The sequence below is a fragment of the Nucisporomicrobium flavum genome, assembly GCF_016464385.1.
In the GTDB taxonomy this organism is placed as follows: domain Bacteria; phylum Actinomycetota; class Actinomycetes; order Mycobacteriales; family Micromonosporaceae; genus Actinoplanes; species Actinoplanes flavus_A.
Window position 1 is genome coordinate 684,776 of record NZ_JADMLH010000003.1, and the last position, 95,936, is coordinate 780,711.

Below are 95,936 nucleotides of genomic sequence, written 5' to 3' on the forward strand. Positions count from 1 at the left end.
ACGGCATCCGCCGCGCGGCGGCGGGCGACAGCCCGTTCAGCCAGGACGTCCTGCGCCGCCTGGTCCAGCGGGCCGTGCACGCCCGGGCCGACCGGCCGCAGCCGGTGGCGGGGCTGACCGCGCGCGAGCGGGACGTGCTGAACCTGGTCGCGGAAGGGCTGTCGAACACGGAGATCGCCGAACGGCTCCACATCGGAGTGACGACGGTCAAGACGCACATCACGAGCCTGATGGCGAAGACGGGCAGCCCCAACCGGGTACGGCTCGCTCTGTGCGCCCGTACCTAGAGACCACGGCCCCGGTCAGGCGGGGCGGGCGCGGTCGGTGGCGAGGCGCAGGGCGAGGGCGCCGAGGACCGTACCCATCACGTAGCGCTGCATCCGGAGCCAGCCCGGCCGGCGCGCCAGGAAGACCGCGATCGTGCCGGCCGCAGAGATGATCGCCAGGTTCACCGCGAGGCTGACGGCGATCTGGACGCCGCCGAGCACGAAGCCCTGCACCATGACGTTGCCGGCGCCGGGGCGGACGAACTGGGGGATCAGCGACAGGTACATGATCGCGGCCTTGGGGTTGAGCAGGTTGGTCAGCAGCCCCATCGTGAACAGCCGGCGCCCGGAGTCGACGGGCAGCTCGCCGGGGGCGAAGACCGAGGTGCCGCCGGGGCGCAGCGTCTTGACCGCCAGCCAGCCGAGGTAGCCGGCGCCGGCCAGCTTGACCACCACGTACGCCTCCGGCACGTGCACGAAGATCACGGAGAGTCCGAGGTTGGCGGCGGTCAGGTAGACCAGGAAGCCGATCGCGACGCCGCCCAGCGAGACGACGCCGGCCCGGCGGCCCTGGGTGATGCTGCGCGAGACCAGGTACATCATGTTGGGGCCGGGCGTCAGGACCATGCCGAGCGCGACGGCGGCGACCCCGAGCAGGGCGGCGAAGCTGATCACGTACGCCAGCCTGCCCGGGGGTGACAGCCGCCGGGAGAGCCAATCGGCGATCCGTGGTGCCTCAGGCGCGCAGGCGGGCGGCGATCGCGTCCACCGCCTGCTTGGCGGTGAGCAGGTCCGCGCCCGTCTCCGCCCGGTACGCCCGCACCGCGTCGATCAGCCGGTCGTTGCGCAGCAGGTTCTCGACCTCGGGGTACGCCGGCTCCGGGACGACCGCGCCGAGATGGGCGATCACCGCGTCGAGCTTGTTCTCGATCGTGGCGAGGCGGGCCGTGATGCGCTGCCGTTCCCGCCGCTCGATGCCCGCCGTCCCGACGGCGAGCAGGATCAGCCCGACCAGCAGCGCCCCGAGCACGACGACCGAAAGGATCTCCATTCCCATGCGACGATAGTGCCAGGTCAGGGCCAGTCAGGCGGCCAGCGCGGCGGCGTATCTGCCCGCGAGCGCCGCCGATTCGCCGAGATCGGCTTCCACCACGGGCAGCGCCGGGAGCACGGTGGCGCCCAGTTCGCCCAGCAGCTGCGACAACAGCTTCGCGGCGGCCTCGGCCTGCGGTGCCACGCCGGCAGTGACCACGGGTACGGCGCGGACGCCGGCGAGCGCGTTCGCGGGCAGCTGGTCGAGCAGCACCTTGAGCACACCGGTGTAGCTGCCCTTGTACGTGGGCGTCGCCACGACCAGCACCTCGGCGTCGCGGACGGCGGCGACGGCCGCGGCGGTCGCCTCGTCGCCGGGCGTGAGCAACCCCGGGCCGAGCGCGCCGACCTCGACCGTTGCGGACGCCCCGCCCAGCGCGGCCCCCACGGCCGTGGCGAGGACCGAGGTGCGCGACCCCGCCCGCGGGTTGCCGGAGACGACGACGATTCCGCTCATGCCGGTGGCTCCTTGAGGTTGAGCAGCGGGAGGACGCCCTCGCCGAAGCGGAACGCCTCCTCGAGGTGGGGTTGCCCGGACAGGATGACATGGTCGATGCCGAGAGCCCGGTACTCGGCGATCCGCTCGGCGACCTCGGCGTGGCTGCCGACCAGCGCCGTGCCCGCGCCGGGGCGGACCAGGCCGAAGCCGGCCCACAGGTTCGGCGAGATCTCCAGGTCGTCGCCGGTGGTCAGGGCGGCCATCCGGCGCTGCCCCTCGGACTCGGTGCGGGCGAAGCGTTCCCGCGCGGCGGCCACGGCGGCGGCTGGGATGCCGTTCAGCAGGGCGTCGGCCTCCGCCCACGCCTCGGCCGCGGTGTCGCGGGTGATGACGTGCAACCTGATCCCGTACGTCAGGGTCCGGTCGTGCTCCTTGGCGAGGCTGCGTACGGCGTCCAGCTTCGCCGCGACGGCCGCCGGTGGTTCGCCCCACGTGAGGTACGTGTCGGCATGTGCCGCCGCGACCCGCAGCGCAGCCGGCGAGGAACCGCCGAAGAACACCGGGGGTACGGGCACAGGCGCGGCCCGCGTCGTGGCCCCCGCGACCCGGTAGTGCTCGCCGTCGAAGTCGTACGGATCGCCGGACCAGGCCCCACGCAGCACCGTGAGGAACTCGGCGGTGCGGGCGTACCGCTGGTCGTGGTCGAGCCAGTCGCCGAAGCGGCGCTGCTCGGTGGACTCGCCGCCGGTCACGACGTTGAGCAGCAGCCGCCCTCCGGAGATCCGCTGGTACGTCGACGCCATCTGCGCGGCGAGCGTGGGCGAGATCAGGCCGGGGCGGAAGGCGACCAGGAACCGCAGCGTCCGCGTCTCGGCGAGCAGGGCCGCCGTGGTCAGCCACGAGTCCTCGCAGAACGTGCCGGTCGGGGTGAGCACCCCGGTGAAGCCCAGCTTCTCGGCGGCCCGTGCGACCAGCGCCAGGTAGTCCAGGTCCGGTGGCCGCTCGGTGGCGACGGTGGCAGCGGCCTGCCCGCCGCTGGTGATGCCGCGGCTGTCCCCGGCGGTGGGCAGGAACCAGTGGACGTGCATCTACGCGGTCCGCTTCAGGTGCGCGTAGCTGCCGTCGTGGTAGACGAGCGGGGTGACGGAGGCGTCCTCGTGGTGCTCGCCCTGCGACGGGGTGGCCAGCACGATGGTGTGGTCGCCGGCCTCGACGCGTTGCGTCACCCGGCAGACCAGCGTGGCGAGGACACCGTCCAGCAGGGGTACGCCGTCCGGGCCGGATCGCCAGGCGCCGTGCGCGGCGAACCGGTCGATGCCCCGGGTGGCGAACGTCCGGGCCACGTGCTCCTGCTCCCGGGTCAGCACGTGCACGGCGATCGTCTCGGCGGCCCGCACCGCGGGCCAGGCGGAGGCCGTGCGGGCCAGGCAGAACGAGACCAGTGGCGGGTCCAACGAGACCGAGGTGAACGAGGTGGCGGTGAAGCCGGCCGGCGGTGTACCCGGCGCGGTGATCACGACGACGGCCGCGGCGTGGCGGCGCAGCAGCGAGCGGAAGAGGTCGGCGTCCACGAGCGTGGTGACGGTCACGTGCCCCCCTAAGCGGATACGAGCGAGCGGTGAGCCAGTTCCTGGCGGACCAGCGGGATGAGGTGGCGCCCGTAGTCGACGGCGTCGTCGACCGGGTCGTAGCCGCGGATGAGGATCGTGGTGACGCCGAGGTCGATGTAGTCGAGCAACGCCTTCGCGACGGTCTCCGGCGAGCCGACGAGGGCGGTCGAGTTGCCCTGCGCCCCGCTGGCCCGGGCGGTGGCCGTCCACAGTGCCCGGTCGTGCCGGTCGCCGTTCGCGGCCGCGGCGAGCAGGCGCTGGGAGCCGACGTTCTCCGGCTGCGGGCCGCCGAGCACCCGCGTCTTGTCCCCGGTGAAGGAGCCCTTCCCGCCGCCGCTCGCCTCGATGGCCGCGAGGATCCGCTCGGCGCGCTCCCAGGCCAGCTCGTCCGTGGCGGCGAGGATGGGCCGGAAGGAGACGCTGATGCCGAGCGGCCCCCGTTCCGCCGCCCGCGCGGCGGCCTGCACCGAGGCGATCTGCTCGGCGGTCTCCTTCAACGGCTCGCCCCACAGCGCGAACACGTCGGCGACGGCCCCGCCGACCCGGTACGCCGCCGCCGACGAGCCGCCGAAGTACAGCGGGATCCGGTGCGCCGGTTGGGCCAGCAGGGAGAAGTCCTCGAACCGGTAGAACCGGCCCTCGTGGGAGAACGGCTCCGGCGACGACCAGGCCCGGCGCAGGATCCGCAGGTACTCCTCGGTACGGGCGTACCGGTCGTCCTTGGTCAGGTAGTCGCCGTCGCGGCGCTGCTCGGCGTCGGAGCCGCCGGTGATGGTGTGCACCGCGACGCGCCCGCCGGACAGCTGGTCCAGGGTGGCGAACGTCCGCGCCGCCGTGGTGGGCGCGACGAACCCGGGCCGGTGCGCGATGAGCAGGCCCAGCTCGGTGGTGTGCGCGGCGGCGTACGCGGCGACCTGCGTCCCGTCCGGCGTGGACGATCCGTAGCCGATGAGGATCCGGTCGAAGCCGGCATCCTCGTGCGCGCGGGAGAACCGGCGCACGTACGCGGGGTCGATCGGCGGCCCCGATGGCGCCCGGGTCTCCGACACGTCCCGCGTGCCGATCATCCCGACGAACTCCACGGTCATCGTACGGTTCCTTCCAGAAGGTCGCGGCCGGCGGCGCCCAGCACCACGTCGTCCTGCGGGGTGTGGATGCGCCCGCACAGCACGTCGCGCAGGTGCCGTTCCAGGGGGTTGCGGCGGGTCAGGCCGGCGTTGCCGATGAGCGCCACGGCGCGCTGCACGGCGTCGATCGCTGCGTTGGTGACCACGGTCTTGGCGAGGTTGGCGTGGGTGACGTCGCCGGAATCAGCGGTGGCGGTCAGCAGGGTCTGCGCGGACACCAGCGACGCCTGGATCGCGCCGACCTCGCTCTGGAAGCGGGGGAGGGAGGCGAGCGGCTTGCCGAGGTTGGTCGGCACGCGCTCCTGCAGGTAGCCGGCGAGCCAGTCACGGGCCGCGTACGCCACTCCGAGGTAGATCGCCGCGATGCCGAGCGCATTCCACGCCCTAAGGTCGCCGCCCTCCTGCCCGCCCAGCCCTAGCACCGCGCCGGCCGCCACCGGCACCCGGTCGAACGTGACGTCGTCGCTGCGCGAGGCCCGCAGTCCGAGGTGGTTCCAGGTGCGCTCGATCTCGATGCCGGGGGAGTCCGTACGCACCAGGAACGCCCCCGTCCGCACCGGATCCTCGTCGGTACGTGCCCACACCTGCATCCAGCGCAGCCCGGCGGCCCCGGTCGAGAAGATCTTGTGACCGGTGAGCTCCCAGCCGTCCGCGGTACGCCGGGCCGTCGTGGCGGGCAGGCCGCCGCGTGCCGGGGTGCCCAGGTCGGGCTCCACCCGCAGCGCGTTGATGAGCGTGGGGCGTTGCGCCGACTCGGCGAGCACCTCGGCGTACAGCTCGGCGGGCCACCCGTGGGTCTGTGCCTGGGCGGCGTGGGCGAACAGCGTCATCGCGCTGATCAGGGCCACGGACGGATCACCCTGGCCGAGCGCGGTGAGGGTGCGCACGGTGTCGGTGAGGGTGCCGCCGGGGCCGCCGTACCCGGTGCCCACGGTGAGGGTGAGCAGGCCGGCCTCGTGGACGACGGCGAGGCCGTCGACCGGCAGCTCGGCGGTCCGGTCGTGGGTCTCGGCGTGGGCGGCCAGGGTCGCGGTGACGTCCAATAGATGGGAAAGTCTTGGTTTCGGCAGTGCCTGGGCATCCGCGGCGGGGGTGGGCATGGGCCTTACCGTGCGCCTCTCGCAGGCGAGGTGTCAACGGTGATCCCATATCCTAGTAAACCTAGGGGGTTTACTTGACATGGAGAACTTGGCACCGCAAGAGTTGCCGCCATGTCCACCCCTGCCATCACCGCTGTCGAACTCCGCGGTCCGGCGGTGCAGACCAGCGCACCGAGGGTCGCTCCGCGCCGTCGCGGGCTGCCGTACAAGGTCATCTCCTGGGCCGTGCCGCTGCTGCTGCTCGGCGTCTGGGAACTGCTCGCCCGGGCCGGGGTGATCGCACCGAACGTGCTGCCCGCGCCCAGCTCGGTCGGCACCACCGCCTGGCGGCTGACCGAGACCGGCGAGCTGCCGACCCACCTGTGGGAGAGCCTGAAGCGGGCCGCGATCGGGCTCGCCATCGGCGGCAGCCTCGGGCTCGTGCTCGGCACGCTGACCGGCTTCTCCCGGCTCGGCGAGGCCATCGTCGACCGCAACATCCAGATCGTGCGGGCCATCCCGTTCCTGGCGATCCTGCCGCTGGTGATGGTCTGGTTCGGCGTCGGCGAGAGCGGCCGGTACTTCCTGGTCGCGCTCGGCACGCTCTTCCCGATCTACCTCAACACCGTGCTCGGCATCCGCCAGGTCGACCCGAAGCTGCTGGAGATGGGCCGCGTCATCGGCCTGCCCCGGCTGCGCCTGGTCCGCACGGTGATCCTGCCCGGCGCGCTGCCGTCCGTGCTGCTGGGCGTACGGCTGGCGCTCACCAACGCGTGGCTCGCGCTCGTCATCGCCGAGACGGTGGGCGCGCCCGCCGGCATCGGCTACATGGCCACCAACGCCCGCGAATTCCTGCAGACCGACGTGATCGTCCTGGTCATCGTCCTGTACGCGCTCATCGGCCTGACCACCGACCTGATCGCCCGGGCCCTGGAGCGACGTCTCCTGGCCTGGCACCCCAATTACACCGGAGGAACCAAGTGACCCTGTCCCGTCGCAACTTGCTGGGAGCGGCCCTCTCTCTTCCCGTGCTCGCGGCGTGCGGCAGCACCGCGGCCGAGGCCGGCGGGCGCAAGAAGGTCCGGCTCACGTACGGCGTGATCTCGGTGCCCAAGACCCGCGGCGTCTTCGAGAAGACGCTCAAGGATCAGGGTATCGACGTGGAGTGGGTGGGCCCGTTCCCCAACCACGCGCCCACCCTGCAGGCCGTCGCCACCGGCACCGCAGACTTCAGCTTCGGCGGCAGCTCCACCCCGGCCGACCAGGCGCTGCTGTCCGGCAACAAGCTCAAGTACGTCGCCTGGGCCAAGACCGCCCCGCGGCTGTCGTCGATCCTCGTGCTGCCGAACTCGGGCATCACCTCCGTCAAGGACCTGGCCGGCAAGAACGTCGCCGTCAACAAGGCCGGGCTCGGCGAGTTCCTGCTCGTCGCGGCGCTCGAGAAGTACGGAGTGCCGCGCGAGTCGGTCACCTTCACGTACCTCAACCCGCCGGACGCCGCCCCGGCCTTCGCCAGCGGCAAGGTGGACGCGTGGGGCATCTGGTCCGGCCCGATGGAGCTCGCCGAGGTGCAGTACGGCGCCAAGCGGCTCTTCACCGACGGCAAGGAGCTCGACCGGCAGATCGACTTCGGGACATACCTGGTCCGCGAGGAGTATGCCAAGAAGGAGGCGGACACGATCCGCAAGGTGATCGCCGCGTACAAGGCCGAGGCGGACTGGGCCAACGCGAACCAGGCCGAGGCGCAGAAGATCGGCAACGAGGTGTCCAAGTACCCGCAGCCGGTCGTCGACAAGATCGTGGAGCAGAACGTGCAGACGACGTGGAGCCTGATCAACGACGAGGGCATCGCCGCGCTCCAGGCCGGCGCGGACTGGCTCAGCGAGCGCAAGGTGCTCAGCGGCAAGATCGACATCGCCGAGCACGCGGTGAAGCTGTGAGCACCGCCGTCGAGGCGCCCGCCGTCGTCGCGCGCTCGGTCACCCGCCGCTACGGCGACCGCACCGTGCTGCACGAGCTGGACCTGCAGATCCGGCGCGGCGAGTTCGTCGCGCTGATCGGCAAGAGTGGGTGCGGCAAGACCACGCTGCTGCGTACGCTCGCCGGCATCGACCCGGTGGACGGCGGTGACCTGACCGTCCCGCCGTCGTCCACGGTGGTCTTCCAGGAGCACCGGCTCCTGCCGTGGTGGCGGGTCTGGCGCAACGTCGCGATCAACTTGCCGCGCTCGACCGCCCGGGCGCGGGCACAGTCCGCGCTGGAGGAGGTCGGCCTCGGCGACCACGCGGAGGCGTGGCCGGTCACCCTCTCCGGCGGCGAGGCGCAGCGGGTGGCGCTGGCCCGCGCCCTGGTCCGCGAGCCGGAGCTGCTGCTGCTCGACGAGCCGTTCGCCGCGCTGGACGCGCTCACCCGCATCCGGATGCACGGCCTGGTCCGCGACCTCATCTCCCGGCACCGCCCCGCCGTGCTGCTGGTCACCCACGACGTCGACGAGGCGATCCTGCTCGCCGACCGGGTGCTGACCATGCGCGACGGCCGGATCGCCGCCGACCACCGGGTCACCGCGGCGGCCCGCTCCCGCGGCGACGCGGCGTTCGTCGCGCTGCGCGCCGAGCTGCTCGCGGAGCTGGGAGTCGTCGAGCGGTGACCACCACCAGCAGCTCGCACTGGGGAGCGTTCCGGGTCGACGGGACGGGACCGGCGCTGCGCGTCACGCCCCGCCCCGGCGACCCGGATCCCTCGCCGCTGCTGGGCAACATCGCCGCCGCGCACCGGCACCGCTCCCGGGTGGCGCGGCCGGCGCTGCGGCGCAACCGGGCGGGGCGCGGGTACGACTCCTTCGAGGAGGTCACCTGGGACACCGCGCTCGACGCCGTGGCCGAGGCGCTGGCCGGCGTCCGGGACCGCAGCGCGATCTTCGGCGGCTCGTACGGCTGGGCCAGCGCCGGCCGCTTCCACCACGCCCAGTCCCAGCTGCACCGCTTCCTGGCCCTCGGCGGCGGCTTCACCGGGTCGCGCAACAGCTACAGCCTCGGCGCGTCCCTCGTGACGTTCCCGCACCTGGTCGGCCCGCGCGGCGCCCACGACGTGATCCGCGCGGGCACCGACTGGCCGGTGATCGCCGCCCACACCGACCTGATCGTCGCGTTCGGCGGCATCCGGACCGCCAACACGTCCGTCACCCCGGGCGGCCGGGCGACGCACGACTTCCGCGGCCACCTGCGCGCGGCCACGGCCCGCGGCCTGCGCGTCGCCTCGCTGTCCCCGCTCCGCGACGACCTTTCGCCGGAACTGCGCGGAGACTGGTTCCCGATCCGCCCCGGCACCGACGTGGCCGTCATGCTCGCGCTCATCCACGTGCTGGCCGAGGAAGGGCTCGCAGACCTGGACTTTCTCGAGCGGCGCACGGTAGGTGCCGAACGCCTGCTCGCGGACGTCAAGGACAAGACCCCGGCCTGGGCGTCGGCCGAGAGCGGCCTGCCAGCGGAGTCCATCGTGGACCTGGCCCGGCGCATGGCGGCCGGCCGCACGCTGGTCACGGTGAGCTGGTCGCTGCAGCGCACCCCGTACGGCGAACAGCCGCTGTGGGCGGGCCTCGCGCTGGCCGCGGCACTCGGCCAGATCGGGCTGCCGGGCGGCGGCTTCGGGCACGGGTACGGCTCGATGGGCGACGTCGGCGGCGGCCGGCTCCCGTACGGCCTGCCGACCTTCCCGCAGGTCCCGAACCCGGTGCCGGACTTCATCCCGTGTGCGCTCGTCGCGGACCTGTTGCTGCGCCCGGGGGAGCAGTTCGACTACGACGGGCGGCGGCACACGTTCCCGCCCATCGAGCTCGTGTACTGGGCCGGCGGCAACCCGTTCCACCACCACCAGGATCTCGGTAGGCTGCGGCGCGCGTTCCAGCGGCCCCGGACCGTGGTGGTGCACGAGCCGTACTGGACGGCCACCGCGCGGCACGCCGACGTGGTGCTGCCGGTGACGACCCCGCTGGAACGCGACGACCTCGGCGTCGGGCGCGGAGACACCCACCTGATCGCGATGCAGGCCGCGGACGCCCCGTACGCCGAGGCCCGCGACGACTACGCCATCTTCACCGACCTCGCAGCCCGGCTCGGGTATGGCGATGCCTTCACCGAGGGGCGGACCGTGCCGGAGTGGCTGCGTCATCTCTATGAGAGCTGGCCGCACGGGCCCACCTTCGACGAGTTCTGGGCGCTCGGTGAGCTGGAGCTGCCCGGACGCCGGGAGGACACCGTGCTGTTCGCGGACTTCCGGGCCGGCCGTCCGCTCGACACCCCCAGCGGCCGCATCGAGCTCTGGTCGGACACCGTCGCGGGCTTCGGATACGACGACTGCCCGGGCGTGCCCACGTACTTCCGCCCTGAGCCGGCACCCATCGTGCTCATCTGCAACCAGCCGCCGACCCGCCTGCACTCCCAGCTGGACATGGGTGCCGTGTCCCGCGACTCGAAGGTGCACGGGCGCGAGCCGCTGCGGATGAACCCGTTCGACGCCGCGGCGCGCGGCATCCGGGCCGGAGACGTCGTGCGTGTGCACAACGAGATCGGCAGCCTGCTGGCCGGGGTGGTGCTCTCCGACGACTGCATGCCGGGCGTGGCGCAGCTGGCCACCGGCGCGTGGTTCGACCCGTCCGCGCCGGACGTGGCGACCTGCGTACACGGAAATCCGAACGCGCTGACCGCCGATGCGGGCACGTCCCGGCTCTCCCAGGGCTGTACGGGCCAGCAGGCCCGGGTCGAGATCTCCCCGTTCACCGGGCCGCTGCCGCCGGTCCGCGCCTACGAACCCCCGTTGGAGAACCCATGACGGACGACTTTCACCAGAGGCTGCACCACATCGCGCCGCTCGGGCTCTCCGGCGACACCGCGCAGACCACCGGCATGCGCCGCGTCGAAGCCATCAGCGGCAAGACCGTCGGCAGCAAGGACCTGTGGATGGGGGAGACCCACGTCGCCGCGTCGACCGCCAGCGACAACCACCACCACGGGGAGTCCGAGACGGCCATCTACGTCGTCCGCGGCAACCCGGTCTTCGTCTTCCTCGACCCGGACACCGGCACGGAACGGCGCCTCGAGACGAAACCCGGCGACTACGTGTTCGTGCCGCCGTGGGTGCCGCACCGCGAGGAGAACCCCGACCCCGAGAACGAGGCGGTCGTCGTCATCGCCCGTACCACGCAGGAGGCCATCGTCGTCAACCTGCCTTCCCTCCGGCCGTCCGGAAAGGACTGACATGCCCGTCGACTTCATCGGCCTCATCGCCACCCAGGACGGCTCCGAGAGCACGCCCGCGACCACGGCGCTGGTCGACCCGGCGTACACCGCGCGGATCGCCCGCGCGCACGAGGACTCCGGCTTCGACCAGGTGCTCATCGGATACAGCTCGGCGTACCCGGACGGGGCGCAGGTGGCGGCGTACGCGGCGGCGCACACCACCACGCTGACGTACCTGGTGGCCCACCGCCCCGGCTTCGTGGCCCCGACGCTGGCCGCCCGTACCTTCGCGACCCTCGACCACTTCACCGGCGGCCGCGTCACCCTCAACATCATCACCGGCGGCCACGACGGGGAGCAGCGCCGCGACGGCGACTACCTGAGCAAGGACGACCGGTACGCCCGCACCGACGAATACCTGACGGTCCTGCGTCAGGCGTGGACGTCTGACTCGCCGTTCTCCTTCGCGGGGCGCTTCTACCGCTTCGAGGACTTCGTCTCCCAGGTCAGGCCCGTGAACGGCACGATTCCGCTGTACTTCTCGGGTTCCTCGCCGGCCGCCTATGCCACCGGCGTGAAACACGCGGACGTCCACATGTTCTGGGGGGAACCGCTCGCGCAGATCGAGGAACAGATTGCGGCCGTACGCGCCGCAGCGGACGCGGCCGGGCGCCCGTACCCCCGGTTCTCGGTGTCCTTCCGCCCCATCCTCGGTCCCACCGAGGAGCTGGCGTGGGAACGCGCGCACGGCATCCTGGACCGCATCGGCGCGGTGTCGGCGCCCCGCTTCTTCCGCAACCGCGACCGCGACAACCCGGCCAACGTCGGCTCCCAGCGCCTGCTCGCCGCGGCGGCCACCGGCGACCGGCACGACCGAGCACTGTGGACGGCCACAGCCAAGGCAAGCGGCGCGGCGGGCAACTCGACCGCGCTGGTCGGCACCCCGGACACCGTCGCCCGGGCGTTGCTGGACTACTACGACCTGGGCGTCACGACGTTCCTGATCCGGGGGTACGACCCGCTGGACGACGCGGTCGACTACGGCCGCGAGCTGATCCCGTCGGTCCGGGCCGAGGTCGCCCGTCGCGAAGCGGAGCGGCTGGTAGGCGCTGCGGGCTGATCCCGTCCGTCCGGGCCGGGGCCGACCGCCGCGAGTAGATGACTTTCGCCGGTCCGGTCACGGCCGGACAGGAATGTCAAATGTGCGCGCCGTCACCTTTTCGGGTGGCGGCGCGCCGGCTTTGTATTTTCGGTGGAAAATACTCCCGCATTCTGGATTTCTTTTGACCCGGATCGGCGGAGCGAGAAGGATCGCACGTATGCAGTTGCGCGACGCACGACTGACGTCCCGCCTCGCCATCGATCTCCTCCGGTGCGCGAGTGCCCGGTGTTGCGCCTGCTGATCCCCCGGTGCGCCGGCTGACTCCCGCCGGTACCCCTTCTGCATGATCTTCTGCGCGCCGCGGTGCGCCTATAAACCTATCCCACACATGGGAAAAGTATTGTTTATCCGCCGCCGAGATCCGGCTGCGGTGACACCCTCCGGAGGGCCGAAACCATGTCCGTTCTCGCCGTCGCCGACCTGTCCCCGAGCCGCACCACCCAGGCCGACCTGTCCCTGGGCCGCACGGCCCCCGCCCGCCGGGGCCCCGCAGGCCGCCCCCGCGCCGCCGCCCGCCTGCGCGCCCTCCCGGCGGACCCGGCCTCGTCGGTCACCGTCACCATCACCCTCGGCGCCCCCGGCTCGGAGGAGAGCGAACGCGTCCTGGCCGCCCTCCGCGACCTGCTCGCCGCCGCCGGCCCCGGCGCCGACATCGCCCTCGATGCGCCCACCCTGCCGGGGCAGGCCCTGCCCTCGGCGACCGGAGGCCTCCGCCTCTCGACCCGCCCTCGTACGGTCACCCTCGACGGCCACCCCCTCGACCTGAGCCGCCTCGAATACGAACTTCTCCTCTTCCTGGCCCACCACCCCCGCCAGGTCTTCAGCCGGAACCAGCTCCTCGGCCACGTCTGGGGACACACCCACACCACTGTCCGCACGGTCGACGTCCACGTGAGCCGGCTCCGCACCAAGCTCGGCAACCCCGACATCGTGACGACGGTGTACGGCGTCGGCTACCGGCTCTCGGACGAAGCAACCATCACCGTCGACGAATCCTGAGCAGGCCGGCCTCACGCGGTGCCCGGGCGAGGTCCACGCCTTTTCACGTACGCCCCCAGTGAAGCGGGAGTGGCACACGCCCGGCCGCTTGCCGTCCCGGCCGGGATCACGCCGCCATCCGGCCCCGTGGGCCCCGCCGGGTCGCTCGCGCCGGGCCGCTCGCGCCGGGCCGCTCGCGCCGGGTCGCTCGCCTTTTTCTCGCCGGTGCGAGCATTGCTCGGCCGGTCCGCCCGGTCTTGTTCCGCTTCGGTCGTCCGATTTCGTTCCGGTTGTCGTCGAAGGTGGCGGCGTGGCTCTCTAGCTTCCAAAGCCTGTTTTCCCTATCGTGTTAATAGGAGATAGGGGGAAGCCATGCGGCGTACGGTGGCGGTGGTGGGCGGGGGCTGTTCCGGCGTTCTGGTGACGCGGGAGCTTCTCAGCAACGGTGAGGACGACGTCGTGCTCGTGGAGCCGGGGGAGCCCGGCGGCGGCGTCGCGTACGGTTCCGCGCGGCCCTGGCATCTGCTGAACTCGCGGGCCGGGGCGATGAGCGCCGACCCTGACGACCCCGGTCACTTCGCGCGCTGGTCCGGTGCCGCGCCGGCCGAGTTCCGGCCGCGCAGTGAGTACGGGCGCTACCTGCGTACCGTGCTCGACGCGGCCGTTGCCGCCCACCCCGGCCGGTTCCGGCTACGCCAGGCCCGGGCCACACGGGTCTTTCCCGAAGCCGGCCGCGGCACGGTCGTGCTGGACGACGGTACGGCGGTGCGGGCCGACCACATCGTCCTCGCCACCGGAGGTCCCGCTCCGGCCCGGCAGCGGCTGGGACACCCGAACTACATCGACGACCCGTGGCGCCCCGGTGCGCTGGACGCCCTGCCGCCCGACCGGCCGGTGCTGCTGGTCGGCACCGGCCTGACCGCCGTCGACGTCGCCCTGACCCTCACCGCGGACGGCCGCCGCACCGCCCCCGTCGTCGCGGTGAGCCGGCGGGGCCTGCTGCCGCTCACCCACACCGTCGCCGCCGCGCCGCCCGCCGCGCCGGCGCTCGACGACTGTGCCACGCTGCGCGACGTCGTCCGGGCCGTACGGGCCGCCGCCGGCGACGCGGGAGACTGGCGTCCGGTGGTGGACGGGATGCGGCCGTACCTGGACCGCCTGTGGACCGCGCTGACCGCCGACGAGCAGGATGCCTTCCTGCGGCACCTCGCCCGTACGTGGGAATGTCACCGGCACCGCATGGCCCCGGAGGTGGCGGCCCGGGTGGTCGGCCTGCGCGAGGCCGGCCTGCTGGAGATCCGCCGCGGCGGGGTGGCCGCCTGGCCGGGCCTCGCGGACTACGCGGCCGTGGTCAACTGCGCGGGCCCGGGCCGGCTGCCGGGCAGCGCGGGGCCGCTGGTCGCCGGGCTGCTGGAGGCCGGTCTGGCCACGCCGGGGCCGCACCAGCTGGGGCTGGCCATCGACGCCCAGGGCCGGGTGGTCGCGGCGGACGGCCGGGTGCACGACCGGCTCTGGCTGATCGGGCCGCTGCGGCGAGGCACGCAATGGGAGACGACCGCTGTGCCGGAGATCCGGGCGCAGGCGCGGAGCCTGGCGACCGACCTCCAGCCGGGCCGCGAACTCGCCAAGGTGGCATAGCAGCCGGCGATTGGGTAGTGAGCTGGATGGACCACCCGGAACGAGCTCAGAAGGATCGGGGCATCCGTTGCCCGCTCGAAGGAGCTGTTCCGCCTTGACCAGAGCCCGATCGACGTTCTCTCACCTCATTGCCATCGCCCTCGTGCTGGTCGGTGCCGTCGTCCTGATGCGACCCGCCGCCGCTGCCGCGGCGCCGGCCGCCCTGCAGGTCTATCCCGTCCCATCGATCTATCCCGCGTCGAGCGACTACCGGCTGGCCGTCAACGGCGTCGACGTTCCCGTCATGAAGCTGCCCGGGTACGACGTCGCCCAGCTCGCGATGGGCTCGGGGACGGCCACGGTCGCCGTCACGAAGCTGAACAACACGACCATCGGGGCGTACAGCATCAGCCCGCAGAAGCTCGGGCTCGCCGGCTCCGTGAGCGGATCCACCCTGACGTTCACCGTACCGAGCGACGAATACCTCATCGTCAAGCTCGACGGCCGCCCCAACCTGGTGCTTGCCATCGACCCGGCCGAGACGAACCGGCCCGCGTCGTCGGGTGCCGGCGTCTACAACGTCCGGTCGGCGCCGTACTCCGCGCAGCCCGGCACCGGCGGCTACTCCACCACCGCGTTCCAGAACGCGTTGAACGACGCCGCCGCGTGGGGCTCGGCCAACGGGCGGCAGGGCATCGTCTACGTACCCGCGGGGGTGTGGACGCTGGGCAACCTGTACCTGCGCAGCAACCTTGCGCTGTACCTCGAGCCGGGCGCCGTACTGCGCTACACCGGCGTGCGCGCCAACTACACCGCGCACTGGCACAAGGATTCGCAGAACCGCGACGTCACCTGGTTCCTCTCGACGCGGTACTCGTCGACGAACATCACCGTCTACGGCCGGGGCGTCATCGACGGCAACGGCGCGGCGAGCCTGCAGCCCTCGAACCTCGGGGTCAACCTGCTGGTGCCGGTCCTGACGAACGGGTTCACCGCCGACGGCATCACGTTCCGGGAGTCCAGCAGCTGGGCGGTGACCCCGACCCGTTCCACCAACCTGTCGTTCCGCAACGTCAAGACGTTCAACCGGTTCGACATGGGCGAGAACGACGGCATCGACGTCATGGAGTCGACGAACGTCCGGGTCACCCATGCCATCGGGATAGGGCTGGACGACCCGTTCAGCACCAAGACGTGGGCGGCCGACACCGACATCCTGCGCAACGTTCCCGGCGGCTCGCGCCCGCTCGACGACGTCGTCTTCGACGACATCATCTCGTGGACGTACTGCTACGGCGTCAAGGTCGGGCAGGGCGTCCTGCAACCGCAGACCGACGTGACCTTCCGCAACGTCGTCGTCCACGACGCGGCCGTCGGCATCGGCGTCCACCACAAGTACGGCGCGGCCGAGGCCGCCGGCATCACGTTCTCCGACGTCGACATCGAACACCTGAGCTTCAGCAACGACGGCAACCGGACGTGGCTGGCTCTCTGGACCGGCACCGCGCTCGGGGTCGGGCCGGTCGACGGGGTGACGATCTCCCGGGTACGCGTCCGCGACGCCGGCACCACGCCCGCTCGGATCAACGGCCAGCCGGGCGCGGCGATCACCGGCGTGAGGATCTCGTCCGTCGTCATGCCGGGCAGCTCCACCCCGGCCGGCACGCTGGCTCAGCTGAAGATCACCAACGTGTCCGACGCGGGACCGGTGACAATCGCCGGCGCTTAGGGTGCCTCCGCTACCTCGATTGTGCAGCAGGCGGGATAGATCGTTCGAATGCGGACGCGAAGACTCGGTTCGTCCGAAGTCGACGTACCGACTTCCTTCGATCAGAGGAGCTGTCCACCTTGTCTGTGCACCTTTCCGAACGGGATCGACTGTCTTCCGGGAGGCGTCGCCGTGCGATCGCCGCGGTGGCCGCCGCGGCGATCGCGGCCGGCGGACTCGCGTTCACGGGCCCGGCACCGGCCGCCCAGGCCGAGCTCCGCCACGACCCGGTGCAGCAAAGCCTGGACAAGCTCGTCGGCGCCGACCGGCACCCGGGCGCGCTCGCCGCAGTCCGCGACCGGCACGGTCGGACCCGGTACTACGCGGCCGGCGTCGGTGATCTGCGGACCGGCGCGAAGGTTCCGCTGAACGGCAGGGTCCGGATCGGCAGTGCCAGCAAGATGTTCGCCGCTGTCGTCGTGCTGCAGCTCGTCGAAGAGGGCAAGGTGAGGCTCGACGCCTCGGTCGAGAGCTACCTTCCCGGCCTGGTGTCCGGCAAGGGCGTGGACGCCACCAAGATCACGGTGCGTCAGTTGCTGCAGCACACCAGCGGTCTGCCCGACTACACCGATGCGATGTTCCCCACGAGGGACGCCATCCTGCCGTACCAGCACGTCTACCTCGCACCGCGGGACCTGGTCGACCTCGCGAACGCCATGCCGGACGGCGTACCCGCGGGCGAGCACTGGTCGTACAGCAACACCAACTACGTGCTGGCCGGTCTGATCGCGCAGCGGGTCACCGGCCGCCCGTTCAACGAGCTGGTCACCGACCGGGTCATCCGGCGGATCGGCCTGCGTGACACGTACGTGCCCGAGGCCGGGGACCAGGAGATCCGCGGCCGGCATCCGCACGGTTACCAGCGCGACGGGGCGACCGACGAGCTGCTCGACTTCACGCGGATGGACCCCGGCTGGGGGTGGGCCGCCGGCCAGCTGATCTCCACGCCGGGCGACCTCAACACGTTCGTCCGCGCGCTGCTGCAGGGCAGGCTCCTCGAGCCCGCTCAGCTGGCAGAGATGCGCACCACCGTCCCGGTAGGACCCGGGGCGGACCAGTCCTACGGGCTCGGCCTCTTCAGGTTTGCGCTGAGCTGCGGCGGCTTCGCCTGGGGACACGGCGGTGACATTCCCGGCTACTCGACCTCCAACGCGGTCACCGACGACGGGCGGGCGGTGACCGTCGTGGTCACCTCCCTCCGCGGATCGGTCAAGGACCAATCGGTGGAGACGGACCGGTCGGCACTCGTCGAAGCCGCGCTCTGCAAGAAGTGAGAATGTCGCTCCCGATATTGGTAGTGCTGGCTGTACCAAACGCTGTGCAGCACGGGGGATCGCCGTTTCCGGCCGTGCTGACCAAACTGTCGAAGACAATTCCGAACGAGTGATCAGGAGTTTCCGTGTCCACTGTTGTGTATCAATCGGCGCGAAAGGCCAGAGCGGCCTTCGGGCGGCGTCGTGGTGTGCTGGCCGTGACCATGGCGGCCGTGGCCGCCGCCGGTATCGCGGTCGCGGGGGTGGCGTCGGCGGGCGAGTCCGGGAGCAGAACGGGACCGGCGAAGAACAAGGCGTTACAGGCGAGCCTGGACGCGATCGTCCAGGACGGGTCGCTGCCCGGAGCTCTGATGTCGGTGCGGGACCGCAATGGGCGGGTGACGAACTACACGGCCGGAGTGGGCGACGTCCGGACAGGGGCGGACGTGCCGGTGGACGGCTACACGCGGATCGCCAGTATCACCAAGATGTACACCGCCGTGGTCGTTCTCCAACTGGTGGGTGAGGGCAAGATCGCCCTCACCGACACGGTGGAGAAGTACCTGCCCGGAGTGGTGCGCGGAACCGGAGAAGGCGCGCCCCTCGACGGCCGGAAGATGACTGTCCGGCAATTGCTGCAACACACCAGCGGGCTGGACTCCTACACGTTTGTGAGCAAGGGAATCCTCCCAATCCGGAACCGCTTCTTCGACGCCCGGGAACTGCTGGACTCGGCATTGACCCAGAAGCCGACCTTCGGCCCGGGGGAGAAGCCGGTGTGGAGCTACAGCAACGCCGGCTACATCCTGCTGGGCCTGGTGGCGCAGAAGGTGACGGGGCGGCCGTTCGCCGAGGTGGTCACGGACCGGATCCTCCACCGGGCCGGGCTGACGGAGACCTACTTCCCTGCTCCGGGTGAACGTGGCATCCGCGCTCCGCACCCGCGGGGTTACATGTTCACACCGGACGAGAACGGCAGGCCGATCCCCGGCAGCGACCTGGTCGACATCACCCGGTTCGACCCGTCGATCGCCGGTACGGCCGGGCAGATGATCGCCACCCCCAGCGACGTGAACAGGTTCCTCGTCGCGCTGCAGGGCGGCCGGCTGCTCAAGCCCCGCGAGCTGGCGGCCATGCGCACGACGGTGGATGCGCCGGGATTCCCCGAAGGCTGGCGCTACGGCCTGGGCACGATCGAGTTCAAGCTCTCCTGCGGGATCACCGCGTACGGGCACGGCGGCGACGCCGACGGTTTCCAGAGCCGCGCCGCGATCACCCCGGACGGCCGGGCCGTCACGCTGGTCGGAACCAGCGACGAGGCGCATCAGGCGGAAATCCTCGCCCTGTTCGACAAGGCCCTGTGCGCCAGCAACTGACAAGCCTCTCCGGGCCGGTGCGGTGGGCGATGCCACCGCACCGGCCCGAGTGCTGTCGCCCTACGTGATCCGGATCTGGAGCCGCCATGCGTACGCTGTCCCGCGTCGAGCGACGCACCCCCGCATCGGCCGCGCAGGCGCATTACTGGCGCCGGAACCAGCTGCACCACCCCACCGCGATGTCGAACATCGCGACGGTTCTCCGCGTGACAGGGCCCCTCGACGTGCCATGCCTGCATCGGGCCGTCCACGACGTGATCGCGCGGCATGAGCCGCTGCGGACGTTGTTCCGACCGGACGCGACCGGGCTGGAACAGGAAATCATGAGAGCCGGGTCCGTCCCGGAAGTCTTCCGCACGGTGACGATCGGGGCGTCGGACCTCGATCAGCAGCTGCACCACGAAGCCCGGCGGCGTTTCGACCTGGCGACCGAACCGCCCATCCGCGTCACGGCGTACCGCCTGGCGCCTGCCGAGCATGCCGTGCTGTTCGTCCTCCACCACGTCGCTTTCGACGGGCTGTCCGCGAAACCGTTCGCCGACGACATCACCGACGCCTACACCAGCCGGCTCGCGGGTGCGGCACCCGTCTGGGCGGCCCTGCCGAGCCGGTACGCCGACTTCATCCGCTGGCAGCGGGACCGCCTCGGTGACGTCGCCGACCGGACGAGCCGCTGGTCCAGCCAGACCGCGTACTGGCAGCGGGCACTGGCCGGCATGCCGGCTCAGCCCGCATTGCCGTACGACCGGCGGCCGTCCGGGATTCCCGCCTACCGCAGCGCGGCCGTCCCGTTGGACTTCGATGCCCACGCGTACGCGACGCTGCGCAGGATCGCGAAGGACGCGGGCGTGACGCTGTTCGTCGTCCTGCACGCCGCTCTGGCCGTCACCCTGAGTTCCCTCGGTGCCGGCGACGACATCGTCATCGGCTCACCCGTCGCCGGACGCTTCCATCGCGACTTCCGGCAGCTGGTCGGGTGCTTCATCAACTTCGTGACCCTGCGTAGCGTGCTGGCGCGGAACCTGTCGTTCGACGCGCTGCTTCGTACGGTTGCCGAGGCCGACCAGGCCGCGCTCGCCAACCGTGACCTCCCCATCGACGACGTCAGGTACCTCCACTCGCCGGCCGGACACACCCCGCAGCCTGCTCAGGTGTTGCTCGCGTTCGACGCCTTCGGCGCGGCGGCGCCGCGAGTCGATTTCCCGGGCGCCCGCACGACGATCCGGCCGGTCGAGACCGGCACGACCGTCTACGAACTGGACGTCACCCTGTCGGTGCGGTTCGACAGCCGGGGACGGCCCGTGGGAATGACCGGTGCCCTGTATTACGCGCAGGACCTCTTCGACCTGTCCACCGCCCATGCCGTGGCCGACCGGTTCCGGACGACGATCGGTGACCCCGCAGCAGCCTGGGACACGGCCCGGCGCGGCACCGTTTCCGGCACTCTCACGGCTGCGCCTGCGTGTCCTCCAGGTAGCGGAGCACTGCGGTGACCCGGCGATCGGCGTGGTCGAGCGGGGTGAGGTCGAGCTTGGCGAAGATGCTGCGGATGTTCTTGTGCACCGCCCCCTCGGTGACGAACAGCCGTGCCGCGATGGCGGTGTTGCCGAGTCCCTGGGCCATCAGCGACAGCACGTCCCGCTCCCGCGGGGTGAGCCGGTCCAGGGCGGAGTCCGGGCGGCTGCGGGCGAGGAGCTGCCCGACCACGTCCGGGTCGACCGCGGTGCCGCCGTCCGCGACCCGGCTCAGGGCCGAGAGGAATTCCTCGACCCGGCCGACCCGCTCCTTGAGCAGGTAGCCGAGCCGGTCGGCGCCGTCGGCGAGCAACGTGGTGGCGAAGCTGTGCTCGACATAGGCCGAGAGCACCAGCACGGCGAGCCCGGGCTGCCGGCGCCGCGCTTCACCGGCGGCGACGATGCCCTCGTCGGTGTGGGTGGGGGGCATGCGGACGTCCACGATGGCCACGTCCGGCTGGTGCCGCTCCACGGCGGTGAGGAAGCCGGCCGGGTTGTCGGCGGTCGCCACCACGTCGAGCCCCTCCGCCCGCAGCAGCAGCGCGAGACCCTCCCGCAGCAGGGCGTCGTCCTCGGCGATCACGATCCGCACGGCAGCTCCACGTTCATCGTCGTCGGCCCGCCGGGCGGGCTGGTCAGCTCGAACTTTCCGTCGTACGCCTCGACCCGGCGCCGCATGCCGGCAAGGCCGGACCCGCCGGTCTCGTCGGCGCCGCCGCGACCGTCGTCGCTCACGCTGAGCCGCAGCCGGCGCGTCCGCGTGTCCATCACGACGGTGACCGCCACGGTCGTGGCGCCGCTGTGCTTGACCGCGTTGGTCAACGCCTCCGCGACCAGGAAGTACGCGGTCGCCTCGACCGACGCCGCGCATCGGGCGGGCAGATGCACATCCAGAAGGCACGGCAGAGCGCATCCGGCGACCAGGCCGTCGAGCGCACCGGCGAGTCCCCGGTCGTCGAGGACGGGAGGCAGGATGCCGCGCACCACCGTGCGGAGCTCGTCGAGAGCCTCTTCGGCGGCACGTTGCGCGCGGTCGAACAATTCCTCGCCGGCCGCCGGATCTCGGGTCAGAGCCCGGCGAGCGGCGCCGAGCAGCACGGTGACCGCTACCAGGCGGTTCTGCGTACCGTCGTGCAAGCTGCGCTCGATCCGGCGCAACTCTGCGGCATGGGCGTCCAGGGCGGCGGCGCGGCTGGCGGTCAACTCGGCGACGCGCACGCTGAGGTCGGTGCCCGGAGCCGGCGTCAGGAGCCGGCGCCCCGGCCACGCCTGCAGCCGGGCCAGCCACTGGCCCGCGCCGAAGAGCGCGCCGATCATGACGGCGCCCAGCAGGGACACGGCGATCGCGTCGCCCAGATCCTCGATCCGCCACGAGACCAGCCCCGGGCCGCCCTCCTCGGGCGGCACCAGACGGTGCCAGAGGGGAAAGGTCAAGCTCTGCAACCCGGTCAGCGGAAACGTCAGCCCCAGAATGCCCAGGGCAAGGCCGAGGGAGGCGTGCATCGGCAACCAGACGAGTTCGCGACGCACGGCCGGGTCGCGTAGCGCGGGCCCGATCCGCCTCGGCACGGGTGGTGCGCCGAAGACTTCCGGGCCCCAGCGCGAAAGCCGGCCTCGTTCGCGGTCGGCGGCCGTCCGTACGGCCCGCAGCGCATGAGGGATCAACGGAATTCCGGCGCCGCCGAGACTCAAGGCGAACACGACGAGCAGACACAACAGTGCCGCGACGGCGAGGATCGCCGTGCTGAGACCACCGACCAGATGTTCCAGGGCGTCGACCGTGGCTCGTATCCGCTCACCCATATACCGCCGCATGTCCGCCTCCAGCGATTTCATTTCGCGCCATGACGCTAGGCCAGCGAGGGGTGGTGAAGCAGTACAGCAGGCTGTACTGAATGTCGTTGAGGTGGCGGGATCGTCACTTACCGCTTTTCCGATTAGCGTGTGGTCATGACGGACCACATTTCCTCGAACAGCAGCCCCCTCCGACCGGCCCTGTGGCTGCTGTTCTTTCTCAGCGTCACGGCGAACGCCATCACGTCGGGCATCGGTGCGACGCTTGTCAGCGTGTTGTTCGGTGTCATCGCTCTCAGCTGCGCCGTATCTCTGGTGGTCCACCATTACCGTCACCGTGAATAGCGATCATCGGTCGCCCGGCCGCCGAATGGCGGCCGGGCGAATCACGCTCGCAATCCAGCTATTCCTTGATGCCGATGCTCGTGACCGGCGGTACGCGCAGCAGCCGCGCGATGGGCAGAATGGTGGTGAACAGGGCGAGCAGAGTCGTGCCGCCGATGACAGCCACGTATCCCAGCGGGGGCACGTACGGCACCATCTGCCCGGTGAGCGCGTTCACCACCGACACCAGGGTCACGGCTGCGATGGCACCGCCGATGAGGAGCGAGACCCCGAGCAGCCCGGCCTGTTCCGCGTGAACCATGCGCTTGACCTGCTTGGTGGTGACACCGACCAGGCGCAGCAGGGCGAGCTCGCGGCTGCGGGCGAGGGCCGCCATGACCATCGTGTTGGCGGAGGCGAGAGCGGCGTAGCCGATCATGATGCCCATCAGCAGCTTGTTGATCCAGGCGTTGAGGGCGAAGGCCTCGGCGAGCTGGCCGGTGATGTCGGCCGTACCGGTCAGGACGCTGCCGGGGTACCGGGCGGCGATGTCGGCCAGTGCGGCGGTGGCATCCCGGCCCGGTTCGGTGCGCACCAGGATCCGTTCATAGCCCGTGGCGGCGGTGTGACCGGCGATGACCTTCTTGTCGACGGTGACGTCGCCGAAGCCCATGCCCCGGTCGTAGATCGCGACGACGCGTAGGTCCGTCCGCGAGCCGTCGCCCAGAATCACCCTGACCTGGTCGCCGATCTTCCAGCCGTGGGTTTCGGCCTGCTGGGTCGCCACTGCCATGGCGGGTCCGTGCAGGTCGGCCAGGTCGCCGCTGTGCACCTCGAGGTCCATGATGTGGTCGAGGCCGCCGGGGTCGACCCCCTGGACACTCGCGCTCTCGGAGGCCCCGTCCGGTATCAGCGCGGTGGTGCGGACGCCGGTGGCGGCCACCACGCCGGGAACCTTCCGGACCTCGTCCAGGGCGGTGTCGGGCAGGCCGGCGGCCGAGATCACGGCATGCTGGGCGAGCATGCCGTCGTGGCTCTGCGTCACGATCTGGCGCTCCAGGTTGTCCTGGAGGAACCAGACCGAGCCGCCGAGGCCGACCGACAGCACCAGCGCGGTCAGGACGGTGACCATGCCCTGGGCGTTGGCGCGCAGATTGGCCGCCGCGAGGTAGCCGCTGTTGCCCCACACCCCGCGCAGCAGCGGGGCCAGAAGGCGGGCGGCCAACCGGTTGATCCACGGCGCGAGCAGAGCGACCGCGAGGACGAACATGTAGAGCAGGCCGGTCGCGGCACCCAGGGCAGCGGTCCCCTTCGCCGCGGTGGTGGCTGTGGTCAGGAAGAAGCCACCGGCCAGGGCGGCGAGCCCGAGAATCAGGCGGAGTCTGCTGTTACGGCCTGACTCCACGGCAACCTCGCCGAGCGCCTCCGTGGGGCGGATCCGTACCGTCCGGCGGGCGGCGATCAGCGCGGCGCACACCGCCACCACGATCGTCGCCACGGCCACCGCGGCCGCCGCCAGCAGACCGGCGCGGATGGGGAAGGTGTCCGGGATGAACGACCGGTCGACGAGTTCCCGGCGGAGCCATCGGGTGGCGGCCCAGCCCGCGGGGACACCGGCGGCGACCGAGAGCACGCTGAGCAGCCCGACCTCGATGACGATCAGCCGGGCGACCTGCGCGGGGGTCGCGGCGATGGCGCGCAGCAGGGCGAAGTCGCGGCGGCGGTGCCGGACCGACAGGCCGATGGTGCCCGCCACGACGAAGATGACGAGCAGCACCACGTACCCGCCGAAGACCGAGCCGAGCATGACCAGGAGGGTGCTGGCCGCCTGGCCCTCGGACTGTTCCAGCTTTCCTCGGTCGTCGCCGGCGTAAGCCCTGACACCGGCCTCAGTGGCCAGCCGGCGCACGCCGGCCACCAGGCCTGCGCGGTCGGCGCCGGGCTCGGCGAAGACACCGATGACGTCGACCCGGCCCTTACGGGGGTAGAGAGAGGCCGCGTGTTTCTCGGTGAAGAACACCGCGGGCGAGGCGGCGGGGCCGGGCCGGGGGCCTTCGTGACGCACGATCCCGCTCACCCGGTACGCCCTCGGGCTCCCGTTCACCAGCATCGTGACCTCGACGCCCGGAGCTGCCGAGCCGGCCAGGCGCTCGTCCAGCGCGATCTCGCCGTCACGGGCGGGTTCGGCGCCGGAGATCAGCCGGTACGGGGTGAGCGCGGTGCTCTTCCATCCGTGGCCGATGGCGCTGCCGTTCGGCAGGATCGCGGTGACAGTCCGGTCGGCGACGACGGCGGCCACGCCCGGCAGCTGCCGGATCCGGTCGGCCAGGGAGGCGGGCACCGAGCCGCCCTCCGGCAGCGTCACGGTGGCGGTGTCCTCGGCTCCCATCGTCTTCTCGTCGAGGCTGATCTCATTGTTGGCGACGACGACGTCCGTGGCGGCGAACCGCTCGGGGGCTGCCTTGAATCGCAGGCCCGACTCCACGAGCGTTCCCGTGGACATCAGGATCACCACTCCCACCGTCAGCGCCAGGAGGGTGGCGAACACGCTGCCCACGCGGCGGCGCAGCATCTGTGCGGCGAGCTTCAGCATCGGTCAGCCCTCCTGGGTCGCACGCGGGCGGCGGCCGAGCGATGCCAGGTGCTCGGCGATGCGCTCCGCACCCGGCTGCGGCATGTCGTGCACGACCTCGCCGTCGGCCAGCACCATCACCCGGTCGGCGTACGAGGCCGCCACGGGATCGTGGGTCACCATGATCACCGTCTGCCCCGTCTCGTCCACCACCGAGCGCAGCAGGGCCAGGACCTCGCCCGCGGTCTGGGTGTCGAGGGCGCCGGTCGGCTCGTCGCAGAAGATGACCTCCGGCCGGGTGGCCAGTGCGCGGGCGATCGCGACACGCTGCTGCTGACCCCCGGACAGCTGCGCGGGCCGGTGCGTCAGGCGGTCGGTGAGCCCGACCCGGTCGACGACCTGCTGGATCCAGGCGGCATCCCCGCGTTGCCCTGACAGTCGCAGCGGCAGCAGGATGTTCTCCTGCACGGACAACGCTCCGATGAGGTTGAACGCCTGGAACACGAACCCGACCTTCGACCGCCGCAGCTTCGTCAGCTTCGTCTCCGAGAGCTGCGACAGCTCCGTGTCGCCGACCCACACCATGCCGCTGGTCGGGCGGTCCAGCCCTGCCGCGGTCTGCAGCAACGTGCTCTTGCCCGAGCCGGACGGGCCCATCACCGCGGTGAACGTCCCCCGCTGGAAGACCGCGTTGACGCCGACGAGCGCGGTCACCGCCTGCGGCTCCGAGCCGTAAACCTTCCGCAGTTGCTGAACTCGTACGGCGGACCCGGCCGCCACCATTCCCGAAGCGGAACCGACATCCATCGCAGCGCTATTCATTGGCATCGCAGTTTTCCATTCCCGTTGAATTGCTCGATGGAACGACCGTATTTTTCGTCGTCGATCGCAGCAATCCCGGTTGCAGGACAGTGGGGGTAGCGCAGGCTGTACCGTCCGGCCCGACCCGGCGGCGCATGGCAGGGGAGCGCCCGGAATGCTCGGTCACCGGCAACGCCCATAGACCACAATGGCCGCCTTCGGCCGGCGTGCCCGGCCGGCCGTGACCGTTCCTCTGAGCCGAAAGGCTTATAGGTTGACGGCCGTAATGGTCACCTGCGGCGCCTTCGGCCGGTCCAGAATGCCTGCCGGTCGGGGAGCGGCAGCCGTGGACCGTGCTCGGTGGTCAGCGCGGCGTGGCTGTGCGCAGGGACAAGGCCTGGAGGAAGACGGCCTCGATCTGGGCGGGGTCCTCCGCCACGAAGACGCCGCCGCCCGTCACGTCCGTGATCTGTTCCAGCGGCTGGCGGTCCACCGCGTCGCCGAGGCCGACGATGATGATCTGGACCGGGCGGTCCGCGGATTGCAGGCCCTTGAGCTGGCGGAGCAGGTCGGGCAGGGAGATCTCCTCGTCGCCGACGCCGTCGGTGAGGACGATGAGGGAGTTGACGCGGCCCGGTTGCCAGCCGTCGCGGAGCTGGCGGTAGCCGTCGACGATCGTGCGGTAGAGGGCGCCGTCGCCGCCGCTGGGGCGGACCGCGCCGAGGGCCGCGGCGACGGAGCCGCGGTTGTCGCGGAGCGGGCCGATGCCGACGAGCTCGCGGTGGTTGCCGCCGGCGTCGAGGCCCGCGGCGGAGATCCAGAGGCCGAGCTGCCAGTCGTCGCCGAAGAGCTTGAGGCCGCCCTTGGCCGCGGAGAGGGCGACCTGCATGCGGCTGGCGTTGCGGGCCGACGGGACCGGGGTGCTCATGCTCCTGGAGGCGTCGACGACGGCGAGGGCCCGGGCCGGGGCGACCACCGCGGACCAGGCGGCCAGCGTGCGGTTGATGGCGGCGTCATCGACCTTCGGGCTCGCGGCGCTGCCGCCGTCGGCCGGGGGAGGGGTCGCCCTCGGCGCTCCGGTGGGCGTCTGCAGGCCGGTGGGGATGGTGCCGTCGGGCGAGCGCAGACCCGCGGCGCCGAGCCGGTCGCGGAACGCCGGGCTCTGGGTGAGGTGCTCGTACAGCCGGTGGGCGGCGTCGGCGTGGTCCGCGTCGGCGTCGGGGAGCACCGCGAACGGGTAGTCCAGGGGCGCTGCCGAGGGGGTCAGGTACAGCGCCGTGAGCGGTACGGCCGGCTTGTCGGAGTTGTACGCGATGACGTCGTGCTCCGGCATGACGGCGAGGCCGAGGCTGCCTGCCAGGGTCCCGGGGTCGTCGGACTGCGGCAGCTGCGCCATGAGGTCCTCGCGCAGCGTGGAGGCGTCGGTGGCGAGCGCGCGGAGGACGGCCCCGGCGGCGTCGGCGCGGGGCTGGCGGGCCGCGGCGGCGTTGAGGGCGAGCAGCCCGGACAGGGCGGCGGCGTCCCGGCTGGGGTCGACCGTGCCGGCGCGGACGCTGGTGTCCGTGGTCATCGTCCGGAGCAGGTCGGCATAGGTGAGCTGCTTGCGGGGCCAGCCGAGGTCCTTGGCGACCGGCTCGGGCATCGCCACGACGACCGGGCTCTGCGCCAGCGATCCGTCCTCGGTGAACGCGAAGGCGGGTGCCGCGGCGCGCAGGCGGAGCAGCCAGGAGGCCGAGTCGGCGACCCACACGTCCGGCACCGTCGCGGCCTGGGCGGTGCCGACGCCGGCGAGCGTCACCCCCTGCTCCCGGCTCACGGCGGCGGCCACGTCCGGTGCGCTGCGGTCCTGGACGTCGACGGCGACGCAGCGGCCCTTGCCGGCCGTCGTGCGGGTCCACTCGGCGGCGGTCGTGCGCAGCGCGGGTGCGATCTCCTGCGGGGCGGCCACGGTGAGCCGCACCGGGGTGGAGCAGGTGGCGGCGTCGACCCGGCCGACGCCGGTGCGCACGCCGACGACCACGCCGGCCACGGCCAGCGCGCCGGCCACGATGGCGGCGAAGCGCGCGGCGGGCTTGAGGTGTCGACGATGGCGGCCTGTCACGCAGCAATCATGGCCGTATCGACCGGCATGCGCCAGTCTCGGCAGCAACCGGTACGAATTCATCGGCCCGTCATCCCGGCTGAGTGATAGCCCGATGTTATGCATGCGGCATCTGCCCAGGTCACCGGCGTCTTGATCACCGTCTAGGCAACCGTACGCAAGAAATCGGAAGCCTTGAGTTGTCATCGATTGTTCTCAATACTTCGGATGGCACTCGGTACGCCGGGCTCCCGGCGTACCCCCATCCCCCACCGGAGGCCCCCGTGCGTAACCCCGGTTCCAAGCTCGGCCGACCGATCGTCGGCCTGGCCGCCGCCCTGCTGCTGGGCAGCGCGTTCGCGTCACCCGCGTCCGCCGCCCCCACCGGCCCCGCCGCCGACCCGTCCTTCGCCCCGTCCGCGCTGGCGTCCACCCTCGACGCCCGGCTCGGTGACCGGACCGCCGGCTCGTACGTCGACAGCAGCGGCAAGCTCGTCGTCAACGTGACCGACGCCGCCACCGCCCAGTCCGTGACCGCCGCGGGCGCCACGCCCCGGTACGTCCAGCGCAGCGGCGCCGCGCTGGCCGCCGCCGACGCCACGCTCAAGTCGACGCTCAAGACCCCCGGCACGTCCTTCGCCGTCGATCCGATGAGCAACCAGATCCTCGTCACCGCCGACAGCACGGTGACCGGCACGAAGCTCGCCGCGGTGAAGGCGATCGTCGCCAAGCTGGGCGACAAGGCGCGCCTCGAGTCCGTACCGGGCACGCTGAGCACCCGGCTCTCCGGCGGCGACGCGATCTACACCGGCGGCGCGCGGTGCTCGCTCGGCTTCAACGTGCGCAGCGGCAGCACCTACTACTTCCTGACCGCCGGGCACTGCACCAACATCGGCAGCACCTGGACGAACGGTTCCACCACGATCGGCACCCGGGCCGGCACCAGCTTCCCGGGCAACGACTACGGCATCGTGCGCTACACCAACACGAGCGGGATCAGCGGCAGCGTCGGCGGGCAGGACATCACCTCCGCGGGCACGCCGGCCGTCAACTCCACGGTGTACCGCCGCGGCAGCACCACGGGCACCCACTCCGGCCGGGTCACCGCGCTCAACGCGACGGTGAACTACGCCGAGGGCTCGGTCTCCGGCCTGATCCGTACGACGGTCTGCGCGGAGCCGGGCGACTCGGGCGGTTCGCTGTACTCCGGCACCACCGCGCTGGGTTTGACCTCCGGCGGCAGCGGTAACTGTCGCTCTGGGGGCACGACGTACTTCCAGCCGGTGACGGAGCCGCTGAGCGTGTACGGCGTCTCGGTCTTCTGACAGAGCCATCCTCCACCACGGAAAGGCCCCGGCCGCCCGCCGGGGCCTTTCTGCCGTCCCGGTGCAAGAAGTCGACATCCGTCTATTAAGCAAGAACAATGGCGGGATGCCCGCTGAGACCCCCGTCGAGTCGCACCGCAAGATCGCGCGCGGCGAGCTCGCCCCCGGATGCCCCGTCCACGCCGACGCCGACGGTGTCTGGCACGTGCAGGACTTCGCGACCGCGCGGGCGATGCTGCGCAGCACCGAGACCCGCCAGGCCGGCTTCGGCGCCGAGAACGCCCGGAAACTCGAGGGCCGGATGCGCATGCCCGTGCTGTACCGCGACGGGCCGGAGCATCGTGAGCACCGTCGGCAGACGGCGAAGTACTTCACGCCGCGGCGCGTCGACACCGCGTACCGGTCGCTGATGGAGCGTCTCGCCGACGAGCAGTGCGCGGTGCTGCGGCAGCGGGGGGAGGCGGACCTGTCGCAGTTGTCCTTCGCCCTGGCCGTCGCGGTCGCGGGCGAGGTCATCGGCCTCACCGAGAGCGGGCGCGGCATGGCCCGCCGGCTCGACCGCTTCTTCGAGGAGAAGGCCGCGGCCAACCGGCTGGTGGCGCTCTGGAAGGAGATCCGCTCCAACGCCAACATGGCGCTGTTCTACTGGCTGGATGTGCGCCCGGCGATCCGGGCCCGCCGCCGGGAACGCCGCGACGACCTGATCTCTCACCTGCTCGGCGAGGGCTGCAGCAACAGCGAGATCCTCGGCGAGTGCGTCACCTTCGCCGCGGCCGGCATGGTGACGACCCGCGAGTTCATCACGCTGGTCGCCTGGCACCTGTTCACCGACGAGGGTCTGCGGGCCGCGTACGCCGAGGGTGACGAGAAGCAGCGGGTCGCCATCCTGCACGAGATCCTGCGCCTGGAGCCGGTGGTGGCCAACCTGGCCCGCCGCGCCACCGCCGACCTCCCCATGCCGGGCGCCGTCATCCCGGCCGGCGCCCGGATCGACATCGGGGTGGCGGCGGCCAACATGGATCCCGGCGCGGTCGGCGCCGACGCCGGTCAGGTCTGTCCGGCGCGGCCGCTGGCCGATGGTGTGGCCGATGCCGGGCTGTCCTTCGGCGACGGCCCGCACCGCTGCCCGGGGGCGTACATCGCGATCCAGGAGACCGACATCTTCCTCCGCAAGCTCTTCGCGGAGCCGGGCCTGCGGATGGTCACCGCGCCGACGGTCGGCATCCGCGCCGAGATCGCCTCGTACGAGCTGACGAGGATGCGCCTCGCCGTCGGGTGAGCCCGGTCAGAGCCGTCCGAGCGAGCGCGCGAGTACGGTCGCCGTCTCCGCGATCAGCGCGTTCTCGTACGCGGCGTCCGCGGCGAGCTTGTTCGTGTAAACCGCCATGATCAGTGGCGCACCGGCCGGCGGCTGGACGAGCGCGAGGTCGTTCGCCGGGCCGTACGCGTCACCCGACCCGGTCTTGTCCCCGATCGTCCAGTCCGCGGGCAGGCCGGCGCGGATGCGCTGGCCGCCGGTGGTGTTCGCGCGCAACCAGGCGACCAGCTGCGCTCGGTCGTCGGGGTGCAGCGCGGAGCCGAGGGTGAGCGCCCGCAGGTCCCGCCCCGCGGCTTCCGGCGTGGTGGTGTCGCGAACCTCCGTGGGCGACCAGAGGTTGAGGTCGGTCTCGTACCGGTCCAGGCGCGTGACCCGGTCGCCGAGGCCGCGGACGTAGCGGGTGACCCCGGCGGGGCCGCCGATGCGGTCGAGGATCAGGTTGCCCGCGGTGTTGTCGCTGTACGTGATCGCCGCCCGGCACAGCTCGGCGACGGTCATGCCGTCCTCGACGTGCTGTTCGGTGATCGGCGAGTAGGAGACGAGGTCGTCGGCGCTGTAGTGGATGACGCGGTCCATCAGGCCGGGCTCGCAGTGCCGGGCGCGGTCGAGGACCGCCGCCGAGGCGATCACCTTGAACGTGGACAGCAGTGGGAAGAGTTCGCTCGAGCGGTGCCGGACCACGCGGCCGTTGCCGGTGTCCAGGGCGTACGCGCCGATCCGCGCCGCGTACCTGCGTTCCAGGTCGGGAAGGCCCGAGGTGGCGCGCGCCGCGCCGGGGAGCAGGAGCAGCGCGGCCGCCGAGGCGCCGCCGGTGATCAGGGTCCGCCGGGTGAAGTCAGCCATGGGGCCGACCCTGCCGGTTTGTCCGTTAAATACATGTGAAACGGCGGCCCTCCGAGGACGGAGGGCCGCCGTGGCGAAACTGTCAGGCCGTGGCCCAGAGCGCGGGCACGTTCGGCGGTTCCCAGCCCGTCAGCGACGTGTGCGCCTGCAGGCAGCGGTACCGCACGCCGCTGTAGGTGACGACCGCGCCGACCGCGTACGCCGTTCCGGGAGCCCACGCCGTGCCGCTGGGTGCGGTCGTGGTGGGCGGCGGAGTGGTCGGGTTGGTCGTCGGCGGGGTCGTGGCGGGCGGCTGCGTGGTGCCGGTGCACGCGCCGTACACCTTGAACTCCCACAGCGAGTAGCCGTAGGGCGTGCCGCGTTCCGTCCCGTTCACCCGTACATACCGGGCAGTGCCCGAGATTCCGACCGTACGGACGCCCGCCGCGCCGTCGGTCACCGTGGCCGCGGTGGTCCAGGTGCTGCCGTCGGTGCTGGTCTGGATCTGGTACGTCTTGCCGTACGCGGCCTCCCAGTTCAGTTCCACCCGACCGAGCGCCTGGGCGGAGCCGAGGTCGACCTGCAGCCACTGCGGGTCGGCGAAGGCGCTGGACCAGCGGGTGGCGGTGTCCCCGTCCACGGCGAGGTTCGCCGGGTAGCCGGCCTCGACGCTGGACGAGGTGGCTGGCTTGCCCTGGGAGAGCAGCGGGCCGGTCGTGCAGGCGGGCGGCGTGGTCGGCGGGGTCGTGGGCGGGGTGGTCGTGGGCGGCGTCGTGCTGGTGCCGCCGCCGGTCGCGTTGCCGCCGGTCCACGAGACGGCACCGGTCGCGACCGTCTTGCCGGCCGGGACGTTGACCGTACGGCCGTCGGAGAACGTGACGGTCAGCGCGGCGTTGGTGATGTTCGACGCGACGTACGTCTTCGCGCCGTTCTTGGCGAACACCTTGGCGAGCGGGTGGTTGGCCGTCACGCCCGTGTCCACCTGGCCGAGCGCAGCCAGGTTACGGATCCAGTGGAAGGTGTGCGCCTTGCTCTCGCCCTCCTCAGAGGTGTACGAGCTGTTCGCGCGGAACTTCGCCAAGGCGGCGTCGGGGTCGCCCAGGGCCAGGTACTGCCAGAGCATGTCGCGCCAGACGGTCGGCTCGCCGCCGTTGTTGCGGACCAGTTCGGCGTACGTGTCCCGTACGGACTGCGGGTAGTCGCCGAGGTAGAGCTGGCCGCCGGTCATCGGCAGCATGTTGATGCCGACCACCATGGCGTGCTCGCCCGAGAACCAGGTCGCGTACGCGCCGCCGGACCCCCACACGATCGCGCTGTAGTTGTGCCCCCAGGTCGACGGGAAGTTCTCGTTGCGGACGTCGAACCAGTACTCGTTGATGGCCGCCGCCTGCGTGGTGTGCAGCCAGACGCCGGCGTCACGGACCGCGTTGTTGCCGGTGGCCTGGCCCCACTGGATGAGCGCGTTGGCGAAGTTCTGGCCCTCCGACGAGGACTCCTGGTTGTTGCCCGCGCCGAACGCCCCGTGCCCGGAGGCCCAGTCGTGGCCCTCGTAGATGTCGAAGTCGCGCAGGTACGGGAACCGCGTGTCGGTGCGGTCGTAGTTGTTGGCGTCGCGGATGAGCAGGTCGACCATGCCGCCGTACCGGCCGGTGGCCGCCCACGCCGGGTCGAACTTCGCCAGGGTCGCCGCGGCCGCCACGAAGTAGCCGTAGTGGAAGTGGTGGTCGTTCAGGTCCTCGTCCGAGGCGTACGACGCGGGGTAGCCGATCAGCGTGCCCCAGTTCTTGTCGTAGTAGAACAGCCGCGACGTCTTGCCGGAGGAGGCGGTGAACCAGTCGGTGAGCCGGGTACGGATGACGTTCAGCGCGGAGTCCCGTACGGACGTGAGGTTGAGCTGGTCGGCGATCTCTGCGATCCGCGCGGCGCGGCCGAGGCCCTTGCCCGTCCAGTACGTGTCGTCGCCGCGGAAGTCCGCCGGGTTGTTCAGCTCGTTGTTCAAAAACGTCGTCACCTGGGTGAGGTCGGTGCCGCTGGAGTCGGCGACCGCGGGGATCTCCGGCAGCACGCCCGTGTACTTCATCGAGGTGCTGAACGACGTACCCGTGACGATCTTCATGGCCCCGCGGGGTGACACGTACGTGCGGGACAGCGGGCTGGCGCCGGTGAGGTAGCGCCACTGGTGCGGGTAGAGCGCGATGACCGTGCCCGACCCGCTGCCCTCCCGCGCGGTGGTGGTGAACGAGTACGTCGTGTTCACCGTGCCGGCCGCCTGGTTGTACGTGTACGCGAGCCGGGTGCCGGTGACGTGGTTGTGCGCGTACTGCCCGAAGGTGTCGGCGAGGGCGACCTTGTCGGCCGTGCTCGCGCTCGACAGGGTCGGCAGGACGGCCACCGAGAAGTAGCCCTTGCCGGCGAGCGAGGAGCGGATCGTGCTGCCGCTGACCGTCCACGTCGAGCCGGCCGGCCCGTACGCGACGAAGTCGTGCCCGCCGATCGAGAAGCCGATCCGGCTGCCGCTGTTCTGCCACGCGGTCGGCGGCCCGGTGATCGTCAGCAGCGCGTCGCCGCCGGTGACCTGGTAGTACGACATCGGCAAGCCGTGGCCGATCGTCGCCTTCATCGTGCGCGCGCCGTCGCTCCAGGACGGGGTGACGGTCCAGTCGCTCCACCCGTCGACCAGCGCCTGCGACGCGTTCAGGCCGGCCACACCGACGACGACGTGCTGCGCGTACGGATAGTGGAACTCGCCCAGGCCGGTGCCGCTGCCGCTGATCGCGGGGTCCGTCTGGTACGACAGCCCGAGCCCGCTCGCCACCGGCCGGTACGCGGCCGGCCCGGCGAACAGGGGCTGGGAGAAGTTGCAGTCGTCGCCCTTCTTGAACAGCAGCGACGACCACCAGTCGTTGGTGGGCACCGGGCCGGCGGGCGCGTTCGCGGTCAGGTACTGGCGCGGGTTGGTCGACATCGAGCCGCAGCCGGTGGGCAGCTTCGCGCCGGCCGGCAGGGACTCGGTGTAGCTGCCGGCGCCGACGGTGGCGGCGTCGGCGGAGCCTCCGACGGTGACGGCGAGGATGCCGCCGGCGAGGGCGACGAGGGTGGCGGTGGCCAGGCCGGCGAGGCGGCGCCGGCGGCGGGGGAGCGGGGGTGTCATGGTGCGGTGCCTCCGGTGGGGACTCGGGGGTCGCCTGAGCCGCGGCGGGGAACCGCGACCCGTGAGAGCGCTCTCACGGTCCGGTGAGGCTAACCGTCACACCATGTTTCGTCAATGTTTACATTCGTGAATAGGCGCAGGTCAGGCTTATTGCCGCGCGTCGGGCAGGTTCTCCTCGGCGATCCGCTCCTCGCCGCGGCGGCGGAACAGCTTCAGCCCGGGCAGCCCGGCGATCGCCAGGTGCAGGTCGTTGGTGACCTCCAGCAGCTTGTGCAGGTCCGGCCCGACCTGGTCGAGCTTGCTGAGCAGCGGCAGGACGTCGCCGGTCAGGTGCTCGCGCAGCCGCGGCAGCTCGTCGATCATCCTGATCGCCGCGGTGACCTCCTCGGGCGTCAGCTCCTGCACGAACCGCGCCGCGAGCGGGGCCGCGCGGCGCAGCGTCGGCGCGTACCCCTCGAGCAGCTCCATCGCCTCGGCCGACGTGCCGCTCGCCTGCTCGACCACCCCGGCGGCCGCGCCGGTGATCGCGCCGGCCTCCTCCACGATCGCCGCGGCGCCCTCCACCGCGAGCGCCGCCGCGGCCAGGATGACCTTCACCTCGCGGACGCTGTCCGCGGCCTGGCCGGCGGTCGCGTCCACCCGGGCGACCAGCGTCTCCGCGTCGGCCACCGTGCCCGCGGTGCGCGCGACCAGCACTTCCGCCTCGCCCACCGTGCCGCCGGCGCGGGCCACGAGTGCGCCCGCCGCGGTCGCGGTGCCGTCGACCCGGCCCATCAGCGTCTCCGCGCCGCCCACGGCCCCGTCGACCCGGCCCATCAGGCCCTCCGCTTCACCCACGGCCCCGTCGACCCGGCCGATCAGGCCCTCCGCGGAGCCGACCGCCCGCTCGACCCGGTCGATCAGCGCCTCGGCGCGCTCGGCCAGCACGGTGATCCGGCCGACCATGAGCTCGGTCTGGCCGAGCAGGCCCAGCACCCGGAACGGCACGGTCGCCACGGTCGCCGCGGCCCCGGCCACCTGACCGATCGCGGAGCGGGTGAACTCGACAAGGGTGGCGGGTGAGGGCAGCAGAGCCATGGGTTCATTGTGCCCACCGAAAGCCATCACGAACCGTACTGGTGATCATGCCCAGGGTGGACGGGTTTGGGATCACGGGCGAAGCACGGCACTATGCATGGGTGCGACGTACCCGGCTTCTGATCTTCGCATTGGCGGCGATGGTCATCGTGGGCGGTGGCGCCCTCATCGGCTTCGGGATGAAGGACGACAGCGGCGGCGGTGGCGGCGGCCTCCTGCCCAGCTCGCTCACGTTCGGCGACGACCCGAAGCCGACCGCGTCCCCCACCCCGACGGGCCCCAGCCCCGAGGAGCTCGCGGCGGCCGAGCGCGCCGCCCGGGCCCGCAAACTCGACGCGGCGCTGAAGAAGTACGCCGCCTCCGCCCCCGAGTTCTCGGTTGCGGTCCTCGACAAGAAAACCGGCCAGCAGTATTCGTACCGCGGCAAGGAACGGTACGACACCGCCAGCATCGTGAAGGCCCAGATCCTCGCGTGCATGCTGCTGCAGGCCCAGGACGCCGGCCGCAAGCCCACGTCCGGCGAGATGAGCCTGGCGAAGCCGATGATCCGGCTCAGCGACAACAACGCGACGACCTCGCTCTTCCAGCACCTCGGCGGCCGCAGCGCGGTGAGCAGGTGCAACGCGCGCATCGGGCTCACCCGTACGGTCGTCAACACCGCCTGGGGCCTGACGAAGACGACGGTCAACGACCAGCTGAAGCTGCTGTCGGCGCTGGTCGACAAGGACGGGCCGCTGAACGCGCAGTCGCGCAGGACGGCGTTCACGCTGATGAGCACGGTCGACGAGACCCAGGACTGGGGCATCCCGTCGGTGGCGAAGGCGGGTGAGACGGCCACGGTGAAGAACGGCTGGGACACCCGTACGGCGGACGGCGGGCTGTGGGCGATCAACACCATCGGCCGGGTGACCTCGGACGACACGGACGTGTCGATCGCGGTGCTGTCGCACAACAACCAGTCGATGCCGGCAGGGATCAAGCTGGTCGAGAAGGTCGCCAAGCTGACGAGGCAATACCTCAAATACTGACCCGACGAAGCGATGTACCTACGAATTAACCGTCGGCAGGTTCGCGTTTTTCTTCGCTCTTTCGAGTGGTCCGGAAAGATTGACGACGCCATCCGTCGGCCGGGCGGTACGACGGCGTGCAGGCTCATTCGGGTCATGTCGCCCGCTCACCGGGTCGACCGATACACCCGACCGGACAGTCCTGTCTCGACTTCCGTATCGACCCGTGCGTTGACCATCCATTCTGCTGGCGTGCCTGGCGCTGCATCCGCGTCGCTACCCCGAGAGTGATCAGGCGGCCGGGCTTCTTGGACTGGGGCCCGGTCGCATCACCAGTCCTCTCCCGGTCCAGCACGGAGCTCCCATATGTCTTATCAGCCGCCGGACCCTTATCAACCACAGCAACCGCCGGTTCCGCAGGGCTACGGTCCTCCGCCGCCCGGATATCCGCCTCAGCCGGGGCAGGCGCCGTATGGCCCTCCGCCGACGAAGAAGAGCAACAAAAAGCTGATCTTCGGAATCATCGGTGGCGTTCTGGTTCTGTGCTGTGGCGGCGGTGCGATCGTCGCGATTGCCGGGGACGACGACAAGACCGGCGCCTCAGCGACAACGGCGCCCGTCGCGAAGGATGCCACGACCAAGGCGGACGCCCAGGCCGCGACCAAAGCTCCGGCAGTGAAGCCGACGACGGAACCCGTCGCGACCCGAGAGTCCGGGCCCGGCATGGGCGATCCCGTCCGTGACGGCAAGTTCGAGTTCACCGTGACGAAGCTCGACTGCTCGAAGTCCAAGGTCGGGTCGGAATATCTGAACGAAAAGGCTCAGGGCAAGTTCTGCATCATCTCTGTCACGGTGAAGAACATCGGCAAGGAAGCTCAGATCTTCGACGGATCGTCGCAGAAGGCGTACGACGGCGGAGGCACGGAATTCTCGAACGACACCAGCGCCGAAATCTACGCCAACGAGGGAAGTCCCACCTTCCTGCAGGAGATCAATCCTGGAAACCAGGTGAAGGGCAGACTCATCTTCGACGTGCCGAAATCGACGAAGCTGACCGCAATCGAGCTCCATGACTCGATGTTCTCCGGCGGGGTGAAGGTGTCCTTGTCCTGACGCTCGACTGACTGCGGGTTGTTGTGGCAGTGCGGCGGGGAACGGCCGTACTGCCTCGGCATCATTGATGGTGGGGCAGAAGTGCTCCGAGTGCTGAGCCGCTAGGCCGTTTCGGCGGCGTCGCGGGCCTCGGAGCGGGCTGCGCGGCGCTTGTTCACCATGCTCACCACCTGCGTGACGATCACGACCAGCACCACCGCCGCGATCACGCCCTGCCATGGCTCCGGGAAGATCGAGCCGCCCACCACCCCGATGGCCGCGTACACCGCCGACCACAACGCGCAGGCCGGCAGGTTGGCCACCACGAACGTGCGCCAGCTCAGCCCCAGGAAGGCCGCCGCGAGCAGGACCGGTACGCGGCCGCCGGGCAGGAGCCGGGAGACCAGCAGGACCGGGATCTGGCTGTGCTGCAGGCGTTCCTTCACCGACGCGAGGTGTTCCTCGTCGCGGAGCCAGCGCAGGCGGCGGGCGAGTTGTTCGCCGCCCGCGCGGCACATGGCGTACATGACGAGGTCTCCCGCGTAGGCGCCCGCCGCGCCCGCCGCGATGACCAGGACGATGAGGAGCGGGTGGTCGTGGAAGGCCAGGGCCGCCGCGCCGCTGACCGCGGCGCCGGTCGGGACGACCGGGACGATCGCGCCGAACGCCACGACGGTGAAGAGCCAGGCCAGGGCGCCGAGTTCGGAGATCACGCGGCCGGCTCGATCGTCAGGGTCTCGCCGTGGGCCAGGACCCGGACCTCGGCGTCCGGCGCGGCCATGGCGGCGTGGCGGGCGAACTCGGTGCCCGGTTCGGCGAACATGTGCGGGCGCAGGCGGGACATGCCGACCGGCCAGAACGTGCCGTAGTGCACCGGCACCGCCCAGGAGGCCTTGACCCGGCGCAGCGCCTCGGCGCCGCCCTCCGCGTCCAGGTGGCCGTGCGCGTGCAGGGTGGGGCCCCAGCCGCCGACCGGGATCAGCGCGAGGTCGAGCGGGCCGAGCTCGGCCATCCCGTCGAACAGGCCGGTGTCGCCGCCGTACCAGGTGCGGGTGGTGCCCTCGACGACGAAGCCCATCGCGACCGCGCGCAGCCGCGACCACGGGCCCCGGCCGCCGTCGTGGGTGGCCGGTACGGCCCGGACCGTCACGTCGCCGATCCTCGTCTCCTCGCCGGGCACCAGCTCGACGCAGCGGTCGCCGTACGCCTTGCCGAGGCCCTTCGCCACGAACTCGGCCGCACCGCGCGGGACGACGAGCAGCGGCTCACCGGGCAGCGCCTTGAGCGACGGCAGATGGAAGTGGTCGGCGTGCAGGTGCGACAGCAGCACCGCGTCGGGCGGCCCGGGCAGCGCGGGTGCCGGCCCGGCCATCCGGCGCAGGTGGGCCAGCCGGCCGGTGAGCAGCGGGTCGGTGAGCAGCGAGACGCCGGAGTCGGTCAGCCACATGGTGCTGTGCCCCCACCATGTGACGCTCGTGTCGCTCACGGATCCACCGTACGGGACCGGGCACACACCCGGCGCAGGGCTCGGGCGCAGAGCCGCGCGTACAGGTGCTGGGCGAGGACCGCGACCGGGCCGCCCAGCCGCATCAGCGGTCGCGCGGGCCGGCTGAACGCGGTGACCGAGAACCACACCCCGCCGTCGGCGTCGCGTTCGACCGTGAACGCCTCCTCGCCGGTGGCCTGGTGGCCGGGGAGCGTGCCGTACCCGAAGCCGGCCCGGTCCGGGTCCTCGACGGCCCACACGACCTCGCAGGGCACGGTCACCGGGCCGAGGCCGACCTTGACCCGTACGCCCGGGGCGGCGCGCAGCGCATCGCTGGTGACCCGCGCACCGGTGCCGCGGTGCATGCGGAACGTCAGAATGGCCTCCGCCGCGCAGTCGAAGACGCCCCATCCCAGGTACGTGCGGTAGTGCAGGTGCCGGTACCCGGGCGGCAGCGGGTCGTGCCGCGTCGCGCCGACCTCGGCGTACGTGTAGCCCGTCATCGATTTCCCTTTCCCTGTGTTCTCACAATGCCCCGGCGCGGCGCCAGCCGACCATGCCGCAGAGGGCGAATCCGAGGGCGTTCGCCACACCGTGGGTCGCGGCCATCCAGGCCAGCGACGGGTGCGGCAGGCCGGTGGCCTCGCCGAGCGCCCAGCTCACCGCGAGCACCATCGACGCGGCCAGCACCAGCGCCGAGCCGCCGAGCAGGACGGTGGTGAGCCGGTCGGCGACCGTGGTGCGGGCGTACCGCCAGGTCAGCCAGCCGACGATCCACATGCCGGCGGTCAGCACGAGCGCGCCGGCCAGCTCCACCCACTCGGCGGTGAAGTAGCCGAGCAGGACCAGCAGCGTGCCGGCGGGCACGGTCAGCGCCGCCACGTCGGCCGCGCGGCCCGGCACGGTCCGGGTGAGCAGGCCCGCGATCAGCGCGGCGGCGAACCCGGCGAAGTGGAAGTGCGCCACCGTCAGCGCGAGCACCCCCAGGTCGAAGCCGAACAGGTGGTAGCCGCTGCGCTCGGCGACCAGCGCGCTCGCGGCGACGGCCGGACCGGCCAGGGCGGTCAGCACCGCGGCCTCGGCGGGCCACTCGCGGCGGGGGCGGGCCGGTCTGCTCATCGCGTACGCGCACAGCACGGCGGCCGCGATCGCGTAGACCGTGGCCAGTCCCGTGGCGACCGTCCCGCGCGGCAGCCACAGGCTCAGCGCACCGGCGGCCGCCCCGACCGGCCAGACCCGCCGGGCCACGGCGGCGGCGGGGTCGGCGAGCAGCCGCAGGCCGGCCGGCACGACGACGAGCATGCCCACCGCGACGAGCAGGTTGATCAGCACGCGCATGGCTCCTCCAGATCCTCGCTCCATCGCACTTGAACGTGTTCAACTTCGGCTCCCACTGTAACCCGTCCGTGCCCGGGTCGCCGTCGCGCGGTCCGTCCGGCACACTGTCGCCGTGACCGGACCCCGCTCAGCTGTCGTCGTGAACCCCGTCAAGGTCCCGGACATGGACCTGCTGCGTCGCACCATCGGCGAAGGGCTGGCCCGGGCCGGCTGGCCGGAGCCGATGTGGCTGGAGACCACCCCGGAGGACTCGGGCAAGGGTCAGGCCGAGAAGGCGATCGAGGACGGGGCCGAGCTGGTCTTCGTCTCCGGCGGCGACGGCACGGTCATGGCCGTCGTGGGCGCCCTCGCCGGCACGGACGTCGCCCTCGCGGTGCTGCCCGCCGGCACCGGCAACCTGCTCGCGGCGAACCTCGGCCTCAGCGCCGATCCGGCGGTCGGCGTGCAGGTCGCCCTGGACGGCGGCCGCCGCCGCATCGACGTCGGCATGGTCGGCCCTTCCAACCACCCCACCGCCACCCACAATCGGACTAAAGGCAACCAGTGCTTCGCCGTCATGGCCGGGATGGGCTTCGACGCGCAGATGCTCGAGGGCACCTCCGAGACGGCGAAGAAGCACATCGGCTGGGTCGCGTACGTGGGCGGCGCCCTCAAGCACCTGCGGGACCGGCCGATGCCCGTACGCATCTCACTGGACGGCAAACCTCCGCTGCGGCGCCGGGTGCGCACGGTCATCGTCGGCAACGTCGGGCGGCTGCAGGGCGGCGTACGGCTGCTCAGCGAGGCCGACCCGGCCGACGGCAAGCTGGACGTCGCGATCCTGAGCCCCAACAACCTCGCCCACTGGGCGGCGCTGGGCTGGGCCGTGATGCGCCGGCGCGACCGGGTGCCGCGGATGGAGACGTACACCGCCGAGCGCATCGAGATCCGCAGCAACCGTCCGCAGCCGCGGCAGCTCGACGGCGACCTCATCGATCCGGGCAAGAGCATGACCATCGGGGTACGGCACCGCGCGCTGCTGCTGTGCGTGCCGCAACCGGACAGCGACCCCGACCTCGCGTACGACAGCAGCGCCGCCGAGAAGGCCGCCGAGGAGGTACGCGCCGCGGCCGAGGACGCCAAGTGAGCAGCACCTCGCCCGTACCCGAGACCAAGATGATGCCGGGGGACGAGCTCTCGGCGGACGACGCGTTCCTCGCTCTGCGGCACTACGGCCGGTGGCATCTGCTGCGGGACGCGTTCGTGCGGTTCCGGTACGGCGACGGCTTCAGCCACTCCCGCGCGCTCGCCCTGCAGCTGTGCCTCGCGATCGTGCCGTTCATGATCGCGCTGTCCGGCCTCGCCACCGACCTGGGCGTCGAGGAGGGCGGCCAGGTGGTCGCCGACACGGTCCTCGCGCTCACCCCCGGCGCCAGCGAGCCGCTGGTCCGCGACCTGCTGCAGGACGACGAGCGCACCGAGGACGCCGGCGAGCTCGCCCTGGCGCTGGGCCTGCTCACCGGCCTCGTGGCGCTGACCACCGCGATGGCGCAGATCGAACGCGGCGCCAACCGCATCTACGGCGTGGAACGCGACCGCAGCGCCCTCGCGAAGTACACCCGCGCGGCAGTGCTCGCCGTCGTCGCCGGGCTGCCCGCGCTCTTCGGCTTCCTGCTGCTCGTGGCCGGGCACGCCACCGGCGACTCGATCGCGCGACAATCCGGCTGGGGCGACGGGGTCCACCGCGCCTGGGACATCGTCCGGTGGCCGCTGAGCCTCGCGCTCATCGTCTTCGCGGTCGGCCTGCTGTTCCGGCACTCGCCGCGCCGGCGCCAGCCCGGCCTCACCTGGCTGCTGTTCGGCGCCGCCCTGTCGACCGTGCTGTGGTGGGTGGCCAGCCTGCTGCTCGCCGGGTACGTGCTGATCAGCGACGGTTTCGGGGCTACGTACGGTCCGCTCACCGCGATGATGGCGCTGCTGCTGTGGGCCAACCTCACCGGCATCGCGCTCTTCCTCGGCCTGGCCTTCGCCGCCCAGCTGGAGGCGCAGCGGGTCGGCGTCACCCGTCCGGCGCTGCGGGACCGCTGGGAGCCGGGCTCCGACGAGGCCGGTGTGGCGAAACAGCCGACGGGGTAAAAGCGGCGCACCCGCCCCCGCGACCCCAGGAGCTCCGACCATGGTCACCGAGCAGCAGGAGAGGCCGGCTCCCACCGAGCCGGTGCGTTGGAAACCGCTGACGCACTTCGCCGAGCGCAGCATCCTCGGCCTGCTCGCCGTGGTGGCGCTGGGCCTGGGATTCGGCGTCCTGCTGCTGCTCGTCCGCTTCCACTGGGGACCCCTCGAGCGCATCGACAGCGGCGTCGCCGAGGGACTCAACCGGCTCGTGTCCCCGCACCCGCCCGCGGTCAAGGCGCTGGAGGCGGTCGCCCGCCTCGGCGGCCGGCCGATCATGTTCTGGCTGGTCACCATCGCCGTGGTAGCGATGCTCATCCGGCGGCGGTTCCGGCTCGCGGCGTACCTGGTGGTCACCGGCGTGGGGGCGCTGCTGCTGGACCCGTCGCTCAAGGCGCTGGTAGCCCGGGTCCGACCGGTCGTCGACGTCCCGGTCACCCACGCGCCGGGCAACAGCTTCCCGAGCGGGCACGCCCTCGGCTCGATGATCGTGTACGGGGCCCTGCTGCTCGTCTTCCTCCCTGCCGTCTCGGAGCGCCACCGCAAGTGGTTCATCGCCGTGATCGCGGTGGTCGTCGCGGCGATCGGGCTGACCCGCATCGGGCTGGGCGTGCACTACGTGTCCGACGTGCTGGCCGGCTGGCTGCTCGGCGCGGCGTGGCTGGGCGTCACCGCGTACGCCTTCCGCCTCTGGCGCCGCGAGACCGGCCGCCCGGTGGCGCCGATCGAGGACGGCCTGGAGCCGGAGGCCGCGGGCGACGTGCGGCCCGGCGACCCCGCGGAGCGCCTGCTGCCGCACCCGTGGGCCGGCGCGATGGAGATCATCGTCGGCTGGGTTCTCGTGTTCGGCGTGCTGTACGTGCTGGGCTGGGCGCTGACGAACCACACCGCGGGCACCTGGATCCAGCACGTGGACGACGGCGTGCCGCGCTGGCTGCAGACGTTCCGCACCCCCACCTGGGACGACGTCAGCTACGCCTGGAGCAAGGCCGGCGACACCCACGCCATCCTCATCGTCTCGCTGGTGTTCTGCCCGATCGTGCTCGCGATCTGGCGGCAGTGGCGGATGGTCCTGTACGTGGTGCTGGCGATGTTCGGCGAGCTCACCCTCTTCCTGTGCACGGCCGCCGCCGTGGGCCGCCCCCGCCCGCCGGTCGAGCACCTCGACGGCAAACTGCCCACGTCGTCGTTCCCGTCCGGGCACATCGCCGCGACCATGTGCCTGTACGTGGCCATCGCGGTGCTGCTCGTGCCGCGGCTGCGGGCGTACTGGTGGCGGTGGATCTTCGTGGGGCTCGCGGTCGTCATGCCGCTGGGCGTGGCGGTGTCGCGGATGTACCGCGGCATGCACCACCCGAGCGACATGCTGGGCGCGGCGCTGCTGACCGCCGGCTGGCTCACGGTCCTGTACTTCTCGATCCGCCCCAACGCGACCCTCACCCGGGACGCCGGCGGCCGGGACGCGGCCCGGCCCGACGCGGCCGTCGCGGTCGCCCGGGATGCGGCCCGGCCCGAGGCGGGCGTCGCCGATGCGGGCCGGTCCGACGCGGACGGCGAGCGGCCGAAGGCGGACGCCGGCCGTGACGCTTAGCCTGCTCACCTGGAACGTCAAGACCGGCGGCAGCGGCGGCCGGCTCGACGGCATCGTGGCGCTGCTGACCCGGGAGCGCCCCGACATCGTCGCGCTGCAGGAGCTGCGGGACTTCCAGCGGCACGACAGGCGGCGCATGCGGGAGGTCGCCGACGCGCTGGGCATGGCCGGGTTCCTGGCCCCCTCGGTCTTCGGCCAGCCCGTCGGGGTGCTGGTCCGGCCGCCGCTGACGATCGCGGGCCGGTCGGCCGTACGCTGGCGCCTGCACCACGCCGCCGCGGCCGTCACCGTGCCCACCGCCGCGGGCCCGCTCACCGTGGTCAGCACGCACCTCAACCCGTTCCGGCCGTACCGGCGGCTGCGCGAGGCCCGCTGGCTGGCGCACCGCTACCGCGGCCCGCTGACCGTCATCACCGGCGACCTGAACTCGCTGGACCCGCACACCGCCCACACCGAGCGGCTGGCCCGGTTGCCCGAGCTCTACCGCCGCCGCCACCTCGGCGCGGACGGCCGGCCGGACACACGGGCGATCGCTTCCTTCGCCGAGGCCGGCTTCGTCGACCTGTGGCGCTCGGCCGGGACGGGGGACGGCCTCACCGTGCCCACCACGCGCGGCGGGGGACACGAGTTCTCCAACGCCGGCATGCGCCTGGACTACCTGCTCGCGCGACCCGAGCTCGCGGCCCGCGCGCGCACCGCCCGCGTCGTCCGCGGCGACGAGGCCGAATGGGCGTCCGACCACTATCCGCTGCGGGTGGAACTCGACCTCTAAAGCACCACGTTGACCAGCACGGTCAGCAGGACCGAGAGCGCCACCGACAGGACGATCATGATGAGGCAGCCGGGCAGGCCGCCGAAGAACCGGACTTCAGTGTTTCCGATGCGCATGCGGGCCCGCGTACCCGTTTCATCGCGGCGCATTCGCCGGGGCGGCCAGATGCGCGGCGATGGCGTCGGCGGCCGCCGGCCCGGCCGTGGTCAGCGCGTTGTGCGCCGCCCCCGGCAGGGTCACCGAGACGCCCCCGGTGAGCTGGGCGACCCGGGTACGCCACGGCAGCGGTGCAACCGTGTCGCGGTCGCCGCCCAGCACGAGCGTCGGTGCGGTGACCCGGCGCAGATCATCCTCCACGCGGTTGCGCACGGAATGCCCGATCGTCGACCAGACCCGCCACGGGCGCGCGTCGTACACGTCCCGGCCCAGGATCACGGCCTGCCGCTTGACCTCGCCCGGCAGGTCGGCGAACCACCGGCCGACGAGTCCGCGCCGCGTACGCGCCGCCGGGTCGGCCGTCGGGCTTGCCAGCACCAGCGCGGCGACCACGTCCGGGCGCCGACGGGCGAGCGCGGCGGCGACCTCGGCGCCGAACGAGTGCCCCAGCACGGCCACGCGGTTCAGCCCGTGCGCGTCCAGCCAGGCCGAGACGAACGCGGCGTGCTCCTCGACGTCGTACGCCCGCCCCGGCCTGTCGCTCAGCCCGAAGCCCGGCAGGTCGGGCAGGAGCACGGGGTGCCGGTCGGCCAGCGCGTCGGCGGTGGGCATCAGGTAGCGGTGCGACACCGCCAGCCCGTGCAGCATCACGACGGGCAGGGCGTCCACCGGCCGGGCCCGGACCCGCTCGTGCGTACGGACGCCGGCCACGGTCGACCAGCGGCTGATCCAGCCTCGGTACGGGCGGGGAGCGGAGAGAGCCAGACGGAGCATGCCTCCTGGTACCCGCCCGGGGGCGGCTCAGACGTCGCGGACGACCCTGTCCCGGCCCTCGCGCTTGGCCACGTACAGATTGCGGTCCGCCAGCGACAGCACCGACGACGGGGTGCCCCGGCCGTCGTCGGAGGTGGTCACGCCGATGCTGGCGGTCACCGGCAGCGTGCCGGTGATCGGCCCCCAGGCGTACGCGCGGATCCGCAGCCGGAGCCGCTCGCAGCGCTCGGCCGCCTCCTCCAGGCCTATCCCCGGCATGATCAACAGGAATTCCTCGCCGCCCATCCGCGCGGCGATCATCGGCCCGGTCGCCGCCTCCAGCAGCAGCTCGGCGACGTGCTGCAGCACCGTGTCGCCGGTGCTGTGCGACAGCGTGTCGTTGATCCGCTTGAAGTGGTCCAGGTCGAGGATCGCCAGCGACATCGGCGTACGCCGCACCACCGCCTCACCCAGCAGCGCGGGCAGCCGCTCGTTGACGTACCGCCGGTTGTAGAGGCCGGTCAGCGCGTCGCGGTGGGCCATCTCCCGGAAGTGCTCGCTGGCCCGGCGCGCCTCGGTCGCCTCGAACACCGCCTGCAGCGCCCGTGCCCGCGCCTCGCGCTGCGCCGAGTGCAACGCCGCCGTCGCCCGGTGGAACGCGCGGTGCTCCTCGTACGCGTGCTCGAACCGGCCCGTGGCGGCGTACAGCGCGGCCTGCTCCTCGCGGGCCTGGGCGCGTACCCGATCCAGGCCTCGCTCCTCGGCCATCAGGACCGCCCGGTCGAGAGCCTCCTGCGCCGCCTCCGGGCGGCCGTCCAGCCGGCGCGCCTCCGCGAGCGTGAGCAGGCAGACGGCCGGCGTGTCGCCCTCGTTGGCCTCGATCTTCGACTGGCCGCCGTCGAGCATGACGTGCAGCGTCTCCTCGACGGCGTCGTAGCGGCCGCTCATCATCTCGATCCGGGCGATGGTGTCCAGCTCCATCGCGCTGAAGGTGCGCGGGCTGCGCGTCTGCACCTCCCGCATCTGCGCGACCAGGGCCCGGGCGCCGGCCTCGTCGTCGTTCTCGAACGCCGTGTACGCCATGTTGTTGAGGATGTTCAGGCTCAGCTCGACGTCGCCGACCTCGGTCGCGATGGCCAGCGCCTCGCGGAACCGCCGGTCGCCCTCCGCGATCGACCCGCTCTCGTCCAGCGCCACCGCCAGCGTCATGAGATGCCGGGCGCGGATGGTCAGCGGCTCGTCGTCGGTCAGGTGCGAATAGCACTGCACCGCGTGGGTGAGCCCCTCGGCCAGGTCGCCGACCTGCCGGTAGAAGATCGACAGCACCCGGTGCGCCCGCGCCAGCAGGAACGGATCTTCGCGCTCCTGGGCCCAGGCGAGCACCTGATGCGCCCAGCGGCCGCCGCGCTCGGACCGGCCCTCCCGGACCAGCACGTGGGCGCGCAGCAGCCGGGCCCGCATGGCGACATCCTCCAGGCCCAGCGCCTCGGCCCGCCGCTCGACGGTGGCCGCGGGCACGGCGGTCGACCGGTACCTCGACTGCGGGCGCGCCTCGAGCTCCACCAGGGTGGCCTCGAGCTGGGCGCGCTCGTCCGCGACCACGACCGTCGCGGGTGCCGCCTCCGTCGTCACAGGACCGCCTTCCCCGTCGGGTCCTCGGGTGAGGTCCTCGGCATCCCTCTCCGATCGGACGGAGACGGTCAGTACTGAGGTGTCGGCCGGGTGCAGATCGGTTGCCGGATCATCGGCGGTCCGTGCAGACCGGCCGGCTCGCGGCGACCTTGTCGACGGTGTAGACGACGGCCACCGAGAAGCAGTAGTTGTTCTGCTCGTTGAGGCCGTACACGACGTAGTCGGTGGTGCCCGCGGGAAGCTGCTGGAACGCCCGCTGCTCCTGCCCCGCCCGGCCGCCGGAGATCAGCACCGGCCCCTCGGAGCCCTTCGGATACCGCCACGTGAGCGCCACGCTGTCCCGGCGGTCCCGAAGCCGGACGTCCACCGGCGCGATCGGATTCACCGTCCCGGACGGAGCCGCACTCAACGGCGGCGCAGCGGCGGGCGCGGTCGAGGCGGACGCGGTCGTGGCGGCCGCGCTGACCGGCGGCGCGGCGGTGGACGGCCCGGCATCGTCGCCGCGCGGCAGGGTCACCGCCACGATCGCCGCCGCGGCCGCCACCCCGGCGACCAGCACGGTCGCCAGGATGAACGGCTGGCGGTTGGAGTGCTCGTCCGGCCTTTCCACCGGTACGGGCAACCGGTCGGCGACCTTCGCGCTCGCGCGGTCCACGGGCAGCCGCGGACCGGGCGGGTACACGCCGGGAGCCGTCGCGGCCGGCGGGAACGAATCCGGCGGGTACGGCCCGGGCGGCGCGACGGCCGGCCCTGCTGCGTGGGTGGCCGGGTCCGCCGCCGGGGCCGGGGCCTGGTCGTGGACCGCGGCCAGGGCCTGGGCGACGTGTCCGTGTGCCGGCCACTGCGAGGGCGGGGTGCCGGCCCTCCCGGTCGCGGCGGCCTGGCCGGTCGCCGCGGCTTCTTCGTTCACCGGGGGCGCCTCCGGACCGGGCGCCGGCGAGGTGAGGGGAAGGGGGATCGGCGGTTCCGCAACCGCGTGGCGGCCGGTGGGTTCGCCCGGGACGGGAGGCTCCGGCAGTACCGGGTGCACGCCCGGGACCGTCGCCGGCATCCGGCTGATGTCCGGCGCCGGACCGCCCTGGGCGGAGCGGAAGATCGGCGGGGCGGGTGGCGCGCCCGCAGCCTGCTCCGCCGGGCCGGGGGCCTGAGCGGGCACCGGGCCCGTCGAGCGTTGCACCCGGCCGCAGACGTGCCGCCCGGTCGGGGGCGCACCGGCGAGGCGGGCCACCTGCTGGGCCAGCGAGTGGTCGGCCGGCAGGTGCCGGGCGCACAGCTCCTGGGCCAGGGCGAGGTGCTCGTTGCCCTCCGCCGTACGGGCGCATTCGCGTTCCATCGCGCCGAGCCGGGCCAGCATCTTGATGCCCGGGGCGGACGCGTCGCCGTACGCCTCCCGGTAACGCCCCCACGCGTCGGCGAGGCGGGTACGCGCGGCGGTGCAGTAGCCGGCCGCGTGCTCGGCGGTCGCCAGATCCGCCTCCGCGGCCAGCACCCGGGGCGACAGCGGCCCCTCGACGGCGGTCAGCTCCCCGACCAGATCGTGGTAGAGCTGCGCCGCCCGGCCGTGGTTGCCGACCCGGTGCAGCACCGCGGCGTGGGTGGCGGCGGCCGCGATCGTCCGCTCGTCGCGGGGCCCGTGCAGCCGCTCCTCGGCCGCGTGCGCGAAGCCCGCCCAGGTGCGGGCCGCGTGGGCGTCGCCCAGCGCGATGAGGATGCGGGCCTGCAGCGCGGCGGCGAGCGCCAGGTCGGGCGAGGCACGGTGCGGGTCGATCTCGGCGGGATCCAGCGCGCCGGCGAGGACGGCCCGGGCGCCGGCGAGGTCGCCCTCGGCCGTCAACGTCTGCGCCTGGGCGGTCAGTTCGGCGAGCGGAAGGGGCACGTGGCCCATAGTGTCTGCTCGGCGACGGTAGGTACAAGTCCTGCGGCGTGTACCTGTTGTGCCCCGCGACACGGTACAACTCGGATATGAGCGCCGACAGCGTCGCCGACGTCAAACGTGAGATCCTCGTCCGCCACCTCGAGGCCTGGGCGCCGGCGGCCCTGCACCGGGCCCGCCGGGCCACCTACGCCCACGGGTACGCCGACACCACGGCCGCGCTGGCCGAGGCGGCCGCCCGGGTCTTCACCGAACAGTCCGACCTGGTCAGAGGCCGGGAGCTGACGATGGTCGCGGTCGGCACCGACCTCACCGACGTGGACGCCCGGCTCAAGGCACTGCCCGCGGGGGCGGGACTCACCGTCCACACCGTCCCCGGCAGCACGCCCGAACGGCTCGGCGTCGCCCTGCGGGCGGCCGGCGCTGTGCGCGTACCGTTGCTCGGTTTCCTGGATGCGGGCGAACCGCCCGGCGCGGCCGTCCTCGAGGCCCTGGCCACCGGGAAGCCGGCGGAGGCGCTGATCGTGCTGCCGCCGTCGACGCCGGTGCCGGCGATGCGCACGGCGCTGCGGGAAGCGGGCTTCCCGCTCGCGGCGGCGGTCGAACTGGCCGCGTCGGACGACCCCGGCGAGATCCTCATGTACGCCACGACGCTCGGCAAGAGCCTCGAGGCGTTCAAGGACCTGCTGTGGGCGGTCGACGAGTACGCGGGCGTGCGCTACCGCGACCCCGGCGACCCGGAACGGCACCTTCTCGACATCTCCCTCACGCCGCACCCCGGCCCGCTGCGACGCGAGCTGCTCGCCCGGCTCGCGGAGGCCGGCGAGGCGACGGTCACGGAGCTGCGGACGTACGCGCTGACCGAGACGGTGTACCGGGCGGCGGACGCGACGCGGGTGCTGCACACGCTGCTGGACGCCGGGGCGGTGACCCGGCGTCCCGAGCAGGGGCGCCTCGGCGGGGACGTGGTCATCGCCCCGGCCTGAGGCTGAGGGCTCGTGGGTGGCCGGTCGCCGGCGACCGGCCACCGCCCGCCGCTTGTCAGGAGCGGGAGCTGGACTTGTCCTGCTTCCACGACAGCGGGCCGGGCAGGTCGACGCGGTGCGCCTTCGCCTTGGAGTTCCAGGACCAGCGGCCGATCTTGATGGTCCAGGACGACAGGCCCCGCTGCGTGAAGTTCAGGATGAGCGGGCCGAACTTCTTACGGCTGCGGTATTGAATACCCATCGGGGGAGTCCTTCCGTGGAATCGTCAGGTGTCCCGGAGATTCCCGATGGCCGATTTTCCGAAACGCGCTCGCGCGTCCCTCAGCGGGGCTGCCAGGCGTCCGGGCGGGTCGTGAGCTTGCGGACGTGCGCCGGCATGCGGCCGCTGATCAGCTCCGCGAGGCTCACCTCGTCGACCACCTCGCGCACCGCGGCGCGTACGGCGACCCACAGGTTGGGCAGGTTCTCCGCCGCGCCCGTGTACTGGGTCTCCTCCGGCCGCAGCCCGCGCACCCCGGCCAGGGGGCCGTCGACCGCGCGCAGGATCTGACCGATCGTCACGTCGCGTGGCGACTGTGACAGCGTGTAGCCGCCCTCGGCGCCGCGTTGTGCCCGTACCACCCCGGCACGGCGCAGATCGGCCAGGACCGCCTCGAGGAACTTCCTCGGCATGTTCTGGTCCTGGGCGATGGCCTGGGCGGACATCAGGGCCGGGTACGTCTGGGCGAGGCTCAGCGCCGCCCGTACCGCGTAATCGCCGCGCGCGGAGATCTGCACCGCCCCATCATGCCCCTTCCGTACGCGTGCCCCTCCTCCACCCCAGGAATTACGGGAATTCGGGCATCACCCAGCGTCAGTGCGTGACGAGCGGTTCACTCTTTCGTGATCTGCTGCGGGGTTGCGGCTCAGTCGGCTGCGCCGCGCTGCACAGGCACCCGGCGGCCCAGCTCGGCGCCGCCCTCCGCGCCCGTCCGCACCCCGAGCTCGGCCCGGAACGCGCCCGGGCTCAGCCCCACCTCCCGGTGGAAGAAGCGCCCGAAGTTCGTCGGCTCGCCGAAGCCCAGCCGCCGCCCGATCTCCGCCACCGACAGGTCCGTGCAGGCGAGCAGCCGCCGGGCCTCCAGGGCCACGCGGTCGTCGACGACCTGTTTCGCCGTCCGCCCGGTGATCGCCAGGCTGGCCCGGGTGAGCGTGCGGACCGAGCAGCCGATCCGGGCGGCGTAGTCCTCGACGCGGCGGCTGCGGGGGTGGCCGGCCTCCAGGTCGCGGCGGAAGCGGGCGAACGTGCGGGCCTCGGAGGTCGAAGCGCCGGCCGCATCGCCGTCGCCGGTGAGCAGGGCGATGCGCAGCAGGACGACGGCGAGCTGGTGCCGCAGCAGTCCCGCGGCGACCGGGCCGGACGTGTGCCGCGCGCAGTCGACCCCGAGCTGCGCGACCTCCGTGATCACCGCGTCCTCGTCCTCGCCGGCCAGCTGCCAGCGGGCGGGGCCGGGCAGGTCGTCCACGGGTACGCCGGTGATCTCCGCCGCCGACAGCACGTCGCGGTTCCACGTGATCAGGGTGGCGTCCAGCCCGGGTTCGGCGCCGAAGCGGACCGCCTGCCCCGGGCGTACCCAGAGAAGGGTGCCCGGACGGCACGCGTGCGCGGCGAAATCGATCTCCACCGTGCCGTGACCGGCGGTGGTCAGCGCGAGCAGGTGGTAGGGCAGCCGCCGGGGCGCCGGGTCGCCGGCGGCGAGATCGGTCTCGGACAGCGTGGACGTGCCCACCCCGGCCCAGAGCGGGGCGGGCGCGGACCGCGCGCGGGTTCGTCCGGAAGCGACCATCGAGGCGACCGTATCCGCCCGTGACCAGCGATGCACGTGGGAGTCCACGGGGCGGCGGATATCCGGCAGACAGTCGGGAAATCGAGCACGGAAACGGACAAAAAAGACGTCTATTGCGTACGCAAAAAGCGACCCGCGCGGACCGGCAGTGTCCGCACGGGTCGCCCCGGAATTGCGCGTTGTCGCTATCGACCGGCCAGCAGCCGGTTGACCGCCGCGTCCACGTCCAGATGATCGGACTCCCGGCCCCGCGGAACCACCACATAGGTGCGCCGCAGGAACCGGACCAGAACGCTGCGTGGTACTTCGAACAGCGCGTTGCCGTCGGGTGACGACAACGCCAGGGCGACGAAGTCCCCCCGCGGCGTGGCCCACGGCCACACCCGGACGTCTCCGATCCCTGCGGGCTCGTCGAGCCCGGTCACGAGAAGTTCCCGCGCGAAGGACCAGCTCACGGCTTCCCCACCGGCTGATTCTGCGTGGAACAAAACGTGGACCGCGTACGGGTCGGCTGGGTCGTACCGCAGGCTGGCACGCACGGGCAGGGCCGTGGCGTCAGGCGCTACGAGCCGCAGCGAGGTTTCGACCTCGACGGTCGTTGGACGAATGGTACTCATGGACGAACTCCCCCCGGCACCGCTGCGAGGCTGGTGAACCCCGCGTTTCCCATACTCAGGTGATCCCTGTCATTACGCTCCGCCATACGCTGATCTCACCCAGTAGTGGGAAGACGGTTCCGATAAGCTCTCCGGACGAGCCGTAAAACGGTATCTTGTCCTGTTCTGCCCAAGTACTCGGTTCCGCCCGGCGTCGGGTGGTCCAGCAGTTGACTCACTCCGGTAACGTCCATTCCTCCCGGGTAGTGACGGGGGAGCGGAACACTAGGGGATGAAATGACCGGGAGCCCGCGATCTTTGCCGTGAAAGTGAACGAGATGTCCCAATCAGACCCCGTGACCGAATCGCCGACCGCCGGTCACGCGCCCCGGGGCGTCCTCGACCGGATCCGCGCCAACCCCACCGGCCGCCTCGCCCTGCGCATCGGCGTCGGCCTCCTCGGCGCCATCGTGGTCGCGGTCGGCATCGTGCTCATCCCACTCCCGGGCCCCGGCTGGGCGATCGTCATCCTCGGCCTGGCCATCTGGGCGGTCGAGTTCGTCTGGGCCCGCCACCTCCTCCAGTTCACCAAGCGCCACGTCCAGTCCTGGACCCGCTGGGTGCTCCAGCAGTCCCTGCCCGTCCGCGCGGTCATCGGCCTGGCCGGCTTCGTCTTCATCTGCAGCGTCGTCTGGCTCTCGGTCAAGCTCACGATGGGCATCAACCTGGCCACGGAGCTCCGCGCCCTCCTCACCGGCACCTGACGGCCGGCCACACGTCACCCCCGGCCGGCCGCGACGCGCCGACCCCGGGTTCGCGTGGGGGAGGGCCGGTCCGGTACAGTCTGCTGCGTCCCGGGCGATTAGCTCAGCGGGAGAGCGCTCCGTTCACACCGGAGAGGTCACTGGTTCGATCCCAGTATCGCCCACGAGATACAGAGGCCGTGGGTCCGCGAAAGCGCGGACCGCGGCCTCTTGTCATGTCCGCTCATGGGTCCCAGCTGCCCGGTCCGAGCCGTATCGCTCGGCGAGGGTGTTGCCGATCGCGGCCAGGTGGTCCCGCACCCGCGGAGGGCCGGTCACCTCGAGGTAGTCGACCAGCCCGGCAAGCTCGCCGGCGAGTTTGCGCTCGTCGTTGCCGCGGATCACGATCTCGATGCGGCCGTCGGTCGTGGTAGCGCCCACTTCGAGTCGGGCGCCGAAGGCCATGCGGAGCACGTCTGTCGCGTGGGGCGCGCACATCGCCCGGGCCTCGAGGGGTGTCCGCTTGCGTTCGACCTCGTCGGCGATCGCGCGCCAGCTCTCGGCGAGGTCGAAGTCGGCGGGCCGATGCACGGGTTCGGCGGTCGGGGCGACGGACGACACGCGGTCGATCCGGAAGGTCCGCCGGCCGGTCCCGGTGTGGGCGACGAGGTACCACGACGGGCCTTTGGCGACGATGCCCAGCGGGTGGACGGTCCGCTCGGTCCCGGTGCGTTCGCGGTCGACGTAGCCGAGCCGGACCTGGACGCCCCGGATCACCGCGTCCTGGAGCTCGTCGAGGAAGCGGGGCCGTCGGGGCTCCACCCGGCTCGACCCCCATCGTTGCGGGTCCGTGACGAGCGACCACGACGCCGCCTCGGCCTGCGCCCGGAACGGCTCGGGCAGGGCGCGGACGAGCTTGCGCAGCGCCGCTTTCACCGCCGGCGTGGCAGACGAGGCCGGGCCGGCAACCAGGAACAGGGCGCGGGCCTCACTCGCCGTCAACCCGGACAGGTCGGTTACGGGCGCCGCCCACGAGGCGCCAGCCGCCGCCCCGGCCCTGCACGGAGTACACCGGCACGCCGGCCATGCCCAGGGCGTCGAGGTCGCGGCGGGCGGTGCGCTCGGAGACCTCCAGCTCCCGGGCGACCTCCGCTGCGGTCACCTGCTCGCGATGTTGCAGCAGCAGGACGATGGCCATCAACCGGTCGGCTCGCATGCGGACAACACTTCCGCCAAAACCGGTCAGGAGATGACCGGTATGGGCCCGCAAGATGCCGGCATGACAACCGATTTTCCCGAGCCCACCCGCATGTCGGTCAACGGAGTGGAACTCGAAGTCTTCGAAGCCGGCCGGCAGAACGCGGGGAACCCCATCGTGCTCTGTCACGGCTGGCCGGAGCACGCCTTCTCCTGGCGCCATCAGGTGCCCGCCCTGGCCGCCGCGGGCTACCACGTCATCGTCCCGAACCAGCGGGGATACGGCCGCTCGTCCCGTCCCGCCGAGGTGACGGACTACGACCTCGAGCACCTGTCGGGTGACCTCGTCGCCCTCCTCGATCACTACGGCTACGACGATGCCACCTTCGTCGGCCACGACTGGGGCGCGTTCGTCGTCTGGGGCCTGACCCTGCTGCACCCGAAGCGGGTCAACGGCGTGGTAGCGCTGAGCCTGCCCTACCAGGAGCGCGGAGAGAGGCCCTGGATCGAGGTCATGGAGGCCGCGCTCGGCGCCGACTTCTACTTCGTCCACTTCAACCGGCAGCCGGGCATCGCGGACGCCGTGTTCGGGGAGAACGCGTCCCAGTTCCTTCGGAACCTGTACCGGAAGAACGTGCCCTTCGCGGAGCCCCAGCCGGGCAACGCGCTGATCAACCTCGCCAGAGCGGAAACCCCCCTCGGTGACCCCGTCATGAGTGACAGCGAACTCGCTGTCTTCGTCTCCGCCTTCGAGTCGACAGGGTTCACGGGCGGAATCAACTGGTACCGGAACCTGGACCGCAACTGGCGCCTGCTGGCGGATGCGGACCCGATCATCCGACAGCCCGCCCTCATGATCTACGGCGACCGCGACCCGGTCGCGAGGGCCGGAAGGCTGACGGAATTCGTGCCGAATGTGGACGTGGTCAGTCTGGACTGCGGCCATTGGATCCAGCAGGAGAAGCCGCAGGAAACGACCGAGGCGATTTTGAAGTGGCTGAACCAGCGGGATGCTGTCTAGCTGCGGCGGAAGATGATCACCTCGCTGGTCCGCAGCGCGATTCGGTAGCCGTACCCGGGCAGGCGGTCGAGGGCGGCAGCCATCGTTGCGGGCGTCGCCATGGTGGTGTCCAGCGGGTCGCTGACGGCGACCCACTCGGGCCGGACGCCGGCTTGGGGGTACGCGGGGAAGAAGGAGACGGTGGCGCGGGAGGTGAGCTGCGGCGCCAGCCGGTTGTCCGCGGCGACCCGGGCGTCGTCCGGTATGCGGGCCAGCGCCAGGCGTACCTGCCGCGCCTCGGCGTCTGTGGTCCAGGTGTCCGGGCTCAGCAGGCCGCGTAGGGGCGAAGGAGTCAGCATCGTCGCGGCGACGGCGATCACGCAGGTGGCGTGGACCGCTGCTCGCGCACGGCGTGCGGGGCCCGTCGTGGTGAGGGCGTCGAGGAATGCCACGAACACGATGGGCATCAGGACGGCGCTGTACTGGAAGGCTGTGCCCCAGTAGAGCGGGTTCGTCGACCAGAACCGCCAGGCCAGTGTCGGTACAGCGACCAGAAGCAGCGGGGAGCGCAGCGCGAGGAACAACGTCGGCGCGAGGAGCCACAGCAGGGTGTGCACCTTGACGGCGGGTAGGAGAAGGCGGTGCAGCGGGTCCTGGCCGTCGAGGGCCGCGCCGGCGGCGTACGGGTAGACGTGCGCGGAGTTCAGCGCCGGCAGGATCGCCCCGACGATGACGAGGCCCGAACAGATCCAGATCAGCGTCGTCGTCGTGCCGAGACGTCGCGGGCCGCGCAGCGCCACCAGCAGGCCGATCACGGCCACCGTTGCGGGCAGGTCCTCCTTCACCGCGATGAGCGGCAGGGTCCACGCGACGGCGGCGAGGAAGCGCCTTTCGACGAGCGCGGTCAAGCCGAAGGCCAGCAGGGGAACGGCGAAGGCGACCTCGTGGAAGTCGAAGTCGACCGCCGCCTGCAGACCCCAGGACATCCCGTACGCCAGCCCGGCGCTCACCGCGGCCCTCCGGTCCACGATCCGGACGGCGAGCCGGGTGATCGGTATCGACGACGCGGCGATCAGGACGGCCTGAGCGACCAGAAGGGTGATCGGGCTGGGAAACAGCCGGTACAGCGGGGCGAGCACGACGAGGATCGGATGGAAGTGGTCGCCGAGCAGGAGGAAACCGGGCGCCTTGATCGTCGCCTCAGGGGCGTGGAGGTGGGCGTAGCCGCGGACAGCCTGCTCGAAGATGCCCAGGTCGTAGCCGCTGGTCTCCAGCCGCAGATGCCGGTGTACCGACCAGGACGCGTAGGCGAGGAACAGGGCGGTGGCCAGCAGATACGGTGCCGGGTCGGCCTTTTTCCGGACAGCCGGGGGACGGACGGTGGGTGCGGACATGCGGCGAGATTCGAGCGCCGCGGCTGAACCGTCGCTGAAGTGACCTGAAGGAACTTCAGGCGCGCGGCAGCTCCGCGACGAGGCAGCCACCGCCGGTGGTGCCGGCCACGTACAGGCGGCCGCCGTGGCGTACGGCGATGTCCCGGGCGATCGCCAGGCCCAGGCCGGCGCCGCCGTGGCGGCGATCGCGTGCCTCGTCGACCCGCGCGAACCGTTCGAAGACCCGTTCCCGATCGGCCGACGGGATGCCGGGGCCGTCATCGCGGACCTCCAGACGCACGAGGCCGGGGCCGGCTTCCGCGACGGTCACCGTGATGCGGTCACGCGCGTACCGGGAGGCGTTGTCCAGAAGGTTTCTCACCATCCTGGCCAGTTCTTCCTCGTGCCCGATCACCAGCGCGGGCGCACCGGCCACCACGACGAACCGCTCGTCCGGCGGCGTCCGGTAGCGCCGTTCGCCGACCAGTTCCTCCGCGATCGCGGCGAGGTCGACCGGCTTCCCACCGGCCGGTGCGGACCGTTCCAGGCGCGCGAGCAGCAGCAGGTCGTCGGTGAGCCGCTGCAACCGTTCGGTCCCGGTACGCAGCACCTCCGGATCGATCGTGCCGCCGTGCGCGGCGGCCACCTCGGCGGTGGTGCGCAGACCCGCGAGAGGGCTGCGCAACTCGTGCGCCGCGTCGGCGACGAACCGGCGCTGCCGTTCGGCCGCTTCGCCGAGCCGGTCGAGGGTCTCGTTCATCGTGACGGCCAGCCGGGCGATCTCGTCGCCGGTACGCGGCTGGGGCACCCGGCTGCTCATGTCCGCGGCGGTGATGCGCGCCAGCTCGCTGCGCATCCGCTCGACCGGGCGCAGCGCACGCCCGGCCGCCCACCAGGCAACCACGGCGACGAACAGGACGGCCACCGGCAGCCCGATGCGAAGCCAACGGTCGACCGGGGCCACGGCGGCCTCCGCGTCGAGCGGGGAGACGAGCAGGTAGACGGTCGCGCCTGAGGGGCTGACGTTGTAGGTCACCAGGGTGACGTCGCGACCGTCGAGCTGCCCTCGGGCGCCACTGCGTGCCGGTCGCAGGTGAACGTCGACGCGGCCGAAGAAATCCTCGTCCATCTGTGGTGGGACGGCGGGAAAGGCCAGACCGCTTTCCCGTACGTAATAAGCCAGTTGATTCTGGGCCAGCAGCACTGTGCCGCGATTGTCGACCACCGCGAAGCTGATCCCCATGCCGTAATAGGGGAACTCGTACCACTTGTCGTACGCGCAGCGCGCAGGATCCTTCTCGACGTCACAGCTGCCCGGGCTGTCGGCCAACACACCCCCGTCCGCGTTGATCCTCGCCGCAGGCTTGTCGTACGTCGAGGCGATAGCGCGTGCCTGGGACTGCGCGGTAGCGAGGGACCCCGCCACGCTGTTCGCCTGGATCACGTGGCGCAGCCAGAGCGCCCCGCCGCCGAGGCACAACCCGGCCGCCAGCGCCGCCGCGGCCGCCGCCCGGACCCGTACCGGCAGCTGCGGTTCAGGCACCGGCGTCGACCAGCCGGTAGCCGGCGCCGCGGACCGTCTCGATGCTCAGCAGGCCGAATGGGACGTCGATCCTGCGCCGCAGTGCCCGGATGTAGACCTCGACGATGTTGACGTCGCCGTCGTAGGCCGCGTCCCACACCTCGTCCAGGATCTCCGCCTTGCTCACCACCGTGCCGGCCCGGCGCGCCAGGCACGCCAGGACCGCGAACTGCTTGGCGGTCAGCGTGATCGGCGTCGCCCCGCGCGAACAGACCCGCCGCGCCTGGTCGACGACCAGATCACCGACCTTCAGCAGCGCCGGCCGGGGCTCACCGCCCCGGCGCAGCAGGGCTCGCACGCGAGCCAGCAGGACCACGTACGAGAAAGGCTTGGTCAGATAATCGTCAGCCCCGGTGTCCAGGGCCTCCGCCTCGTCGTACTCGCCGTCCTTGGCGGTCAGGACCAGCACCGGCGTCGTCACCCGCGACTCCCGCAGCCGAGCGCACACCTGATAGCCGTTCATCCGCGGCAGCATCAGATCCACGATGACCGCCTGATAGCCCTCGCTCAAGGCCAGGTCGAGCCCGGCGTTCCCGTCATGGGCCACATCGACGGTGTAGCCCTCCGCGGTCAGGCCGCGACGGAGCGAATCAGCGAGTTCGCGCTCGTCCTCCACGATCAGCAGCCGCACCAGGCCATCCTGCCACCCCCGGGTCCGGCGAACCTGAAGTCCGTTTCAGCTCAGGGCCGGACTTCGTAGACGTGGTTGAACGGCGTCTGCGCCACCCTCCGGAAGCGGGTGAAGCCGGCGTCGGCGGTCACGGCGCGGATGCGGGCTGGGCCCGCCTGGGTGCCGAGCGCGGCGCCGGGCGGCTGGGACAGCGACGCCGGGGTGCACAGCAGTGTGGAGAATCCGTAGTAGGCGCGGCCGACGGGGTTGAGGTTCTGCTCGACGGCGTCGCCGGCGGCGGGCTCGACGATCATCCAGGTGCCGTCCGGCGCGATGGCCTGCCGGACGTGACGGGCCGCCCCGAGCGGGTCGCCCATGTCGTGGAGGCAGTCGAACATGGTCACCAGGTCGTAGCCGGCGCCGGAGAAATCGGTGGCGGCGGCGACCTCGAACCGGGTCCGGTCCCCGACGGCGGCGTCCGAGGCCCGCTCCTGGGCGGTGGCGATCGATTCCGCGTGGTAGTCCGACCCGGCGAAGGCCGAGCGCGGGTACGCCTCGGCCATGAGGACGGTGGAGGCGCCGTGACCACAGCCCACGTCGGCGACCTTGGCGCCGTTGCGGAGCTTGTCCACCACGCCGTCCAGTGCCGGGAGCCATGACGGCAGAAGGTTGGCCGCGTACCCCGGGCGGAAGAACCGTTCGCAGCCGACGCGGACGTCGCTGTTGTGCTGGTGCCATCCCACCCCCTCGGCGGCCCGGGCGGCGTCGATGACCATGGCCGTGTCCCGGGTGGTGCCGTGCGCGAGCTGGAAGAAGCCGGGCAGGAACGCCGGGCTGCTCTCGTCGGCCAGGGCGACCGCGTGCTCGGGGGGCAGCGTGTACCGGTGGGTGTCCGGGTCGTAGTCGACGATGCCGCCGGCGGCCTGCGCGTTCAGCCACTCCCGGGCGTAGTGCACGCCGGTGCCCGTACGTCCGGCCAGCTCCTCCGGGGTCGCCGGATCGTGCGTGGCGAGATCGCGGTAGTAGCCGAGCTGGTCGCCCATGACCACCAGCGCGCAGTTCAGGGCCGCGCCGACCTCGTCGACGGCGCGGAGGACGAAGGCCATCACCTTGTCGGTATCGAGCTGAGTCTGTGTCATGGCCCCGACGCTAGGTGCGGACGGTATTAGCATCAATGCACAGGCCTTAAGGAGTTGTAGTGAAGCTAATAGGGCACGTACGCGCCATCCGGGCCCTGTGCGAGGTCGGCGCGCGCGGCTCCTTCTCCGCCGCGGCCGACGCGCTGGGCCTCACCCAGTCGGCCGTGAGCCAGCACGTCGCGGCGCTGGAGCGGGAGGCCGGGCTGCCCCTCGTGGAGCGCGGCAGCCGCCCGGCCGAGCTCACCGAGGCCGGACGCGTCCTCGTCCGGCACGGCACGTCGATCCTGGCCCGCCTGGGCGACGCCGAGCAGGAGCTCGGCGAACTGGCCGGGCACCGGTCCGGGCGGCTCCGCCTCGGCAGCTTCCCGACGGCCCTCACCACGTTCGTACCCATGGCGATCGCCCGGCTGCGCCGCGAGCACCCGGGGATCGTGCTGACCGTGGTGGACGACCACCTGCAGGGCCTCCTGCCCCGCCTGGCCGACGGCACGCTGGACCTGGCCGTCGTCTTCGACCACGAGGTCCTGCCCTCCGGTGCGCCCGGCCTGCGCCGGGTGCCGCTGTTCGACGACCCCTACCGGGCCGTGCTGCCGGCTGGGCACCGTCTCGCCCGGCGGCGTGGCGGGGTGGAGCTGTCGGACCTGGCCGAGGAGGTGTGGGTGGGCGGCCACACGGGCAGCGCGTGGTACAGCATCGTGCGGCACTCCTGCCGGGCAGCCGGCTTCGAGCCCCGTACGTCCCTGGCCTCCGACGACTACCGCGCCGTCCAGGCATTCGTCGCGGCGGGTCTCGGGGTCGCGGTGATCCCGGCCCTGGCCGTCGCCACGACGGTCCCGGGCGTCGAGGTGAGACGGCTGCGCGGCACCACGCCGGTCCGACGGGTCAGCGTGGCCCACCAGACGGACGGGTTCCCGTCGCCCGCGGTCCGGACGATGACCGAGATCCTGCAGGACATCGCCACCCGGCGCGATGCCGGGGTCACACCAGCGGCACGACGTCCCGCATGAAGCGGGCCAACTGCTCCTCGGCGTCGGCGACCGGCCAGATGAAGACCCGGTCGACACCCGCTTCCGCGTACGCCCGCAGCACCCCGGCACACCGCTCCGCCGCCCCGATCAGCACCCGGTCCGCCAGCTCGTCCACCGGGCGGCCCAGCATCGCCGCCAGGCCGGTCAGGTGCGCCTCGGCTGCACGACGGTCGTCGGTGACGTAGGTCCACAGTGTGGCCAGGGCGCACGGGAAGCCGTCGATCGACCTGCCGTGCCGGGTCAGCGCGGCGGCCAGCACCTCGCGGGCCTTCGCCACCCGATCCGCCGTCGCGTGGAATCCGGAGGCCACCCAGCCGTCGCCGAGCCGCGCGACCCGCGCGAGCCCGGTGTCCGAACCCCAGCTCGCGATCCAGATCGGTGGCCCGGCCGGGCGACCGGGCAGCGCCGCGCCGTCCAGGTGGGCCCGCAGGGCCCCGACCGCCTCCTCGAAGCGTGGCCACCGCTCGTCGAACGGCAGGCCCACAACCTCGTAATCCCGTGGGGACGAGCCGGCACCCACACCCAGCACCAACCGTCCGCCGGAGAGAACGTCCAGCGCGGCCGCCGACTTCGCCACGACGACCGGGCCGCGGACCACCGGAAGCACCACGGTGGTGACGAGCTGCAGGTCGCCGCTGTGCTCCACGACGCCGGCCAGGGCCACGATGCCGTCGAGCCACGGCCGCTGGAAGACCAGGTGATCGTTGACCGCCAGCGCGTCGTACCCGAGCCGGACGGCGGTCCGGGCGTACGCCGCGATGCTGCCCGGACTCCAGCCCCGGCCGTCGAAATCGATCAGCGGCAGGTGCGCTCCGTATCCCAGCCGGCCCGGCATGGCTTCGATCCTGTCCGTCCCGGACCGGCGGGACAAGGGCGATCACCGGTGGGCGGAGGGCCGGATGTTCTGGTTCAGCCGGAACAGGTTCGTCGGATCGTAACGGTCCTTGACCGCCACCAGCCGCTCGTACGTGGCCTTCGGATAGGACGCCTGGACCCGGTCCTCGGTCGCCTCACCGGTGAAGTTCACGTACGCCGCGGCGTCCGGGCCGAGGGCGCCGGTGGCTGCGCGGGCCCACTCGACCGCCAGGGGGTACCCGCCGGCGTCCGCCGACCGGGCCACGATGTTCAGGATGAAGTTCCGGTCGCGGGTGCCGAACGCCGTCGCGTCGGCGGGGACCCGGCCCATAGCGCCGCCGAGGTGATGGATGTGCACCTCGGACAGGGGGTTGGGCACCCGGGCGTACGCGTCGAGGATCGCGCCGGTCGTGCCGTCGTCGAGGGCGCCGAAGAAGGCCGAGCGGAAGTAGTTGTGCAGGCCGCGCGGGTACAGCGGGTCGAGCAGGCTCTGCATCGCGACGTACGGCATCGGGCCGAACAGGTCGACCACCACGGGTGCCAGCTCGCGGAACGGCCGGGTCGCGGTGTCGCCGTCCTCCGCGTGGCCCGACCACATGCCGAGCACCGCGACGACCGGCTTGCCGTGGATCTCCTCGGGCAGGAACGGCGCCGGCGGGGCGGTGGTCAGGTTGACGACCATGGACAGCTCGTCCGGCGCGTCGGCGGTGGCGGCGCGGAACCCGCTCAGCACCCGCTCCGCGTCTTCGCCGCGGTAGAAGACGGGCCCGGCGAAGACCATCGGGCCGACGTCGTGCAGGCGGTATTCGAAAGAGGTGACCACGCCGAAGTTGCCGCCGCCGCCGCGCAGCGCCCACAGCAGCTCGGCGTGCTCGTCCTCGGTGGCGTGCAGATACCGGCCGTCGGCGGTCACGACGTCGGCACCGATCAGATTGTCGGCCGCCAGGCCGCAGCGCCGGACCAGCAGGCCGATGCCGCCGCCCAGCGTGAACCCGGCGATGCCGGTGGTGGAGATCAGACCGCCGGTCACCGCGAGGCCGAACGCCTGGGTCTCCGCATCGAGGTCGCTCCAGGTGTTGCCGCCCTGCGCGGTGGCCGTACGCCGGCCCGGGTCGACCCGGACGCCTCTCATCGGAGCCAGGTCGAGCACGATGCCCTGGTCCACCGACGAGAAGCCCGGGATGCTGTGCGCTCCGCCGCGGACCGCGAGCGGCAGTCCCTCGCTGCGGGCGAACTCCACCGTCTTGAGCACGTCCGCGACTCCGTGGCACCGGACGACGAGGGCCGGCCGGCGGTCGTGGGCGCCGTTCCAGATCGACCGCGCCTCGTCGTAGCCCGGGTCCTCCGGACGGATCACGTCACCTCGTAAGGCCTGGGCCAGCTCGCCGATGGTGGCGTCCCCCAGTGTGTTGATCATTGTTGCCCCCTGTCGCAGCTGTTCGGTCGGCTCCGACGCTAGGAACGCGACCTTTGCAGCGGCTTAGCGCCGTTCGGCCGCCGCTGCGCCGAGGGGCAGGGCGTCGGCCCGGGCCCGGCCGATGCGGCAGCCCAGGCGCCGGAACAGGGCACGCGCTGCGCGGCCGTGGCGCTGGACGGCCGGCAGGTCGTTCTCGGCGACGGCGAGCTCGGCGGCGAGCAGCCGGGTCCACGCGTCGAGCCGCAGATACCCCTGGGGCGCGAACGCGTCCACGGCCTGCTCCGCCAGGACCCGCGCCCGGTGCCGCTCGCCGGCGAACATCTCGACCACCGAGAGGTTGAGCAGGGCGCCGCCGACGCCGGGTTCGTCGTCGACGGCCTCGAACCGGTCGAGAGCCGAACGGGCGACCCGGCGACCCTCCGCGACGTCACCGACCGCGGCCGACAACAGGCCGAGGTTGGCGCGGCTCAGGTTCTCGCCGCGCCGGTCGCCGAGGCGCTCGCGCAGCCGCAACGCCGCCCGCAGGTGCTCGCCTGCGGAGTCGAACCGCCGGGCGTCGCGTTCGACGCAGCCGAGATGGTTCAGCGCGTGTGCCAGCCCGGCGGGGTCGTCGCTGCGCGTGAACGCGTCGACCGCCTGCCAGGTGGTGTCGAGAGCACCGTCCAGGTCACCGGCGAGCCGATGGACGTAGCCGAGCGCCGACAACGCGTACGCATGTCCCTGAACCGCTCCGACCCGCCGGCCCAGCAGCCAGGTCTCCTCGAAGATCGGCACCAGCGACCCGGCGACCGGCACCAGCGGCATCGAGAGGGTCACCGCCGGTAGGAACGGCGCGACCGTGGGGCCGACGAGACGCAGGTGCCGCAGGCACCGGTGGAATCGGTGTCCGGCGACGCCCACGTCCTCCTGGAACAGGGCTACGAGCGCCGCCAGCCAGTGCGCGGTGGCCACGATGGGCGGCGGCGACCCGTCGTCCGCGAGCGCTGCCCGGGCGGTCCGCTCGACGTCGTCGAGCTCGGCGACGCCGACCAGCAGGATGCCACGCATGAGCCGGGCCCACGTGACGTCGATCGGCGTCCCCGAGCGCTCCACGGCCGCGACGGCGGCGTCACCCAGGCTCGGCAACCGGTCGCTCAGCCCACGGCGCGCATCCAGGACGGCGAGCGCGAACCACGCGCGCGCATGCTCCGGGGACGGTTCCGGGGCCGCGGCGAGAACCTGCTCCAGCCAGCCGGAACCCTCGACGAAATGACCGCGCGCGAGCCAGTAGCGCCACAGGCTCACGCCCAGCAGCAGCGCCTGCCCGGGGTCGTGGCGTACCGACCAGCCGAGGGCCGCGCGCAGGTTGTCGTGGTCGATGTCGAGCGCCTGCGGACGTTCGACCACGATCCCGGACGCCCGGTCCGTGTCGCTGTCGACGGCCAGGCGCAGGAAATGCCGGCAGTGCGCGGCGTCGAACGCGTCGGCCTCGCCCGCCTCGCCCAGCCGTTCCCTGGCGAGCTGCCGGATCGTCTCCAGCAGCCGGTAGCGCGACCGGTCGCCGGCACGCTCGATCTGCACGAGTGACTTGTCCACGAGCCTGCCGAGGCAGTCGAGGATGTCCGGACGGGCGAGCCGCTCGTCGCCGCAGACCTCCTCGGCCGCGGGCAGGGAGAAGCTGCCGGCGAAGACAGCGAGCCGGCGCAGGAGGACCTGCTCGTCGCCGGTGAGCAGGGCATGGCTCCAGTCGAGCGTGGCCCGCAACGTCGCGTGCCGGGTCAGCCGGCCGGCGCGGCCGAGGAGCGCCAGCGCCTGGTGCAGCCGTTCGGCGATCTCGACCGCTTCCAGGTGCGACATCCGGGCCGCGGCCAGCTCCAGCGCGAGCGGGATCCCGTCGAGACGGCGGCAGATCTCCACCACCGCGGCCGCGTTCCCCGCGTCGACGGCGAACCCGGGGCGGACGTCGCGGGCGCGGTCCAGGAACAGGCGTACCGAGGACAGCGCTGCGAGGCGGGCGAGGTCGCCTCCGGTCTGCGCGTCGGGCACCTCGAGCGACGGCACCCGGAACGTCACCTCGCCGGCTGCGTGCAGCGGCTCCCGGCTGGTGGCCAGCAGGGTCACTCCCGGGCAGTCGCGGCGTACGGCGCCGGCGAGCTCGGCGCAAGCGGTGAGCAGGTGCTCGCAGTTGTCGAGGATCAGCAACAGCCTCTGCGGCGCCAACCGGCCCACCAGCGTCCGCAGTGGATGGGCGCCGGCACCCGGATCGAGGCCGAGGGCGGCAGCCACCGTATTCGCCACCAGGCGCGCATCGGTGACCTGCGCCAGGTCCGCGAACCACACCCCGTCCCGGTAGGAACCGATCAGCCGGCGCCCGGCCTCCTCGGCGAGCCGGGTCTTGCCCGCGCCACCGACTCCGGTCAACGTGAGCAGGCCACCGCGAGCAAGCAGGCGGTGCACGTCCGCGATCTCCCGTTCCCGGCCGACGAAGCTGGTCAGCGGTGGCGCCAGGTTGTGCCGCGGCGCCGCCGGCGGCGGTGGCCGCGCCTCTTCCCGGCCACCGGTCAGCAGGTCGCGATAGAGCCGCCGCGTCTCGGGGTCGGGGTCACTGCCGTAGCCGGCGGACAGGTCGTCCCGCAACCGCTCGTAGCGGGCAAGTGCCTCCGGCCGCCGCCCCGCCGCGGACAGGCGGCGCATCAGCTCGCGGACGGCCCCCTCGTGCAGGGCGTCGATCGTGAGCGCCCGCTGCAGCGCCGTGATCGCCTCGGCCTCGCCGGCCTTCGCCGCGAGATCGACGAGCAGCTCGCACAGAATCTCCCGCAGGTCCTCGCGGCGCCGCACCGCCCAGTCGTCGAACCGGTCCTCGGGCAGCAGATCACCGGTGTACGCCTCGACCGCCGCGCGCGTCGCCGCCAGATCACCCCCGGCCCGGGCCGCCGCCGCCAGCCGCTCGAAGCGCCGCACATCCACGTCGAGGGAGCCGGTCGCGGAGAGCATCACCATCTCGTCGTGAAGCTCGAGCAGGCCGCCGTGCGGACCGTCGCCCCCGAGCACCCGCCGGGCGACGTGGGCGGCCTGATGCAGGTTGTTCACCGCCGACGCGACCGGCCGTCCCGGCCAGAGAATCTCCAGGAGCACGTCGCGGTGCATCCGCTGACCGGGAGCCAGCGCCAGCAGCTTGACCAGCGTACGAGCCTTGCGCAGCCGCCACTCGCGGGCCTGGACGGGCGTCCCGTCCCGGTCCACGCCGAACCCTCCGAGCAGCTGAATCCGCACGGGCGGCGAAGCCGGCGCCGCCGGGCGGGCATCCCCCCGCAGCACAGTGTGGGCTTATCACCGCAACGGTTCGTCGTCAACGAACGGTGACGAATTACTGAGCCGGCCCGAGCCAGCCCTGCTGCGCGGCAAGAACACCCGCCTGGAATCTGCTGGAAGCGTCGAGACGCTCCATCAGGTTCGCCATCATGCGGCGCACGGTACGCAGTGACACACCCAGACGCCGGGCGGCCGTTTCGTCGGTGGCGCCGTCCGCAAGAATCTGGATCAGTTCGCGCTCCTGGCCGGTCAGGCCGTCCACCGGCGCCGCGCGCTCCCCGAACGGGGTGCCGGCCGCCCACATCTGCTCGAAGAGCGCGTGCAGTGCCAGCACCACGCCGGGCGCCGTCACCTCGATCGCGCCGAGCCGTGAGTCGTCCGGGTCGAGCGGGACGAGTGCCCTCTGCCGGTCCACGATGACCATCATCATCGGCAGGGTGGGCACGGTCCGCACCAGTCCGCCGTGCTCGGTCATCCAGCGCAGGTAGTCGAGCGTGGCGGGATCGTTGCGGAAGCTCTCCAGATACAGTCCCCGCAGCGATACGCCCCGTTCCAGGGGCCGCAGGCTCGTCGACCGCCCGGCCGAGTGGGTGTCCTCGCGGTGCGCCTGTCCCGGCGTCAGCGAGCACACCTCCTGCACCGCCGACTCCGCCAGCTCCTCCAGCCGGCCGCGGACCTCGTCGAGACCGCGCAGGACGGTGAGCGCGACGCGGTCGCGGTGGGTCTCGTGCTCCGCGGCGGCCGCGAGCATGGCCGCCCGTGCCCGCTCCATCCGGTGCTGCCGCTCAGCGATGTCCGCCTCGGCCTGAGCGACCAGCGCGGCGAGCCCGACCTGGGGACTGACCGGACGCAGGCCGCCCGGTTCGTCCCACGAGGGCTGCAGCAGCGCGAGCTCGGCCAATTCGTCGAGGCAGGACCGGATCGCCGCCTCGTCCGTGCGGAGATGGGTGACCAGTTCATCGACGCCCCAGGACGGCTCCGCGAGCACCAGCCGGTACACCGACTCGGTCAGTCTTGTCAGTCCAAACGATTCCAGCACCCAGCCGACACCCCCGGCCCGCAGGATCTTCCCTCGTGCAAGACACGGATCGTAACCGTCGCCGACCATGGCGGCGACCCCGTTCCGCTGGTGGCAGCAACGTGCCAGGCACCGACCTGCCATAGCAAATCATCAATCGACGGCCGCGCTTTCGGCAGGATCGAAAGGGATCCGGGTTGGTCGTTCGATGGAGGTGGTCCTGGTGAAGCGTGGTCGTAACGGACTCGAGTGGGGTCGGTATGCAGCTCGTCGTCCTGCGCCTGTCAGCACTGTCCGGCGCCGGTGATCCGGCGGGGGCCGCGGTCGCGGACGTCGTCTGGGCGCACACCCGCAGACGCGAGCGCCTCGAGCATCTCCACGTGCGCATCCGCCCCGCCGGCATCGACCTCGTCCTCTTCTTCGTCCTCGCCGACCGGCAGACCGCCGTTTCCGCCGCGACCGGCATCCTCCGCCGCACGATCCGCTCCTCCGCGGTCCTGCGTCAGTACCGCATCGAGCCGTGAACCCGCCGTTTCGTGAGGAAGGAAGCCACAGTGAGCACCCCGACTTTGTACGACCGGTTCGCCGGGACGGTGCGGCGACGGCCGGACGAGATCGCCCTGGAGGTTGCGGACCACCGGCTGACGTACCGGCAGCTGGCAGACGCCGCGGACGGCCTGGCCGCCCTGCTGCAGGCCTCGGGCTCGGACCGGCCCCGCAGGGTCGGCGTGCTGGCGGGACGGAGCTTGACTGCGTACGCCGGATATCTCGCGGCGCTGCGCATCGGCGCGACCGTCGTGCCGCTGAACCCGGCGTTCCCCGCGGCGCGCATCGCCCTGTTGTGCGCTCGGGCCGAGGTGGACGTCGTTGTCACGGACGTCGAGGCACCCTCTGGGCTGCCGGAAGCCACGGCCGTGGTCGTCGTACGCGATGACGCCCCCGCTCTGTCGGCGGCCGGACCGGACGCGGCCGTCGCCCTCCCGCCGGCGTCCACCGAGATCGCCTACCTGCTGTTCACCTCCGGCTCCACCGGCGTGCCCAAGGGCGTGCCGATCACGCACGCCAACACCGTGGAGTACCTGGACCTGAGCATCGCCCGGTACGGTGCCGGCCCCGGATGCCGGTTCTCGCAGTCGTTCGACCTGACGTTCGACCCGTCGCTTTTCGATCTCTTCGTCGCATGGGGCTCCGGGGCGACGGTTGTGGTGCCCCGGCGGGACGAGCTGATGGCGCCCGTCGACTACATCAACCGCAAGGGCATCACCCACTGGTACTCCGTGCCGTGGTTCGCGGCCATGGCGGACCGGCTCGGACTGCTGGTCGCGGGTGCGATGCCGAACCTGCGCTGGAGCTTGTTCGCCGGCGACCGGCTGACCCTCGACGAGGCCGCTGCCTGGCAGCGCGCGGCGCCCGGCAGCACGGTGGAGAACACCTACGGGCCGACCGAACTCACCGTGACGTGTACCGCCTATCGTCTCCCTGCGGACCGCGCCGCCTGGCCCGTCACCGCGAACGGCACCGTCCCCATCGGAGATGTCTACCCCCACCTCGAGGCGGTGGTCCTGGATGAGAACGGGTGCGAAGCGGACGAAGGCGAGCTGTGCGTACGCGGCCCGCAGCGGTTCGGGGGATACCTCGACCCCGCCGACAACGCGGGGCGCTTCCTGGCCTGGGACGGGCACACGAGTTACCCGTACGACGGAGCCGGCCCGCTCGACGCGACGCTCTGGTACCGCACCGGCGACCGTGTCCGGACCGGCAGCTCCGGCCTGGTCCACCTCGGCCGGCTCGACCACCAGGTCAAAGTGCAGGGCTGCCGCATCGAGCTGGGCGAGATCGAGGCCCTGGTCCGTGCGCACGACACCGTCGACGACGCCATCGTGCTCGCCGTCCCGGGACGGCGCGGCGGCCTGGAGATCGTCGCGGCGGTGACCGGCAGAGCGGTACGCACCGCGGACCTCACGTCGTCCCTTCGCACGCAATTGCCCAAGTACATGGTTCCGAGCCGGATCCAGCATCTACCGGCGATGCCGCTCAACGACAGCCGGAAGATCGACCGCCTGCGCCTGGCTGCGGCGTTCGCGTGAGGTCCACGACGCACAGCAAGGAGAGAGCATGAACGGGGAACTGACAGCAGAGGCCGCCCTCCGGCAGATCTGGACCGAGGTCCTGGAACTGGACGAGGTCGACGCCGCCGACAACTTCTTCGACCTCGGTGCCGACAGCATGCAGGCCGTCGAGGTCGTCCTGAGGGCCCGGGAGAACGGTCTTCGCATCGAGGTTCCGGACCTGTTCACCACGGACACGCTGGCCGAGCTCGCCACGCTCGCCGGTGGACGGTAGGCGGCGGTGACGACGCCAACCGTTGCCGTGGTGTACGGATTCGGCGCCGCCGGCCCGGCACAGATCGCCAAGGCCGCGCGCGACCTGGCCGACGTGTGGTTCGTGGTGGACAGTCGCGACGAGAGCACCCGCGCGGTCGCGGACATGCTGCCGCGCTTCGGGGCCGGCGTGGTGGATCTGGCCACCGCCACGGATGCGGACCTGCGGCGGCTGCTCGCCTGCGCCGAGGGCATCACCACGTTCGCCGAGGACTGCATCCAGCGGACCAGCCGCATCGCCGCGTTGCTCGGCCTGCCGTACCACGACGAGCCGACCGCTCGGCTGCTGACCGACAAGCACCTGCAGCGCGAGGCGCTGAACCTGGCTCTTCGGGCCGCGACGCCCGCGACGGTCGTCCGCACCCGCGCCGACCTGGCACCGGCCGCGGCGGCCGTGGGGTTCCCCCTCGTGGCCAAACCGCTGACCGGCAGTGCGAGCGCTTTCACCTACCGCTGCGACAGCGTGGCCGATCTGGAGCTGCGGCTGGGCGACGCCCTGGACCGCGGGGACGGTGCCGCCTGGGCCGTCGAGGCGCTGCTCACGCCGGGACACCATCCGGCCGGTGACTTCCTCGCCGACTACGTCTCCGTCGAGTCGCTGGCCGTCGGTAGCGTGGTCAGGCACCTCGCCATCACCGACAAATTGCCTCTGGCCCGGCCGTTCCGGGAGACCGGCATGGTGTCGCCGACCGCGCTCCCGCCCGGCGTCCAGGCCGACGTGCTCACCCTGGCCGGTGACGCGGTACGCGCTCTCGGTGTACGGCACGGCCTGACGCACACCGAGGTGAAACTGACCCCCGACGGACCGCGGATCATCGAGGTCAACGGACGCCTGGGCGGCTTCGTCGCTCGCCTCATCGACCGTGCCTCCGGGCTGGATCTCGTGCGTCTGGGCCTGCTGGCCGCCCTGGGGCTGCCGACCGGTTGCCCGGAACCGGTGTTCCGGTCGGCGGCGGTGTGGTTCGGCATCGTGCCGCCGCAGTCGCGGGTGAAGGTCGCCGCGGTGCCCCCGTCCCGGGACCTTCGCGCCCTGCCCGGGGTGTGGCGGGTGGACCGCTTCACCGAGGCGGGCGACGTGCTCGACTGGGAGTACGGCAGCGGCCAGCGCGTCGCAGACCTATGGGTGGACGCGCCGGGCCTGGATGCCGTGCCGCCGCTGCTCGACCGGCTCGCCGCCGAAGCCGCGGGCGTCGTGTCCTTCGAACGGATCTGAGACACAGTGTCCCGGACCTACCGTGTGCTCGCACTCGGCATGCTCGTCACGTCCGTCGGACGCGGGCTGTACGTTCCGGCCAGCGTCCTCTACTTCAGGGCCGAGCTGGGGCTCTCCGCCAATCAGATCGGTCTTGCCCTCGCCTTCGCGGGAGCCGGCGCCCTGCTCGGCGCACCGCGGCTGGGCGCCGTGGTGGACCGGGCCCGGCGGCCCCGGAACATCGCCGTCGCGTACGGGCTTGCGCACAGTGCTGCGATGGTCGCGCTGCTGGCGGCCGACACGTACACGGTCTTCATCGCGGTCGTGGCCGTGCTCGGAGCAGTCGAGCGCGGCAGTTCCGTGGCCCGGCAGGCGCTGGTCGCCCTGCTGTTCCCGCCGTCCGAGCGGGTGCTCACGCAGGCCCGGCTGCGAACCGTGGCAAACGTGGGGATCTCCGCCGGTGCGCTCCTCGCGGCCCTGGCCATGGCCTCCGGATCCGTCACCGGCTACGGCCTGCTCATCGCGGGCAACGGCGTTGCCTTGCTCTGCCTCGCGCTGCTGCTCCTGCGGCTGCCGCCGGCCGAGCGGCCGGCCACGGAGGCCGAGCCCCCGGAGTGGCACGCCGTGCTGCACGATCGGCCGTTCCTGACCGTGGTGTTGCTCAACGGCGGGTTGTCGCTGCACGGTGCGATCCTCAACGTCGGGCTGCCGCTCTGGGTGACGCTACGGATCGGCGCGCCGGTGTGGCTGGTACCGGCCCTCTACGCCACCAACACCGTGCTCACCGTGCTGCTGCAGGTACGCGCCGCCGGCCGGGCCGGTACACCGGCGGAGGCCGCCGATGTGCTCCGCTGGTCCGGATTGTTCACCGCCGCGGCGTGCCTGACGATGCTCGTCTCCGCGTGGCTGCCGCTCTCCGCCGCGGTAGCGGTGCTCGTGGCCGGCGTCGTCCTGCTGACGGCGGGCGAGGTCACGCAGGCCGCGGGCGGCTGGGGGCTCGCGTACGGGCTGATCCGCGGCCGCTCCGAGGGCGCCTACCTGGGCGCGTTCTCCATGGGCACGGGCCTGCAGGATCTCGCCGGGCCGTTGATCGTCACCGCCGTCCTGGTCGGGCAGCCGGTGGCAGGCCCTCTGATCACGGCGGCCGCCCTCACCGCGGTCGCCTTCGCCGTGCCGCGTGTCTTCCACCGCTCCTACTCCCGTCAGGAGGTCCTGTGCAGCTGACCGCCATCCCGCTCGCTGCCAACCAGGCAGGGCGCATTGCGCTGGCCCTGGGTCCGCACCGCTGGCTGAAGTCACCGTGTTACTTCGGCGTGTGGATCCGCGGCGAGGCCGATCCGGCCCTGCTCGGCCGCGCCCTCGACCAGCTCGTGCGGCGGCACAGCGCCCTCCGCTACCGGATCGACCCGGAGCGGCGAGTGGCCGTGTGCGATCCGCCGGACGGCTGGCCGCTGCGGGTCGCTGATCTGCGCGGCAAGGACGTGCCGACGCTTCTCGAGGCGGAGCTCGACCGGCTGCGTGCTCCGTTCCCGCTGGACAGCGCACCGCTGCGCCGGGCGGTCCTGGTTCGCTGTACGGACACGTCCGCACTGCTCGGCATCGCCGTCGACCACATCGTCTTCGACGGCGGGTCTGTGTCGCCGTTCCTGCGCGACCTGGAACTGTTGTGCGGCGGCGCGGCCGACATCGACGGCTCGGACTACACGACCTTCGGTGCGCGTGAAGCCTCATGGCTGTCGGCTCCGGACGGCGCGGCTGGGCTCGCGTACTGGCGGGAGCGGATTCCGGCGGCCGGACCGTTCTCCACCGGGCCGCTGCGGCGGGACGGTCCGTCCCGGCCGGCCCTTCGGTGGTCCGGTGAGGTCACCAACGCGCCTCGGCGTCCATTCCTGCTGCTCGTGGCGGCCCTCACGGCGGCCCTCCGGCGCCGGCAGCCGCGCACGCCGCTGGGCCTGGTCTTCCCGATCTCGCGTCGCGTCTGGCCCGGGACCCGGCAGGCGATCGGTTACTACAACAACCGCGTCTATCTGGACCTACCGTACGACCAGCCTCCGGACGCCCTCCTTGCCGCCGTACGGGAGAACGTCTCCCGGGCGCTCCAGCACAGCATGGTTCCGTTCGAGGCCGTTCTCCCGCCGGATCTGTATGACCGTCGCCCGGACACGCCCCACCTGTTTCTGAACGTCGCCGAGGATCCCCGGTCGCCCGTGCTGCCCGGCGCCGAGACGGAATTCACCTGGCTGCCACGCGGAACGGCACCGGCGACCATCCACGGCATCACGCTGAACTGCCGCGTTCGCCCGGGGGCGCTGACCCTGGACGCGGTGTACGACCCCGGCCGCATCGACGGCCCCAGCCTTGAGTCCACTCTGGAAGAGGTAGCTCACATGATGGTGGGTGTGCGATGAACGCTGTCACCGTACGGGTTCCCGCAAAGGTCAACTTGCAGTTCGCCGTAGGTGCCCGTGGTGCCGACGGCTTCCACGATCTGGTCACGGTGTTCCAGGCGGTCTCGCTCTACGACGAGGTCTCGGTCACCCCGGCCGACATGCTGCAGGTGTCGGTGACCGGCGATTCCCGCATCGGTGCGCCCGCGGTGCCGTGCGACCCGACCAATCTGGCCGCGCGTGCCGCGATCGCGCTGGCCGCTTACACAGGCCGGGCGCCGACCGTGTCGATCCGGATCCGAAAGCACATCCCGGTCGCCGGTGGCATGGCGGGCGGCAGTGCGGACGCGGCTGCGACGCTGGTCGCCTGCGACCTGCTGTGGGAGACCGGGTGCAGCCGCGCGGAGTTGTCCGCGATCGCCGCGGATCTCGGCAGCGACGTGCCGTTCATGCTGCACGGCGGCACCGCTGTGGGCCGCGGACGGGGTCACCTGTTGGAGCCGATGGTCAGCTCCGGACCGTTCCACTGGGTGATAGCGGGTACGAACCGCGGCCTGCTCACCGTGGACGTCTACGGGGCGCACAGCCGCTTCCGCGCCGCAGCCCGTGGCCGGGTGGCGGCACTGCCGGATGGGCCCACGGACGGGCTCCGCGACGCGCTCGTGACCGGCGACCCGAAGGCGCTCGCCGCGGAGATGTACACCGACCTGCAGGCGACCGCGCTACGGCTGCGCCCCCAGCTGGGCCGGCTGCTGGACTTCGGCGTCGAGCAGGGCGCATTGCGCGGGCTGATCTCCGGCACAGGGCCCAGCTGCGCCTTCCTCGTCGCGTCAGCCGACGAGGCGCGGCGGCTGCAGGGCCGGTTGGAGACCTTCGAGGGTTGCACGCGCGCCCTCACCGTGTACGGCCCGGTCGGCGGGATCGAAGTCGTCGCATCGCCTGTCAAAGAGGTCTGTCAGCGATGAACGGGTCGCACGACAGCAGCGCGACAGCCACTGCGGCGAGACCTTCACCGCGGCCGGTCAGCCCCAGGTGGTCCGTGGTGGTCCCCGAGACCGTCGTCGGGGCGCCCACGGCCTCCGACAGGATCCGCTCAGCCTCCGCGCGACGTGTGCTGATCCGCGGGCCCACGCCGATCACCTGGATCGAGACGTTGACGACGGACATGTTCGCGGCGCGCACCAGCTCGGCCGTGGCGGCCAGCATGGCGGTGCCCGATGCTCCGGCCCACTCCGGCCGGTCGGTGCCGAAGTTGCTGCCCAGGTCGCCGAGTCCGGCAGCGCTGAACATGGCGTCGCAGGCGGCGTGGGCCGCCACATCGGCATTGGTGTGCCCGATCAGGCCGGTCTCGCCCTCCCAGAGCAGCCCGGCGACCCAACAGGGGCGGCCCGTCTCGAAGGCATGGACGTCGACACCTATGCCGACCCGCGTATCGACCATGCCGGCGAGACTACGTGAGGCCGGAATGCCGGCCGGGCTCAGTCCTGTCCCAGGGTCACCGTGAAGATCTTCGCGTTGCTGTTGTTGGGCACGCTGTCCTTGTCGCCGCCGGGGCTGCTGGTCAGCCACAGGTTCCCGTCGTTCGACGGCTCGACGGTCCGCAGCCGGCCGTACGTGCCGACGAAGTACTGCTGGACGTCCGTGAGGGTGTCGCCGCTGATCACCGCTCGGTACATGCGGGCGCCGCGGAGGCAGGCGATGTAGAGGACGTCGTGGACGATGGCGATGCCGCTGCAGGAGGCCGACGCGACCGGGTACGTGCGTACCGGCGCCACCAGGCCGGGGTCGGAGCAGTCGCCGCTGGTGCCCTCGCAGGCCGGCCAGCCGTAGTTGCCGCCCTTGACGATGAGGTTGGTCTCGTCCATGACGTTGTTGCCGAACTCCTGCTCCCAGAGCCGGCCCCGGGAGTCGAAGGCGAGCCCCTGCGGGTTGCGGTGCCCGTAGCTCCACACGTAGCTGCCGGGGAACGGGTTGTCGGCCGGTACGCCCCCGTCCGGCCGGAGCCGCAGCACCTTGCCGCCGAGGTTGGCGAGGTCCTGGGCCTGGTCGGGGTCCTGGCCGTCGCCGGCCGCGGCGTACAGCATGCCGTCCGGGCCGAACCGGAGCCGGCCGCCGTTGTGGTACTTGTTGCGCGGGATCCCGGTCAGCAGCACCTCGAGCGTGTCGGTCTGCAGGGTGCCGTCGTAGCGGATGCGGACGATCCGGTTGTCCGTGGCCGTGGTGTGGTAGGCGTACAGCCACCGGTCGGTCTCGAAGTCCGGTCCGATCGCCAGGCCCAGCAGGCCACCTTCGCCGTTGGTGCCTTCCACCCCGGGTACGGTGCCGATGCTGTGCTTGCCGCTGCCGTCCGGGTTCATCGCGATGACGTCGAAGACGTCACGCTGTCCGTAGAGGACCGTGCCGCCGGGAAGCTGGACCAGGCCCCAGGGCAGGTCCGGCTCGGTGGTCACCACGGCGGCGCCGCACACCGGGTTGGTGCAGCTCGCGCCGGTGGAGACGGTGACCGTGGCGCTCCGCCGCGAGGCGTTGCCCTGGGCGTCGCGCGCGACCACGGCGTAGCGGTAGTCGGTGTCCGGGCGCAGCCCGCTGTCCGTGTACGAGGTCGCCGGCGGGTTCGCGGCCGAGCCGGTGATGGTGCCGATCGCCACCCCGTCGCGGTACACGACGTACGCGGTGACGGCCACGTTGTCGGTGGCGGCCGTCCAGGTGAGGGCGACTGTGGTGCCGGTGGCTTTGCCTGTCAGCCCGCGGGGGACGGTGGGCGCTTGCTTGTCGACTTGGCAGTAGGGCGGCGTGACGGTCACCGTGGGACCGGCCTGCGACACGTTGCCGGCCGCGTCGCGGGCGTTCACGTACCAGCCCCACGCGACGCCGCCGACCACGGGCAGGGTCGCCGAGGTCGTGGAAGCCGGTACGGACCTCACGAGCTGACCGTCGTGGTAGACGTCGTACGCGTCGACCCCGACGTCGTCGGTCGCGGCCGACCAGGTGAGGGTGACCGAGTCGCAGGTGAGCGCGTCGGCGTGCAGCTCGGCCGGCGCGGTCGGCGGGGTGGTGTCGGCCGGGGCGTCCGGCGGGAGACCGCCGGCCGCCATGAGCGCCGGGAGCAGCACGGCCAGCGTGACAGCACGCATGGAGTTGACCTTTCAGTACGGGTAGCCGGGTACGCCGAGCCGGATGCCGGAGATCCCGTAGTCGCCGGTCCGGCCGGACGTGATGTACAGGGTGCGCCGGTCGGGGCCGCCGAATGCCGCGTTGGTGGCCTCCGGGCCGGACGTGATCGTGCCGAGCCGGGCGCCCGCCGGCGAGAACACGTACACCCGTCCCTCGTTGTGCGAGACCCAGTAGACGTTGCCCGCGCAGTCCACGGTGACCCCGTCCGGGCTGCCGATGGTGGCGAAGACGGTCCGGGCGCCGGTGCTTCCGTCCGGCTGCACGGCGTACGCGTAGATGCGGTTCTCCGAGTACGCGCCGACGTAGAGCGTGCGGCCGTCGGGGGACAGGGCGATGCCGTTGGGCTGCCGTACGGTGTCGTCGACGAGCGAGACCTGCCCGTTCACGACGCGGAAGACCCCGGTCCGGCCGTTCATCTCGTCGGCGCGGCGACCCCGCTGGAAATTGGGATCGGTGAAGTAGACGACCCCGTCGGCGCGGACCGTGACGTCGTTGGGGGAGTTGAACTTGCGGCCCTGATAGTCAGCCGCGATCACCGTGCGGGTGGCGTCGGAGAGCCGGTACGCGGAGACGCCGCGGTTGTCGTGGGTGGCGGCGATGATCTGCTGTCCGTCCGGGCTCAGCGCCAGGCCGTTGCTGCCGGAGGCGGCGACGAACGTCGTGGCCGGTGCCGGCGGGGCCAGGCGGCGGATTGCCGACGGCTGGACCTGCTCGGGCCCGGTGGCCGTGCCGAGGTCGGAGGCGAGCAGGGAGCCCTGGCCGGCGATCCAGACCGGTCCCTCGAGGAACGAGAACCCGCCCTGCATCCGCGTGGCGGACAGCGCCGTGCCGGGCAGGGGCGGCTCGGTGGGGACGCCGGCCGCGCAGACGCCGGGTGGCGCCCCGGGCGGCGTGTCCGGATCGGCGGTGGCGGGGGCGGCCGCGGCGGCGGGGAGGGCCGCTGCACCGGCGAGGAGCAGACCCGCCGCGGCGGCGCGAAAGAGATCGACGAACATGATTGTGAACGTAGCACTTTCCGTTGAGGAATTGGGAGCGCTCCCATACTATGACGAGCATCAATGTTACCGTTCACCTCACGGGCAAGAGAGAAGCCATGACCAGATCAAGATTGGCCACCGTCGTCCTGGCGTCCGCCGGTGCCGTCGTGCTCGCGGCGTCGGCGGCGATCGCCGTGTCGCCGGCGGGCGCCGCGGCCGCGGGGTGCTCGGTCAAGTACGCCGTGTCGTCGCAGTGGCAGGGCGGGTTCAACGCCGACGTGTCGATCACCAACCTCGGTGATCCGCTGTCCGGCTGGACGCTGACGTGGTCCTACGGCGCGGGACAGACCGTGACGCAGGCGTGGAACGCCACGGTGACCCAGAGCGGCTCGGCCGTGACCGCGAAGAACGTCAGCTACAACGGCTCGGTCCCGGCCAACGGCACGGTGTCGTTCGGGTTCAACGGCTCGTGGACCGGCAGCAACCCGGTGCCGACCGCGTTCGCGCTCAACGGCGTGGCCTGCACCGGAGGCACGGTCCCGTCCTCACCGTCCGTACCGTCCGACCCGCCGCCGAGCTCGCCGTCCACCCCGCCCTCGACGCCGCCGGGCAACACCTGCACGCTGCCGTCGAGCTACCGCTGGACGTCGACCGGACCGCTGGCCGAGCCGAAGAACGGGTGGGTGTCTCTGAAGGACTTCACCAACGTCGTCTACAACGGCAAACACCTGGTGTACGCGTCGAACGTCGCCAACGGGTCGTACGGCTCGATGAACTTCGGCCTGTTCACCAACTGGTCGGACATGGCGTCGGCCAGTCAGAACGGGATGAGCCAGGGCACGGTGGCGCCCACGCTGCTGTACTTCGCGCCGAAGAACATCTGGGTGCTGGCGTACCAGTGGGGTCCGACGTCGTTCAGCTACAAGACCTCCACCGATCCGACCAACGCCAACGGCTGGTCCAGCGCTCAGACGCTGTTCACCGGGACTCTTCCGGATGCTCCCTACGGCGTGATCGACCAGACGCTGATCGGTGACGGGCAGAACATGTACCTGTTCTTCGCCGGGGACAACGGCAAGATCTACCGGGCCAGCATGCCGATCGGCAACTTCCCCGGCAGCTTCGGCGCCTCCTACACGACGATCATGAGCGACTCGACCAACAACCTGTTCGAGGCGGTCGAGGTCTACAAGGTGCAGGGGCAGAACCAGTACCTGATGATCGTCGAGGCGATCGGCAGCCAGGGCCGCTACTTCCGCTCGTTCACCGCGAGCAGCCTGAACGGCTCGTGGACCCCGCAGGCCGCCACCGAGAGCAACCCGTTCGCGGGCAAGGCCAACAGCGGCGCCTCCTGGACCAACGACATCAGCCACGGCGACCTGGTCCGGACCAACCCGGACCAGACCAAGACCGTCGACCCGTGCAACCTGCAACTGCTCTACCAAGGCAAGAACCCCAGTGCCGGCGGCGATTACAACAACCTGCCGTGGCGGCCCGGACTGCTCACCATCCAGCGATGAACCGCCGGCGGATGGGCGCGATCGTGGGCGCCGCAGTCATGTCGATCACCGCCGGGGTCATGGCCCTCGGCGCGGCACCGGCCAACGCCGCCGTCGGCGGTTCCGGCCCGTACCCCGCCGACTACGAGACCTCGGCGACCCTGGCCAACCACACGATCTACCGGCCGCAGACGCTGCCGTCCGAGCGTCTCCCGATCTTCGTGTGGGGTAACGGCGGCTGTGCGGCCAACGGCACCGGGCAGATCAACTTCCTCCGGGAGATCTCCTCGCACGGGTTCCTGGTGATCGCCAGCGGGGCTCCGAACGGCTCCGGCTCCACCACGTCGGCCATGCTCACCCAGTCGATCGACTGGGCCGTCGCGGAGAACTCGCGGCAGGGCGGCAAGTACTACGGCCGGCTCGACGTCACGAAGATCGCGGTCGGTGGCTGGTCCTGCGGCGGCCTGGAGGCGTACGCGGTCTCCAACGACCCGCGGGTCACCACGACCCTCATCTTCAGCAGCGGGTTGCTGAACGACGCCGACGACTATCAGCTCCGGCGGCTGACCAGGCCGATCGCCTACTTCATCGGCGGCCAGAGCGACATCGCGTACCCGAACGCCATGGACGACTGGGGCAAGCTGCCGGCCGGTCTGCCCGCCTTCATGGGCAACCTCAACGTCGGGCACGGCGGCACGTACGACCAGGTCAACGGCGGCGAGTTCGGCCGCGTGGCGGTGCTCTGGCTGAAGTGGCGTCTCAAGGGCGACACCGCCGCCGGCACCACCTTCGTCGGCTCCGACTGCGGGCTTTGCCACACCCAGTGGCAGGTACAGCAGAAGAACCTGACGCTCGACGGCGACACCCCGACGACCCCGCCGCCTCCACCACCGAGCGGCGGGACCCCGGGCTGCTCCGCGGTCTACGCGGTGCAGGATCAGTGGAGCGGCGGGTTCGTCGCCTCCGTGACCGTCACGGCGGGATCCAGCGGGGTCACCGGCTGGCGCGTCTCCCTCGGCCTGCCGAGCGGAGCTTCGATCAGCTCGCTCTGGAACGGCGTCGCCACCGGCACCACCGGCACTGTCGTCGTCACGAACCAGAGCTACAACGGACGGCTGGCCGCCGGCCAGAGCACCACCTTCGGTTTCCAGGGCACCGGGAACGGCGGGGGAACCGCCGTCACCTGTACCTCCAACTGAACCGCCCGAGTTCCCTCCGGTCCGGCGAATGCGCGCGCCGGACCGGAGGGCCGGCAGAAGGGGAGCATCATGACGACACCTGCGTACCGGCCGTCCCGCATCTGGGCGGTGGCCGCGGCCCTGGTGCTGGCGATCGCCGGCGTGCTGGTCGCGTCGCCCGCCCCGGCCCGGGCAGCGACCGCCATCACCGTGAACGGTACGTCCGGAGGGCGGGTGTTCGACGGCGTCGGGGCGATCAGCGGCGGTGGCGGCAACAGCCGGCTGCTGATCGACTACCCGGAACCGCAGCGCAGCGACATCCTCGACTACCTGTTCAAGCCGGGGTACGGCGCGGCCATGCAGATCATGAAGGTCGAGATCGGCGGGGACACCAACTCGACGTCCGGCGCGGAACCGAGCCACGAGCACGTCCGCGGCGCGGTGAACTGTGACCGCGGGTACGAATGGTGGCTGATGGGCCAGGCCAAGGCCCGCAACCCCGGCATCAAGCTCGTCGGGCTGTCCTGGGGAGCGCCCGGCTGGATCGGCAACGGCAATTTCTGGTCCAACGACTCGATCGACTACCTCATCGCCTGGCTGGGTTGCGCCGCCTCGCACGGGCTGACGATCGACTACCTCGGCGGCTGGAACGAGCGCGGCCGCGACCTGACCTGGTACAAGAACCTCCGCTCGGCGCTCAACTCCCGGGGCTTCCCGAACGTGAAGATCGTGGCGTCGGACGAGTTCGGGTGGGGCACCGCCGACGACGCCCAGCGTGACCCCGCGTTCGGCAACGCGGTGTCGGTCGTCGGCAGCCACTACGTCTGCGGGTACCGCAGCGCGCAGACCGACTGCCCGAGCTCGGCGAACGCGATCAACTCCGGCAAGACGCTGTGGGCCAGCGAGAACGGCTCCGACGACTACAACGCCGGCGCGCAGGCCCTGGCCCGCGGCATCAACCGGGACTACATCGACGGGAAGATGACCGCGTACCTCAACTGGCCGGTCATCGCCGCGATCACCCCGAACGTGCCCTGGGGCACCACCGGCGTGGCGGTGGCTCCGCAGCCGTGGTCCGGGTACTACTCGATCGGCAAGAACACCTGGGTGATGGCTCAGACCACCCAGTTCACCGCGCCGGGCTGGCGCTATCTGGACGGTGCCAGCGGATATCTCGGCGGCAACAAGGCCAACGGCAGCTACGTGTCCCTGAAGTCGCCCAACAACAGCGACTACAGCACCATCATCGAGACGATGGACGCCGGCTCGGCGCAGGACCTCAGCTTCACCGTCACCGGCGGACTGTCGACGGGCGCCGTACACGTGTGGTCCACGAACGTCCGGTCGAACAACACCGCCGACCACTTCGTGCGGCGCGCCGACATCACGCCGTCGAACGGGACGTTCTCGCTGACCGTCCAGCCCGGGTACGTCTACAGCATCACCACCACCACGGGCCAGGGCAGGGGCACCGCGGTCAGCCCGGGTCAGGGCAGCCTGGCCCTGCCGTACGCCGACGACTTCGACGGGTACCAGAGCGGGCGGGAAGCCAAGTACCTGATGGACCACCAGGGCTCGTTCGAGGTGGTCGCGTGCGGCGGCGGGCGGACCGGCCAGTGCGTACGCCAGATGTCGGAGCAGACGCCGATCTTCTGGACCTCGGGTCACGCCGAGCCGTTCTCCCTGCTGGGCGACCTGAGCTGGCGCAACTACACCGTCTCCTCCGACGTCATGCTGGAGAAGAGCGGCTACCTGCAACTGATCGCGCGGGCCACCAACTACAACCACGAAGGCCCGCAGAACCTCAACGCCTACTACCTGCGCGTCGCGGACAACGGCTCGTGGTCCATCCGCAGCAACAACACCAGTGGCAACCAGCGGACCCTCGCCGGCGGCACCACAGCCGCGCTGGGCACCGGCCGCTGGCACAAGCTGTCGCTGACGGTCAACGGCGGAAGCCTCACCGCGGCCCTCGACGGCACCACGCTGGGCAGCGTCAGCGACTCCGCGTGGGTGGCCGGCCAGATCGGTTACGCCACCGGGCAGGGCGTACCGGCGCAGTTCGACAACCTGACCGTCACCCCGCTGGGGGGCAGTACGTCACCCACCGGGCCGATCCGCGGCTCGGGCTCCAACCGGTGCCTGGACGTCAACGGCGCCAGCCAGAGCGACGGCGCGGCCGTGCAGATCTGGGACTGCAACGGCGGCGCCAACCAGACCTGGACGGCGACCTCCACCAACCAGCTCACCGTGTACGGCAACAAGTGCCTCGACGCGCCGGGGACGGCGGCCGGCACCTCGATCCGCATCTGGTCCTGCACGGGCGGCGCCGGCCAGCAATGGCGGATCAACGCCGACGGCACGATCGTGGGCGTGCAGTCCGGGCTGTGCCTCGACGTGACCGGAGCGGGAACGGCCAACGGCGTCAAGGTCGAGCTGTGGACGTGCAACGGCGGCAGCAACCAGCAGTGGATCAGATCCTGACACCGTCGAGGGACGCTCGATGAAGGCGGCATGCCGGCGCGCTCAGTCGCGCCGGCAGGTCTTCTCGTACGGCACGTCCGGCACGTAGCGGGCCCACTCCTCCCTGGTCAGGCCGCCGGTGATCGCGCAGGCGCGCTCGACCGCGTGGTGGCGGAGCTCGGTGAGGTGCGTCAGGTCCCACACGCCCGCGGTACGGCGTACGCCCGCGGCCAGCCTGTTCCCGTCGGCGCTGAACGCCATCGTGGACGTCGAGCTGACGTCGGCGTCGAGCGCGACCAGGCGGCGGGGGTTGCTGCGGTCGGTGAGGTCCCACAGCAGAACGGCGCCGTCCGCGCCGCCGTTGAGCAGGGTGCGCCCGTCCGGGCTGAGCGTCACCGCGCGGGTCGCGCCCGCCTCGCCGACGATCTGCGCGACGTGGCGCGGTTGTCCGGGATCGGTCGTGTCCCACAGCAGCACGACGCCGTACGAGCCGGCGGTGGCGAGGGTGCCCCCGTCCGCGCTCAGCGACACCTCGTCCAGGGCGCCGGTGGAATCGCTGAGCAGCGCTGCCTTCCGGGGCGCGGCCGGGCTGGTCACGTCCCACAGCTGGACGTTCGCGCCGTTGCTGACGGCCAGGGTCGTCCCGTCGGCGCTGAGGGTCATCGTCTCGACCCCGCTGTCGATGCCCGGGAAGCGGGCCCACCGGCGCAGCGCCCGGTGGTCGGCCACGTTCCACAGCTCCACCGTGCCGTCGCCGAGGCCCACGGCCACGAGCCGTCCGTCGCTGCTGAGCGCCGCCGCGGTGACCGGCGTGGAGCCGGTCATCGTGACGACCGGGCGGCCGGCGGAGAGGTCGGCGGTGTCCCACAGCCGTACGGCGTCGACGCTGCTCGTGATGACGGTGCGCCCGTCCGCGCTGAGCCCGACCGCGTCGAGCGAGTCGAGATGGCCCTCCAACCGGCCCAGCTGCCGCGGCTCGGCGGGACGGGACAGGTCCCACACGAGCGCCGTGCCGTCGTAGCTTCCCGTGACGAAGATGCGTCCGTCGGCGCTGAGGGCGACGCCGCTGATCTCGTCTCTGTGACCGGTGACCTGCGCGAGGCGGCGCGGGCCCGTGCGGTCGCTCAGGTCCCACAGCTGCTCGGTGTAGTTGCGGCCCTCCATCGCCAGCGTCCGCCCGTCGGCGCTGAGGGAGATCGAGTTCACCGGTCCGGAGTAGTCGCTCAGCCGGCCGATCACCACGGGCTGGGCGGGTCGCGCGAGGTCCCAGGCCAGGACGGCGTGGTTCACGTAGCTGGACACGAGGGTGTGCCCGTCCGCGCTCAGCGCGATCGCGTTGACCCACCCGGTGCCGTCGGTCAGCTGGGCCACCCGGCGCGGGTTCCGCCGGTCGCCGAGGTCCCACACCGAGACGGGCCGGTCCTGCTGGCTCACGGCGAGCGTGTCACCGTCGGCGCTGAGCGCCAGGTCGGCCTGCGAGTGCGCGAGCTCGGCCAGCGCGCCCCGCCGCTGCGGGTCGCGGCGGTCGGTCAGGTCCCAGACCACGGTCTCGTTCCACGTGCTGGTCAGCAGGGTGCGCCCGTCGGTGCTGAGCGCCAGGTCCGACACCGTCGCGTCGTCGTCGCCGAGGGTGGCCATGGGGCGGGGGTGCCGGGGATCGGCGAGGTCGTACACCCGCGTGGAGCCGTCCCAGCTGCCGCTGACGAGCGTACGCCCGTCGCCGCTGAGCGCGACCGTGGTGACGGCGTCGGTGTGATCGGCGAGGCCGGCCAGGCGGCGGGGGTGCCGGCGGTCGGTGAGGTCCCACAGCAGGACTTCCCCGTTCCAGCTGCCCGAGGCCAGAAGCGTGGTGTCCCCGCTGAGTGCGACGCCGGCGACGGAGTCGGTGTGGCCGGTGATCCGGGCCAGGCTCCGCGGGGTGCCGCGCTCGGGCAGGTCCCACAGCCGTACGGTGCTGTCCGCGCTCCCGGTCACCAGCAGGCGCCCGTCGGCGCTGAACTCCGTCGAGGTCAACGATCCTGTGTGGCCGGTGAGGGTACCCGCGTAGCGCGTCGCGGCCAGCGTGTTGACCAGCGCGGCCTCGGCGCGGTCCCCCGGGTGCAGCTGCTCCGCGGCGACACCGAGCAGCGTCGCGGTCCGCGGATCGTTCTGCCGGACGGCGTCGGCCTGGCTGATCAGGCGCTGGCTGACGCCGATCCGCTGCTCCGTGCGGGCCACCTTCTTCTGCCGCTGCGCCTCGGCGGCCGCGTCCGCCGCCTTGCGCTGCTCCTCGGCGGCGATGGCGCGCTGGCGCTCAGCCTCCTTCGCCGCGCGGTCCGCCCGGGCCTGCTGCCGGTCGGCGAGGTCACGTTGCCGCTGCGCCTCGGCCGCGGCGTCCGCCGCCTTGCGCTGCTGTTCCACGGCGAGAACCCGCTGGCGCTCGGCTTCCGCCGAGGCGCGGTCGGCCCGGGTCTGCTGCCGGCTCGCGTCGGCCGCGGCCTGCTCGGCGCTGTCCTGCTGCCGGTCCGCCTCGGCGGCGGCCTGCTCGGCGTTGCCCTGCTGCCGGCGGGCGTCCGCGGCGGCCTGCTGAGCACGGTCCTGCTCGTCCCCGGCGAGCTGCTGCTGACGGTGCGCCTCGGCCGCGTACGCCGCGGCGGAGTCGCGCTGCCGTTCGGCGAGCTGCTGCTGCCGCGACGCTTCGACCGCCGAGGAGGCCGCCGTACGCGCGTTGCGCACCGCGAGCGCCCCCGTGGCGCCGGCCAGCACGATGAGCAGGCCCATGACCAGGAGAACGCCGCGCCGCAACCAGGTCACCTGGCGGTGCCGGGCGACGTCCTCGCTGTCCAGGTCCTCTTTGCTCATGCCGTGCATGGCGGCGGCGAGCTCGGCGACGGCCTCGCGGAACCGGCCGTGGTCCAGGCCGAGCTCGCCCTCCGAACGGGCCCAGCGCAGGTCGAGGTGGCGAGGCTCCTCGCGGAACACACCGCGCAGCGCGGGCGGTACAGCCGTCGACAGCTCCCAGTCGAAGTCGCCACGGTCGGCGTCCCACACCCACTCGCCGGACGTCACGACGGGCAGGAGCCGGTCCACCGGGTGCTGCGCCAGCCAGGCCTCGACCTCCTGGTTGACCCAGCGTGACTCCGCCGCCTCCGGGCACGCCATGAGCACGAAGTACTGCGAACCGGAGAGCGCCGCCCGGATCGACGACCACAGCGCCGGGCTGACCCCGAGGCCGGTCTGGTCGCGGAACACCTCCAGCGCCCGGCGCCGGTGCCACGGCCTCGCCAGCCGCTGCAGGCCGCGCTGCAATGCCGGCGCCAGGGCGCCGTCGGCCGCATGGCTGTAGGAGATGAAGGCGTCATAAGCCATCTCGAGGCCCCCCGTCGCGAGTTCGCGCCAGATTGTGCCGCAGCACTGTGGGGTACGTCGATGGCGGCCGACCGGACGGGCCGGCCGAAGGCTGTTGCAGGACAGGTTGCCCGTCGCTCTCCGTGTCGCTGTGGCGTCCCGATTCCCCCGTACGCTTGCGTAATCGGGCGAGGGCCACCTGCCCCTGCAACGACGACAATGCTCGCCGACGGATCTTGTACGAAGCATGGGATACTGGCACCGGTCCTTGTAGATTTCTTGAATCCCCTGGTCGGGTGGCAGGCATGCGGAGGTAGGTTGGCGTCCCAGTTCGGTGTGCTCGGCGCGGTGGAGGCCTGGATCGACGGCAGGTCCGTCGAGCTGGGGCACGCCCGCCAGCGGTGCGTGCTGGGCGTGCTGCTCGTCGAGGCCGGCCGTCCGGTCACGGTGGACCAGCTGATCGACCGCGTGTGGGGCGACCACGCGCCGCAGCGGGCCGCCGGCGCGCTCTACAGCTACCTGTCCCGGCTGCGGCGTGCCGTCGCGGGCGCCGGCGGGGTCGAGATCCGGCGGGAGGCGGGCGGCTATCTGCTCGCCGTGGACCCGCAGGCGGTGGACCTGCACCGGTTCCGCGGCCTGATGACCCTCGCCCGCGCGGCGGAGTCGGACCGGCCGGCCGCCGACCTGATGGCGCAGGCGCTGGACCTGTGGCGGGGCGACCCGTTCGCCGGGCTGGACACGCCGTGGCTGGACGCGATGCGCCGGACGCTGCTCGACGAGCGGTTCGCCGCCGAGCTGGACCGCAACGACGCACTGCTGCGGCTGGGCCGGCACGGCGAGCTGCTGCCGGCGCTGTCCGCCGCCGTGGCCGAGCACCCGCTGGACGAGCGGTTGGCCGGGCAGGCGATGCTCACGCTGTACCGGTGCGGCCGCCAGGCCGACGCGGACGAGCAGTACCGGCGGATCCGCCGCTGCCTCGCCGACGAGCTGGGCAGCGACCCGGGCGCCGCGCTGCGCCGGTTGCACGAGCAGATCCTCGCCGCCGATCCCGCCCTCGCCGGACCGGTGGCCGACCCGCGCAGGCCCGCGCCGCCGCCCGCCACCGCGGCGACCATGCCCACCCAGCTGCCCGCCGACGTTCGCGCGTTCACCGGGCGTACCGATGAACTGGCCGCGCTGGACCGCCTGCTCGCGCCGCCCGGCGGTGAGGAACCGCCGCTGACGGTCGCGTTGCTGTCCGGCACGGCCGGGGTGGGCAAGTCGGCGCTGGCCGTGCGGTGGGCGCACCGGGTCCGCGACGCGTTCCCCGACGGTCAGCTCTACGTGAACCTGCGCGGCTACGACGCCGAACAGCCGGTGGCGGTGGCGGACGCGCTCGCCGGGTTCCTCACCGCACTGGGCGTACGCGGGTCCGAGATCCCGCCGGGCACCGACGAGCGGGCCGGCCGCTATCGGTCCGAGCTGACCGGCCGTCGGATGCTCGTGCTGCTGGACAACGCCTCCTCGGTGGAACAGGTCCGGCCGCTCCTGCCGGGGACCGGGTCCTGCCTCGTGCTCGTGACCAGCCGCGACTCGCTGCCGGGCATGGTGGCCGTGCACGGCGCCGAACGGGTCAACCTGGACCTGCTGCCGCTGCCGGACGCGGTCGGGCTGCTGGCCAAGCTGATCGGCGCCCGGGTGGACCGGGAGCCGGCGCCGGCCGCCGAGCTGGCCGCGGCCTGCGCCCGGCTGCCGCTGGCCCTGCGGATCGCCGCCGAGCTGGCCGCGGACCGCACCGACGTGCCGCTGGCCGAGCTGGTCGCCGAGCTGGCCGACCATCAGGGACGCCTCGACCTGCTGGACGCGGGCGGCGACCCGCGCGCCGAGATCCGCGCGGTGTTCTCGTGGTCGTACCAGAACCTGCCCGGCGGAGCCGCGCGGGTGTTCCGGCTGCTCGGGCTGCACCCCGGCGAGACCGCGCACGTCGACGCCGTGGCGGCGCTGACCGGCACCGGCTCCGGCGAGGCCCGGCGCCTGCTCGGCGTGCTGACCCGCGCCAGTCTGGTCCAGGCCGGCCCGGGCGGCCGGTACGGCATGCACGACCTGCTGCGGGCGTACGCCGCGGAGCTCGCCGCCGGGCACGACGCCGAGCAGGACCGGCGCGCCGCCCTCACCCGCCTGTTCGACCACTACCTCGCCGGTGCGAGCGCGGCGATGGCCGCGCTGTATCCGGACGGCACCGTGAGCGCCGGCGACCTGGCCGCGGCCCGGATCTGGATCGAGGCGGAACGGCCCAACCTCGCCGCGCTCTGCACGTACGGCGCGACGCACGGCTGGTACGAGCACACCGTCGCCCTCGCCGGGACCATGTTCCGCTATCTCGACGCGGGCGGGCCGGTGGCCGAGGCGGCGACCGTCACGGCGTCCGCGGTGGCCGCGGCGCAGGCCCTCGGTGACCGCGACGCGCAGGCGCGGGCGCTGTCCAACCTGGGCCGGCTGCACCGGCGGCAGGGCCGGCTGCACGAGTCCGCCGCGACCTACCGGCAGGCGCTGCTGCTCTACGCGGACCTCGGCGACCGTGCGGCGGAGGCACTCGTGTTGCGCAACCTCGGCAGCGTCCACTGGAGACTCGGCGACTACCGGCAGGCCGCGGACCACTACCGGAGTGCCTGGACGCTGTACCGGGAGCGCGGTGAGGATGCCGGCCAGGCCGACGCGCTGGTCCGCCTCGGGCTGATCGACGCGCGGCTGGGCGACCACACGCAGGCGGCGCAGCGGTTCGGCTCCGCCCTGGAGTTGTACGCCGCGCTCGATGACCGGTTCAGTGAGGCGTACGTGGTGTCCCTGCTGGCCCGGCTCCCGCACCGCCCGGCCCCGCTGGAGCGTGCGGCCGCCCACCTCGAGCGCAGCCTCGACACCGTGCGGCGCACCGGCGACCGGACAGCGGAGGCGTACGTGCTGACCGACCTGTCCGCGGTGCAGGCCCGGCAAGGGCTCCTCACGGAGGCGGCCGGTCATCTGCGCCGTGCGCTCATGCTGCACCGGCGGATCGGGGACCGGGCCAGCGAGGCCGAGGCGCTCAACGACCTCGGCCAGGTGCTGCTCGCCGCCGGGGACGCGGCCGGGGCCCAGGCTCAGCACGGTCAGGCGCGGGCCCTCGCCGAGGACATAGGAGATCGGTACGAGCAGGCCCGGGCGCACGACGGCATCGCCGCGGCGTTGCGGGACACCGGCGATCCGGGTCGCGCCGGGCCGTACCGCGACCGGGCCCGGCAGATCTTCGCCGACCTGCGCGTGCCGGCTGCGCCGGTCGCCGACCTCCCGGCCACCGTGCCGGACAGGTAGTCAGGCCCGGCGGGCACCGTCGATCCACAGCACGGTCACCGGGCAGCCGCGGGCCCGTGCGTACGCGACGACGTCCGCCGTGCCGCCCAGTCCGCGGGCCGGGAGGCCGTCCCACACCGCGAACAGGTGGTCGCAGCGATCCACGAGGGCGTGGCCGGCGGCGAGATAGCCCTGCTCGCACGGCTCGGGGTACGGCATCGTGATCACGGTGGCCGCCGCCCGCGCGAGGTTCTCGAACCGGGCCCGGGCGCCGTCCGCGGGCAGCGAGCCGGCGTAGTTCCCGCACGGCAGCACCGCTTCGAGGGTGCCCCCGACGGACAGCGCGTGGGCGGCGAACAACTGGTCGGCGCCGTCGGCGAGGCTCGACACCGCGAGCAGGCCGGCCCCGGTGGGCAGCGCCCGGCGCCAGTAGTTGACCGCCAGCTCGGCGATGCCCGGCGGGAGCACGCGGTGACCGGTCACACCAAACCGCACATCGACCCCCATACGACGGTGCGTCAGCCGCCAGAGACGATACGGCTTGGGTGCTTCGTGGCGAAAGACCACGACCGTACGCCGGGAGCGTGACGGTCCGCGGCATGGCCACCGGCCGCGACCGGGCCGTGGGACCGTGCGGGGAGCGAACCTACGAGCGGGGAGATCCGATGGTCACGGTCCCGGCGGGCAGCACGCTCGTGCTGCGGTGCCCCGGTGAGCAGCCGCTCGCACTGATCGCGCTGGCCGAGGTCAGCGCGGCGTTCGTGGCCGAGCTGCCGCCGATCCCGGTGCTCGGCCCGGACGGCCCGGGCAGCCGCCGCTTCGGCATCCTGGAGCTGGTCAGCAGCGCCGGCGTCACCTGGGTCGAGGCGGAGTTGCGCGACGGCACCCTCACCGCGACCGGCGTCCCGCCCACCGACGTGGTGCAGCGCCGCGGTGCCGTCCGGCGTCCCGGCATGTACGCCGCCACGGGCACCGCGGAGCTCGACTCCGAACCGGGCCGACGGCTGGTGGCGGTGTCCGGGCACGTCGAGGACGTGTCCACCAGCGGCCTGCTGCTGCGTGCCACACCCGCCGACAGCCTGCACCTGCCGCCCGGGATCGTGCGGACACTGCTGCACATCAGCATGCCCTGGGGCGACATGGCAGCCACCGTCGCGACCGTGGACCAGCGGGCGGATCAGCTGCGGGGCACGTACGAATGGATGGACCCGGCCGACGAGGAGTCCCTGCGGGCTTTCTGCGCCTAGGGGGTGACAATGGCGTGATGCGGCAGCGGCTCGGACGCGTGGTGTCGGCCGACGGCACTGTGCTGGCGTACGCCTCCGCCGGCACGGGCCGCCCGCTGGTGTACGTGATGGGCTGGCTCACGCATCTCGAGCTGGGCTGGGAGCTGCCGGCCGAGCGGGCGCTCTACGAGTCGCTGGCCCAGGGCTGCCGGCTGGTGCGCTACGACCGCGCCGGCTGTGGCCTGTCGCCCGCCGTGGACCGGCCCGCCTCCCTGGCGTTCGAGCTGGAGCAGCTGGCCGCGGTCACCGCGCCGCTGGACGAGCCGTTCGACCTGATGGGTACGTCGATGGGCGCCCCGGTCGCGGCGGCGTGGGCCGCGGCGCACCCGGACACCGTACGGCGGCTGGTGCTGTACGGCGGCTGGGCCCGCGGCGCCGAGCTGTCCCCGCCCGGCGTCCGCGACCATGTCCTCGGGCTGGTCGGCGCGCACTGGGGGCTCGGTTCCGACGTGCTGACCGACATCTTCGCGCCGGACGCCGACCGCTCGACCCGGGCGGAGCTGGCCCGCTACCAGCGCGCCTGTTCGAGCGCCGGGACCGCCCGCGCGCTGCTGGCGCTGAGCTACGAGCTCGACGTCGGCGGCTGCCTCGGCCGGGTACGGGCGCCGACGCTGGTGGTGCACCGTACCGGCGACCGGGCGGCACCCGTCGCGCAGGCGGAGGCGCTCGCACGCGGCATCCCCGGCGCCGAGCTGACCCTGCTGCCGGGCCGCTCCCACCTGCCGTACGCCGGTGACCGCGACGAGCTGGTGCGCGTGGTCCGCCGCTTTCTCGGCCTGCCCGTGCCCCGGCGTCGCGCCGCCGGGTTGACTCCCCGGCAGCGGGAGGTGGCCGAGCTGGTCAGCCAGGGCCGCACGAACCGCGAGATCGCGGCCCGGCTGGGGATCGACCAGCGCTCGGCCGAGGGGCACGTCGAGCGGATCCGGCTGCGGCTGGGGTTCCGGTCCCGCGCGCAGATCGCCGCCTGGTTCAGCGAGCGGCGTGACTCGGCAGTGGGGTAGTTCCACGCCTGACTCGCCGGTGGACCGGCCGCCACGATGGGGGCATGTCTGCGACGACCGGCTTCGAGGTGCACAGGGCGCGCGGGCCCTTCAACGCCGCGTTCTTCAGCGTGATGGGCCCGGTCATCGAGCTCAGCCTGCGGCGGCACAAGGAGCGCGTGTTCGCCGGGCTGCCCTCGACGGTGGTCGAGCTCGGCTCCGGGGTGGGCGCCAACCTGCGTTACCTGCGGCCCGGGTCGACACTTGTCGCGATCGAGCCCAACGCCGCCATGCACGCCCGGCTGCGGGCGTCGGCCGAGCGCCACGGCGTCCGGCTCGACCTGCGCGACCGGGTCGCCGAACGGACCGGGCTCGCGGACGGCAGCGTCGGCACCGTGATCTCCTCGCTGGTGCTCTGCACCGTACGGGACCCCGCCGCCGTGCTCGCCGAGGTGCGCCGCGTCCTGCGTCCCGGCGGCACCTTCCGCTTCGTGGAGCACGTCGCCGCTCCCGCGGGTACGCCCACGCGCGCCCTGCAGAGAGCGCTGCGGCGGCCGTGGGGCTGGACCTTCGAGGGCTGCTCCTGCGAACGGGACCTCGCCGGCCTGCTGCGCGGCGCCGGGTTCGCCGAGGTGGTCATCGAGCCGTTCCGGCTGCACGGCCCGTTCATCCCGTTCAACCCCCAGATCGCGGGCGTCGCGCGTACCTGAAAAAGGCGGAGGGTGCGGCGGCAGATCGCCACCACACCCTCCGGTCGTACGTCCGCGATCAGCTCATGCTGAACCGCTGGTTGGCCTGCCCGTTGCAGTCGTAGATCTGCACCTGCTGGCCGTTGCCGGTGCCCCACACGTCCAGGCACCGTCCGGACTGGACGCCGGTGATGGTGCCGTTGGAGTTGACGTTCCACTGCTGGTTGGTCTGCCCGTTGCAGCTGTAGATCTGGACGGCCGAACCGTTGCCGGATCCCGCGGCGTCCAGGCACTTGCTGCCGTACACGGTCAGCTGCTTGCTCGAGGTGAGCGTCCACTGCTGGTTGCTCTGGCCGTTGCAGTCGTACAGCTGCACCCGGGTGCCGTTGTTCTGCGTCGCGCCCGGCACGTCGATGCACCGGTTGGACTGGGCGCCGACGATCCGGTTCCCGTTGCCGGCCGGCGGCACCGAGGGGGAGCCGCCCGGGTCGCTCGGCGGGGGCGACGAGGGGCCGCCGCCACCAGCGGAGTTCAGGGCGTTGAGGACCGAGTTGTACGCGGCCTTCTTGTTGCCGCCGCCGTCGAACAGCAGCGGGCTCTCGTTGGAGCGCCACGAGTCGCTGTCCCGTACGCCCCAGACCGTGATGCCGATGCAGCGCGGCACGTTGAGGCAGGCCTGGGTGAGCCCCGCGTACTGGCTGGTGTTGGAGTTCGTGACGTCGACCTCGGTGAGCGCGACGTCCACGCCGAGCGCGGCGAAGCTCGACAGCGTGGTCTGGAAGTTGCTCGGCAGCGAGCTACCGCCGGTGAAGTGCGTCTGCAGGCCGACGCAGTCGATCGGTACGCCGCGGGACTTGAAGTCGCGGATCATGTTGTAGACGCCCTGCGTCTTCGCGTACGACCAGTTCTCGATGTTGTAGTCGTTGTAGCAGAGCTTGACCCCCGGGTCGGCGGCGCGGGCGGTGCGGAACGCGACCTCGATCCAGTCGTTGCCGGTGGCCTGCAGGTTGGAGTTGCGGCGGCTGCCGTTCTCCTCGAAGGCCTCGTTGACGACGTCCCACGCGGCGAGCTTGCCCTTGTAGTGGGCCATCACGCCGTTGATGTGGTCGATCATCGCCTGGCGCAGGTTGCTGCCGCTGATACCGCCCCACCAACTGGGCTGCTGGGCATGCCACGCGAGGGTGTGGCCGCGGACCTTCATGCCGCGCTGGGTGGCCCAGTTGTAGATCTGGTCGCCCGAGCTGAAGTTGAACTGGCCGCGCTGGGGCTCGGTCGCGTCCGGCTTCATCTCGTTCTCGGCGGTGACCATGTTGAACTCGCGCCCGGCGATCGTGGCGTACGTCGAGTCGCCGAGCCGGCCCGCAGCGATCGCCGTGCCGAAGTACCGGCCCGACTGCGCGGCCGCGGCACCGAGGGTGCTCGCCGCGGCGTTCGCGTCGGGCATCATCGTCACCACCCCCGCGACCGCGAGGGCCGCGACGGCGCCGCCGGCCAGCAGGGACCGCAGCGGCCGGTTCCTCCGGGAACCGGTGGCTGCGTCAGGAGAACTGCTTGCCACGATGGGGTCCTTTCTCGTTTCTGCGTCCTGGGCGCACGGCACCGGCACGCATGACGGAACTGTCGCGGTCATGCGTGCGAGCGGCGCGAGGGGATCGCCCTGCCGGACGGAAGAATGACGTAGCTCGATCTGACGTCATGCTGGCACAGCAACACCGCCGAAACAATGGCTTCCGGAAAACTTCCGGAACTCGTCGCGTCGCGCCGTTCCGGATCCGCGATTACGCGGTCAAGGAAACGTCGCTGAAAACTTGTTACGTACCGGCCGTCCAGTCTGTCGGCGTCGGCATCTTCGCTGGTAGATCGGCTTTCGGTGGGACTGGCGCGGGCGTCGCAACGATGCCCCTTGATGTCTGCGAAATGCTCTGGCAACATGCGAACATCCGTTGACCGAGGTCCGGAAGTTTCGATTACGCGCTGTTGTTACCGTTCACTTTCGCGGCATCAATGGCCGATGGCCCGGTGACGGGCAGCGATGTGGCCGCCATTCCCCCCGGCCCCCAGGCCACATTCGAATTCTTGGAGGAGAAGCGTGAAACCATCCCTGAGACGCCGCTGGCTGGCGGTGGCGACCGCAGCGTTCACCGTGCTGGCCGGCGCCGTGGTCACGACCGTGAACGCCCCCGCGGCGTCGGCCGCGACGATCGACACCAGCGCCTGGTACGTGCTGGTCAACCGCAACAGCGGCAAGGCGCTCGACGTGTACAACCTCGCCACGAACGACGGTGCCCGGATCACCCAGTGGTCCCGCAACGACGGCAACCAGCAGCAGTGGCAGTTCGTCGACTCCGGAGGCGGCTACTACCGGCTCAAGTCCCGCCTGTCCGGCAAGGTCCTCGACGTCTACAACTGGTCCACCGCCGACGGCGGCTCCGTCGTCCAGTGGACCGACAACAACGCCGCCAACCAGCAGTTCAGCATCCAGGACATCGACGGCTACATCCAGCTGATCAACCGCAACAGCGGCAAGGCCCTCGAGGTGCAGGGCGCGTCCACCGCCGACGGCGGCAACATCGTCCAGTACTCCGACTGGAACGGCAGCAACCAGCAGTGGCAGCTCGCCCGGGTCGGCGGCGGCTCCGACCCCACGACACCGCCGCCGAGTGGTTCGTGCACGTTGCCGTCGTCGTACCGGTGGAGTTCCACGGGTGCGTTGGCGACGCCGCGGTCGGGGTGGGTGTCGTTGAAGGACTTCACGACGGTGCCGTACAACGGCCGGCATCTGGTGTACGCGACCACGCATGACACGGGG

Annotated in this window: 84 protein-coding genes and 1 tRNA gene (1 of these 85 cut by a window edge); 42 read left to right on the top strand and 43 right to left on the bottom strand. The window is 72.1% G+C overall.

What is annotated here, in order from left to right; translation table 11 throughout:
- On the top strand, window positions 1–287 hold the 3' end of the coding sequence (locus IT780_RS11190; RefSeq protein ID WP_199511368.1) for a response regulator. 337 nt of this gene lie to the left of the window's left edge; only the last 287 of its 624 coding nucleotides appear in the window; the start codon falls outside the window, past its left edge; its stop codon occupies window positions 285–287.
- Between the two features lie 15 nt (window positions 288–302).
- On the opposite strand, the gene IT780_RS11195 is transcribed toward IT780_RS11190, so the two are convergent.
- From IT780_RS11195 to IT780_RS11225, 7 genes are all read right to left on the bottom strand, one after another.
- Window positions 303–941 carry a LysE family translocator gene (locus IT780_RS11195; RefSeq protein ID WP_199511369.1) on the bottom strand — a complete coding sequence of 213 codons (639 nt, stop codon included), beginning with the start codon at window positions 939–941 and terminating at the stop codon, window positions 303–305.
- 61 nt (window positions 942–1,002) lie between these two features.
- The gene (locus IT780_RS11200) at window positions 1,003–1,323 is read right to left on the bottom strand and encodes a hypothetical protein (RefSeq protein ID WP_233412527.1); all 321 of its coding nucleotides are present in this window, start codon (window positions 1,321–1,323) and stop codon (window positions 1,003–1,005) included.
- A 27-nt stretch (window positions 1,324–1,350) separates the two neighbouring features.
- Entirely contained in the window at window positions 1,351–1,815 is a 465-nt protein-coding gene (locus IT780_RS11205) for an NADPH-dependent FMN reductase (protein ID WP_199511371.1), read from the bottom strand.
- Window positions 1,812–2,885, bottom strand: a complete 1,074-nt coding sequence (locus IT780_RS11210; protein WP_199511372.1) for an LLM class flavin-dependent oxidoreductase — start codon at window positions 2,883–2,885, stop codon at window positions 1,812–1,814. The genes IT780_RS11205 and IT780_RS11210 overlap by 4 nt, the downstream gene beginning before the upstream one ends.
- Entirely contained in the window at window positions 2,886–3,386 is a 501-nt protein-coding gene (locus IT780_RS11215) for a flavin reductase family protein (RefSeq protein WP_199511373.1), read from the bottom strand.
- Window positions 3,387–3,394: 8 nt separating this feature from the next.
- Window positions 3,395–4,495, bottom strand: a complete 1,101-nt coding sequence (locus IT780_RS11220; RefSeq protein ID WP_199511374.1) for an LLM class flavin-dependent oxidoreductase — start codon at window positions 4,493–4,495, stop codon at window positions 3,395–3,397.
- A complete protein-coding gene (locus tag IT780_RS11225) occupies window positions 4,492–5,634 on the bottom strand; it encodes an acyl-CoA dehydrogenase family protein (protein ID WP_199511375.1) in 1,143 nt (380 codons plus the stop codon). The genes IT780_RS11220 and IT780_RS11225 overlap by 4 nt, the downstream gene beginning before the upstream one ends.
- A gap of 111 nt (window positions 5,635–5,745) precedes the next feature.
- On the opposite strand from IT780_RS11225, the gene IT780_RS11230 reads away from it, so the two are divergent.
- The 12 genes from IT780_RS11230 (at window position 5,746) to IT780_RS11285 (ending at window position 20,494) form a co-directional block, all read left to right on the top strand.
- Window positions 5,746–6,597 (top strand): ABC transporter permease subunit, encoded by an 852-nt coding sequence (locus tag IT780_RS11230; RefSeq protein WP_199511376.1) that lies wholly within the window; start codon window positions 5,746–5,748, stop codon window positions 6,595–6,597.
- Window positions 6,594–7,553: an aliphatic sulfonate ABC transporter substrate-binding protein gene (locus IT780_RS11235; RefSeq protein WP_199511377.1), complete on the top strand. Its 960-nt coding sequence runs from the start codon at window positions 6,594–6,596 to the stop codon at window positions 7,551–7,553. The genes IT780_RS11230 and IT780_RS11235 overlap by 4 nt, the downstream gene beginning before the upstream one ends.
- The gene (locus tag IT780_RS11240) at window positions 7,550–8,260 is read left to right on the top strand and encodes an ABC transporter ATP-binding protein (protein WP_199511378.1); all 711 of its coding nucleotides are present in this window, start codon (window positions 7,550–7,552) and stop codon (window positions 8,258–8,260) included. The genes IT780_RS11235 and IT780_RS11240 overlap by 4 nt, the downstream gene beginning before the upstream one ends.
- Window positions 8,257–10,440: a molybdopterin-dependent oxidoreductase gene (locus IT780_RS43050; RefSeq protein WP_199511379.1), complete on the top strand. Its 2,184-nt coding sequence runs from the start codon at window positions 8,257–8,259 to the stop codon at window positions 10,438–10,440. Before IT780_RS11240 ends, IT780_RS43050 begins: the two co-directional genes overlap by 4 nt.
- A complete protein-coding gene (locus tag IT780_RS11250) occupies window positions 10,437–10,865 on the top strand; it encodes a cupin domain-containing protein (RefSeq protein WP_199511380.1) in 429 nt (142 codons plus the stop codon). The genes IT780_RS43050 and IT780_RS11250 overlap by 4 nt, the downstream gene beginning before the upstream one ends.
- Window position 10,866: 1 nt before the next feature.
- Entirely contained in the window at window positions 10,867–11,967 is a 1,101-nt protein-coding gene (locus IT780_RS11255; protein WP_199511381.1) for an LLM class flavin-dependent oxidoreductase, read from the top strand.
- A gap of 438 nt (window positions 11,968–12,405) precedes the next feature.
- Window positions 12,406–13,008 carry a winged helix-turn-helix domain-containing protein gene (locus IT780_RS11260; RefSeq protein WP_199511382.1) on the top strand — a complete coding sequence of 201 codons (603 nt, stop codon included), beginning with the start codon at window positions 12,406–12,408 and terminating at the stop codon, window positions 13,006–13,008.
- A 351-nt stretch (window positions 13,009–13,359) separates the two neighbouring features.
- A complete protein-coding gene (locus IT780_RS11265) occupies window positions 13,360–14,625 on the top strand; it encodes an FAD/NAD(P)-binding protein (protein WP_199511383.1) in 1,266 nt (421 codons plus the stop codon).
- Between the two features lie 94 nt (window positions 14,626–14,719).
- On the top strand, window positions 14,720–16,333 hold the full coding sequence (locus IT780_RS11270; RefSeq protein WP_233412528.1) for a glycosyl hydrolase family 28 protein: 1,614 nt from the start codon (window positions 14,720–14,722) through the stop codon (window positions 16,331–16,333).
- Between the two features lie 185 nt (window positions 16,334–16,518).
- Window positions 16,519–17,646, top strand: coding sequence for a serine hydrolase domain-containing protein (locus IT780_RS11275; protein WP_199511384.1), 1,128 nt, complete (start codon window positions 16,519–16,521; stop codon window positions 17,644–17,646).
- A 203-nt stretch (window positions 17,647–17,849) separates the two neighbouring features.
- Window positions 17,850–19,001, top strand: a complete 1,152-nt coding sequence (locus tag IT780_RS11280) for a serine hydrolase domain-containing protein (RefSeq protein ID WP_233412684.1) — start codon at window positions 17,850–17,852, stop codon at window positions 18,999–19,001.
- 86 nt (window positions 19,002–19,087) lie between these two features.
- Window positions 19,088–20,494, top strand: a complete 1,407-nt coding sequence (locus tag IT780_RS11285; protein ID WP_199511386.1) for a condensation domain-containing protein — start codon at window positions 19,088–19,090, stop codon at window positions 20,492–20,494.
- Here IT780_RS11285 and IT780_RS11290 read toward each other — a convergent pair.
- Together IT780_RS11290 and IT780_RS11295 are read right to left on the bottom strand one after the other, a co-directional pair.
- Complete coding sequence (locus tag IT780_RS11290; protein ID WP_199511387.1) at window positions 20,448–21,107, bottom strand: response regulator; 660 nt, start codon at window positions 21,105–21,107, stop codon at window positions 20,448–20,450. The two genes, IT780_RS11285 and IT780_RS11290, sit on opposite strands and share 47 nt — an antisense overlap.
- Entirely contained in the window at window positions 21,095–22,477 is a 1,383-nt protein-coding gene (locus IT780_RS11295) for a sensor histidine kinase (protein ID WP_307831137.1), read from the bottom strand. Before IT780_RS11295 ends, IT780_RS11290 begins: the two co-directional genes overlap by 13 nt.
- On the opposite strand from IT780_RS11295, the gene IT780_RS11300 reads away from it, so the two are divergent.
- Window positions 22,466–22,654, top strand: a complete 189-nt coding sequence (locus IT780_RS11300) for a hypothetical protein (protein ID WP_199511388.1) — start codon at window positions 22,466–22,468, stop codon at window positions 22,652–22,654. The genes IT780_RS11295 and IT780_RS11300 overlap by 12 nt on opposite strands.
- Window positions 22,655–22,712: 58 nt before the next feature.
- Here IT780_RS11300 and IT780_RS11305 read toward each other — a convergent pair whose 3' ends face one another.
- The 3 genes from IT780_RS11305 to IT780_RS43055 form a co-directional block, all read right to left on the bottom strand.
- Entirely contained in the window at window positions 22,713–25,226 is a 2,514-nt protein-coding gene (locus tag IT780_RS11305) for an ABC transporter permease (protein WP_199511389.1), read from the bottom strand.
- Between the two features lie 3 nt (window positions 25,227–25,229).
- Window positions 25,230–26,012 carry an ABC transporter ATP-binding protein gene (locus IT780_RS11310; protein ID WP_233412530.1) on the bottom strand — a complete coding sequence of 261 codons (783 nt, stop codon included), beginning with the start codon at window positions 26,010–26,012 and terminating at the stop codon, window positions 25,230–25,232.
- A 358-nt stretch (window positions 26,013–26,370) separates the two neighbouring features.
- Window positions 26,371–28,107, bottom strand: a complete 1,737-nt coding sequence (locus IT780_RS43055) for a VWA domain-containing protein (protein ID WP_199511391.1) — start codon at window positions 28,105–28,107, stop codon at window positions 26,371–26,373.
- Between the two features lie 263 nt (window positions 28,108–28,370).
- On the opposite strand from IT780_RS43055, the gene IT780_RS11320 reads away from it, so the two are divergent.
- Together IT780_RS11320 and IT780_RS11325 are read left to right on the top strand one after the other, a co-directional pair.
- Entirely contained in the window at window positions 28,371–29,411 is a 1,041-nt protein-coding gene (locus IT780_RS11320) for a S1 family peptidase (RefSeq protein ID WP_199511392.1), read from the top strand.
- Between the two features lie 106 nt (window positions 29,412–29,517).
- A complete protein-coding gene (locus IT780_RS11325) occupies window positions 29,518–30,690 on the top strand; it encodes a cytochrome P450 (RefSeq protein ID WP_199511393.1) in 1,173 nt (390 codons plus the stop codon).
- Window positions 30,691–30,696: 6 nt separating this feature from the next.
- Here IT780_RS11325 and bla read toward each other — a convergent pair whose 3' ends face one another.
- From bla to IT780_RS11340, 3 genes are all read right to left on the bottom strand, one after another.
- The gene (gene bla / locus IT780_RS11330) at window positions 30,697–31,572 is read right to left on the bottom strand and encodes a class A beta-lactamase (RefSeq protein WP_199511394.1); all 876 of its coding nucleotides are present in this window, start codon (window positions 31,570–31,572) and stop codon (window positions 30,697–30,699) included.
- A gap of 82 nt (window positions 31,573–31,654) precedes the next feature.
- Window positions 31,655–34,702 (bottom strand): glycosyl hydrolase, encoded by a 3,048-nt coding sequence (locus tag IT780_RS41760; protein WP_233412531.1) that lies wholly within the window; start codon window positions 34,700–34,702, stop codon window positions 31,655–31,657.
- A gap of 147 nt (window positions 34,703–34,849) precedes the next feature.
- Complete coding sequence (locus tag IT780_RS11340; RefSeq protein WP_199511395.1) at window positions 34,850–35,779, bottom strand: hypothetical protein; 930 nt, start codon at window positions 35,777–35,779, stop codon at window positions 34,850–34,852.
- A 101-nt stretch (window positions 35,780–35,880) separates the two neighbouring features.
- Here IT780_RS11340 and IT780_RS11345 point away from each other — a divergent pair, with 101 nt between their 5' ends.
- Both IT780_RS11345 and IT780_RS11350 read left to right on the top strand, forming a co-directional pair.
- Complete coding sequence (locus IT780_RS11345) at window positions 35,881–36,807, top strand: serine hydrolase (RefSeq protein WP_307831138.1); 927 nt, start codon at window positions 35,881–35,883, stop codon at window positions 36,805–36,807.
- Window positions 36,808–37,152: 345 nt separating this feature from the next.
- Window positions 37,153–37,899: a DUF4352 domain-containing protein gene (locus IT780_RS11350; protein WP_199511396.1), complete on the top strand. Its 747-nt coding sequence runs from the start codon at window positions 37,153–37,155 to the stop codon at window positions 37,897–37,899.
- Between the two features lie 101 nt (window positions 37,900–38,000).
- On the opposite strand, the gene IT780_RS11355 is transcribed toward IT780_RS11350, so the two are convergent.
- From IT780_RS11355 to IT780_RS11370, 4 genes are read right to left on the bottom strand one after another with little or no spacing between them, the layout of a single operon-like run.
- Window positions 38,001–38,591: a DedA family protein gene (locus tag IT780_RS11355; protein WP_199511397.1), complete on the bottom strand. Its 591-nt coding sequence runs from the start codon at window positions 38,589–38,591 to the stop codon at window positions 38,001–38,003.
- A complete protein-coding gene (locus IT780_RS11360) occupies window positions 38,588–39,364 on the bottom strand; it encodes an MBL fold metallo-hydrolase (RefSeq protein WP_199511398.1) in 777 nt (258 codons plus the stop codon). Before IT780_RS11360 ends, IT780_RS11355 begins: the two co-directional genes overlap by 4 nt.
- Complete coding sequence (locus tag IT780_RS11365) at window positions 39,361–39,867, bottom strand: DUF1990 domain-containing protein (RefSeq protein ID WP_199511399.1); 507 nt, start codon at window positions 39,865–39,867, stop codon at window positions 39,361–39,363. The genes IT780_RS11360 and IT780_RS11365 overlap by 4 nt, the downstream gene beginning before the upstream one ends.
- Window positions 39,868–39,889: 22 nt before the next feature.
- Window positions 39,890–40,702, bottom strand: a complete 813-nt coding sequence (locus tag IT780_RS11370) for a YndJ family protein (protein WP_199511400.1) — start codon at window positions 40,700–40,702, stop codon at window positions 39,890–39,892.
- A gap of 163 nt (window positions 40,703–40,865) precedes the next feature.
- On the opposite strand from IT780_RS11370, the gene IT780_RS11375 reads away from it, so the two are divergent.
- From IT780_RS11375 to IT780_RS11390, 4 genes are read left to right on the top strand one after another with little or no spacing between them, the layout of a single operon-like run.
- Complete coding sequence (locus IT780_RS11375; protein ID WP_199511510.1) at window positions 40,866–41,828, top strand: diacylglycerol/lipid kinase family protein; 963 nt, start codon at window positions 40,866–40,868, stop codon at window positions 41,826–41,828.
- On the top strand, window positions 41,825–42,817 hold the full coding sequence (locus tag IT780_RS11380) for a YihY/virulence factor BrkB family protein (protein WP_199511401.1): 993 nt from the start codon (window positions 41,825–41,827) through the stop codon (window positions 42,815–42,817). Before IT780_RS11375 ends, IT780_RS11380 begins: the two co-directional genes overlap by 4 nt.
- Window positions 42,818–42,857: 40 nt before the next feature.
- Window positions 42,858–44,444 carry a phosphatase PAP2 family protein gene (locus IT780_RS11385; RefSeq protein ID WP_199511402.1) on the top strand — a complete coding sequence of 529 codons (1,587 nt, stop codon included), beginning with the start codon at window positions 42,858–42,860 and terminating at the stop codon, window positions 44,442–44,444.
- Window positions 44,434–45,216 carry an endonuclease/exonuclease/phosphatase family protein gene (locus tag IT780_RS11390; protein ID WP_307831139.1) on the top strand — a complete coding sequence of 261 codons (783 nt, stop codon included), beginning with the start codon at window positions 44,434–44,436 and terminating at the stop codon, window positions 45,214–45,216. Before IT780_RS11385 ends, IT780_RS11390 begins: the two co-directional genes overlap by 11 nt.
- Window positions 45,217–45,351: 135 nt before the next feature.
- Here IT780_RS11390 and IT780_RS11395 read toward each other — a convergent pair whose 3' ends face one another.
- The 3 genes from IT780_RS11395 to IT780_RS11405 form a co-directional block, all read right to left on the bottom strand.
- Window positions 45,352–46,146, bottom strand: a complete 795-nt coding sequence (locus tag IT780_RS11395; protein ID WP_199511404.1) for an alpha/beta fold hydrolase — start codon at window positions 46,144–46,146, stop codon at window positions 45,352–45,354.
- A gap of 27 nt (window positions 46,147–46,173) precedes the next feature.
- Window positions 46,174–47,757: a GGDEF domain-containing protein gene (locus IT780_RS11400; protein ID WP_199511405.1), complete on the bottom strand. Its 1,584-nt coding sequence runs from the start codon at window positions 47,755–47,757 to the stop codon at window positions 46,174–46,176.
- A 109-nt stretch (window positions 47,758–47,866) separates the two neighbouring features.
- A complete protein-coding gene (locus IT780_RS11405) occupies window positions 47,867–49,633 on the bottom strand; it encodes a fibronectin type III domain-containing protein (RefSeq protein WP_372443668.1) in 1,767 nt (588 codons plus the stop codon).
- Window positions 49,634–49,719: 86 nt separating this feature from the next.
- On the opposite strand from IT780_RS11405, the gene IT780_RS11410 reads away from it, so the two are divergent.
- Complete coding sequence (locus tag IT780_RS11410) at window positions 49,720–50,616, top strand: hypothetical protein (protein ID WP_199511407.1); 897 nt, start codon at window positions 49,720–49,722, stop codon at window positions 50,614–50,616.
- A 55-nt stretch (window positions 50,617–50,671) separates the two neighbouring features.
- Here the strand turns inward: IT780_RS11410 and IT780_RS11415 are convergent, their stop codons facing one another.
- From IT780_RS11415 to IT780_RS11430, 4 genes are all read right to left on the bottom strand, one after another.
- Window positions 50,672–50,857 carry a DUF4236 domain-containing protein gene (locus tag IT780_RS11415; protein ID WP_067503503.1) on the bottom strand — a complete coding sequence of 62 codons (186 nt, stop codon included), beginning with the start codon at window positions 50,855–50,857 and terminating at the stop codon, window positions 50,672–50,674.
- Window positions 50,858–50,937: 80 nt separating this feature from the next.
- Complete coding sequence (locus IT780_RS11420; protein ID WP_199511408.1) at window positions 50,938–51,393, bottom strand: RrF2 family transcriptional regulator; 456 nt, start codon at window positions 51,391–51,393, stop codon at window positions 50,938–50,940.
- Between the two features lie 128 nt (window positions 51,394–51,521).
- A complete protein-coding gene (locus IT780_RS11425) occupies window positions 51,522–52,442 on the bottom strand; it encodes a helix-turn-helix domain-containing protein (RefSeq protein WP_199511409.1) in 921 nt (306 codons plus the stop codon).
- Window positions 52,443–52,627: 185 nt separating this feature from the next.
- Complete coding sequence (locus IT780_RS11430; RefSeq protein ID WP_014446635.1) at window positions 52,628–53,059, bottom strand: SsgA family sporulation/cell division regulator; 432 nt, start codon at window positions 53,057–53,059, stop codon at window positions 52,628–52,630.
- A 335-nt stretch (window positions 53,060–53,394) separates the two neighbouring features.
- On the opposite strand from IT780_RS11430, the gene IT780_RS11435 reads away from it, so the two are divergent.
- Both IT780_RS11435 and IT780_RS11440 read left to right on the top strand, forming a co-directional pair.
- A complete protein-coding gene (locus tag IT780_RS11435; protein WP_307831140.1) occupies window positions 53,395–53,802 on the top strand; it encodes a TIGR02611 family protein in 408 nt (135 codons plus the stop codon).
- A 92-nt stretch (window positions 53,803–53,894) separates the two neighbouring features.
- A tRNA-Val gene (locus tag IT780_RS11440) sits at window positions 53,895–53,966 on the top strand.
- A 49-nt stretch (window positions 53,967–54,015) separates the two neighbouring features.
- Here the strand turns inward: IT780_RS11440 and IT780_RS11445 are convergent.
- Both IT780_RS11445 and IT780_RS41765 read right to left on the bottom strand, forming a co-directional pair.
- Entirely contained in the window at window positions 54,016–54,783 is a 768-nt protein-coding gene (locus IT780_RS11445) for a helix-turn-helix transcriptional regulator (protein ID WP_233412532.1), read from the bottom strand.
- Window positions 54,770–54,943, bottom strand: a complete 174-nt coding sequence (locus tag IT780_RS41765; protein WP_307831141.1) for a helix-turn-helix transcriptional regulator — start codon at window positions 54,941–54,943, stop codon at window positions 54,770–54,772. The genes IT780_RS11445 and IT780_RS41765 overlap by 14 nt, the downstream gene beginning before the upstream one ends.
- 9 nt (window positions 54,944–54,952) lie before the next feature.
- Here IT780_RS41765 and IT780_RS11450 point away from each other — a divergent pair, with 9 nt between their 5' ends.
- Window positions 54,953–55,999 (top strand): alpha/beta fold hydrolase, encoded by a 1,047-nt coding sequence (locus tag IT780_RS11450; RefSeq protein WP_233412534.1) that lies wholly within the window; start codon window positions 54,953–54,955, stop codon window positions 55,997–55,999.
- Here the strand turns inward: IT780_RS11450 and IT780_RS11455 are convergent.
- Genes IT780_RS11455 through IT780_RS11470 form a run of 4 tightly spaced genes read right to left on the bottom strand, consistent with a single transcriptional unit; the run spans window position 55,996 to window position 60,682 of the window.
- Entirely contained in the window at window positions 55,996–57,372 is a 1,377-nt protein-coding gene (locus IT780_RS11455) for a DUF2079 domain-containing protein (protein WP_199511411.1), read from the bottom strand. The two genes, IT780_RS11450 and IT780_RS11455, sit on opposite strands and share 4 nt — an antisense overlap.
- A 55-nt stretch (window positions 57,373–57,427) precedes the next feature.
- Window positions 57,428–58,894: a sensor histidine kinase gene (locus tag IT780_RS11460; protein ID WP_199511412.1), complete on the bottom strand. Its 1,467-nt coding sequence runs from the start codon at window positions 58,892–58,894 to the stop codon at window positions 57,428–57,430.
- Window positions 58,887–59,564, bottom strand: coding sequence for a response regulator transcription factor (locus IT780_RS11465; RefSeq protein ID WP_199511413.1), 678 nt, complete (start codon window positions 59,562–59,564; stop codon window positions 58,887–58,889). Before IT780_RS11465 ends, IT780_RS11460 begins: the two co-directional genes overlap by 8 nt.
- 50 nt (window positions 59,565–59,614) lie before the next feature.
- Window positions 59,615–60,682, bottom strand: coding sequence for a class I SAM-dependent methyltransferase (locus IT780_RS11470; protein ID WP_199511414.1), 1,068 nt, complete (start codon window positions 60,680–60,682; stop codon window positions 59,615–59,617).
- A 59-nt stretch (window positions 60,683–60,741) separates the two neighbouring features.
- Between IT780_RS11470 and IT780_RS11475 the strand changes: the two genes are divergently transcribed.
- Window positions 60,742–61,689 (top strand): LysR family transcriptional regulator, encoded by a 948-nt coding sequence (locus tag IT780_RS11475; RefSeq protein WP_199511415.1) that lies wholly within the window; start codon window positions 60,742–60,744, stop codon window positions 61,687–61,689.
- Here the strand turns inward: IT780_RS11475 and IT780_RS11480 are convergent.
- From IT780_RS11480 to IT780_RS11495, 4 genes are all read right to left on the bottom strand, one after another.
- Window positions 61,661–62,545 carry an LLM class flavin-dependent oxidoreductase gene (locus IT780_RS11480; RefSeq protein WP_199511416.1) on the bottom strand — a complete coding sequence of 295 codons (885 nt, stop codon included), beginning with the start codon at window positions 62,543–62,545 and terminating at the stop codon, window positions 61,661–61,663. The genes IT780_RS11475 and IT780_RS11480 overlap by 29 nt on opposite strands.
- Window positions 62,546–62,587: 42 nt before the next feature.
- The gene (locus tag IT780_RS11485; protein WP_233412535.1) at window positions 62,588–63,982 is read right to left on the bottom strand and encodes an FAD-binding oxidoreductase; all 1,395 of its coding nucleotides are present in this window, start codon (window positions 63,980–63,982) and stop codon (window positions 62,588–62,590) included.
- Window positions 63,983–64,045: 63 nt separating this feature from the next.
- On the bottom strand, window positions 64,046–67,234 hold the full coding sequence (locus tag IT780_RS11490) for an ATP-binding protein (protein WP_199511417.1): 3,189 nt from the start codon (window positions 67,232–67,234) through the stop codon (window positions 64,046–64,048).
- A gap of 94 nt (window positions 67,235–67,328) precedes the next feature.
- Window positions 67,329–68,312 (bottom strand): LuxR C-terminal-related transcriptional regulator, encoded by a 984-nt coding sequence (locus tag IT780_RS11495; protein ID WP_199511418.1) that lies wholly within the window; start codon window positions 68,310–68,312, stop codon window positions 67,329–67,331.
- A gap of 239 nt (window positions 68,313–68,551) precedes the next feature.
- Here IT780_RS11495 and IT780_RS11500 point away from each other — a divergent pair, with 239 nt between their 5' ends.
- From IT780_RS11500 to IT780_RS11530, 7 genes are read left to right on the top strand one after another with little or no spacing between them, the layout of a single operon-like run.
- Complete coding sequence (locus IT780_RS11500; protein WP_199511419.1) at window positions 68,552–68,815, top strand: hypothetical protein; 264 nt, start codon at window positions 68,552–68,554, stop codon at window positions 68,813–68,815.
- Between the two features lie 30 nt (window positions 68,816–68,845).
- Window positions 68,846–70,378 carry an amino acid adenylation domain-containing protein gene (locus IT780_RS11505; RefSeq protein ID WP_199511420.1) on the top strand — a complete coding sequence of 511 codons (1,533 nt, stop codon included), beginning with the start codon at window positions 68,846–68,848 and terminating at the stop codon, window positions 70,376–70,378.
- 28 nt (window positions 70,379–70,406) lie between these two features.
- Window positions 70,407–70,634 carry a phosphopantetheine-binding protein gene (locus IT780_RS11510; RefSeq protein ID WP_199511421.1) on the top strand — a complete coding sequence of 76 codons (228 nt, stop codon included), beginning with the start codon at window positions 70,407–70,409 and terminating at the stop codon, window positions 70,632–70,634.
- Between the two features lie 6 nt (window positions 70,635–70,640).
- On the top strand, window positions 70,641–71,885 hold the full coding sequence (locus tag IT780_RS11515; protein ID WP_199511422.1) for an ATP-grasp domain-containing protein: 1,245 nt from the start codon (window positions 70,641–70,643) through the stop codon (window positions 71,883–71,885).
- Between the two features lie 39 nt (window positions 71,886–71,924).
- Entirely contained in the window at window positions 71,925–73,088 is a 1,164-nt protein-coding gene (locus tag IT780_RS11520) for an MFS transporter (protein WP_199511423.1), read from the top strand.
- Complete coding sequence (locus IT780_RS11525) at window positions 73,079–74,272, top strand: condensation domain-containing protein (RefSeq protein ID WP_199511424.1); 1,194 nt, start codon at window positions 73,079–73,081, stop codon at window positions 74,270–74,272. The genes IT780_RS11520 and IT780_RS11525 overlap by 10 nt, the downstream gene beginning before the upstream one ends.
- Window positions 74,269–75,216 carry a 4-(cytidine 5'-diphospho)-2-C-methyl-D-erythritol kinase gene (locus IT780_RS11530; RefSeq protein WP_199511425.1) on the top strand — a complete coding sequence of 316 codons (948 nt, stop codon included), beginning with the start codon at window positions 74,269–74,271 and terminating at the stop codon, window positions 75,214–75,216. Before IT780_RS11525 ends, IT780_RS11530 begins: the two co-directional genes overlap by 4 nt.
- Here the strand turns inward: IT780_RS11530 and ispF are convergent.
- The 3 genes from ispF to IT780_RS11545 are packed head-to-tail and all read right to left on the bottom strand — an operon-like array spanning window position 75,194 to window position 78,420.
- The gene (gene ispF / locus IT780_RS11535; protein WP_199511426.1) at window positions 75,194–75,691 is read right to left on the bottom strand and encodes a 2-C-methyl-D-erythritol 2,4-cyclodiphosphate synthase; all 498 of its coding nucleotides are present in this window, start codon (window positions 75,689–75,691) and stop codon (window positions 75,194–75,196) included. The genes IT780_RS11530 and ispF overlap by 23 nt on opposite strands.
- Before the next feature lie 38 nt (window positions 75,692–75,729).
- A complete protein-coding gene (locus IT780_RS11540; protein ID WP_199511427.1) occupies window positions 75,730–77,385 on the bottom strand; it encodes a PQQ-dependent sugar dehydrogenase in 1,656 nt (551 codons plus the stop codon).
- A gap of 12 nt (window positions 77,386–77,397) precedes the next feature.
- Complete coding sequence (locus IT780_RS11545) at window positions 77,398–78,420, bottom strand: SMP-30/gluconolactonase/LRE family protein (RefSeq protein WP_199511428.1); 1,023 nt, start codon at window positions 78,418–78,420, stop codon at window positions 77,398–77,400.
- 98 nt (window positions 78,421–78,518) lie between these two features.
- Between IT780_RS11545 and IT780_RS11550 the strand changes: the two genes are divergently transcribed.
- From IT780_RS11550 to IT780_RS11560, 3 genes are all read left to right on the top strand, one after another.
- On the top strand, window positions 78,519–79,922 hold the full coding sequence (locus IT780_RS11550) for a non-reducing end alpha-L-arabinofuranosidase family hydrolase (protein WP_199511429.1): 1,404 nt from the start codon (window positions 78,519–78,521) through the stop codon (window positions 79,920–79,922).
- Window positions 79,919–81,100 (top strand): cellulose binding domain-containing protein, encoded by a 1,182-nt coding sequence (locus tag IT780_RS11555; protein WP_199511430.1) that lies wholly within the window; start codon window positions 79,919–79,921, stop codon window positions 81,098–81,100. Before IT780_RS11550 ends, IT780_RS11555 begins: the two co-directional genes overlap by 4 nt.
- A 69-nt stretch (window positions 81,101–81,169) precedes the next feature.
- Window positions 81,170–83,563, top strand: coding sequence for a ricin-type beta-trefoil lectin domain protein (locus tag IT780_RS11560; protein WP_199511431.1), 2,394 nt, complete (start codon window positions 81,170–81,172; stop codon window positions 83,561–83,563).
- Window positions 83,564–83,605: 42 nt separating this feature from the next.
- Here the strand turns inward: IT780_RS11560 and IT780_RS11565 are convergent, their stop codons facing one another.
- Complete coding sequence (locus IT780_RS11565) at window positions 83,606–86,890, bottom strand: TIR domain-containing protein (RefSeq protein ID WP_199511432.1); 3,285 nt, start codon at window positions 86,888–86,890, stop codon at window positions 83,606–83,608.
- 297 nt (window positions 86,891–87,187) lie between these two features.
- Here IT780_RS11565 and IT780_RS11570 point away from each other — a divergent pair, with 297 nt between their 5' ends.
- Entirely contained in the window at window positions 87,188–90,193 is a 3,006-nt protein-coding gene (locus tag IT780_RS11570) for an AfsR/SARP family transcriptional regulator (RefSeq protein ID WP_233412536.1), read from the top strand.
- On the opposite strand, the gene IT780_RS11575 is transcribed toward IT780_RS11570, so the two are convergent.
- On the bottom strand, window positions 90,194–90,655 hold the full coding sequence (locus IT780_RS11575) for a hypothetical protein (RefSeq protein WP_307831142.1): 462 nt from the start codon (window positions 90,653–90,655) through the stop codon (window positions 90,194–90,196).
- Between the two features lie 182 nt (window positions 90,656–90,837).
- On the opposite strand from IT780_RS11575, the gene IT780_RS11580 reads away from it, so the two are divergent.
- From IT780_RS11580 to IT780_RS11590, 3 genes are read left to right on the top strand one after another with little or no spacing between them, the layout of a single operon-like run.
- Window positions 90,838–91,419 (top strand): PilZ domain-containing protein, encoded by a 582-nt coding sequence (locus IT780_RS11580; RefSeq protein WP_199511435.1) that lies wholly within the window; start codon window positions 90,838–90,840, stop codon window positions 91,417–91,419.
- Window positions 91,420–91,436: 17 nt separating this feature from the next.
- Window positions 91,437–92,459, top strand: a complete 1,023-nt coding sequence (locus IT780_RS11585) for an alpha/beta fold hydrolase (RefSeq protein WP_199511436.1) — start codon at window positions 91,437–91,439, stop codon at window positions 92,457–92,459.
- A gap of 44 nt (window positions 92,460–92,503) precedes the next feature.
- A complete protein-coding gene (locus IT780_RS11590) occupies window positions 92,504–93,148 on the top strand; it encodes a class I SAM-dependent methyltransferase (protein WP_199511437.1) in 645 nt (214 codons plus the stop codon).
- Between the two features lie 58 nt (window positions 93,149–93,206).
- Here the strand turns inward: IT780_RS11590 and IT780_RS11595 are convergent, their stop codons facing one another.
- Complete coding sequence (locus IT780_RS11595) at window positions 93,207–94,685, bottom strand: endo-1,4-beta-xylanase (RefSeq protein WP_307831143.1); 1,479 nt, start codon at window positions 94,683–94,685, stop codon at window positions 93,207–93,209.
- Window positions 94,686–94,753: 68 nt separating this feature from the next.
- Entirely contained in the window at window positions 94,754–95,059 is a 306-nt protein-coding gene (locus IT780_RS11600; RefSeq protein ID WP_199511439.1) for a hypothetical protein, read from the bottom strand.
- Window positions 95,060–95,159: 100 nt separating this feature from the next.
- Between IT780_RS11600 and IT780_RS11605 the strand changes: the two genes are divergently transcribed.
- The coding region (locus IT780_RS11605; protein WP_199511440.1) for a non-reducing end alpha-L-arabinofuranosidase family hydrolase at window positions 95,160–95,936 on the top strand (777 nt) is incomplete at its 3' end.

What these genes read in the sequence shown, in the direction of transcription:
- IT780_RS11350 (WP_199511396.1), top strand. Translation starts at nt 37,153, where the DNA reads ATGTCTTATCAGCCGCCGGACCCTTATCAACCACAGCAACCGCCGGTT.
- IT780_RS11450 (WP_233412534.1), top strand. Translation starts at nt 54,953, where the DNA reads ATGTTGCAGCAGCAGGACGATGGCCATCAACCGGTCGGCTCGCATGCG.
- IT780_RS11410 (WP_199511407.1), top strand. Translation starts at nt 49,720, where the DNA reads ATGAGCGCCGACAGCGTCGCCGACGTCAAACGTGAGATCCTCGTCCGC.
- IT780_RS11365 (WP_199511399.1), bottom strand. Translation starts at nt 39,867, where the DNA reads ATGACGGGCTACACGTACGCCGAGGTCGGCGCGACGCGGCACGACCCG.
- IT780_RS11520 (WP_199511423.1), top strand. Translation starts at nt 71,925, where the DNA reads ATGCTCGTCACGTCCGTCGGACGCGGGCTGTACGTTCCGGCCAGCGTC.
- IT780_RS11225 (WP_199511375.1), bottom strand. Translation starts at nt 5,634, where the DNA reads ATGCCCACCCCCGCCGCGGATGCCCAGGCACTGCCGAAACCAAGACTT.
- IT780_RS11560 (WP_199511431.1), top strand. Translation starts at nt 81,170, where the DNA reads ATGACGACACCTGCGTACCGGCCGTCCCGCATCTGGGCGGTGGCCGCG.
- IT780_RS11415 (WP_067503503.1), bottom strand. Translation starts at nt 50,857, where the DNA reads ATGGGTATTCAATACCGCAGCCGTAAGAAGTTCGGCCCGCTCATCCTG.
- IT780_RS11280 (WP_233412684.1), top strand. Translation starts at nt 17,850, where the DNA reads ATGGCGGCCGTGGCCGCCGCCGGTATCGCGGTCGCGGGGGTGGCGTCG.
- IT780_RS11455 (WP_199511411.1), bottom strand. Translation starts at nt 57,372, where the DNA reads ATGTCCGCACCCACCGTCCGTCCCCCGGCTGTCCGGAAAAAGGCCGAC.
- IT780_RS11255 (WP_199511381.1), top strand. Translation starts at nt 10,867, where the DNA reads ATGCCCGTCGACTTCATCGGCCTCATCGCCACCCAGGACGGCTCCGAG.
- IT780_RS11545 (WP_199511428.1), bottom strand. Translation starts at nt 78,420, where the DNA reads ATGTTCGTCGATCTCTTTCGCGCCGCCGCGGCGGGTCTGCTCCTCGCC.
- IT780_RS11580 (WP_199511435.1), top strand. Translation starts at nt 90,838, where the DNA reads ATGGTCACGGTCCCGGCGGGCAGCACGCTCGTGCTGCGGTGCCCCGGT.
- IT780_RS11340 (WP_199511395.1), bottom strand. Translation starts at nt 35,779, where the DNA reads ATGGCTCTGCTGCCCTCACCCGCCACCCTTGTCGAGTTCACCCGCTCC.
- IT780_RS11500 (WP_199511419.1), top strand. Translation starts at nt 68,552, where the DNA reads ATGCAGCTCGTCGTCCTGCGCCTGTCAGCACTGTCCGGCGCCGGTGAT.
- IT780_RS11555 (WP_199511430.1), top strand. Translation starts at nt 79,919, where the DNA reads ATGAACCGCCGGCGGATGGGCGCGATCGTGGGCGCCGCAGTCATGTCG.
- IT780_RS11265 (WP_199511383.1), top strand. Translation starts at nt 13,360, where the DNA reads ATGCGGCGTACGGTGGCGGTGGTGGGCGGGGGCTGTTCCGGCGTTCTG.
- IT780_RS11200 (WP_233412527.1), bottom strand. Translation starts at nt 1,323, where the DNA reads ATGGGAATGGAGATCCTTTCGGTCGTCGTGCTCGGGGCGCTGCTGGTC.
- IT780_RS11485 (WP_233412535.1), bottom strand. Translation starts at nt 63,982, where the DNA reads ATGATCAACACACTGGGGGACGCCACCATCGGCGAGCTGGCCCAGGCC.
- IT780_RS11425 (WP_199511409.1), bottom strand. Translation starts at nt 52,442, where the DNA reads ATGGTCGCTTCCGGACGAACCCGCGCGCGGTCCGCGCCCGCCCCGCTC.
- IT780_RS11480 (WP_199511416.1), bottom strand. Translation starts at nt 62,545, where the DNA reads ATGCCGGGCCGGCTGGGATACGGAGCGCACCTGCCGCTGATCGATTTC.
- bla (WP_199511394.1), bottom strand. Translation starts at nt 31,572, where the DNA reads ATGGCTGACTTCACCCGGCGGACCCTGATCACCGGCGGCGCCTCGGCG.
- IT780_RS11205 (WP_199511371.1), bottom strand. Translation starts at nt 1,815, where the DNA reads ATGAGCGGAATCGTCGTCGTCTCCGGCAACCCGCGGGCGGGGTCGCGC.
- IT780_RS11300 (WP_199511388.1), top strand. Translation starts at nt 22,466, where the DNA reads ATGACGGACCACATTTCCTCGAACAGCAGCCCCCTCCGACCGGCCCTG.
- IT780_RS11325 (WP_199511393.1), top strand. Translation starts at nt 29,518, where the DNA reads ATGCCCGCTGAGACCCCCGTCGAGTCGCACCGCAAGATCGCGCGCGGC.
- IT780_RS11550 (WP_199511429.1), top strand. Translation starts at nt 78,519, where the DNA reads ATGACCAGATCAAGATTGGCCACCGTCGTCCTGGCGTCCGCCGGTGCC.
- IT780_RS11305 (WP_199511389.1), bottom strand. Translation starts at nt 25,226, where the DNA reads ATGCTGAAGCTCGCCGCACAGATGCTGCGCCGCCGCGTGGGCAGCGTG.
- IT780_RS11540 (WP_199511427.1), bottom strand. Translation starts at nt 77,385, where the DNA reads ATGCGTGCTGTCACGCTGGCCGTGCTGCTCCCGGCGCTCATGGCGGCC.
- IT780_RS11250 (WP_199511380.1), top strand. Translation starts at nt 10,437, where the DNA reads ATGACGGACGACTTTCACCAGAGGCTGCACCACATCGCGCCGCTCGGG.
- IT780_RS11310 (WP_233412530.1), bottom strand. Translation starts at nt 26,012, where the DNA reads ATGGATGTCGGTTCCGCTTCGGGAATGGTGGCGGCCGGGTCCGCCGTA.
- IT780_RS11210 (WP_199511372.1), bottom strand. Translation starts at nt 2,885, where the DNA reads ATGCACGTCCACTGGTTCCTGCCCACCGCCGGGGACAGCCGCGGCATC.
- IT780_RS11395 (WP_199511404.1), bottom strand. Translation starts at nt 46,146, where the DNA reads ATGCTCCGTCTGGCTCTCTCCGCTCCCCGCCCGTACCGAGGCTGGATC.
- IT780_RS11585 (WP_199511436.1), top strand. Translation starts at nt 91,437, where the DNA reads ATGCGGCAGCGGCTCGGACGCGTGGTGTCGGCCGACGGCACTGTGCTG.
- IT780_RS11530 (WP_199511425.1), top strand. Translation starts at nt 74,269, where the DNA reads ATGAACGCTGTCACCGTACGGGTTCCCGCAAAGGTCAACTTGCAGTTC.
- IT780_RS11260 (WP_199511382.1), top strand. Translation starts at nt 12,406, where the DNA reads ATGTCCGTTCTCGCCGTCGCCGACCTGTCCCCGAGCCGCACCACCCAG.
- IT780_RS11565 (WP_199511432.1), bottom strand. Translation starts at nt 86,890, where the DNA reads ATGGCTTATGACGCCTTCATCTCCTACAGCCATGCGGCCGACGGCGCC.
- IT780_RS11285 (WP_199511386.1), top strand. Translation starts at nt 19,088, where the DNA reads ATGCGTACGCTGTCCCGCGTCGAGCGACGCACCCCCGCATCGGCCGCG.
- IT780_RS11220 (WP_199511374.1), bottom strand. Translation starts at nt 4,495, where the DNA reads ATGACCGTGGAGTTCGTCGGGATGATCGGCACGCGGGACGTGTCGGAG.
- IT780_RS11370 (WP_199511400.1), bottom strand. Translation starts at nt 40,702, where the DNA reads ATGCGCGTGCTGATCAACCTGCTCGTCGCGGTGGGCATGCTCGTCGTC.
- IT780_RS41760 (WP_233412531.1), bottom strand. Translation starts at nt 34,702, where the DNA reads ATGACACCCCCGCTCCCCCGCCGCCGGCGCCGCCTCGCCGGCCTGGCC.
- ispF (WP_199511426.1), bottom strand. Translation starts at nt 75,691, where the DNA reads ATGGTCGATACGCGGGTCGGCATAGGTGTCGACGTCCATGCCTTCGAG.
- IT780_RS11600 (WP_199511439.1), bottom strand. Translation starts at nt 95,059, where the DNA reads ATGTTGCCAGAGCATTTCGCAGACATCAAGGGGCATCGTTGCGACGCC.
- IT780_RS11430 (WP_014446635.1), bottom strand. Translation starts at nt 53,059, where the DNA reads ATGAGTACCATTCGTCCAACGACCGTCGAGGTCGAAACCTCGCTGCGG.
- IT780_RS11230 (WP_199511376.1), top strand. Translation starts at nt 5,746, where the DNA reads ATGTCCACCCCTGCCATCACCGCTGTCGAACTCCGCGGTCCGGCGGTG.
- IT780_RS11510 (WP_199511421.1), top strand. Translation starts at nt 70,407, where the DNA reads ATGAACGGGGAACTGACAGCAGAGGCCGCCCTCCGGCAGATCTGGACC.
- IT780_RS11470 (WP_199511414.1), bottom strand. Translation starts at nt 60,682, where the DNA reads ATGACACAGACTCAGCTCGATACCGACAAGGTGATGGCCTTCGTCCTC.
- IT780_RS11385 (WP_199511402.1), top strand. Translation starts at nt 42,858, where the DNA reads ATGGTCACCGAGCAGCAGGAGAGGCCGGCTCCCACCGAGCCGGTGCGT.
- IT780_RS11375 (WP_199511510.1), top strand. Translation starts at nt 40,866, where the DNA reads ATGGACCTGCTGCGTCGCACCATCGGCGAAGGGCTGGCCCGGGCCGGC.
- IT780_RS11590 (WP_199511437.1), top strand. Translation starts at nt 92,504, where the DNA reads ATGTCTGCGACGACCGGCTTCGAGGTGCACAGGGCGCGCGGGCCCTTC.